Below are 115,343 nucleotides of genomic sequence, written 5' to 3' on the forward strand. Positions count from 1 at the left end.
CTTCTGGTTGGCGGCGGCCTGCGCGGCGTTCACCGTCAGCGGGTAGGTTTCCGGCGTGGTGGCTTCCTTCTCGATCAGGCAGCCCAGCAGGCGGGCCTCGGCGGCATTCAGGACGGGCGCGGTGTCTTCCATGGAGGCATCGGGAACAGGAACGGCGGGGCGGCAGGATAACCCGTGCATCGCGGCATCGAACGACGGGTGTCATACCGGTCGGCTAGAATTCCGGCACTTCGATGACCGGACCTCTCATGCGCGTTTCCCTGCTCGCCGCCGGCCTGGCGGCTTCGTTGCTGACCCTGTCCGCGTGCAAGCGCACCGAACCCGCGGCCATGCCGTCCGAGCCCGCGGCACCCGCTGCCGCCGTGACCCAGGCCAAGCCCACCGGCACGCACGACAACCTCAACGCGGTGGCCTGGGTGCAGACCTCGGTGGAATACCGCGCGATCACCACCCAGACCTTCCGTGCCGCCGCCGACCACCTGGATGCCGCGCTGAAGGAAAAGCACTGGGATGCGCTGGTCCCCGACGAGCGCGGCAACGCCGCCATCGGCCTGAAGCCTGCCGTGGTGATGGACGTGGACGAGACGGTACTGGACAACTCGCCGTACCAGGCCCGCCTGATCCGCGATGGCAAGGAGTACGACGAAATCAGCTGGGACCAGTGGGTGGCCGAGAAGAAGGCCAAGCCGCTGCCCGGCGTGGTGGATTTCGCCAAGGCCGCGGCCGAGAAGGGCGTGACCATCCTCTACATCTCCAACCGCGCCGTGCACCTGAAGGAAGCCACGCTGGCCAACCTGCGCGAAGCGGGCCTGCCGGTGGCCGACGACAGCGTGTTCCTCGGCCTGGGCACGGTGCTGGAAGGCTGCGAGCAGAACGGCAGCGAAAAGAACTGCCGCCGCCGTCTGGCCGGGCAGAAGTACCGCGTGCTGATGCAGTTCGGCGACCAGATCGGTGACTTCGTCCAGGTGGAAGCCAACACCCGCGAGGGCCGCCAGACGCTGTTCGACGAGTACGACGACTGGTTCGGCGAGCGCTGGTGGATGCTGCCCAACCCGACCTACGGCTCGTGGGAACCCGCCCTGTTCAACAACGCCTGGGACCAGCCGGCCGCTGCCCGCACGCAGGCCAAGCGCGACGCGCTGGACTACGCGCCGTGATGGCGCGCGGTCCCGTCGCGCTGACTCCGCGCGAGCGCCTGATCTTCGCGCTGGACGCCCCCTCCGGCGCAGACGCGCTGGCGTGGGTCGACCGGTTGGGCGATGCGGTGCAGTTCTACAAGATCGGCATGGAGCTGCTGGCCAGCGGCGACTACTTCAGCGTGCTGGACGAACTCGCCAGGCGCGACAAGCGGGTGTTCGTCGACCTGAAGTTCTTCGACATCCCGGCCACCGTCGCCGGGGTAATCCGCGGGCTGTCCCGCTGGCCGGTGACCTACGCCACCATACACGGCTGGCATGCCGGGATGATGGAAGCGGCCGCCGCAGCGCGCGAGGGCGACCTGCGACTGCTGGCGGTAACCGTACTGACCTCGATGGATGGCAACGATCTGCGGGCAATGGGCATCAACAGCGGCGAACCGGCGGACATCGTCGTTCAGCGCGCGCTGGCCGCGCAGGCGTCAGGCATCGACGGCGTGATCTGCTCGGGGCAGGAAGCCGGCATGATCCGCGCCGCCACCGGCCCGGGCTTTTCCATCGTCTGTCCCGGCATCCGCCCGGGGGGTCCGGTGGGCGACGACCAGAAGCGCACGGTGGGCGTGGCCGAGGCCTTCGCCCTGGGCGCCGATGCCATCGTGGTAGGCCGGCCGATCAGCAAGGCAACCGATCCGAAGGCCGCTGCCGAGGCCATCCAGGCAGAAATCGCGGTAGCGGCCAAATAGAATCAATAACTTATATAGAGTTATTTCAGGTGTTGCCTTAGCATTCGGGCGCAGGTAGTCTGTGCGCGTCCGGCCTTTGGGCCGGAGATGTGCCACAACACTTCGTCCTCCGGCTTCGGCCGGATTTCAGGGGACCCGCGGCGTCGCAAGACACCGGGTCCCCTTTTTTATGCCGGCGGGGAACGGGGGAACGATCTTTTCCCGGCGTCGTAGCGCCCAGGGACCCCGCCATGTTCCCTTCCCCGCTCCCCATTCCCGCCGCCGCTTCCCAACTGCGACGCGCATGCTTGCCGCTCCCCGCGCGGACCGCGAAGATGCGGGGCGACTGGGGAGTCACTGGATGAAGCCGAAGCCCTCTGCGTCCGTCGTGCGTGCGCTGGCCGCCCTCGTGCTGCCGCTCGCACTGCTGGGCGCCTGCAAGAAGCGCGTTCCCGAGGAACTCGCTGGCGCCGCCAGCGAGCCGGCAGCGGCCGTGCGCCAGCTGGCCGCCCACCTGCAGCGCAACGACCTGGAAGGCTTCGCCCGCGACGCCGTGCCGCCCGCCACGCATGCACGGCTGGACGCGGCGTGGCGCGCCGGACAGAGCCGCTGGCCGCTGACCGAGCTGCCGCTGGACGACAAGCTGGTGCCGATGCTCGCCGCGCTGGCCGCCCCGGATGCGGAAAAGACCCTGCAACGCAGCTTCGACCGCCAGTTCGCGCGGCAGGACCGCGACCTGAAGGAAGCCGCGCGCACGCTGGGCCTGTTCGGCGTGCAGTACGTGAAGAACGAGGGCGACTACACCCAGGAAGAACGCGACCACTATGCACAGGTGATCGCGGCGCTGGGCGAGTGGGCGCAGCAGGCGCCGCTTGGCGATCCCGCCCTGGCGCGCACCACGCTGTCGCGGCTGGCGCCCGCCGCCCGCCGCAGCGGGCTGACCACCGAGCAGGCACTCAGCGATGCCGGGATGACGGGCAGCCTGCGCCGGCTGACGCCGTTCTTCATCGAGGCGAAGGCGACGTTCGCGCGCTATGGCCTGCCCCTGGACACCACGTTCGCCGACCTGCGCACGGGCCTGGTGGACCAGAAGGGCGACGCGGCCACCGTGCGCATCCACTATCCGCTGGGCGAGCGTGAGATCGACACCGTGGTCAGTCTGACCCGGCGCGAGGGCCGGTGGTACCTCAGCGACTATCTCCGGCACGCCGATGACGTGCTGGCCGCCGCGGCGGCCGCTCCAGCGCCCCCGTCGCCGCCGCCGCCCCCCGGACCCGACACCCCGCCGCAGCCATGAGGAGCCCGGCGCAGGCCGCGATGGCGTCCCTCGCACTCGCGGGGCTGCTCGCCTGCGCGGCCGTTGCGTACGCGCACCCGGGTGGGCTGGACCGGCACGGCTGCCACACGAACCGGAAAACGGGGCAATACCACTGCCATCGGAGCGCGACCCCGTCCAGCGCTGCCCCCCCTCGCACCCCGGCCCCTGCCTGGAGCCACCCCCGCCACGCCGGCGCACCTGCGTGAGACGGTGCCCACGCGGGCCTTCCGCAACTGCACCGAAGCCCGCGCCCGGGGCGCGGCGCCGGTACGACGGGGAGATCCGGGCTACGGCCCCCATCTGGACCGCGACGGCGACGGCGTGGGCTGCGAACCCTACCGGGGGCGCTGACACCCGGCATTTCAGCCGCTTTCGCCGGCGCCGCCCCGCCCCGAAGGCGATCGCAACGCGCGCCACAGGCGTCGGCCGCTTTCCAGCCCGGCATGGGCGTGCGCCATAATGCGGCCGATGCCTGAACAGAATTCCCTGCCGTTCCCGGACGCCCCGAAACCCCCGACGCCGGCACAGAAGCCCGCGACGACGGATGCGCCCGCGCCCGACGCGGCGGCGCCCCCGGCGACCGACCACGACAATGCCGCGCCGACCGCCGGCGTCCCGATGGCCCCGCCGTTGCCCACCCGCCAGGCCAAGCGGCCGCTGTGGGCGCGCCTGCTCGGCCGCGTGGCCGATCCGTGGCTGGCGCTGAACATCGAACCCGAGGCGCCGGTCGGCCTGCTGGACGGCCGTCCGGTCTGCTACGTGCTGGAAGACTACGGCCTGTCCAATGCACTGATCCTCGACCGCGCCTGCCGCGACGCCGGCCTGCCCTCGCCGCTGGTGCCCCTGCCGGTGGGCGGCAATCCGCTCGGCCGCAAGCGGGCCTACGTGGCGCTGTCGCGCCGCAACGCCAGCACGCTGATTCCCGACCAGGTCAGCGCCAAGACCCATTCCGGTTCCCTGGCCCGGCTGCTGCAGGCGCACCGCGGCAATCCGGCGCTGGACGTGCAGCTGGTACCGGTCTCGATCTTCGTCGGTCGCGCGCCGGACAAGCAGAGCGGCTGGTTCTCGGTGCTGTTCTCGGAAAACTGGGCCATCGTCGGCCGTTTCCGCCGCCTGCTCGCCATCCTGCTCAACGGCCGCGGCACCATCGTGCGCTTCGCGCCGCCGGTCTCGCTGCGCGACACGGTCGATGAGGGCCTGGAACCCGAACGCACCGTCCGCAAGCTGTCGCGCGTGTTGCGCACGCACTTCCACCGCATCCGCGAGGCCGTCATCGGCCCCGACCTGTCCACGCGCCGCCTGCTGGTGGACCAGGTGCTGGCCGCCGAGCCGGTGAAGGAAGCCATCGCCGAACAGGCACGGCGCGACAAGTCCAAGCCCGAGGACGCCTGGAAGAAGGCCCACGCCTACGCCTGGGAGATCGCCGCCGACTACTCCAACCCCGTGGTGCGGTCGGCCAGCTTCCTGCTGAGCCATGTGTGGAACCAGATCTACGACGGCGTACTGGTCCACCACCTGGACAAGTTCAAGGACGCCGCGCCCGGCCACGAAGTGGTCTACGTGCCCTGCCACCGCAGCCACATGGACTACCTGCTGCTGTCGTACCTGCTGTACGAGCGCGGCATCGTGCCCCCGCACATCGCCGCCGGCATCAACCTCAACCTGCCGGTGGTCGGCACGCTGCTGCGCAAGGGCGGCGCGTTCTTCATGCGTCGGAGCTTTCGCGGCAACCCGCTGTATTCGGCGGTGTTCACCGAATACGTGGCGCAGCTGGTGTCCGGCGGCTATTCGCTGGAGTACTTCATCGAAGGCGGACGCTCGCGTACCGGCCGGCTGCTGCCGCCCAAGGGCGGCATGATCTCGATGACCGTGCGCGCCTTCCTGCGCCAGCCGCGCAAGCCGGTGCTGTTCCAGCCGGTCTACATCGGCTACGAGAAGCTGCTGGAAGGCACCAGCTACCTGGACGAACTCAGCGGCCGCCCGAAGGAGAAGGAATCCATCTGGGCCGTGCTGTGGGGCATCCCCAAGGTGCTGCGGCAGAACTACGGCCAGGTGGTGGTGAACTTCGGCGAGCCGATCCCGTTGAACGACGCGCTGGCCAAGCACGCGCCGGAATGGGACGGCGCGCCGGTCGGCGAAGAGGAGAAGCCCGCATGGCTCTCCGATATCGTCGATGCGCTGGCCCAGCAGATCCAGGTCAACATCAACCGCGCCGCCGACGTGAACCCGATCAACCTGCTGGCGCTGGCGCTGCTGTCCACGCCGAAGCACGCGATGGGCGAAGCCGACCTGGTCGCGCAGATCGAGCTGTCGAAGACGCTGCTGGCGGAACTGCCGTACTCCGACCGCGTGACCGTCACCCCGCACTCGCCCGACCGCATCATCTCCCACGCCGAGGAGATCAACATGCTGCAGCGGATCAAGCATCCGCTGGGCGATGTGCTGAGCGTGGACGACGACACCGCGGTCCTGCTGAGCTACTACCGCAACAACGTGCTGCACCTGTTCACGGCGTCGTCGTGGATCGCCTGCTGCTTCCAGAACAACCGCCGCATGAGCCGTGCCGGCGTGCTGCGGCTGGGCCGCACGCTGTATCCGTTCCTGCAGGCCGAGCTGTTCCTGCCGTGGAGCGAGGACGAATTCGCCGAGCGCATGGAGCGCACCATCGAGGTGTTCGTCCGCGAAGGCCTGCTGCAGCAGGTCAACGAGGACGACGGCGGCATCCTGGCGCGCAGCGCGGGGCAGACCGACGAAGTGTTCCGCCTGCGTGCGATCGGCCATTCGCTGCAGCAGGCCTTCGAGCGCTACTACATCGCCATCTCGGTGCTGGTGAAAAACGGCCCGGGCACGCTGGGCGCGGCCGAACTGGAGAGCCTGTGCCAGCAGGCCGCGCAGCGCCTCAGCCTGCTGTATGCGCCGGCCGCGCCGGAGTTCTTCGACAAGACGCTGTTCCGCGGCTTCATCCAGAAGCTGCGCGAACTGAAGCTGGTCTGGCCCGACGAGAACAGCAAGCTGCTGTTCGACGAGCGCCTGGACGCCTGGGCGCGCGACGCCAAGGCCATCCTGGGGCGCGAACTACGCCACACCATCGAGAAAGTCAGTCCGGAAGCCGCGCGCCCGGCGGAACTGCCGCCCGCGCAGGACTGACCCTCAGCCGGCCACGTTGAAGCTGCGCGTCAGCCACGCCTTGGCGGGCATCGCGCGTACCGGGTCGCGCACCAGGTGCAGCAGCGGCGAACCGCACTCGGACAGGTGCGGCTCGTCGTCCAGCACCAGCACCATGCGCAGCAGGTCCACGCCGCCGGGCAGGATCGCCGGCGGCAGGTATTCACGGAAGCCGTAGTGCTCGAACACGCCGTGCAGGAAGGGCTCGCAGGCCAGCAGGCAGAACTGGATGCGCGACTCCTGCGCCCAGCGATAGGCTTCTTCCATCAGCCGGTCCACGACCGGTTTGCTGCGCTGGTCGGCCTGCACCGCGAACCGCGTGCCCACCGCCACCTGCGCCAACGGCCAGGTCCGCGCGAAGGCGTCGATCTGGAACAGGCTGCCGTACTCCACCTGCACCGCCAGCGGCGAAAAGTCGTGCAGGCGCAGCGTCGCGACCGCCTGCGCGCCCTTCTCCACCGCCAGCGTGGTGCCGCAGGCATCCAGGCCATCGGTGACACGCTTGCTGCGGTCGCCGAACTGGCCCTGTTCGTGGAAGTACACCTCACGGCGCAGGCGCGGCACGTCGCCCAGCGGGTCGCCGGGCGCGATGCGCCGCATGCGCAGCCCCATGCCCGCCGTCGCTTGGTCTGCCGAGCCCGCAGCCGCCAGCGCATCGCGCAGGCGCGGTTCCATGCGGGGATTGAAGGGTGTGTCCTGCTGCATGCCGCTCCCTCGCCACGGCGCACGGCGCGCATGGCTCGTCGTTGGGGACCGCGGCGCCGGCAGGACGGCATGCGGTCGGGTCGTCGGGGAAACCCCCACACCCGGGACTTACGCAAGCATCGGGCCAACTCGGCGAAACCAGGGCCAGGGCGCAAGCAGGAGCTTCGCGCGCCACAGGTTTCAGGGAGTTGGCTCCCTCGACGTCGGGAGGGGGCCGGGGCTGCGCCGACTGAGGTGACGCCCCGCGTCAGATTCGGCCGACCGTGGCGCGGCACCGTGATCCCGGGGAACCGGTCAGGCGGGCTCGTCCGGGATCAGCGCGCTTTCCAGCCGGGCGATGCAGTCCTTCAGCCACAGCTTGCGCTTCTTCAGACGCTTCACCGCCAGTTCGTCGGCCTCGGTGTCGCCGGCCAGGCGCGCGATGATCGCATCCAGATCGCGGTGCTCCAGCCGCAGCGCGGCGATCTTCTCGGCGATGTCGGCAGGGTCGGCGTCCACCTGGCGAGCGTACACCGCCCGCGGCAAGGCCGTCACCGCACCCCGGTACAATGACGGCCATGAGCACCGTCCTGCCCCTGCCCGACCCCGTCCTGCGCCGTCCTGCCGCCGATCCGCGCCGCAGCGCGCACGAGCAGGGCAAGCTGGCCAAGCGCCTGCGCCGGCAAGTGGGCCAGGCGATCGCCGACTTCGGCATGATCGAGGAAGGCGACAAGGTGATGGTGTGCCTGTCCGGCGGCAAGGACAGCTACACGATGCTGGACATCCTGCTGCAGCTGCAGAAGAAGGCGCCGGTGCGCTTCGATCTGGTGGCGGTGAACCTGGACCAGAAGCAGCCGGATTTCCCCGAACACGTGCTGCCGGAATACCTGGCGCGTGTGGGCGTGCCGTTCCACATCATCGAGCAGGACACCTACTCGGTCGTGAGCCGGGTCATTCCGGAAGGCAAGACCATGTGCTCGCTGTGCTCGCGCCTGCGCCGCGGTGCGCTGTACAGCTACGCCGAGGAGAACGGCTTCACCAAGATCGCGTTGGGCCACCACCGCGATGACTTGGTGGCTACGTTCTTCCTGAACATGTTCTTCCACGCCAAGCTCTCGGGCATGCCGCCCAAGCTGCTGTCCGACAACGGCAAGCACGTGGTGATCCGCCCGCTGGCCTATGTGCGCGAGGACGACATCGCGCAGTACGCGGAAGCGAAGGCGTTCCCGATCATTCCCTGCAACCTGTGCGGCAGCCAGGAGAACCTGCAGCGCAAGCAGGTCAAGAAGATGATGGACACCTGGGAGCGCGAGTCCCCCGGCCGAATCGAGACCATCGCGCGCGCGCTGGGCGACATCCGTCCGTCGCAGTTGAGCGATCCCAAGCTGTTCGATTTCCTCGCGCTGGGCCATCGCGACGGCGCCACGCTGCCGGATGCACACGCCTGGCTGGCGGGCGAGCCGCACGCCGACAGCGAGACCCAGCCTTAACCTTCACTCCTCCCCTCGCCTTCGCCTGCATGGGCGGAGCGATCTTTCTTCTTTCTGGATAGTCGATGTTCTTTCGCAATCTCACGCTGTTCCGCTTCCCCACCTCCCTCGATTTCTCCCAGCTCGATGAACTCCTCCCCGAGGCCGCACTCAAGCCCGTCGGCCCGCTAGAGCTGTCTTCGCGCGGCTTCATCTCGCCGTTCGGCCGTGGCGAAGAGGCGCTGTCCCATCGCATCAACGACGCGATCTGGCTGAGCGTGGGCGGCGAGGACAAGATCCTGCCCGGCGCCGTGGTCAACGACCTGCTGCAGAAGAAGCTGCAGGAGATCGAGCAGAAGGAAGGCCGCAAGCCCGGCGGCAAGACCCGCAAGCGCCTGAAGGACGATCTGCTGCACGAGCTGCTGCCGCGCGCGTTCGTCAAGCCCTCGCGCACCGATGCGCTGATCGACCTGGAGCACGGCTTCATCGCCGTCGATGCGTCCTCGCGCAAGACCGGCGAGAACGTGGTCTCGGAAGTGCGCCGCGCGCTGGGGAGCTTCCCGGCGCTGCCGCTCAATGCCGAAGTCGCGCCGCGCAGCGTGCTGACCGGCTGGATCGCCGGCGAGCCGCTGCCCGAGGGCCTGTCGCTGGGCGAGGAATGCGAGCTGAAGGACGCGATGGAAGGCGGTGCGGTGGTCAAATGCCAGAACCAGGAACTGCAGAGCGACGAGATCGCCAAGCACCTGGAAGCCGGCAAGCAGGTCACCAAGCTCGCGCTGGTGCTGGACGACCACGTGTCGTTCGTCCTCGGCGAGGACCTGATCGTGCGCAAGCTGAAGTTCCTCGACGGCGCGGTCGACCAGCTGGAGAACACCGAGCACGATGACCTGCGCGCCGAACTAGACGCCCGCTTCGCCCTGATGGCCGGCGAACTGAAGCGGCTGTTCCTGGTGCTGGAGCACGCGCTGAAGCTCAGCAAGGCCGATTGAGCCGCGCCCCGGGCGCCGCCGCTATGATGCGCGCATGCCGTCCGTGTTCCACCGCCTGATCGCCCGTACGCCCCGCAGCGTCGAACGCGACATCGTGGCGCTGGAACTGGACGATGGCCGGCGGCTGGAGGTGCAGCGCGTCCGCGACCCGCGCGCCAAGCGGCTGAAGCTGAGCGTCGACGAGCGCGGTGCGCGACTCACGCTGCCCTGGCGCGCCAGCCTGGTCTCCGGGGATCGTTTCCTGCAGCAGCACCGCGACTGGCTGGCCGAGCAACTGGCGCGCCATGCGCCGGACGATGACATCGTGGCGCTCGTTCCGGGCGTGGCCACACACCTGCCGCTGCGTGGCGAGCACCTGCCGCTGCACTGGCACGAAGGCCGCTTCGCCCGCATCACGCGGCAGGATGACGGCATCCATGTCGACCTGCCCGCACGCGCGAGCGCTGCATCGCTGCGGCGGACACTGCGCGCGTTCTACGAAGCCGAGGCACGTACCGACATCGGCCGCTGGCTGCCCGGCTATCTCGCGGGGCTGCCACGCGCGCCACGCCAGATCCGGCTGAAGGTGATGTCGTCCCAGTGGGGTTCGCTGGCGCCGGATGGCACGCTCACCCTGGACCTCGCGCTGGTCCTGGGCCGGCCTTCGGCGTTCGAGTACGTGCTGGTCCACGAGCTGTGCCATCTGCTGCAGGCCAACCACTCGCCGGCGTTCTGGCATGAAGTCGAGACCCGCTTCCCGGCCTGGCGCGATGAGCGCGCCTGGTTCCACGCCGAGGGGCGCCGGCTGAAGGCCCGTCTGCGCGGCCTGCTGGCCGAGGACTGACGGGGCCTCTCCCAAGGCCGTCCGGCCTTGTCCGGAATGCGACACACATCACGATTTCACATGGCAAGCCTCAGGGCGCGCCAGCAGGGACCGCAGGCGCGGCCGGGGCCTCCCTCCTCCCGATACGACGCTGCCATGTCCCTATCGCTGCGCGCCAGCGCTCCGCCCGCATCTTCCTCCACCGCTTCGCCCCAGCCGGTGGTCCGCTCGCTGAAGGCGTTCTCCCTGTATGCGTCGCCCCACGAGGAAACGGCGGCCATGGTCGCCGCGCGTCGCGCGCTGATGAGCCGCAAGAGCCTGTCCGTGGAGGAGGCCAATGAGCGGGCGCGCGAGCGCCGGCGGGCGGCCAGCCAGATCCAGCGGTTCGACCGGCCCGCACGCTGGCTGGCATTGGCCCTGTTCGCCGCGGGCGCCCTGGCGTGGTCCGGCAGCACGCAGGGCTCCATCGCCATCCTCGTCACCGGATACGCCCTGCTGGCCGTGACAATGGTGGCCCTGCTGGCACGGGTCACCCGCACGCCCGGGGCCGCGCGGATGCCGCTGGATCACTACCATCTGCCCGACGAACAGCTCGCCAGCGCTGAGGACATCGCCCTGCTGCGGCGGCTGGCGCAGCAGGACAGCGAGCTCGACGCCGCCACCACGGCCTGGTGGCGCAGCACCGCCCCCATACGCAAGGGCGACATCCGCCTGGCGCTGGATTTCCACTACGCCCGGCAGGACTGATCAGGCCCGCAGGAACGAGCCTATCAACATCGCGACGCGGGCCGGGTCCTCCATGTGGAGGTGGTGGGTGCCGGCGATGACGTGCAACTGGCCATCGGGCAGCAGACTGGCCCGCCGACTGCGCAGCGGCTCCGGAAAATACGGCTGCGGCGGATCGGCGTAGACCACGGTCGTCGGGCAGCCGATGCCGGCCACCAGGGCCGCCAGCTGCGCTTCGTCCAGGCGCTGCGGCGTGGGCAGGGTCAGGCGCGGGTCGCTGCTCCACACGAAGCCGCCCTCCACCGGCCGCACGCCCCGTTCGACCAGCAGCCGTGCGGCCGCTTCGCTGAACTGGTTGGCCTGCATGCGCGCCCGCACCGGCGCGACCAGATCGGCGAATACCCGCAACCGCTTGCCCGGCAGCGCGCGCGCCGCGGCGATGGCTTCGCGCCAGCGGTCCGCCGTGCGTTCGACCGTTTCGGCCAGCCCGCCCAGCGCCTCGATCACGACCAGCCGCTGCACGCGGTGCGGCACGGCGGCCGCCATCAGGCTGGCGATGCCGGCCCCCATCGAATGACCGAGCAGGGAGAAGGTCTCCCAGCCCAGCGCATCGGCGATGTCGAGCACCGCGTTCACCGCGACGCCGCTGGTGTATTCGGCGCCCGGCGCGAGATGCGCGCTGCGGCCATGGCCCGGCAGGTCAGGGGCGACCAGCTGGATACCCGCAAGATGGTCGGCCAACGGTACGAAGCTGGCCGCGTTGTCCAGCCAGCCGTGCAGCGCCAGCACGCGCGGACCGTCGTGGCCCGCGCGCAGGCCGGTGATGCGCCCGAGCGGGATATCGACCTCGAATTCGCGCAACGTCATGCCGCTTGGTCTGCGCCCCGGCGCGCCAGCGCTGCCAGCGCGTCGGCATGCGCGGGCGCGTCGTTGAGGCACGGGATGTAGCGCAGCGCCTCACCGCCGGCCGCGTGGAACAGCTCGGCGTTCTGCATCGCGATCTCTTCCAGCGTCTCCAGGCAATCCACCGCGAAGCCGGGGCAGACCACGTCGACCCGCCGCACGCCGCGCGCGGCCATGGCCTGCAGCGTGGCGTCCGTGGCGGGTTCCAGCCAGCGCTCCTTGCCGAAGCGCGACTGGTAGGTCAGCGTCCACTCGCCATCGCGCAGGCCCAACGCCTGCACGATGGCCCGCGTGCTGGCTTCGCAGCGCTGCGGGTAGGGGTCGCCGTTGCGCGCCAGCCGCTGCGGCAGCCCGTGGTAGGAGAACAACAGGTGCTCGCCCGCCCCGTGTTCCGCACGCCAGGACCGGATGGAGCCGACCACGGCCGCAACCCAGCCGGGATCGACCGGATAGTCCTCGATGAACCGCACGTCCAGGCCGCGGGCCTCGCGCGTCACCACATCGCGCACCGACTCGGTGGTCGTGGTCGAGTACTGCGGATAGAGCGGCAGCACCACCACCTTTTGCACGCCTTCGGCCCGCCATGCCTGCAGGCGCGAGCCGATGGAAGGCTCGCCGTAGCGCATGGCGTCCTGCACGCGCCATCCCGGCAGGCGGTCCTGCACCGCCCCGGCCAGCCGCCGCGTGTATACCGCCAGCGGCGAACCTTCCGGCATCCAGATGCTGGCGTACTTGGCGGCAGCCTTCGGGCCGCGCAGCGGCAGGATGATGAAGTGCAGCAGCGGGCACCACAGCCAGCGCGTCAGCTGCACCACGCGATGGTCGTGCAGGAATTCGGCCAGATAACGCCTGACCGCGCGCGGCGTCGGCGCTTCGGGCGTTCCTAGGTTGACGATCAGCAGGGCGGTGGAGGATGTGTCGGTCATCCGCGTATTGTGGCAGAGCGGACCGACCCCACGACCTGAAGACCTCCCTCGTCGCGACAGCGGCCGGCGTCAGCACCGATTCATCCGTGCCCGCCTACTTTCAATCGCTTGCAGCGTGTTGCTGCCATATCGCTTACGGAGCCCGCCATGAACCGCACCTCCCGCCGCCTGCTGACGCCCACCGCGCTCGCGCTGACCGCCGCCCTGTTCGCCGGCCAGGCCATCGCGGGGCCGAAGGAGGACGAGCGCGCCACCAACGCGGTACGCGTGCTCAACGAGATCCAGCGCATCCCCGAGAACGGCATCCCCGACAAGCTGCTGGACGAGGGCAAGGCGATCATTGTCATCCCCGACACCCTGAAGGCCGGGCTGGTGATCGGCGGTCGTCGCGGCCATGGTCTGATGTCGGTGAGGAACCCCGACGGCAGCTGGTCGCAGCCGGTCTTCGTCAAGCTCACCGGTGGCAGCATCGGCTTCCAGGCCGGCGTGCAGTCCTCGGACGTGGTGCTGGTGTTCCGCAACGACCGGTCGCTGGATTCCATCGTCAACGGCAAGGTCACCCTGGGTGCCGACGCCGGCGTGGCCGCGGGCCCGGTGGGGCGCAACGCCAGCGCCGCCACCGACGGCCAGCTGAAGGCCGAGATCTGGTCGTGGTCGCGCGCGCGCGGCCTGTTCGCCGGCGTGGCGCTGGACGGGGCCGTGCTGCAGATCGATGACGAGGCCAATACGGCCGTCTACGGCAGCGCGGCCACCCCGCGCGCCATCTTCGAGAGCCGCGCCGGCCAACCGTCCGATGCCGTGGTCGGCTTCCGCGACCAGCTGGAGGAAGTCACCGAGCTGGCTCGCGGCAATCGCGGTACCGGCGGCGTCGCACCGTCCGCCGCCACGCAGGCACCGGCACCCGCGGTGGCGCCGGTGGTGGTGGAGGCGCCGGCGCAGACGCAGGGCTTCGAGCCGGTGCAGGACGGCGAAGTGCGCACCGAGCCGCTGGACGGCACGCCATAACGGAAGTCATGGGGCGCGGGCGTCATCCTCGCCCCCCGCCTGCGCTATCCTGAGCGCCCCAACTTTTCCTGCGAGCACACCATGGGCGGTTTGAGCATCTGGCATTGGATCATCGTGCTGGTGGTCGTGCTGCTGGTCTTCGGCACCAAGCGCCTGCGCAGCGCCGGCAAGGACCTCGGCGAGGCCGTGAAGGGCTTCAAGGAAGGCATGCGCGACGACAAGCCGGCCGGCCAGCTGGACGACCAGTCCCGCAGCGACGAAACCAGCGCCTCCAAAGAGCGCGACCGCGACGCCCGCTGATCCGGCGGGGCTCCCGCCGCGACCATGTTCGATATCGGTTTCAGTGAACTGCTGGTCATCGCGGTCGTCGCGTTGATCGTGCTCGGCCCCGAACGCCTGCCGAAGGCGGCGCGGTTCGCCGGGCTGTGGGTACGCCGCGCGCGCGCGCAGTGGTACTCGGTCAAGGACGAACTGGAACGCGAGCTCGCTTCCGAAGAGCTCAAGCGCAACCTCAAGGACGCCCAGGACGCCCTGCGCGACACCGAGCAGCGCATCCGCGACAGCGCGCGCGAGACCGAACGCCAGTTCGAGGACGTGCGCCAGTCGGTGCGCGACGATGCCAAGGCCCTGCGCGAGGACGTCGAGTCCGCGATCACGCCGCCCGCACTCGCCAGGCCGCCGGTCGCCTCGCCCGACCCGGCGCCTGCGATCGCAGAGGAAGGCCATCTGGCGTCGATGACCGACACGCATGACGCTGCGGCAGCGGATGACACACACGCGTCCGATGTCGGCACGACCGCGGACCTGTTCCCGCCGAAGGAGCCGCGATGAACCGCGAGGCGCCGGGGCAGGATGCCGAAAGCAGCCTGATGGAGCACCTGCTGGAGCTGCGCACGCGGCTGGTCCGCGGACTGGCGGGCACCGGGCTGATCCTGCTGGCGCTGTTGCCGTTCGTGCGCCAGTTGTACGACCACCTCGCCCGGCCGCTGATTTCCCAGCTGCCCGCCGGCCAGGCCACCCAGATGATCGCCAGCGACCCGACCTCGGGCTTCTTCGCGCCGATCAAGCTGGCGTTCTTCCTCGCCCTCTTCCTGTCGTCGCCCTGGCTGCTGTTCCAGGCCTGGAGCTTCGTCGCGCCCGGCCTGTACAGGCACGAGAAGCGGCTGGCCATGCCGTTGCTGGTCTCGGCGATCGTGCTGTTCTACGCCGGCTGCGCGTTCGCGTACTTCCTGGTGCTGCCCAGCGTCTTCCACGCGCTGACCGTGTTCACGCCGGACATCGTGACGCTGGCGCCGGACCCGGCCAAGTACCTGGATTTCGTGATGGTGATCTTCCTGGCCTTCGGTGTCAGCTTCGAGCTGCCGGTGGCACTGGTGATCATGGTGCTGCTGGGCTGGGTGACCCCGCAGCAGCTGCGCGAAGGCCGCGGCTACGCCATCGTCGGCGTGTTCGTGGTGGCCGCGCTGATCACCCCGCCGGACGTGGTCTCGCAGCTGATGCTCGCCATCCCGATGTGCCTGCTGTACGAGCTGGGCATCGTGGCGGCAGGATGGTTGAAGCCGCGCCCGCGCCCCGACAGCGCCTGAGCGCACTGCCGCAGCGGGAACTACCGCTTGATTCCCTGCCGGTTCCGCAGGCGTACCGTGGCCCGCCCTGTCGCGCGATACAGACGGCTCAGACTTCGATCCGGGTCGGCGCCGCCGATGCGCCCGCCGCCGGGCTTCCACCCAGCATCTGCCGCCACGCCGCGTAAGCCGCGCCGGCCAGTACCGGCATGACGACCGCCATCAGCACGAACTGCCACAGCCCCATCGCAAGGGCGGGCCCCAGCACCAGCGCCAGCAGCGACGCCACCAGCAGCGATCCCATGCCGACGGCGAAGATCGCGATGCCCGCCAGCAGGTAGAACACCAGCATCGCGGTCCAGTTGTGGGCGCACGCGCGCAGGCTGTTGCGCATGGCATGGACCACGTGCGTGTTCGAGAACAGGATCTGCGGCGAGGCGATGAAGGTCATCCACTTCACCGCCACGAAGACCACCGCCACCAGCAACAGCCACAGCAGCAGGCGTCCGGCCGGCAGACCTTCCACCAGCGAAGGGTCCGGCTGTCCGCCGGCCGCCGCGACGGCCTGCATCTGCTGGTAGACATCCGCCAGGCGCTGCAGCTGTTCGGTGCCCACCATGACGAACAGCAGCGCCCCCATCACCAGGGCCGCCAGCAACTGCGGCAACAGCGTGGCCAGCAGCGCAGGCGCATGGCCGTCGCGCACGGGTTGCAGCAGGTTGGACGGCGTCGCAGGGCGACCCTCATCGACCTCGCGGACCGCCCACAGCATGCCGGCGAAGAACAACGGCCCCGCCAGCACCAACAGGAACTGCATGGCCAACGTCATGGCAGGCAGCGTCACCGCCACCAGCATCACGCCCATGGAGAGCAATCCCCACAGCACGGACAGCGTGGCCAGCGGCACCGGCGCACGCTTCAGCAGGGCGAAGCCCGCCAGCAGCCATTCCGCGCCGGCACTGGCCGGCACCTTGTTGATCGTCGACATCGGGATTCTCTGGGGAGGGTGCAGCGGTGGATCAGCGCGCGTGCAGTCCGCGCGCGTGGCGGACGAACCGCCGCAATAGTTTGCGGGCTTGCGGCGCCGCCGTCACGTTGCGGGCGATGGTGCCGGGGCAGTGCCCCTCGCTGCGCAGGTGCTCGGCGCGGGCATGCACGTAGCCGCGCATGTGGTGGGTGGCGAATTCGGGGTGGAACTGCACGCCCCAGGCGCGGTCGCGCCAGCGGAAGGCATGGCAGTCGTCCTGCGCCGAGCGGGCCAGCACCGTGGCGCCCTCCGGCGGCCGGGCCACCGTCTGCACGTGGGTGGCGTGGGCGGTGAACTTCAGCGGCAGCGCCGAGAACAGGGGGTCATCCTGGGCGTGCGGGTGCAGGTCGATGTGGACGGTGCCCGATTCGCGCCCGGCCGGGTTGTACGCCACCTCGCCCCCCAGCGCATGCGCCAGCAACTGGTGGCCGTAGCAGATGCCCAGCAGCGGCAGGCCTTCGTGGGCCGCCTCGCGCAGCCATTCGGCGCTGCGCTCGCTCCAGTCCGCACGGTCGGTGACCATCGCGGCCGAGCCGCTGACGATGACGCCGGCGAACCCCTCGCGTCCCGGCAGCGCATCGCCGCGCTCCACGTTCGCCACCACCGTCTCGCCGGCCTCCAGGCCGGCGGCCACGCGGATCCAGTGGGGGAAGCCGCCATAGCGCCGCATCGAGCGCACCGGCTGGCCGGTTTCGACGATGAGGAACGGGGCTTTCACGCGGGCATCCACGGCGGCAAACATCGGCGGAATAAGGGCTTGCCCGTATACTAGCCCGCTTTTCCGCAGTGCACGATAACGCCATGGCCGGACACACAATTTCACCGGTAACCTTCCAGGGTCTGATCCAGACGCTGAACCAGTACTGGGCCGATCAGGGCTGCGTCCTGATCCAGCCGCTGGACCTGGAAGTGGGTGCCGGCACGTTCCATCCGGCCACCTTCCTGCGCGCGCTGGGTCCGGAGCCATGGAATGCCGCCTACGTGCAACCCAGCCGCCGCCCTACCGACGGCCGCTACGGCGAAAACCCCAACCGCCTGCAGCGCTACTACCAGTACCAGGTGGTGATGAAGCCCAACCCCGACAACATCCAGGAATTGTACCTGGGGTCGCTGAAGGCGCTGGGCATCGACCCGCGCGTGCACGACCTGCGCTTCGTCGAGGACAACTGGGAGTCGCCGACGCTCGGCGCCTGGGGCCTGGGCTGGGAGGTCTGGTTGAACGGCATGGAAGTCACCCAGTTCACCTACTTCCAGCAGGCCGGTGGCCTGGAGTGCAAGCCGGTGCTGGGCGAGATCACCTACGGTCTGGAACGCCTCTGCATGTACCTGCAGAACGTCGACAACGTCTATGACCTGGTCTGGACCGTCGGCCCGCAGGGCGTGGTGAAGTACGGCGACGTCTACCACCAGAACGAGGTGGAACAGAGCACGTACAACTTCGAGCACGCCGACGTGGAGGAACTGTTCCACCGCTTCGACGCCTGCGAGAAGGAAGCATTGAAGCTGGTCGACGTCGGCCTGCCGCTGCCCGCCTACGAGCAGGTCTGCAAGGCCAGCCACAGCTTCAACCTGCTGGATGCGCGCCGCGCGATCTCCGTGACCGAACGCCAGCGCTACATCCTGCGCGTGCGCAAGCTGGCGCAGGCAGTGGCCGAGGCGTATTTCGCGCAGCGGGAGAAGCTGGGCTTTCCGGGATTGAAGAAAGAAACCGCATAGAGTCCCTCTCCCCTCGGCGACCGCAGGAAGTCCCTGTGGGAGAGAGGGGTTGGGGAGAGGGGCAATGGAGTCCCGATGGTTTGACCGTCATGACTCCGCTCGCCCCTCATCCGCCCTTCGGGCACCTTCTCCCGAGGGGAGAAGGGAAACGCACCACAAGGCTTGACGACATGAGCGAACAAAAATCCCTGCTGGTCGAACTCGGCACCGAAGAGCTGCCGGTCAAAGCGTTGCCCGGCCTGGCGCAGGCCTTCTTCGATGGCGTGATCACCGCATTGGAGAAGCGCGGCATCGGCTTCGAGCGTGGCGATGCCAAACCGCTGTACACGCCGCGCCGCCTGGCGGTGCTGCTGCCGGCCGTGGATGTGGAACAGCCCGAGCAGAAGTCCGAAGTACTGGGCCCGTATCTCAACATCGCGCTGGACGCGAACGGTGCGCCGACCAAGGCACTGGAAGGCTTCGCTGCGAAAGCGGGGATCGACTGGACGGCGCTGGAGCGCACCACCGACGGCAAGGGCGAGCGCTTCGTCCACCGTGCGGTGAAGCCGGGCGCGAAGACCGCCGACCTGCTGGCCGACATCGTGCGCGAGGCGCTGGCCGGCATGCCCATTCCCAAGCCGATGCGCTGGGGCGCGCACGAGTACGCGTTCGCGCGCCCCGTGCACTGGCTGGTGCTGCTGCTGGGCAAGGACGTGGTGCCGGCCCAGGTGCTGGGCGTGACGTCCGACCGCATGAGCCGCGGCCATCGCTTCGAACACGACAAGCCGGTGTGGATCAACGACCCGGGCGATTACGTGATGGCCCTGCAGGGCGCGAAGGTGCTGGTCGATCCCGACGCCCGCCGCGCGCGCATCGTCGCCGAAGTCGAGAAGGCGGCAGCCCAGGCCGGCGGCAGCGCACGCATCACCGACGACAACCTGGAGCAGGTGGTCTGCCTGACCGAGTGGCCGGCGGCGGTGCTGTGCAGTTTCGAGTCCGCCTTCCTGGCCGTGCCGCAGGAAGCGCTGATCGAGACGATGGAGATCAACCAGAAGTTCTTCCCGGTGCTGAGCGATGGCGGCAAGCTGACCGAGCATTTCATCGGCATCGCCAACATCGAATCGCAGAACGTCGATGAAGTGCGCAAGGGCTACGAGCGCGTGATCCGTCCGCGTTTCTCCGACGCCAAGTTCTTCTTCGACGAGGACCTGAAGCAGGGCCTGGTGTCCATGGGCGACGGCCTGAAGACCGTCACCTACCAGGCCAAGCTGGGCAGCGTCGCCGACAAGGTGGCCCGCGTGGCGACGCTGGCGGAAAACATCGCCACACAGGTGGGTGCCGATCCCGCACAGGCACGCCGGGCCGCCGAGCTGGCGAAGAACGACCTGCAGTCGCGCATGGTCAACGAATTCCCCGAACTGCAGGGCATCGCCGGCCGCCACTACGCCCTCGCCGCGGGCGAGCCGAAGGAGATCGCACTGGCCATCGACGAGGCCTACCAGCCCCGTTTCGCCGGCGACGACATCGCGCTGTCGCCGCTGGGCAAGGTGCTCGCCATCGCCGAGCGACTGGATACGCTCGCGGGCGGTTTCGCCGCGGGCCTGAAGCCGACGGGCAACAAGGACCCGTTCGCGCTGCGTCGTAATGCGCTGGGATTGGCGAGGACGGTGATCGAGAGCGGGTTCAATCTGAACTTGAAGGAGTTGCTGTCGCTTGCTCGCACGGAGTCGACGGCCGCGATCGTCGCATCTGAATTGCGGACAAAAGCCGCAGCGGCGGCCGATGCCAAGAGCAAGGGCGTGGCAGCCGATCAGGCTGTGACGGCATCAGGCCACACCACCGCTAAGGACATCGAAGAGCTCTACGACTTCATCCTCGACCGCCTGCGCGGCTACTACGCCGACAAGGGCGTGCCCGCCGCGCACTTCAACGCGGTCGCCGAACTGAAGCCGGCCTCACTGTACGATTTCGACACGCGCCTGGATGCCATCGGCACGTTCGCCACGCTGCAGGAGGCCGAGGCGCTGGCCGCGGCGAACAAGCGCATCGGCAACATCCTGAAGAAGGCCGACATCGCCATTCCGCATGCCGTGGACCGCGCGCTGCTCACCGACCCGGCCGAAAGCGCGCTGGCCGAAGCGGTGGAAGCCGTGCTCGGCGAGACCGACGAAGCCCTGCACCACCACGACTACGTCACCGTGCTGAACCACCTCGCCCGCCTGCGACCGCAGGTGGACGCGTTCTTCGACAGCGTGATGGTCAACGCCGACGATCCGGCCGTGCGCGCCAACCGCCTGGCCCTGCTCAAGCGCCTGGCCGACCGCTTCCGCGCGGTGGCGGCCATCGAGCATCTGTCCACCTGAGTCCAGCGCCGCACGTCACGCCATCGTCCCGGCGCAGGCCGGGACCCATTGGCTCTCGAAGGGTCGATTCGGATGCGACGGAGGGAAGTCGCGGGGTCCCGGCTTTCGCCGGGATGACGAGCATCGGCACGCAGGGCGACGTGCCATTTCACATTTGGCATGTACCCGCGTTTCGCGTGAACGATGTTGCACAGGATCGCGGCTGACCTTCACCGCGTTTAACCCGCACCCGGTATCCTGCCCGCATGCGTCGACTCCCCCGCCTCGCCACCTTCATCGTCCTGCTTGCCACCACGGCGCCTGCCTGGGCGGCGGCCATCGTCGACAAGGTGAGCATCGAGGGCCTGGACGACGAACTGATGGTCGAGAACGTCAACGCCGCGCTCTCCCTCAACGACTCGCTGGGCAAGCGGCTGGGCGAGTCGCGCCTGGAGTACCTGCTCGACGAAGCGGCCGCCGAGACGCGCGAGGCGCTGGAGCCGTTCGGTTACTACTCGCCCACCATCACCGTCGAGGCGCCGCGCACCGAAGCCGCCGACGACGAACGCCTGACGGTCACCGTGCGGGTGCAGCTGGGCGAACCGGTGCGCGTGCGCCGGCGCGACCTGTCCATCGAAGGCGAAGGCGGCGACGACCGCTACCTGAAGGAGGACCTGGAGGCCTTCGCGCCCAAGGTCGGCGACGTGTTCGACCACACCACCTACGAAGCCAGCAAGCTGACCATCGTGCGCCGCCTGGCCGACCGCGGCTACTTCGACGCCGACTTCACCCACCGCCGCGTGGAAGTCACCCGCGCGGACCACGCCGCCGACATCGCCCTGGGCTGGGTCAGCGGCATCCGCTACGACATGGGCCCCACCACCTTCCTCCAGGACAAGTTCGATCAGGGCCTGCTGGACAAGCTGGTGTACTGGGAGGAAGGCAGCTACTTCCACCAGGGCAAGCTGGACCGCCTGCGCGAATCGCTGGTGGGGCTGGACTACTTCTCCAGCATCGACATCCAGGCCAACCCCGACAAGGCCGAGGACGGCCGCGTGCCGATCGACGTCAAGCTGGAGCTGGCCAAGCGCGACATCTACACCGCCGGCGTCAGCTACGGCACCGAAAGCGGCCCCGGTATCCGCCTGGGCCTGGACCGGCGCTACGTCAATTCGCGCGGGCACAAGCTGTCCACGCACCTGGACTACGCGCAGAAGCGCAAGACGCTGCTCACCCAGTACCGCATCCCCGCCTTCAAGTGGCTGGACGGCTGGTACACCGTCGGCCTGCAGGCCAGCGACGAACAGACCGACTACATCGACCTGCGCCATGTCGAGTTCACGGGCAGCCGCAGCGGGCAGGTCAGCGAGGACTGGACGGCCGTCGCCTCGATCCACGCGCTGCGCGAGCGCTGGCGCTATGTCGAGAACGATCCGCTTACCGGCCTGCCCGACACCGCCGTGCAGTACGCCACGTTCACCTATCCCTCGCTGCGCGCGGACTACACCAACTCGCCGGTCGGCTCGAACCGCCCCGACCAGCTGGCCGGCTCCATCCTGCTGCGCGGCGGCGTGGAAGGCGCAGGCTCGGACGCCAACTTCCTGCAGTTCCACATGCGCGCGCGCTGGTCGCAGCAGTACAAGACCAACAGCGCGCTGATCGTGCGCGGCGAGTACGGCCACACCTTCACCAGCTCGCTGGTGGCCATGCCTCCGTCGCTGCGCTTCTTCGCCGGTGGCGACCGCAGCATCCGCGGCTATGCGTGGCGCGAAGTCGGGCCGCGCCGCGGCAACTACGCGCTGGGCGCGAAGAACGTGCTCACGGGCAGCGTCGAGTACGAGTTCTATCCCAAGGGCGGTCCCTACGGCGGTGCGGTGTTCGTGGACACCGGCAGCGCCTTCGACGGCACCCGCCCGCAGCTCAGCACCGGCATCGGCGTCGGCCTGCGCTGGCGTTCGCCGGTGGGGCCGGTGCGGCTGGACATCGCCCATGGACTGGATGATCCGGATTCCAGCTTCCAGCTCTATCTCAACATCGGGACCGACCTGTGAAGCGACGCGTGCCCGACAACCTGACGCCCGAGGAGCGCGAAGCCCGCATCGCCGAGCTGCGCGCGCGCCGCCGTGCGCGCATGCGCACGCTGGCGATCCGCAGCGCGATCGGCACCGGCGTGCTGGTGGTGTTGCTGAGCATCGGCCTGTACTGGCTGCTGCAGACCGTCGCCGGCCGCGACGTGCTGCTGGCGCAGATCCAGGCGCGACTGCCCGCGGACGCCTCGCTGACGTACCGGTCGGTCGAGGGCCCTATCGCCGGTCCGCTGACCCTGCGTGGCGTGGATTTCCGCTGGGACACGATCCGCTTCACCGCCGACGAGGTCTACCTGGAACCGGACCTGCGACCGCTGCTGGGCAAGCGCCTGCGCCTGGACGTGCTGAAGCTGCGCGGCGCGATGCTCGACGTGCCAAAGAGCGATGAGCCGTTCGAGCTACCGCACTGGCCCGACCTGCTGCCGCAGATCGAAATGCCGCTGGCGATCCAGGCCGACCGGCTGGAGATCGACCGCTTTCTGGTGCGCCAGAACGGCCAGCCGGTCATCGACATTTCGCGCGCGACCGGCGCCATCGACATCGGCAACGGCTACGTGCATGCGGAGAAGCTGGCCATCGCCAGCGACCGCGGTGCGTTCGGCGTGCAGGGCGACTACGCGCCGCGCGACAACTACGACACGGACCTGACGGCGACCGGCGTGTTCCCGGCCGCGATGGGCCGCACCCCGGCCCGCCTGGGCCTGGTGGCCCGCGGCAATCGCGCACGGATGAACGTCGGCCTGGCCGGCGCCGCACCGGCGCCGCTGCGCGCGACGCTGACGTTGCGCGGCGAGACGAAGCCCACATGGAACTTCGCCGCGAAAACCGAAGCGCTGGACCTGTCTTTGCTGGGCGTGATGGAGGACAGCACGCCGGTCGCGTTCGACCTGGTGGCCAAGGGCGCCGGCGGTGCGGCGGACCTGCAGGGCTCGGTGCAGCAGGGCGATATCGCGGTGGTGATCGAGCCCTCGCATGCGCGCATCGATGGCGAACTCCTGACCGTGGAGCCGCTGGCCATCCGTGCGTTCGACGGCTACGCCTCGCTGCGCGGGCGCGCGGATTTCACCGTGCCGGAGAATCCCGAGTTCCGGTTCGCGGTGAATGCCCGTGGCCTGCGCTGGGGCACGGAAGCGGACAGCATGATCGGCGCCGAGGGCGACTTCGGCCTGGCCGGCAAGCGGGAAGCCTGGGCCGCCATCGGCAAGGCCACGCTGACGCGCGGCGAGGACAGCGCGCTGCTGGAGTTCGACGGCCGCGGCAACGCCGAGCGCGTGCGACTGCAGACGCTGCGCGCCACCATGCCGACCGGCACGCTGGATGCGACCGGTACCGTCGGCTGGTCGCCGGTGCTGGACTGGGACGTGAAGGCGACGCTGGCCGGTTTCGATCCCGGCTATTTCGCCGCGGGATGGAACGGCAGCCTCTCCGGCAACCTCACTTCCAAGGGGCGCCAGCGTGAGGACGGCCTGTTCCAGGGCACGCTGGACGTGCCGAAGCTCGCCGGCCGCCTGCGCGACCGACCGCTGGACGCGCGCGGCACGTTCGCGCTGGACGGCCACAACGGCCAGGGCGATCTCGCGCTCTCGCTGGGCGGCAGTCGGGTCACCGCCAAGGGCAAGGTCGGCGACACGCTGGACGTGGACGCGGATTTCCGTCCGTTGAATCTGGCCGACCTGGCACCGGGGGCCAGCGGCACGCTGGCGGGCTCGATCGCGCTGACCGGCGCGCGCACCGCGCCGGACATCGAAGCCGACCTGGGGGGCGAAAACCTGCGCTGGAACGACTGGAGCGCCAGCGCGCTCAGCCTGCGCGGCCGCCTGCCCTGGCGTAGCGGCAATGGCGAACTCGCCCTGCAGGGCCGCGCCGTCGATGTCGGGACGGTACTGGACAGCGTGCAACTCGATGCTCGGGGTGCGTTGGAAGACCTGCGCTTCGACGGCGATGCGCGCAACGCCATGGGCGCGGTCGCGCTGTCGGGCGCTGCGCGGAAGCGCGGTGCCGACTGGCAGGGCACGCTCGACGCGCTGCGCATCGCCCCATCGAAGGGGAACCCGTGGACATTGCGGCAGCCGGCGCGCTTCGCGCAGAACGGTGCCAACTGGACGCTGTCGGAAAGCTGCCTGGGCTCGGACATCGGCGGCGCGCTGTGCGCCACGGCCAACTGGCCGCGACAGGGTCTGGAAGTCCGCGGCGAAGCCCTGTCGCTGGCGCTGGTCCAGCCCTGGCTGCCGCCCAGCAACGGCCGCCCGCTGACGCTGCGCGGCGAGTTCACCCTCGATGCGACGCTGCGCCCCACCGGCAATGCATGGCAGGGCGAGGTGCACCTGGCTTCGCTGGATGGCGGCCTGAAGATGGGCACCACGGCGCGTGGCGAGATCATCCGCTACGACAACTTCACCCTCGATGTCGACTTCACCCCGCAGCGCATCCAGGGCCGCTTGGGCACAGGTTTCAAGGGCGACGGCTATGTCGATGCCACCTTCAACACCGGGTGGGATGCGTTCGCGCCGTTGAAGGGCGACCTGTACTTCCACAACTCGCGCCTGTTCTGGATGGAACTGTTCTCGCCCGACCTGGTACGCCCGCGCGGCAAGCTGGCCGGCCATATCGGCGTGGCCGGCACGCGCGGGCATCCACTGCTCAGCGGCGAGGCGACGCTGACCGAATTCACCGGCGAACTGCCGGCGCTGGGCGTGTCGCTGGTGGACGGTGGCGCCGAACTGGTCGCCCTGTCGGACGGCAGCGCGCGCATCGACGGCAGCATGAAGACCGTGTCGTCCACCGGCGGCACCGGCACCGGCGGCATCCTCAACGTGTCGGGCACGCTGGGCTGGAACAACGACACCACGCCGCTGCAGTTCCAGGTGCGCGGCGACAACGTGCTGGTCGCCGACACCACCGACCTGCGCGCGGTGGCGTCGCCGAACATCCAGGTGGGCTTCGCCGACAACACCATCCAGGTCCGCGGCGAGGTGGGCATTCCCTCGGCCACCATCGACGTGGAGAAGCTGGACGAAGGCGTGTCCGCCTCGGAGGACGTGGTGGTGCTGGACCCGGCCGATCCCGAGCGTGCGCCCAGTTCGCGGCTGGACCTGGACCTGTCGCTGAAGGTCGGCGATGAGGTCAAGCTGAAAGGCTACGGCCTGGAGGGCACGCTGGCCGGCACGCTGCACGTGCGTTCGCAGCCAGGCCGCGAGATGCTGGCCACGGGCCGGCTGGACGTGGATGGCCGTTACGAGGCCTACGGGCAGAAGCTGCGCATCACCCGCGGCGAGCTGACATGGAGCAACAACGCCGTCTCCGATCCGCGCATCAACATCCGCGCCGAGCGCGAGGTGGTCAGCGCCAGCGTCACCGCCGGCATCGACGTGACCGGCCGCGCCAGCCAGCCGCGCGCACGCGTGTGGTCCAACCCGGCCATGTCCGAATCCGAAGCGCTCGCCTACCTGGTGCTGGGCCGCTCGCTCAATACCGCCAGCAGCGACGAAAGCCAGCGCATCAACGCCGCCTCGTCGGCACTGGGCGCGGGCGCCGGCCTGCTGGCATCGCAGCTGGGCGCGAAGATCGGCCTGGACGATGCCGGCGTGCTGGAGTCGCGCACGCTGGGCGGCTCGGTGTTCGGTGTGGGCAAGTACCTCTCGCCCAAGCTGTACGTCAGTTACGGCGTGTCGATGATCGGCTCCGGCTCGGCGGTGACGCTGAAGTACCTGCTGCGCAAGGGCTTCGACGTGGAAATCGAATCCAGCACCATCGAGACGCGCGGCTCGATCAACTGGCGCAAGGAGAAGTAGGCGTGCCGCCGTCGCTGACGGCGTGGCGCCTGCATGCGCAGGGCATCAGCGCGCCCGTGGCGGCATCTCCCGGCGATGCGGTGCGCCATCTGGGCGCCATGCAGGCGCAGGACTACCACGCGGCGCTGTGGGCCGTCGGCCTGCGCACCCAGGGCGCCACGCTGGCGCAGGTGGAGGGGGCTATCGAACGCGGCGAGATCGTGCGCACCTGGCCGATGCGCGGCACCCTGCACGTACTGGCGCGCGAGGACGTGCGATGGATGGTGGCGCTGCTGGCGCCGCGCGTGCAGGCGGCGAATGCGGCCCGCATCGCCCGCGACCTGGGGCTGGATGCGGCCGCACTGACCCGGGGCCGGCACGTGGTCGAGAAGGCGCTCGCCGCTGGCACGCCGGTCACGCGGTCCGCGCTGTATGCCTGCATGGAGGCCGCGGGCTTCGCCAGCGCCCACCAGCGCGGCCTGCACATGTTGAACTGGCTGGCGCACGAAGGTGCGATCTGCCAGGGGCCGCGACATGGCAAACAGCCGACATTCGTGTTGATGGATGCCTGGGTTCCGCCGAGTGCGCCGCTGGGCCGCGACGAAGCCTTGCACCGGCTGGCGCTGCGCTATCTGCAGGGGCATGGACCGGCGACCGCCGCCGATCTTGCGTGGTGGTCGGGACTGACGCAGAAGGATGCGCTGCGGGCACTGGGGCTCGGCGGCCCCGCGCTGGAGAAGGAGACACGCGACGGTACGACGTGGTGGTGGCGCGCCGACGCTCCCATCCCCCCACGGTCGCGCGCCATCCACTTGCTGCCCGCGTTCGACGAATACCTGATCGGCTACCGCGACCGCACGCCGGTACTGGACGCCCCGCATACCCGGCGCGTGATCGGCATCAACGGACTCGTCGCCGCCACGGCGATCGTCCAGGGCCGCGTGGTGGCGACGTGGAAGCGCGCCGGCGACACCGACGTGGCGCTCGCTCCGCTCCGCGCATTGGCGGACGCCGAACACGAAGGCATCCAGCGTGCGGCACAACGCTGGCGACGCTTCCTTGGCGGCGCACGCTGACGACCCGACACGGGTCGTCGTTGCCGCACCGCGGCCGAACCCGATATCGTGACCGTCTCCTCCGCTGGATCCGTACCATGCGCCGCCGACTCACGACGACCGCCCTTGCCCTGGGCATCGCCCTCGCCCTGCCCGTCCACGCCGATGAAGGCATGTGGATGCCCTCGCAGCTGCCGCAGCTGGCCAAGCCGCTGCGCGACGCCGGCTTCAAGGGCGACCCGAAGACGCTGGCCGACGTCACCGCCGCGCCCTTGAGCGCCGTCGTGCGCGCCGGTGGCGGCACCGGCGCCTTCGTCTCGCCGGACGGGCTGGTGCTCACCAACCATCATGTGGCGTACGGCGTCATCCAGTACAACAGCAAGGCCGAGCGCAACCTGATCGACGACGGCTTCATTGCCGGCGATCCTGCCGCCGAGCTGCCCGCCAATCCGGATTTCCGCGTGCTGGTCACGGTGGGCTACGACAAGGTGACAGACGCCGTGCTGAAGGACGCGGCCGGCAAGACCGGGCGGGCCTACTTCGACGCTGTCGACCGCGCCAGCAAGGCGATCGTCGCCGACTGCGAGCAGGAAGCCGGCGTCCGCTGCAGCGTGGCGAACATGTACTACGGCACCGACTTCTACCGCATCAAACAGCTGGAACTGCGCGACATCCGCCTGGTCTACGCACCGCCCCGCGCGATCGGCAATTATGGCGACGAGATCGACAATTTCATGTGGCCGCGCCACACCGGCGATTTCACCCTGCTGCGCGCCTACGTGGGCAAGGACGGCAAGCCGGCCGCCTACAGCCCGGACAACGTGCCCTATCGCGCGCCCGCGCACCTGTCGCTGGCGAAGGACGGACCGAAGGCCGGCGACTACGCGATGCTGGCCGGTTACCCGGGCACGACATACCGGCACCGCACCGCCGCCGAATTCGACGAGCAGGTCAACTGGACGCTGCCGGCGCGCGTGGCGGCATTCGACCAGCTGATCGACGTGATCGAAGCGGCCGGCAGGCAGGATGCCGACGCGAAGACGCGCTATGCCGCGCAGCTGCAGTCGCTGAAGAACAACCGCAAGCGTGCCGCGGGCGAACTGGAAGGCCTGCGTCGCAGCGATGCCGTGCGCGTCCGCGCCGAGGACGAACGCGGCATGCTGGCGACCGACGTGGCGGCGAAGGAGCGGGCGGACATCGACGCGCTTGCCGCTTCGATCGCCGGCGGCTCGGCCATGCGCGAGCGCGAACTGCTGCTGTCCCTATTCGGTTCGCAGTCCCAGCTGATGCGCGCCGCGATCACCCTGGAACGGCTGCGCGTGGAATCGGCCAAACCGGACGCCGAGCGCGAGAGCGGCTACCAGGCGCGCGACCACGCCCTGATCGAAGGCGTCCTGAAGCAGGTGCAGCGCCGCTATGCGCCGGAGGTGGAGAAAGCCCTGCTCACGGCCTTGCTGACGCGCTATCAGCAGTTGCCGGACGCGCAGCGCCTGCCCGGCTTCGATGCCGCCTTCGGCCGCACGCCCGCCGCGCTGAAACAGGCACTGGATGCGCTGTATGCGAACACGAAACTGGGCGACGAGGCCGAACGCCTGTCGCGCTTCGCCGCAGCCCGCGAAGGCAGACCGATGGCGGCCGATCCCCTGATCGACCTGGCGGCGTCGCTGGTACCGGTGCAGCTGGCCCTGGAGCAGGAGCGCAAGACCCGCGCAGGCGAGCAGCTTCGTCTTCGCCCGGCGTACATGCGTGCGCTGTTCGCCTGGCGCCGGCAGCAAGGGCGCGCGCTGTACCCGGATGCCAACGGTACCCTGCGCGTGAGCTTCGGCAGGGTGGACGGATTCTCGCCACGCGACGGCGTGCAGTACACGCCGGTGACCACGGTCGCCGGGATCGTCGAAAAGAACACCGGCCAGGTGCCGTTCGACGCGCCGAAACCATTGCTGGAGGCGATCGCGAAAGGCGATTTCGCCGGTACCGAAGATCCGGCGCTGAAGACGCAGACGGTCAACTTCCTCACCAACCTGGACACGACCGGCGGCAATTCGGGTTCACCGGTACTCAACGCACGTGGCGAACTGATCGGCCTGAACTTCGACAGCAACTGGGAATCCGTCAGCGCCAGCTGGATGTTCGACCCGCGCTACAAGCGCGCGGTGCACGTGGACATGCGTTACCTGCGCTGGCTGATGGGCAAGGTCTATCCGGCGCCCCACCTGCTGAAGGAAATGGGCGCCCGGTGAGGCCCGACGACGACCCCCGACCGGTCGAACCCGAGCCGCCGCTGCCCAGCGACTGCTGCAACAGCGGCTGCCCGATCTGCGTGCACGACCTGTATGCGGAGCAGTTGCAGCACTATCGGGAGCAGTTGGCGGCATGGAAGCAGCGGCATCCCGAAGAACCCCTGTAGGCGCGACGTAAGTCGCGACCGCACGCTTTCCGACCTACGGAAAGTGATCCGCCCGCTGTCGATGGTTCGCTGCCGCAGCGAGTATGCGGTCGCGACTCACGTCGCTCCTACAAAGGCGGCAACGTCCGCTCACGCCACCCGCGTACGCCGTGCGCGCTCCAGGTGCACCAGCAGCAACGAGATGGCCGCCGGCGTCATGCCGGGGATGCGCTGCGCCTGGCCGATGGTTTCCGGTTGCACGCGTTCCAGCTTCTGCTGCACTTCGGCCGACAGGCCGCGCACGCTGGCGAAATCGAAGCCCGCCGGGATCGGCGTGGATTCGTTGCGTTGCTGGCGTTCGATCTCATCGCGCTGGCGGTCCAGGTAGCCGGCGTACTTCACGCCGATCTCGACCTGTTCGGCGACCTGCGCATCGTCCACGGCGGGACCGATGGACGGCACCGCCATCAGCTTCGCGTAGTCCAGCTCGGGGCGCTTGATGAGGTCGAGCACGTTGGTCTCGCGGCTAACCTGCACGCCCAGCGTGTCGGCGACCTCGCGCCCCAGGGCATTCGCAGGCGTGGCCCACAGCGCGCGCAGGCGGCCGGTCTCGCGGGCGATAGCCTCGCGCTTGGCTTCGAAGCGCTGCCAGCGCGCGTCATCCACCAGGCCCAGCGCGCGGCCGGTTTCGGTGAGACGCAGATCGGCATTGTCCTCGCGCAGCTGCAGCCGGTACTCGGCGCGGCTGGTGAACATGCGGTACGGCTCCTTGGTGCCGTGCGTGATCAGGTCGTCGACCAGCACACCGAGATAGGCCTCGTCGCGGCGCGGCGACCACGCCTCTTTCTGCTGCGCGAAGCGCGCGGCATTGAGGCCGGCGAGCAGGCCCTGCGCCGCCGCCTCTTCGTAGCCGGTGGTGCCGTTGATCTGGCCGGCGAAGAACAGGCCGGCGACCGCCTTCGTTTCCAGCGACGCCTTGAGCCCGCGAGGATCGAAGAAGTCGTACTCGATGGCGTAGCCGGGGCGCGTGATGTGCGCGTGCTCCATGCCGCGGATGCTGCGCACCAGCGCCAGCTGCACATCGAACGGCAGCGAGGTGGAGATGCCGTTGGGATAGATCTCCGCGACATCGAGGCCTTCGGGCTCGACGAAGATCTGGTGGCTGGCCTTCTCGGCGAAGCGCACCACCTTGTCCTCGATGGACGGGCAGTAGCGCGGGCCGATGCCTTCGATCTGACCGGAGTACATCGGAGAACGGTGCAGCGCGCCGCGGATGATCTCATGCGTCTGTTCGCTGGTGTGGGTGATCCAGCACGACACCTGGCGTGGATGATCGGCGGCGCTGCCCATGAACGACATCGCCGGCCGCGGATCGTCGCCTGGCTGCTCCTCCATCACCGCGTAGTCGAGCGAACGTCCGTCGATGCGCGGCGGCGTCCCCGTCTTGAGACGATCGACCACGAACGCGCCTTCGCGCAGGCGCTGCGCCAGGGCGGTGGCCGGCGGATCACCGGCGCGCCCGCCGGCGTACTGCGTTTCGCCGACATGGATCTTGCCCGCGAGGAAGGTGCCGGCCGTCAGCACGACCGCCGGCGCATGGAAGGTCAGTCCCGTCTGGGTGACCGCGCCGCGGACGGTGCCGCTCTCGATGACAAGGTCATCGACGGCGGCCTGGAACAGCGTCAGGTTCGGCTGCGCTTCCACCGCTCGACGAATCGCGCTGCGGTACAGCGCGCGGTCGGCCTGGCAGCGGGTCGCGCGCACGGCCGGGCCTTTCGAGGCATTGAGCGTGCGCCACTGGATGCCGGCGCGGTCGGCCGCCCACGCCATCACGCCGCCCAGCGCGTCGATCTCCTTGACCAGGTGCCCCTTGCCGATGCCGCCGATGGCCGGGTTGCAGCTCATCGCGCCCACGGTTTCCACATTGTGGGTCAGCAGCAGCGTGCGCGCGCCGGCGCGTGCGGACGCCAACGCGGCCTCGGTGCCGGCATGGCCGCCGCCGATGATGATGACGTCGTAGTGGTGGAAGCTCGGGCTCATGAGGCGGTCGGTGGCGGAGGCCGGTGGACTATCGGATGGGGAGGGCGGCGTCCTGCATGAAGGCAGAGGAAGTTGGCACGCTTCCTGCTGTATTCCCGTGCACCCGTCGTGGCAAGCGACCAGGGGCGCCGGGCTGGTAATTGGAACAGGGGCCAGCCATGCGCACGCCGGGGATGCCGAGGGGCCGGTAGTCGGGGGACTGCCGGCCCCTTTTTTTCTGCGCGCAGGATACCAGAGCAAGAAAAAAGCCCGGCTTGGCCGGGCTTTTTGTTAGGCGCCGACGCCCGGCAGGGCCGGAACAGGGGGGATCCAGATTTCCCCACCGGACGTCGACATTGAACCTTTATTGCCGCTTACGTCAGAAAGCGACGCAACCGGTCAACTCAGTTCGCAGCCTGCGACGACGGCAGGGGGAAAGCAACGGCTCGGACCGCTCCGAGGCCCCGGATCAGGGTTCGCGCTGACGGATGGTGTTGTCCGAGCGACCGGATGGACGCGGCGGCGGGGCCGGACGCTCGATCCGGGCAGGTGCCTGCCGCTCCATCCGCTGCGGGCGTTCGGTCGCACGGGGCGCCGAGGGCGCCGGCATCACCCGCGGCGGACGGTAGCCACCCTCGCCCACGCGCGGCTGGCTGGGCGACGGCAACGCCTGGCCCGCCCGGTTGGGGACCATCGGCTGTGAGCCGCCCTCACGCCAGCGGCCGGTCGGGTCACGCCACGGGGGCGGACGGTTGCCGCCACCCGGCGGCTTGTCGCTGTCGCCGGGACGCGGCGGGCGCGGGTGATGGTGGGGCGGGTAATAGGGATAGTACGGGCCGTAGTACCCGTAATAGGGGTAATAGCCGCGATAGCCGTAGGGGCTGCCGTACCCGTAGCTGCCATAGACGCCGCCCCCGCCGTAATAACCGCCGCCGTAAGGATCGTAGTACTGCGTGCTCGGCCGGCCGTGGTAGTAACCGCCCGGGGCGGTGTCGCCGACGTAGTCGTACGTCGCACAGCCGCCCAGGGACAGGCTGGCGACGGCAAGGGCGTACAAGGATGAGCGCTTCATGTCGGGACCCCCCGGGGATTCTGTAGGCAGCATCGGCCCGATGCATTGAATCCGTGCTTAACCCGTCCGGGCGGTGACCGTTCGCGTCCTGCCCGTGCGGGCCCGCTTCAGCCGGCGGCGAACCGCGACGATGCGTTAACCTTTCGGCATGTCGATGCCCCTGCCCACCTACGACGACGTCCTTGCCGCCGCCGCCCGTATCGCACCCCATGCGCACGCCACGCCCGTCCTGCGCTCACGCGCACTGGATGCGCTGGCCGGCTGCGAGCTGCATTTCAAGGCCGAGCCGCTGCAGCGGACGGGCGCCTTCAAGTTCCGCGGCGCGTGCAACGCTGTATGGGCGCTGGACGAAGCGACGGCGGCCCGCGGCGTGGTCACGCATTCGTCCGGCAACCATGGCGCCGCGCTGGCCCTGGCCGCGCGTACGCGGGGCATCCCGTGCCACGTGGTGGTGCCGGAAGGCGCCAACGCCGCCAAACGGGCCAACATCGCGCGTCAGGGCGCCACCCTGCACACCTGCGCGGCCACCATCGCCGCCCGCGAGGCGACGGCGGCGCGGGTGCAGGCGGACACCGGCGCCCGCCTGATACACCCCTACACCGACCCGCATGTCATTGCTGGCCAGGGTACCGCTGCGCTGGAACTGATCAACGCGGAAGGCCCGCTGGACGTCCTGGTCGCACCAGTGGGCGGTGGCGGCCTGCTGTCGGGCACGGCGCTCGCCGTGGCCGCCACGGCGCCCGGCGGCCGCGTGATGGGCGCCGAACCGGCCGGTGCCGCCGATGCCGCCGAATCCCTGGCCGCCGGTGAACTGCGCGTGGACTTCATCCCCGACACCCTCTGCGACGGTCTGCGCGGCACGCTCGGCGCACCCAACTTCGCCCTGCTGCGCGCGCACCGGGTGGAGGTGGTGACCGTGCCCGATGTCGAAACGCTCGTCGCGATGCGGCTGCTATGGGAATGCCTGAAGCTGCTGGTGGAACCCTCCTCCGCCATCGCCCTGGCCGCCATCCTGCGCCAGCGCGAGCACCTGGCCGGACAGCGGGTCGGCGTGATCCTGTCCGGCGGCAATGTCGACCTGGACGCCCTGCCCTGGAAGGCCGCGGCATGAACGCACGTCGCAGGAAGCCCCGGCGCGGGGTGTTCGGCTGGACCTGGCGGCTGCTGCTGGTGGTCCTGTTCTGGCTCGCCGGCGTGGCCGCCTACATCACCTGGGTCGGCCAGCGCGACGACGCCCGGCCCGCCGACGCCATCATCGTGCTGGGCGCGGCCGCCTACGACGCCAAGCCGTCGCCGGTGTTCGAAGAGCGCATCCGCCACGGCATCGACCTGTACAGGCGCGGGCTGGCGCCGAAACTGATCTTCACCGGCGGCTACGGCGGCGTCGGCGCACGCTTCTCCGAGTCGCAGGTCGCGCGCCGCTACGCGTTGCGCCAGGGCGTTCCGGACAAGGCGATCCTGATCGAATCGCTGTCGCGCAACACCCACGACAACCTGCGCCAGGCATCGCTGCTGATGCAGCAGCACCAGCTGCACGACGTCATCGTGGTCAGCGACCCGCTGCACATGGCGCGCGCGCTGCGCATCAGCAAGGAACTCGGCATCCGCGCGGTCGGCTCGCCCACGCCGACCAGCCGGTTCCGCACCTTCGCCACGCGCTGGCGTTTCCTGCTGCAGGAAGTGTATTTCTTCCACCGCGACCGCCTGCCGCGCTGACGGCGTGGCGTATCATCGCCAGCTCGCCCACCACCCGGATCCGCCATGAAGATCGACGGCACGCGCCGGCAGGACCGCGCCACCGAACTCGTCCTCAGCTACTACGCCGCCTTCAACCGCGGCGACTGGGAAGGCATGCTGGCGATGCTGAGCGAGGACGTGGTGCACGACCTCAACCAGGGCGCGCGCGAAGTGGGGCGCGAGGCGTTCGCGGCCTTCCTGGGGCGCATGAACGCCAGCTACCGCGAACAGCTGCGCGACATCGTGGTCCTGGTCACCCAGGATGGCCTGCGCGCCGCCGCCGAATACGTGGTGCACGGCGAGTACCTGCATACCGACGAAGGCCTGCCACCGGCGGATGGCCAGACCTACGCGCTGCCCGGCGGCGCCTTCTTCGATATCCGCGATGACCGCATCGCGCGCGTCACCAACTACTACAACCTGCAGGACTGGATCCGGCAGGTGCGCCGCGACAATCCCTGAGCCGGCGCGACGCGTAGCGGGCGGCAGCGAGCCCGTGCGATGAACCTACGCGGTGAAGCTACTCGCCGCGTCGCCGGATCGGGATCTTCGACAGCGGCACCGCCGCGATGTCCTCCCCCTGCTCCCGTATCGGCGCGCCCGCCGGCGGCGCCCAGGCATGGGCGTAGATGACGTCCCAGGTGCTGGGCAGCTTGCCGTCCGCGCGACGCAACGGCTCGTAGGCTGCCGCCGCGGCCGCGAAGCGCGCGCGACCGGTCAGCGTATGCCGGCGATGGTGCAAGGCGTTGGTCGCGCCCATCGCGCGCAGTTCGCGCATCAACGCCGGCAGGTCGTCGTAGGTCAGCGTGAAGCGGTCACGGTCGAGCACCGGATCGCGGAAGCCGGCCAGCATCAGCGCATCGCCGAACTGGGCGATGGCAGGGAACGGGCTGACATGTGGCGCATCGTCGGCCTGCGCGAACGCATCGCGCAGTTCCTGCAGCGTTTCCGGTCCGAACGTCGAGCACACCAGCAGGCCGCCGGGCTCCAGTACGCGGCGAAAGCCGGCGAACGCGGCCGGCAGGTCGTCCACCCATTGCAGGCTCAGGTTGCAGAACAGCACGTCGACGCTGGCTTCCGCCACGGGTAGTGCACGCAGGTCGGCGCAGACGCGCTGGAACGGCTTCCACCAGCCGGCCTGCTTCTTCGCCTCGCGCAGCATGGGCAACGCCAGGTCCAGTGCGACGACCTGCGCCTTCGGCCAGCGCTTGCGCATGGCGGCGGCCGCGTGCGCGGGACCGCAGCCCACGTCCAGCACCACCTTCGGATCGGCTGCATCCTGGCCCTGCCGCAGGGCGAAGTAGTCCAGCGACTCCAGCAGGCGCTTCTCGACTTCGTGCTGCAACGCCGCCGCCGCATCGTAGCCGGCGGCCGAGCGCGAGAACGCACGGCGGATGTGGCGCTGGTCGAACGTGCTCATGCCGTGGCTCCCAGCGGCAGCGCCTGCATGAAGCGGTCCACGTCGGTCGCCACGCGGTCGGCGTGCCCCAGGAACGGCGCGTGGCCACCGCCGGCGATCTCGACGAAAGTGGCTTGCGGCGTGACGGCGGCAGACGCCTGCATCGCTTTCGTCGGCACCAGCAGGTCGCGGCGCCCGGCCAGCCACAGCGTGGGTACGGACAGTGCCGGCAGCGTTGCACGCAGGTCGGACTGCTCGAGCAGGTGCAGGCCCTGCTGCAGGGCTTCGGGTGCCGGCTCGCCACGCGCGTACAGGTCGTGCTTCAGCGTGCGCAGTTCGCTGCGCGCGTGCTCGGAACCCATCGTGTCCAGCGCGAGGAACCGCTCCAGTGTGCCGGCGTAGTCGTTGCGCAGGTCGTCGCCGAACTGTGCGAACACGCGGCCTTCCACGCCATGCGGCCAGTCGCCGTCGCGCACGAAGCGCGGCGTCGCCGCGATCATGGCCAGCCCACGCACCTGCGACGACGATGCCGCCGCATGCAGCGCGAACAGCCCGCCCAGCGACCATGCCAGCCAGGCGGCCGGCGGCGTGCGGGCGAGGATGGCGGTGACAGTGGCGTCCAGCGTCAGCGGAACCTCGCTGTCACGGCTGAAGCCGTGCCCGGGCAGGTCGACGAGATGCAGCGTGTAGCGGTCGGAGAGCCGCTGCACCAGCGGGGCGAATACGCCGCCATGCAGCGCCCAGCCATGCAGCAGCACCAGGGAGGGGCCGCTGCCGAGGGTTTCGATATGCATGCGGCGTATTGTCGCCGATCCCGCGTGCCCCGGGATCGCAGAAGGGGGTTCGCCTCAGGCCACGGCGCCATGCACGCGCTGCACCGCTTCCCACGAGCGCGCCAGGGTGTCCACCAGACCGTCCACGTCCTGCGGCGAGTGCAGGGCCGACAGGGTCACCCGCAGCCTCGCCTTGCCGTCCGGCACGGTCGGCGGCCGGATCGCCGGCACCAGGTAGCCTGCACTGTCCAGCGCCGCCGCCAACGCGAGTGCGTTGCCATCGCTGCCGCACAGCACCGGCTGGATCGGCGATTCCGAGGCCATCAGCTGCAGTCCGGCGCGCTGCGCGCCGCTGCGGAAGCGGTCCACCAGCGACTGCAGCTTCTCGCGCCGCCACTGGTCGCGGCGCGCGTGCTTCACCGCCACGCGGGTGGCCGCCGCCAGCGCCGGCGGCAGCGCGGTGGTGTAGATGTAGGGGCGCGCGGTCTCGGCCAGATGCTGGATCAGCGTCTCTTCGCCCACGACGACGGCACCGTAGCCCCCCAGCGCCTTGCCCAGGGTGACCAGCTGCAGCGGCACGTCGGCTACACCCATGCGCGCTTCGGCCACGCTGCCGCGGCCTTCGGGTCCGCGCACGCCGACGCCGTGCGCGTCGTCCACGAAGAACAGCGCCTGCTGCATGCGCGCGACCAGGCTCAGCGCACGCAACGGCGCGGTGTCGCCGTCCATGCTGAAGACGCCGTCGGTCGCCAGCATGGCGGCGCCGTCCGGCTGCAGCTTCAGCTGGCGTAGGGCGCCTTCGGGATCCAGGTGCGGATAGCGGCGCAGCTTCGCGCCTGCCAGCCGCGTGGCGTCGAGCAGGCTGGCATGGTTGAGACGGTCCTGCACGCAGACATCCCCATCCTCCAGCAGCGCCTGCTGCACGGCCAGGTTGGCGAGGAATCCGCTGCCGAACAGCAGCGCACGGGGATAGCCCAGCCAGTCGGCGATGTCCCGCTCCAGCCCGTCGTGCGCCGCATGGTGGCCGCTGACCAGATGCGACGCACCGGCACCGGTGCCCTCGCGTGCGGCGGCGTCCTGCAGTGCGTTGGTGACTTCGAACTGCTGCGCCAGGCCCAGGTAGTCGTTGCTGCTGAACTCCGTGAGCCAGCGGCCCTCGACCTCCACCCGCACGCCATCGCGCCGGTTGACGGTGCGGCGCGTGCGTTGGCGCGCCAGGGCCACGCGCTGCTGGCGCTGGGCGAGGATGCGGTCGTGCAGGTCGGGGCGTGTCATGGGTTCGGGACCGAGTACGGGAGCGCGCATCGGCGGCGGCCGGGACACGCCGACACCGACGCGCCGGGACGCGATGCCCGCGCCGGCGTTATGGCCTTCGTCCTGCCCCCTGTCGTGCCCCCGACTACGCCGCCTGGCCGCAGCACGGCGCAGGATGGGTGATGTCGGCGTGCACCGTACCGCTGCCGGCGCCTTCCATTCTGTGATGGTCGTGCACGTTTTCCACCTGCACCTGCATGGGTCGCAGGCCCAGACGCGCGAACAGGGCCTGGTCGCGCTCGGTGTCCGGGTTGCCGGTGGTCAGCAGCTTTTCGCCGTAGAAGATCGAATTGGCTCCGGCCAGGAAGCACAGCGCCTGCAGTTCGTCGCTCATGGCCTCGCGGCCGGCCGACAGGCGCACCATCGAGGCCGGCATCACGATGCGGGCAACGGCAATCGTGCGGACGAACTCGAACGGATCCAGCTCGGTGGTGCCGTGCAGCGGCGTGCCGGCCACCTGCACCAGGCGGTTGATCGGCACCGAATCCGGATGCGCCGGCAGGTTCGCCAGCGCCTGCAGCAGGCCGGCGCGCTGGTCGCGCGATTCGCCCATGCCGACGATGCCGCCGCAGCAGGTCTTCATGCCCGCATCGCGGACATGCGCCAGCGTGTCCAGACGGTCCTGGTACTGGCGGGTGTGGATGATGTCGCCGTAGAAGTCGGGTGCGGTGTCGAGGTTGTGGTTGTAGTAGTCCAGGCCCGCCTCCTTCAACGCCTGCGCCTGCGCGCCGCTCAGCATGCCCAGCGTGGCGCAGGTTTCCAGGCCCAGCGCCTTCACCCCGCGGATCATCTCGGCGACCTTGGGAATGTCGCGTTCCTTCGGCGAACGCCAGGCCGCGCCCATGCAGAAGCGCGACGCCCCGGCGGCCTTGGCCTGCGCGGCCTTCGCCAGCACCCGCTCGGCGTCCATCAGCTTCTGCGCAGCCACGCCGGTGTCGTAGCGCTGCGCCTGCGGGCAGTAGGCGCAATCCTCCGGACAGCCGCCGGTCTTCACCGACAGCAGGGTGGAGACCTGGACTTCCGCCGGATCGAAATGCGCGCGATGCACGGTCGCGGCCCGATGCAGCAGGTCCGGGAACGGCAGGTCGAACAGCGCCAGCAGCTCCTCCCGTTGCCAGTCGTGGCGCAGCAGGGGGGTATCGCTGGAAATGTGAGCGGACATCGCGGCCTCGGCGGATTACAGTCGCGGAAGTCTGGAAACCGGGCCCCGCCCTGTCAACCGCATGGATGCTCCGAAAGTTGACGGCTGGTGGCGCCGGGCCAGCCGGTCGCTGCTCACGCCACGCTGCCTCATCTGCCGCGAACGCGGTTGCAACGGGCGCGATCTATGCGCCTCGTGCGCTGAACGGCTTCCCTGGAACCTGATCGCATGCCTGCAATGCGGGCTTCCGATGTGCGCACCCGGGGTCTGCGGCGACTGTCTGCGCGATCCGCCCTTGCTGGCGCAGACACGGGCGGTATTCGTATACGGCTTTCCGCTGGACCGGCTGGTGCCGCGCTTCAAGTTCCATCGCGACCTGGCGGCCGGACGCCTGATGGCCGACCTGATGGCCGGCGCACTGATGTCTGCGCCGCGTCCGGATGCCCTGGTGCCGGTGCCGCTGCACACCCGGCGCATCCGACAGCGTGGCTACGACCAGGCGCTGGAACTGGCGCGCCCGCTGGCCGCCGCGCTGGCCCTGCCGTTACGCGCCGACCTGCTGCAGCGCTTCCGCGCCACGGCAGCGCAGTCCGAACTCGATGCCGGCCAGCGCCGGCGCAACCTGGCCCGCGCGTTCGCCGTACCGGAACAGGCCGCCCTGCCGGCGCATGTGGCGCTGGTCGACGACGTGATGACCACCGGCGCCACGCTGGCGGCGGCGGCCCATGCGCTGAGGGCTGCGGGCGTCGAGCGGGTGGACGCCTGGGTGTGCGCGCGGGTGCCGTGAAGCCGTCGTCGCCCTGTGACGGACAGCCGTCCGTTGTGCCCTGGTCAGAAGGGCCAGACCGCCAGACCGGACAGGTCCAGGGCCAGACCGGCGAACACCGCCGCGCCCACCCAGTTGTTGTGCAGGAAGGCGCGGAAGCAGGCCTCGCGCCCACGGTGGCGCGCCAGCACGAACTCCCACGCGATCAGCAGCGCGGCCACGCCCAGCGCCAGCAGGTAGTACGGTCCCAGCCCCGCCTGCCGGCCCACCAGATACAGGGCCACCAGCATCAACGCGTACAGCACGGCCTGGATCACCAGGTCGAGGTCGCCGAACAGGATGGCCGTGGACTTGGATCCGGCACGGATGTCGTCCTCGCGATCCACCATCGCATACCAGGTGTCGTACGCCGTGGCCCACAGGATATTGGCGCCGTACAGCACCCAGGCCACCGGCGGCACCTCGCCCTGCACGGCGGCGAACGCCATCGGGATGCCCCAGCCGAAAGCCAGGCCCAGATAGACCTGCGGCAGATAGGTGTAGCGCTTCAGATACGGATAGCTGGCCGCCAGGAACAGGCCGGCGAAGCTCAGCCACACGGTCAGGCGGTTCAACGTGAGCACCAGCCCGAACGCCACCAGCATCAGCACGGCGAACACGGCCAGGGCTTCGCGTCCGGAGACCGCCCCGGTCGCGAGCGGACGCCCGCGCGTGCGCTCCACCTGCGGATCCAGCCAGCGGTCGGCGTAATCGTTGATCACGCATCCCGCGGAACGGGTCAGCCACACGCCGGCCGTGAACACGAACAGGGTCCACGCCGGCGGCACGCCGTCGGCCGCCAGCCACAGGGCCCACCAGGTGGGCCACAGCAGCAGCAGCACGCCGATGGGGCGATCGCCGCGCACCAGCTTCCAGTACTGGCCCAGCCGCTCGCGCCAGCGCGGCATGGCTTCGGTTTCGAAACGCTCGTATCCCATGCGCGAAAGGGTAACAGGCACGCCGCCCGGACCGGATTTTCCGCATCGCTTGCATCGGAGTGGGCCAACCCCCCGCTTTGCGGCTAGAATGCCGGTCCCGTGCGCCTGTAGCTCAGCCGGATAGAGTAGTGGCTTCCGAAGCCGCTGTTCATAGGCCAAAATCGGGAACCGCAGTGTCACCGGGCCACTACTCAAAAGTGGCTGGCCCGAAGCAAAAAGTCCTTTAAAAACGCGCCTGTAGCTCAGCCGGATAGAGTAGTGGCTTCCGAAGCCATTGGTCGGGGGTTCGAATCCCTCCAGGCGCGCCATCATCCCTGTGACAAATCTGGGACGCCACTGGGACAACTTCTAGTCAGGCTCTTTGGCACGATGAGTAGAAGCCTCCTGCCGACGCACGGCGAGGCCATTCAAGGATGATCAAGATCAATCTGCCCGCAGACCGACACTTTGCTGGCTCACGCGGCGCTTGATGGCCGTGCATCGAATCAAGGGGGGAGCTGATCAACTGCCTACTCCTCAGCGTCGCACGCTTTGCTGGCATACACCGAGAACTACAACCGCCTACGCCCTGAAGGGGGCGTAAGCGTCCGGTGACGACATCTGTTTGACGGTGAGTCGATCTGTTTCGATACGCGCCCGTCATGAGATGAGTGCGCAGATGGACAAGAAGCAAGTGGATTGGGGTCGGCATCTGGCGAGCTGGCGTGAGAGCGGCCTGAGCCAGGCCGCGTACTGCCGGCAGCAGGGGTTGTCGTACCGGCGCTTTTGCTACCGTCACCGCGTGCAGAGGCGAGCCGGTGGCGCAGCAACACCGTCGCCGGCGGCCATCCCCATCGTGGTCAGTCAGGTATCGTCGTCCGACATCCAGATTACGTTGCCCAACGGCTTGCTGTTGCGCGTGACATCAGACGTGGAGATCGCACCGCTGACGATGCTGATCAAGGCGCTGAGCGCATGCTGAGCCCTTCGGGATGGTGGCTGGTCACCACGCCGATGGACCTGCGCTGCGGCATGGATCGTTTGCTGGTGCATGTCCGCGATCAGCTCGGTCACGATCCCTTTGACGGGTCAGCGTGGGTCTTCCGCAACCGCAGCGCCACCCGCATCAAGGTGCTGTGCTGCGATGCACAGGGCGTCTGGCTGGCCGTGCGTCGTTTACACCGCGGGCACTTCATCTGGCCCCGCGCTGGAGAGGATGTCTGGACGCTGGAGCGCGATCAGTTTGCCTGGTTGTGTGCCGGCGTTGACTGGCAACGCTTGAGTGCATCGCCAGCACTTGCCTTGCGCGTATAACCCGGTAGTCTGCGCGCCCATGGACCGCGCGCAACTGCATTCGATCACCGACGTTGACGTGCTTCGTCGTCTGCTCATCGAGCAGACGCGCATGCTCGATGAGCGTGATCAGCAGCTTGCCTCGCGCGAGCAGACCATCGTGCGCAAGGACTCGCTGATCGAGCAGTTCAAGCGCGAGATCGCGCGTTTGAAGCGCTTGCAGTTCAGTCCCACGGCCGAGCGTCTGGACCCGGCCCAGCGTGAGCTGTTCCAGCAGACCATGTCTGCCGACATTGCCGCGGTCGAGGCCCAGCTGGAAGCAGTGCAGGCTGAAGATGAAGAGATGGTGTCGGTACCGCGCCTGCGTACACCGGTGCGCCGGCCCCTGCCCGAGCACCTGGAGCGGATAGAGACCCGGCATGAGCCTGATGCCTGCGCCTGCCCGCAGTGCCAGTCCGAGCTGGTGCACATCGGCGATCAGGTCAGCGAGAAGCTGGCCTGCAAACCGTTGGAGTTCTACGTCCGCCGTGATGTGTATCCGCAGTACGCCTGCCGCGCCTGCGAGCAGGTCATTGCCCAGCCGGTGGCCCCGGCCATCATCGAGCGCGGCCAGGCCGATGCCAGCCTGCTGGCCCAGGTGGTGGTGGCCAAGTACGTGGACCATCTACCGTTGTACCGGCAGCAGGCCATCTATGCCCGCAGCGGCGTGGAGCTGAGCCGCTCGACCTTGGCCGAGTGGATCGGGGCCATCGGCGTGGCGCTTCAGCCGCTGGCCGACCGGCTGACCGCACGCCTGCATGAGCAGCCAGTCCTGCACGCCGATGAGACGCCGGTCGCCATGCTGGAGCCCGGTGCCGGCAAAACCCGCCGCAGCTACCTCTTTGCCTATGCCGGCGTCCGTCATCCCGGCGCCGATCCGCCGATGGTGGTGTTCGACTTCCAGACCAACCGCAGTGGTGCTCACGCCCGTCAGTTCCTCGGATCCTGGCGTGGATCACTCATGGTCGATGACTACGCCGGCTACAAAGCGCTGTTTGCCAGTGGCGTGACCGAACTGGGCTGCTGGGCTCATGCAAGGCGCAAGTTCTTCGAGCTGCAGGCGGCCAGTGGTAGTGCGATTGCCACCGAAGCACTGGTGCGCATCGGTCAGCTGTATCAGATCGAGCAGGCCGCTGCCGCGATGAGGGTGGCCCTGCGCCATGACTACCGTCAGCAGCATGCCGTGCCAGTACTGACCGCACTCAAGGCCTGGCTGGAGCAGACGCGTGCTCAGGTGGCGGGTAACAGCGGCACGGCACGGGCAGTGGATTACACGCTGCGCCGCTGGGAGGCGCTGGCGCGTTACGTGGACGATGGTGCCTACCCGATCGACAACAATCCGATCGAGAACGCGATCCGCCCCGTCACGCTGGGCCGCAAGAACTGGTTGTTTGCGGGCTCCGAACAAGCCGGCCGGCGAGCCGCAGCCATCATGAGCTTGTTGGCCACGGCCAAGACCAACGGGCTAGATCCGCATGCCTGGCTCAGCGATACGCTGGCGCGCTTGCCGCGCACCCTGCATCGGGATATCGACCGCCTGTTGCCACTACCGGCGGCAGCAGACGCCAAAGCCTGATCGTCAGTCCCACCTTGTTGTGTGGGATTTACTTCGGTCCCACACGACGTAGATAGGTGGGAACCATGCATCAGCGGCATGCAGCGGCGACACCATCAAGATGTCAGCACCGGACGCTTACGACGTATTACGCCTGGAAATCGAAGTACGCCGGGCTTGAAGTGTCGCAACTGCGGCACCTCAAGGATGTCGAGACCGAGTTGGCCCGACTCAAGCGGATGTACGCAGACTTGGCGCTGGAACACCATGCGTCGAAGGACGTGCTGTTGCGAAATGGCTGAGCCGCAGCGGCTCGACCTGAGCCTGGCGATGCAAACGAGCTACGGCCTCAGTGCCTGGCGCGCGGATCGGGTGCCGGTCCAAGAGGCTACCCGAGGTAGAGCGACAACGCGCCAAGACTTGGCTTTCCTGGGCCACAGCGCATGCAGAGGAACTGAATCCATTAGGACATCACCTGATAGACGTCACGGACATGAACGTCAATCTCGATGGGTGGTACCACAACGAGTACCAACAGCCTCAGCCAGACTGGTGGACCAAGTCGCTTCGCAAATAGTCTTCATGGGGCAGCAATGCCATCGAAGATCCGTCTGGGCGTGCAGATGGCCGACCGCGAAGAACTCTGGCGCGAGTACGACAAGCGGGTTGCGGCTAGTTTACGGCCCTGAATTCGGGACTTCTGTGTCGGCATCTTGACGCCATTCAAGACAGCTCCGAATGTTAAATCCATCTGTTGAACCGTACTTCGTCACCTCAGCAGGCAAATGAGATGTCAGATATCGATGTACACGGCCAACAATGGTCGGGTCAAAGCTCAGGATGCCCAGCGGTATCGGAAATCCATGCCCCTCGCCAATTGGCGCGTGAACGACAACGGCGGCAACTCTACGCGGAATCAGGAGGACTTCAAGCGAGCTTGGAATCGCCCCCGTATTTGGCCTGCAGTACGTTGTGGAAGCAGCCTTGATTAGCCGCCACTGAGGTTTGCCTTCGTCAATCAAAATGGGGGCGCGCTCCAGCTTCCGGCCCGTCTCGTCTATATCAACGCCTTCCCTTGCGAGCGTTTCGAGAAGCTCCAGGAAGGATCGCGAAGCGCCCCATGCTGACCGCCTCGGAACAACCCACAAGAAGACGTCATCATTCACAAGCGCGCGATCGTTCGTGTAGCCGATGGCCGTTGCTATTCGCTCGATGTTCTCGGGTTGATACAGCGCTCCAACGATGCCAACGGTAGGTCTATTGCTGCGCAACTCACCGGCGCGACCAGCCAATTCCTTGAAATAGCGAAGCGACGCAAAACCAGAGCGATTCAAATACTCCTTCAGATACTCTGGCGCGATTTGCGCCAGAACGTCGAGCGCGTTGGCATCCTCCGGCGTCCTTACGGTTCGCAGATTCTCCAGAAACTCAGCCACGCCATGCACGACTCGGTCTCGGTCGGCGAGTTCGTGTCCTGTTCTCCACTTCTCCAGAAACACCTCGGGTTCGCTAGGCCGCCGGACTGAGGCCATGGCGACGAACGGAACGACCGCAGAAAATCGGTCGCCAGCGACTACATCATCCACCGAGTACAAGGATCTCTTCAGTTGATCCGCCGCCTCCCTGTCCCTGCGACTTGAAATCTCTCCGTAGAATCTTCGAAATGATTCAGGAACATGCTTCGAAGCGTTGGCCACTACGTTTGGATCTCGAACTGCAATTTCTGGAAGCGATCTTTCAAATTCGGATTGGGGCTCCCGTTCGCACGGCGCAAGAGAAAGTAGATCGAATCCAACCCTCTCGGTCTTCTTGACGACCTCATAGATCTGCGGCTTGTCGCCCTCCTTGAAGAGGGCGTTGCCGGCATCTGTCATCCAGATGCGCCCTTCGGAACGAGATATATAGGCTCGATTTTCGGCGTCACGTATAACGTACGCCACCTCGTTAGCGTTGAAGCCAAAGAAACTTGCCGCAACGTCCTCCGGCACGCCATCAGCAGAATGTAACAGCCGCAGCAAGAACTCAGTTGTCAGCGACACATCGCCAACTTCAGCCACTTTGTGATGCACCACGAACTGCCTGGCCGGAAGTTGCACGTCGAAAATACCGACTGGAACCCGAACGTCGATCGGCTCTGGTTCACCTCCCGCTACCGGCTTGGACAACGAAAGCACACGACGAGAGCCGGTCATGCGTCACCTTCCTTTTGCTTGGTGCTGTCAGCAGCCTTCGCTTTTCCCTTCTTCGTCGATTTTGGCGTCGCAAGAAGCTCGGAGGCGTCCAGAAGCATGGCGTCACCGCCTTTGACCTCTTCGTCGAAGCCGGCTGAAACAGCACCAAGCGGGGACCCTTGCCTCCATGCCGCCTTTGCGCCGACGATGGTAAGACGGTCCATCGCCCGGCTCAGGGCGACATTGATTCGATTTTTCTTCGCCATGAAGCCTGGTTGGATTGTGGGCGCCCCGCGATCCTTAATCCCATCTGCGTTGTTTCGAACTAGCGACAGAATCACGATGAGGTTTTCTTTGCCTTGGTAGCTGTCGATGGTGTCAACCTTAATTGCCCGCCGGAATACTTCTGGGAGGCTCTCGGACTGGAGTTTCCGTCTCACTAGCTCAAGCTGCGCCGCATACGCGCAGATCACACCGATTGCCTCCACTCCCTCCGGGAGAGTCCTAATCCAGTTCAAGAACGGCTCGTGTTCCGACCAGCGCTTAAGCAGCCAAACGATCACATCCGCCTCAGCGACATTCTGCAAACTTCCGCGCCTAATATCTCCTCCCCTCTGATAAGCACTAGTGCCGAGCGCATCAGTGCTCACCCAAACGAGCGGAACCGTCAGTTCAGGCGGCAGGACATCCGGGGGAATCTCCGGCTTGGTCCTCTCGTGTTGCAGAGCTCGATCGTAGAACGCATTGGAGACCAATCTGCCAATTGGCGGAAGCATTCGATACTGCTTCTTTAGCGTATGCCCCCCCTGTTTGCCGTAGGCCGACTCGAATGCGCGCTCGAAATCGCTCTTGACCACTTCGCCAACCGCAACTTTCAACTCACGCGTAAGAGCATCCACGACATCTGGAGAATGCTGGGGTTCGAGTTGCGCGTGGTCGCCCACTAGCACGACCCATTTCCCGGCTTGAATAGGAACCGCCAACTCGCTCGGAGTGCAGCGCGCCGCCTCATCCACAATCACGAGATCAAACGCTGTCTTCGTCAGCCCCAAGGAAGAACGGCCAAGGCCTACGCATGTGCCCGAGACTACTTGGCGGGTACCGGCCAGGAAGGTTTCGTAGCTCCTCTGCCAGGTAGAGACGGTTCCAACGATGTCGCGCCCGAGCTCCGCAATATGTCTCAGCCGCTCAACCCTGTGAGCAGTCTCATTTGGAAGCCTTGAGAAGAAGAGCGAGGTGACCATGTCCTCAATCTCGCTCGGCTCAACGTCCGACAGGTCGAAGTCGATGCCGCGATCTAGAAGGCACTGCTGCACAGTTGCCTTTAGTGCGTTGATTCTTGCGACTTCGCCACTTGCTTCTGCCAACTCCGAGACGCGGCCCAGTATTGGCCGGACTGTGTCCTCGAAGAACATCACGGCCTCGCATTCGCCCTGACCCAACCCGAGATATCCCGCAACAGCACCCATCCTCAGTTCGCGGGTCGCTACAAAGTCATCCTTGTAAGCTCGTTCAACGGCCGCGGCGTGGTATGGCCTCAACGACTCTGAAACCTGACCCTCAGCGCCAACCCGAATCATGCTTAGCGAGTCTCGGTCTTTTCCGAACAAGCTCAGTACTGCCTCTGCCGCGTTGTTGACAGCCTCATGCGATTGGCTGGCAACCAGCACGTTTCGCGCTAGCCCGTGAGTTAGCGCGTAGTGCACCAGTGCGCCAATAAAGCGAGTCTTTCCTGTCCCTGGTGGCCCCTGCAACAAGCCCAACGGCCGATGCGCGACGATCCCTTTGAACGCAGCCATCTGCGTTGGGTTGAGCTTATAGCGCTTCACCAGCAGGTCTTCTTCCACCTCAAAGTCGATGTTGCGCGGGAGCTTCCCTGTGGCCGGATAGAAGGCGTCGAGCAATTCAGAAGCAACGGAGTTTCTTGTGAGAATTCGAGTCGTTGCTTCCTCGCGGCGCTGCCAGCTCGTGTTCTCCATGCGACTTTGGAACCGGAGACGGTCACCATCTCGAACGATGGGACCTCGGGAGCCGTCGACGTAGCCGTGAATGGCCAACGCGTCCGCGGTCGTCTTTTGAACGTCAAGGGCTCCGATCCTGCGCCAGATGCCGTTATTATCGAGCCGCTCGACCGCCACCACATCCTTTCGGTCGAAATCCAGGTCGCCGACAGAAAGCTGAATTGGCAGCACGTGAAGACGCGCTTGTGAGCGATACGTGCTGTCACCTATGGCGAGAACTTCCGTCTTAAGCTCGCCCTCGATCTGAATTGAACGCTCCCACAATAGGGGCACATCCAAGCTATTCCCGGCCCCGGTTTCACCGGCCTGCTCTCGTTCTACTAGCTCGTCCTCCTTTGCCTCGATGCTGGCGACTTGAGGTAGCTCCTGCTCGCTCTCGTCCTCAATCTGCGGCAGCGGCGCGGCCAGCGCGGCCGCTACCTCAGGCAGTTGGAGGATCGACGAAATTGCCTCCAATTGGCTCGCCCCTCCCTCAACCACGAGGTTTGCGCAGAATCCGCAAACCTTCTGCTTTGTGAGTCGGGATGCTTGTGCTTGCTCAAGCTTGTTGCGCCACGCTTTCGCGGGCGCTCCGGTAGCATCTAGTTCGACCGAAAGCTCCTCGACTGCGCCAACGATTCTGAGCCGCTTGTCACCCTTAACTATCCAGAACTGCCCTTCATCAGAAAGCATCGGACCGGACTCGGCGCGAGGGATGGAGATTCTGAAACTCGGCAGATCACTGTCAGCGGGCGATTTCGTAGCTAACTCGAGAGCCTCGCGCAGCGGCAACAACGTCCCGTTTGCTGGCGGTCCCATGCGGCATTCTTCGACGCCCCTTTCGATTCGTCTAGCGACTTCCGGATGGATGTCCACCTTCGCCAGCAGCTCCTCTGCGATTTTTGTCACTGCATAGCGGTCGCGTTCGAATCGCCCACCCGAAGCGGGTGAATATGCTCGAGATCGACGAGATCCGTCCTGAGCGGACGAGTAGTCGAGCATGTCAATGAGGACCGGCAGTGGCTTGCCTGCGCTTTCATCGACAACAATGTTGTCCGGTTTAATGTCTCCATGAGCCACCGTCCGCCCATGCAGGTTTTCAACCACATCGATAAGCTCGACGATAAACCCTATCGTTGCAGACGCCTCGCCGAATAAGCCGCACTCCAAGCTTTCCGCAAGCGTCTTGCCAGGAACATACTCCTGAACGAGAACAATCGCGTCGCCGGTCCAATGCACATTTAGCAACCGAGCAGATCCCTTAGGCGGAGCCTCCGACAACTGCTGAGCTTGATCCAAAAACGCCAAGATTCTTGAGCGCTCCTTAACAATGTTCCCGAGCGTTAGCGACTGCCACATCTTTACGAGGCGAAGTTGCTCTTCGGAATCAGCCCTCCAGATTATTGCGCGTTCATCGTCGCTTACGAGCTCAGTCTCGGGATAGGCCTTAAAGATTTCTCTCTGTGTCTTCAATGTTCGGTGGCGCTCGAGACCCTCGATTGTCGACTTCTCGTCGCCGCCAGTTACAAGTGCGGCGTTGAAGGCCGCAAGCATTTCGCTCGCGTCGCTGAATCGATTGGACTGATCCATGTCAAGACACTTCTCGAACCATGAATGTAGGCTCGAGAACTCTCCGTCGGCGTCGATTGCGCTGTTCCATTCCGGCGGCTCGCCGCGGGGAACATGCCCGAACAGCAGGGCGTGGATGACACATCCCAGCAGGAATGCGTCCTTGCGGAGTAGGTCGACGGGGCCACCCAGAATGTCCTCAGGCACGCTGGAAGTAGAAAGAAACTGAAAACGGGACTCGCCGAGCGTTCTGACTTCGGGTAGAGATGCAGCCATCAAATGCGAGAGTTTTACCGTACTTGGCAGCTCCACCCATACGCTGTGAGCGCCCAGATCCAGGTGCGCGACGTTCAAGGCATGAATCGGCACTACTGCCGACAGAATCTGACGCGCCAGGGCGATGCGTTCTCCCGCAGTGGTGCCAGTGAGCTCCGACTGGACGAATTCGCTCAAGCGCTTCATCCGTCGCCTGCGCTCGAAAACCTCCCAGTAGGAGACGCCGCGCTCCGCATCCTCCGACTTTGGTTTGAAAATCGACTCACCACATTTCGGGTTTCGATCATCCAACCAAGCGATAACCTTCCTTTCCCGGCCTGCTATTTCCGCACGCCCGGCTTCAGTCTGAAACCTAGTGTCGGCCTTTGCGAAGTCCCAGCGGCGCAAGAGACCGAAAGAATTGTCAATTCCGGATTCCTCCACATCGAACTCAGCATAGATCTCGCCGCGATGCTGGAACGTGGGGGCCTCGCCACGTGCGACGAAGCCGCCGTAATTGCGCTTGCCAACTTGGAATATCCCACCACCGACGTTGAAAAAGCGGCGGATGCGCTGCATCCAGGCATCGTTCGTGAAGTCTTCGAAATAGACTGGGCCAAAGGCCTTGATTCTTTCATCCTTGTTTCGGACAACCTTGATGAAATCATCGATGTGGAAGACGAATGCTGACTCACTATCGGCGATCTGAGACCGATCCTTGGTGTTGGTCAGGACTACTGCCGATTGGATCATCGGCGTTGGCAAGGAATCAGCCAGCCCCTCTTTCCTAGCCCGCTCCGATAGTGACTTCTTTAGTATGGGGTGAAGCTCGCGCGCGATTTCTGCGATTTTCCCTACGGGGGATCGACCGTTATTGCGGTTCCCGTTGAACCAGTTGCCATCGCGACTACTGATTGGTCCCTTCCAGTCCTTCAAGTCGACCAGCAGGAGGCGGTCTTCTATTACGAGAACCACGTCGATTTCTCGAGTGCCTTTGCCCGGCAAAGACAAATCGAGGTTCGTGAAGGCCTGCCAGCTATCTGGCAGCGCTTTCAGCTTGTCTAACCCAGGAACCTCGCGAACATGAATTCCACGTCCGTTGTTGAATATTTTCATTCGGCGCCCCCTACCGACGACATTAAATCCATTCCGCCCTGCGATAGAACGGCGCGCCCTTGATGAACTCACCGGACACGTCGTGTGTCTTGTACAGGCACTCGTGCAGGCCAAGGACTTTGATCCGCTCCGCCGCCTGCGTCAGTGCGGAGACGTCATTCAGGCCGAGGGCGCCAAGCTCCTGGGGGCGCAGATTCGGGACCTTGTGCAGGAACCAGGTCAGCAATGGCTCCCTGTAGTCGGTAGCGCCTGCTTTGAAGTGGCTCAGGTATTGGGAAGCAAGGATCACGCCCACACCGAACTCGCGTCCCTGTAGCAGGATCTTACGGAGCACGTCGAACTCGTACTTCATGATGTTATCCGCCTCATCCACTAGCAACATGGAGTCGACGACACGCATGTCTCCATTGGCCCCGAGGAACGGCCGCTTGGGAATCCTCAACATGTGTTCGTAGAACACGTTGAGCATGATCGCGACGAGCATGTTCTTCGTCATGTCGTCCTGGCCCAGCTCGTTCAGCGATATGACGACAACTCCCTTTAGGAAGTCCGCCGAGCTGGCGATGGCTGAGCGATCCGTGGAGAACAACTCCATGTCCACCAGATCGCCCAGGATGCTTGAAAGCGAGTCGGCCCCGCCCTTGAGGGCAGCACTGTAGTTCCGTTGGACATCATAGATCGTCGGGTAGCCAGGCTCGGCGGCTGCGTACGCGTCCTTGATGGCGTTCTTCAAACGCTCCCGCTGAACCGGGCCAACGCCTGAATAGATCTTATCGATCACATCGGCAAAGAACTTGTAGCGGTCGATCTTCGGATTGATCGACTGCGACGACCCGGTCAGGTCAAACAGGTTCAGCGGTAGGTGCTGGGGCTTGATCACGCGCGCCCCCACTGCCTGGACAAAGTCCTCGGAGCTGTAGTCCTTCTTGTAGTCGAAGATCAGGATGTTTGGCCTGACCCCTCGGTTTCCCGCCTCCCCCGTGGCGATCTGGTAGACCAGCGATTTCAACAGCTGGGTCTTGCCTGTCCCGAGGTCGCCAACGACCCCCATGTTGAGCTGGTTTAGCGATGTATGGCCGAGGTTGAGGTGGCGGAGGTGGGTCTGGAACCCGTCAAGCGTCTCGCCAACCCGCAGCAGCAAGCCAGTTTGCATTGGGCCGTCATCGGCCCTCCCTGCGGCCGACGGTGTCATGACACCATCACCTGGTGGCGCCTGCACGCTAGCTCCAACAGTCGCGGCGGCCTCGGTGTTGGGCGCATCGGAAGGAGCTTCTTGTTGCTCATCCGCAAGCAGCTTTGGATCGTCCTCTCGATTGCATGCATCTGCACTGGTACCCGCGCTTGCTACGGCGGAACTGGTTGCTCGTGGCAGCAATCCCCACGTGCCGAGCTTTTGTTTCATTGATTCGTAAAGCGGGTCGGCTTCGCTTCGTACAATAAAGCTCGCATCAGCTTTCGTAAGCTCGATGGTTTCGAGGAACCCATCGCCATCAGTGTCGCGGGGTGCGCTGGCGGCGGAGCCGTCGATGACGATCAAGCGACCGCTTTCATCGACCTCGACATCCATTTCCGACGACAGGATTGCCTCCATCACCCTTGAATGCAGGGCCGACCACTCAGCGGCGCGCCCCCCTTGCGCGAGATGCTGGCTGTATACGCGGAACCCATAGCCCACCATGGATGCGAGCAGGTTCTGGTATGCCAATCGCCAGAGCAACATTTCGCAGTCTTCCGTGAAGGTCTTCCGCAATGCATGGAGCAGGGAGGACAGGGATTTTGCTTGCCCGAGCGCTTCCATGCGTGCCGTTGCCGGCATTGGCCCGCCAGTGCGGTTCTTGACTTCGAGCGGCGTCAGTTTGCAGCGAACCGACGAGTCACTGACGTTGAGCGCAACGACGATGAGGTCTGGCCGGTGCATGGTCGGCTTCTTGATCGCCTTGGCCAAGTCGTCGAGATATCCCTGGAAAGGATCCACCGGGATGACGAGCGCAATCTGCTGCTCCCCACTCGACTCAACCCAGGGCTCCAACAAGCCACCAGCCTCGGCGCCAGCCCTGAAGCTGTCCTGCAACAATCGCGTCGCCACTAGCAAGCCGAGGTCGCCAGTCGCACCCGAGTCGCCTGCCGAAAGTCCCCGCACCGTCGGAATGCCGCGCCGCGCGACCTCTTGGACGATCGCTGACAACTGATCTTGCGAAAGGGATTCGCATCCAGGCAGCCGCTGTAGGACGATCTTCAACGTCTCGAGGTCGAGCTCCTTGATTTGCGAAAGCAGGTAGTAGCCATTGCTGTCGCCGGACCTGCCGGAGTACGAAGGCAATTCGTAGTCCCAGAGATAGGTTCCTTCGAGCCAGTTGCCGAGGAAGCACGCCGGGTCGACAGCCGACGAGGATACCGCTGCGAACTCCGCCTTCTCCAAAGACCTCTTCACGGCATGGACGCTGGGAGCGAATACATAGCCCATCCGGGATGAAGCCATATTTTCTAGCGCGGCAATGGCCTTTGCGGTGTTGTCCGCGATACCGTCGCCGGACACCCGGACAGGCGCGGCGACGCGGGACTCACAGAGGAACTGGCCACTCCCGGCCTTCTGTTGCTCGCGGATTCTCATCCGAACCAGTCCACCGATGCCCAGAGGTGACGCAAGTTTGGTGGGCTCGGCTTTGGCGTTGGATGTCTCCAACTGCGCGATGATGGCTAAGTCTGGGGAGTCCGTGGCTTCGATCCCCGCATACCACTGGATGGCATTTGAGGTATCTTCGGCGAGGTTGGAGATTTCCGCATCGTCGGGACGCGCCTCTTCTCGCCGCTCGTCAAAGATGTGGACCTCGTTGGCACCCACGGCCGAAATCAGCCGCCCGGAATCGGCGTCCATGGAGAAGTGCTTCCGCCCCCAGGACAGGATACCCTCGTTGCAAGCATTGTTTTGGCCAGCTGCGCTGGACACCATGACACCGATGACGGGCTTGGCAACGAGCATTTCGCAGACGTCATCCATAGCGCGATGCACCTGTGAGACGCTGAACCCACTCGAGATTCCACCGACCAGCAAGCCCATCTCTCGATCAAGTGGCGCGGATGCCGCAAGCGTGGCCAGTTTGTCCAACCGGTTGGTGTTCCAGAGGATTCCCCAGTAGTCCGAACTGCACTCCACCGAGAAGTAGACGACCTCGTTGGCACCTCCGGTCGCGTTGCGAAGCGGCAAGGCGATGGCATCCGGAACACAGTCCGGGTCCATGATGCTCGCCGCGGGACAGGGTTGTTTTCTGGCCGCCAGGTACATGGCCCGTTGCGCAAGGCACTGCCATGCCAACCTTACGGGGTGCAGGGGCGATACGATGACGGCGTCTGGCTCCTGTTGAAGCGTGGCGCCGTCGTTTTCCAATCCCAGCACTAGGCCAATGTCGCACCAACAAGCAGCCGCCGGGTCCGCTGCCAGCCAATCCAGATAGGACCGTACGTACGTGTCCACCGCCGACGCGAACTCTTGGTCAGTGACCAGCCATTCGCCGAGATTGGCGGACTCAATTAGGTCGCCGCCTTCATCTCCCCTGACCTTCGCGGCGATCGCCTTCCTCGCCTCGATGAAGACCTCAGGCGCCTTCATCTCGTCGAAATCCGGCCTCGGATCGTTCAGGAACCTGGCTGATGAGAAGATCGTATCTTCGGCTGAAGACCATTCCCGCCTGCGCCAGTCGGATGCATAGTCCTGCGCGAGGACGAACGGATAGTACGAACGCGCTACACGCCCAACCTCGAGCATCCAGCCCTGCAGTTGTGAGCTTCTGGCTTGGCTGTTTGCGTGTACGGTACGGGGCAAGCGACCGCCGTCCCTTCTGGAGTTCCTTGCTAGATGGAATTCAAAGTAGCTGGGGCACTCTTCGGCGGACGCTTCGTCCGCCACGAGGTTGATTCGAAACGCTTCCGGCCTGTCTGCTTCCGGGCGTTTGATGTCGAACTGGTAGAAGCACTCGCCGTTCGCCTCGATGTCGATTCCGAACTCGTCATCCCCGACTCGTCCGAGCTTTGCTGTAACAGTGGGGTCCAGATCCCCGTTCTCGCCACTGCCTTGCGCCTCGTCGGAAATGACCTTCACGCCTGGCCTAATGTAAACATCGAGGTAGTGGCGCCCTGCCCCCGAGAGCTCTAGCGTCGTCTCGATTGGACCTCGCCTTGGGAGCTTCGGTACTTTTCCTTTCGTGGCGGTGCGGGAGCAAACGATCACCCCAGGCTCCCACGAACCCAGCGATATCAACCTGACGGCCGCCTTCTTGGCGTCCAACCCCAGCACCTCGGCTACGTAGCGGATAGGGGTCTTGTGGCTTGGAATCGAATCGTCCTCGAACTCCAGAATCGAACTTCCGGACAGTCTCCACTCACGCCGGTTGGCCGCCCCTCCCGGCGCTTCTCGGGTGACTTTGACCTCGCTCGACTCGAAACCTTCAGGCAGAACGACGCGAATCGACGCCGACTGCTTCACGACAGGTACAAAGCCTTTCAGATGGAACGCGAGGGGGTTTGCGCATGAGATATCCACCTCGGCCGCAGGGGGGTCGACTGCATCATCCTCGAGCAGGGCCTCCCACCGCTGCAACGTAAGTGCATGCCACCAAGCAGGTGCTGGCAAGACCTCGTCTGGAGCGTAGAAATATGGCATCGATCGCTTCAGCGCAGTGACCACCTCGCACTTGAGGCGTATGTGCGCCAAGAACGCGTCCAAATGCCTACTCTCGACATCGTCTTGCGCCCTTGCTTTCATCTGTTCGACGCCCGCGCCCAAGTTGGCGCTTTCGAACTTCTCAACCAAGGAGGAGAGGACGGACTCCTTGTGCGCAGCGTCGAGCCTCCCATCCACAGACGGTGGAAATCCTGTAGCCAGGCTCACCCGTGCATCCAGGCTTGTGCCGGTGTCCCTTAGCTCCCATAGGTTTCTCAGGATTCGCCACGCACCTGGCCTGCTCACCGAATGCTGGTCCGCGGCATCCGCCGCGATCACCGCCTCGTGGACAAGTCTTTTCGCTTGCTCCAGTTGAGTGTCGTCGCCATCCCCTAGTGCTTGCTCAACCATGTGCTGGATGAAGGGGTCCTTCCACCAGACGGAAATCTGGGCGCCACCTTCGTTGGCGACTGAGGCTACGCCGAACGACTTTCGCGTTGACTCATGGGTGTCGCTCGCCTGAGCCCCAGGGGGGACGAGTGTCAAGAACGTGCCGCAGTTGGGGTCGTTGCGAATGCTCGCCAGGCCATGGAACAAGCTGGTGCCAGATCGATCCACGCGGGCCTCAGGTGTGCCCGGAAGGATCTCGTCGACCTGCAGCACCACCGGGTAAGTGAGCTCAGCACCGTCGGACGTGGTTGCGGAAAGGAGACGCCCGTCGCCCGCCAACACCTCAAATACTTCCCCGAGAATGTCCTGTGGTGGTCCGCAAAAGACGGCCCGGCACTCTCGGCTCCCGCCTGTAAGTGAAAGGATCTCTCGGGACATTTCTCCCCCGATCCACGACGCCAAAGCATGTGCGAGCTTGCTCAAGTCACCACCAATTTTCAGATAGCGAAGGGGGGAACCAACAACATTCCGCTTTCGGCATCAGGACTGTCCAACACCAAGCCGAGCATGCGTAGCTGGCGGCCCAAGTCGCTGTCATTCAAGCCATGCAGGTCGAACTCGATTCCATACGAGGCCAGGTGCGCGGCGAGGCGATGAACCGAGCGAGGCCCCTTGATTTCGTGCAGGCAACAGTGGGTCATCGCCAAGACCGCAGCAGGGCCCAGGGCTAGTACCCACGGCGAGCTCCGTGCTTCACCGCGCTTCCTGAGGAAATAGCCCTGGTCGTAACCCCTTAACGTCTCATCCATCGTCTGGCGCTGGCCGAGCGTGTACTGGCTAAACTCGACCAGATTGGCCCCAACGCCTTTTTTGCAGCCAATGGTGCGAACCTCTCGATCTTGCAGCTCGTGGTACGAATCCAGCACCCCGGAGTCACGAAGTGCTCGACGCTGCGAGTCGACGGCGCGGAGGAAAGTGAGAATTCCAGACGCCGAATCCATCGCACCGACTGAGGCCTTTAGCTCCTCCAGTGCCCAGAGCACTCTGTTCATCCCAAGGCGGGCGGATAGATATCGCGATGCACAATCCCTCATTGCAGGGATTGCGGGGTGACCGAATGAAAGCATCCGGCTCTTGACCGAGAGGATCTGCTCCGCTACGTCGGAATCAGACTCCAACCCAAGTGGATCATTCTTCTCCAATAGACCTCGGGCAAGCCTCCAGATCCTATCGTTTACGTCGCAGAGCCAAAGGACATGGCTCACGCTACCAATACGCAGCACTGCCTCCAGAAGGCTGATCCACTGCCGTCTAGTCATAGCCGACTTGGCGCTGATGATTCCTTCCAGATCAACGACGAATTGCTTAGCTGGGTACTGGAAAAGGGCTCTATCCGAAGCCGGAAAGCCGCCAAGCGCAGGTAGATCGACGCGCTGCCACTCGACGTCTCCAAAGCGACGTGGCTCGAACTCTGCTTGTAACCAACGAGCCCACACATCGTCATCCGGCCCCACTCCCAAGGCGTCGTGGAGGTTCCTCCAAACCTTGTCCGCTGCCTCGTCCGATGGCGCCCCCATCTGGACCATTCGTTTCACAAGCTGGCCAGGGTTCCACGGATTTCCGCTTAGCCGCGCCGCGCCTGAATACAACGCCGCATCCGGCACTACGGGGGATAATGACAAGAAGCGCTTCGATGATTGCTGCGCAACTTTAGGACTTTGGACCAGACGATCCAGTACCGTGCGCCATGTATCTGGCTGGATGGCCCCGTCGTCGGCACCACTCCTACGCTCCCTGTCAACGGATTTGCTGAACTGGTCGCCCAGCCCCTTGACCTTGCCTTCCGAGATCCCTTCGAATCCCGAGGCGCGGTACAACGAGGACAAGAGGACCTCGCCCGTCGAGAACTCGGGTGCAGGCCGAATATTGAAAGCGGACTTTTCGAAGGCGCGGTGAGACTTTCCCTGCCCCCAAGGGTCCTTCAAGAACTCCTGGGTCGACATCAGACTGGCTCCTTCCGGATGGAGAATTCTCCAAAATTTCGGACGATAACGTCGTCACGCATCCCCAGTCGAATCTCACTTCCCTCCAGCGCATCTTCATCTCGAACGATCGAGCCAGCGAGCTTCGCACGCGTTGTATCAAGGAGCGCGACAACGGCGCGGGGCAACGAGGCCGGGACCATTCCCTTTCTCAGGGACTTGGTCGACTTGAAGAGTTCGTAAGTCAGGGCCACTGGCTGGGTTCGACCGGCTGAACCAACGCTCAGGAAACGAACGGGGGGCCTAGGGCGGCGATCATCATGTACCAACGGCATCGCACCAACCCGTTGGATATCAGTGGTTAGCATTGCCCGGCGCTCTGGCGGGGGCAGCGGCTCGCCGAACGTCGTGTTCAAGCTAACCAAGAAGCGTCGATCTCGATTCAGCAGCATCTGTACTTGCTGTGTCGCTGTTTGCAGCGCGGCGGTATTGCCGCTAAGGATCTGGCTGAACTCCTCCAGGGTATCCGAGTCCCTCGTGACGCCAGATCGAACGCCGATGGAGCGGCGGCCTATACGGCAAGCGATCAGCCTCAACAAGGCTTGTACACGCTCCGCCGTCGCCGGCTTGTGGCGCCTGACGCCTTCATCGGACAGCTTGCTATCGGCCTCCTCGAGGGCCTTAAGGAGATCTACTTCGAGGGTGGATAAGCATTTGCGCTTCTGCAGGAACTCCCTCCCCTCCTTGATTGAGAGACTGAAGCGCCGATCAAGCTGTTCAAACGTCATCTTGGTGTTCGCACTAACCACCGCCTCCAAGGAGGGGTTGGCGAATGCAGGGTCCAGGAAGCCCGCCATGCCTGCCAACTGGGTACGCAGCGTGGTGGTGGATTCCTTCCGTTTATCAAGCGCAAGAAACTGTTGCAGCGCCGCCAGCACGGGATGATCGGACAGCTTCAGCTCCTTGAGGTCGTTCCTCAAGCCGACTGCTCGCTCCACGGGCCATGCCCCAAACAAGGCGTGCTGGTACTGCGCCGCCACAAGCCTGAACAGGCCCCGCACACGCAGTATCTCGGTCTTGTTCTGGTCCTTGCCCTTTGGCGAAAGCATCGAGGCTGCCCAGCCGCATGGCTTGTACGCAGTCGAACCGCTTGACTCCGGGGTGCCCGCAAGTAGGAAGGCAGTTAGCGAGAAGAGGTCGCGGAAGTTCCACCTCTTTCCGCTCGCCAGTTCATACCACCGCAGTACGCGAATGAACGCCGACCGGTTTGGCTCACTGCCGAGCAACCTCCGACTCGTGCAAAACGGGCAGCGTTCCCCCGCCTCACATGACCCATATACCGGCCACTCCTGCTCGTTGGTCGCAGATTCGATGACTTGTCGTGCTGCTGAAGGGTCGCCCCCAAGTTCTTCGACAAGGGATTCAACGTCCATCGGCCAAACCGCGAAGGCTGGGTAGGACGCCAGCGGCCAGCTAGCTGTTCCTTTCGCACCAAGCGAAACGGATTGGATGACTTGTTTGAGTAACCCAGAGGTTTCGGCGTCATCGCGTTCGGTGGCAAAGATCAACGCATCATCGAGCACACCTCGATTAACGCAGGCCAGATAGGCGAGATCGTTCCCATCCTCCCTCAGCTTTCGGATGTCGTCGCAGAGATGCTGTGCTGGCGTTGCGCTGGAGCCTCGCTCAGCCTCTGAGCCATCTTGGACTATGGCGATGGTCGACACGCTGGCTTTGGCAGGGAGCTTGGTCTTCTCGGTCTTGACGAGGCGCGTTGGCTGCCCCTCGTTGCCGGAGAAGCGCTCGGCGAGCTCCTGCACCAACGCGCCATCGAGCTGCATCGCGGAGTCGAGCCGTTGGATTGTGTACTCGACCGCTTCTGTCTTGCCGTTGCCGGGTCCACCGATCAGGAAGACGAACTTAGGCGTTCCCGCTGTGCCTGCGGAGATTGCACCAGCCCAGCTTTCAAGTCGGGTAAGCAGTCCCGTCTTGATTACGTTGCCCGCCGGACGCCCGCTCCCTACATAGAAGAGCTTCTTGACGCCGCCGGCTTTGTCACCTGACCAATCGAGCAGTCCGTCTGGATACTTGTGCATCGCCCCCCCGGCGAGTTGAATTGCTATCGCCCGGCCAAAGCCACGGCACGTTTCACGAGCGTCACCTTGCGGCCGTCCGTTTTGGAGGCCGGCGCGATTCTTTTCTGAACCGCCTGCAATGCATCGAGCACCCCCACGCCAACGGCCCGAGCCAAGAGCGGCGGTACTGCGTTACCGACCTGGGTGTAGCGCGGACATTCGACCCGGCGTCGCTCGCCGCCGGTGGTGTACTTGCCTTTGAAGATGAACCAATCCGGGAAGGACTGGAGCCGCGCGCATTCGCGGACCGTCAGGATCCGTGGATCGCTGTAGTGCAGGACATCATCTGGGAGAGTGGTGAGTGTAGGCGCTGGTTGGACTGGCGACATTGGCACGGTGCGGTGCTTTAGCATCCCGAAGCGCTCACGATCTTCGCTGCTTAGGTTCACGCCCCGCCTGCATCGTGCGAGGATCTTTGCGAAGCGGGCTTCGACGTCCTTTCGATGGTTCGCAAGCCGCATGCTGTCCATTTCCCCGACTGGAACACCCTCGTTCATGAGCGTTTGGTATGCGGTCCCCGATGGCCCTTCGTAGTTGAGTTGTGCATAGCCACGACGTGCGCCGATGTCCGCATATGCGATCGTGCGCTGCTTGCCCATCCGCCCCGACCCCACGACGAGGTCAGAGATCGCCTGCTCGGCGGAAACCACCTTCCCGTTTCCATACTCGGCAAGCTGCTTCGCACCCGCAGCCCTGATCCTTTCGAAGACTTCGGCGTAGCCAGACTGGAGTCCTTTCGCAATGTCACTTCGTATGCCTACTACCACAAGCCTTTTGCGGCGCTGCGGGACGCCAAACTCAGCGGCATCAAGCTCCATCCCCCCCGATGCTTCATAGCCTAGGTCGCTAAGCGCCCCAATTAGCTTCGTGTAGTACGTCACTTGGCTCCGCCCCGACTTGCCTCGCGCGGCGTGGGCGACATTCATACCCGGCACGTTCTCAAGAACAAGGAATTTGGGGCGAATGATGTCCACGAACGAGACGTAGCGCTCGAACATCTTGTTCCTAGGGTCCGCGCCGTTTCGCTTTCCTGCAAATGAGAATCCTTGGCACGGCGGCCCGCCGGCGATGAGGTCCACGCTTCCGCGCAGGGCCTCTAGGTCACCCCTGTGACCCTCCAGCACTTCGTCTATTGAATGGGCGCGCTGGCCGAGCCATTTTGGCCAATGGAATCGATGCCGCGAGCGGACGTCCAGGAAATTTGCCCTGAAGGTCTCGAAGGCGTCCGTTGCACGTTCGACGGCGAACAGGCCCTGCCACCCCGCCTGAGATAGCCCAAGGGACAACCCACCGCACCCCGAAAAGAGGTCAATGAACGTAGGGCTTGGCGCTGAGGTTTGCTTTTTCATTTTTTGACCGGAGGAAATGGCAACCGGACACGTTCGCAACGCCGCAAGTCTTCCCAGCTTCTCACGGCGATGCCGGCGTGCCGGCGAGGATTTTTCTCACCAGAGTATCAAGCGCCCTGGCACTTCTGGAAGTCGTCGACAACGAACATTCCCATACGGTGAGGACCCTCCAGCCAAGGCGTCGGAGCGACGTCGCATTTCTGGCATCTCGGCGGCGGTTGCTTTCCAGCTTCTCCTTCCAAAACTGGCTTCGAGTGTCTGGAATTCGCCCCTTCTGGCAGCGATGGGCATGCCAAAAGCAGCCATGCACGAAGACCACGACCCCGTGCTTTGGCAGAACCAAGTCTGGCCGCCCAGGTAGCACACCATCGTGGAGTCGGTACCGCAGCCCTCTTGCATGCAGATAGCGACGGACCATCAGCTCGGGGCCTGTGTCGAATCCGCGTATTCGGCGCATCCGATCACTGCGCTCTTCAGGGGAAAGGGTATCGGCCACGCATTCGGCCCCGGCTGTCGGCCACTAGAGGATGAAGGTCTTCCGTCTCAAATCTGGAGATGCCCTACCGGTCTCGGAACCAAGTGGCCAGCCACTCCCCTGACTACCTGCCAGCTCCCAGCTGGTCCGCCAAACCTTCGGGAACATGTTCGACCAGATCTTCGATCCGGCATCCGAAGTAGGCGCACAGCTTGTCGAGCACGTCCGTCTGGACGTTGGCTCCATGCTGGTTGACCAACTTTGAAAGCGTCATCCGATTCAAGCCGGTGGCGGTTGCGATCTCCTGTAGTTGGATTCGCTTCCGCTCGCGGAACTCAAGGTCGGCTATCCGCTCCCGAAGCTTGAATCTTAACATTAGCTGAATACCGATTATTTAAACAATCAGATGATCTTGTTTTTCATCATTCGATAGCTAATATCGACATCACGTGATCATTTCAACTATCACGCGACAACGGATATCTGCATAGGAGAATGCTGATGAGCGCAACGTACCTTACCACCGAACAGCTGTCCGAACGCATCCACTACGACGTCCGGACCATCCGCAACCGCCTCAAGGACAGCGTACTGCTGGAAGGAATCCATTACATCCGACCCTTCGGTGGGCGGAAGCTGCTTTTCCTTTGGGAGGCCATTGAGCGTGACATTCACAACGCTTCCGCCGCCCACGTCCCGCTTATCCCCATGGCCAACGGTGGAGTGGCGCATGGCTAAGGTTCGCGCGCGCCCCGAGACAAACTGCCTCTATCTGGACTTTTCGTTCCGCGGCAAACGATGCAAGGAACAGACGGCCCTGAAGGACACCGCCTCCAACCGGCGGACTCTGGAGACGTTGGCCAACCGCATCAAGCGAGAGATGACCAAGGGAACGTTCGATTACCGAAGGTTTTTCCCCGACAGCCCTCGTGCCGCCCAGTTTCACGGCGATATGGAGGCCACTCCCACTCTGATGGCGACAAGCAGCCATGCCTCAGCGGATAGGGACCCCTCCACGCCGACGCTGGGGCAGTTCGCCGGGATCTGGTATCAAGAGAACCTGCCACGCTGGCGCCTGACCCATGCCGACACGGTTCAAGGGACCCTGCACCAGCACATTCTTCCCAAGCTAGGCGAGAAGCCGCTGGCTGAAATCACCCGAGCAGACCTGCTGGCCTTCCGGGCCGAACTGGGCAAACAAACCGGCAAAGGCGGCGGCGCGCTGTCTCCCTCGAGGATCAACCACATCATGACGCCTCTGCGCATGTTGCTGGCAGAGGCCTCCGAGCGCTACGAGTTCCTCACCCCTTTCCGAAACATCAAGCCGCTCCGTCTTCCCAAGCTCGACATCCAGCCCCTTTCGCTGGACGAGGTCCATCGTGCCTTGGGCACAGTTCGTAAGGACTGGCACCCGTACTTGGCTACCCGCTTCTTCACGGGGATGCGGACTGGCGAGATCAATGCATTGGAGTGGAAGCACATCGACTTCGAGCACGACCTGATCCTGGTTCGCCAGTCGATCGTCAAAGGGAGGCTTGAGAACACGAAGACCGATGGCTCGATGCGGGACATCCCCATGGTCCCTTTGGTACGGACCGCCCTGTTGGAACAGCGGAAACTGGTTTCCGAGGACTGCCGCTGGGTCTTTGCGCAGCGCAATGGTGATCCGATCAACCTGGTCAACTTCACCAACCGGGTCTGGCATCCCCTGCTCCGTCATCTCGGGCTGGCGCCGCGCAGGCCCTACCAGACGCGTCACACGGCAGCCACGCTGATGCTGGCTTCGGGAGAGAACCCCGAGTGGGTAGCCAGGACCTTGGGCCACGCCAATACGGAAATGTTGTTTCGTGTGTATTCGCGCTACGTGCCCAACCTTACCCGCAACGATGGCAAGGCCTTCACCGGGCTGGTGACCGCCTCATCGCTGCCGATCAGTGCAGAGATTCAGGCCAAGAGCAAACAGGAAGGCCCGATCACCCCGCTGTCAGTGCTGACCCGCAAGCAGCTCGAAGCCTTGGTCGCCCAACTGCAACAGCAGTAGCGGCGCTCCTCAGCAATCCCCTACTTGCCAGACAGAACCAGCTTGACGCACGCGCGCCGAGTCAGGCCCTCCTGCGCTCCAACGACGGCCCCGTACAACAACTCAGACAAGGAAGCCCCATGAACAAGCAACTCCTCATCACCCAGCCCGTCACCTTCGATGCTGTTCTCGAACCTGGACTGATCAGCGGCGACGGCCTGCAGTCGGTACGCGTGCTCCATCCGGACGGCGAACTGGCCGCGTGGACCTGGCAGCACTTCGATGCAGCGAACACCGATTCGGTACTGACGGCCACGGTAACTATTCGGCCCTTTGGCTATCCCTTGGGGCTGACTTCGGTGATCGACCGTATCCAGTGGCAGCCTACCCTCCAAGTGGTGGATCTGATCCCCGAGGTCTCAGGCACCGCAAAGCTGGTCGCTCGCTTCCGCTCGCTGTTGGTGCATATCCGGCATCCTGGCCTGCAGCAGCTTCTCCAGGACGTTTTCGCCCTGCGTCCGCTGTTCTACGACTACTGGAACACCTCGCTCGACATGGATGGTCGCGAGTGCTCGTTGGCCGAGAAGGCGATCAGTAATGCCGAGCTGGTGCAGTGGAGTGTTGGCTTGTCATCCTTCCAACGCTGCATCGGCATGACATTCGCCCTGCTCCGAAACGCAGGGCAGGCGTGGCCAAGGGAGGAATGGTCTGACGGCGAGCATGCCTTGCATCTGCTCAGGCAGATCGATGGATCCATGTCACACCTAGCCAGTGTGTATCCGGAAGATGCGGACGTACTCAGGGAGCTGATGGAGCACGAGTACCGCCTCTCCCTCAGCCCGTTGGCCCTGTCCACCCTGGAGCATGTCAATTACTTGGCTGACACGAGCCGGCTGGATGCACATTGGAAAGGACCGGAGGAGGACAATGGCTCGAGTAACCTGATCTCGCTCGATGCATTCCGGCGCCGTCGAGCCTCGATATCTACCTGAGACCTTCGTAACTGGCGGGGTGTAGTCGACGTGCCGTCAGCGGCGCATTCACCAAGACTCAGCCATTCTGCCCGCCAGAGATGGACTGCAGGTATCGAAGGACTCTCCCTGTCTCACCAGCTCCAATGGCCTGCAACATCGTCATGCCATGTAGCGCCCTCACGGGCGCCTTTCCGAGCTGCACCAATACGTCGGGCGACTCCCCCTTCATCTCGGAGAGGACGGCCGCAATGCCCCTGATATCCGTTAGCTTCCGTTGCAAATCGGGAGACTGCCAGGCCTCTGGCTGCTGCCAGTTTCTGCACCGCAGCGCCACTGCAAGCTCAGAAAGCGTAAAGCCGAGATCAACGGCAACCCATGCCGGATCAACAAAGGAATGCCTAGATGCACCTTCTTCAGAATCCCCTTCAATCCTACCCATCACTCTGCGTCCCTACCGTAGTGGATCGAGATCCTCGCCATCCGTCGTCTCAGTTCCTGATACCTGCCCAAACCATGCTCGGGAACAATCAAATGGGGATCATTTCATGACGATGGCAAGTGAACGAACGCGGGCGCTGCTGTGGGCAGGAAGTCTTCTAGTCGAAATCGCGCGTGATAAAGCACTTCCGCTGCAGCTGAGACGAAGAGCCGCAACGATCGCAAGACACTTCCCTACTGAGGAAGACGTCGAATGGTTGGCTGCGTCCATTAAGGATTCGGTTCTGAGCATCCCACTAGCCTCACCGAAACAAGCACTGCCCGAGCCGGATGATTGGAACTTCGAGCCGTTGAGACATTCCACAAGACTCAGTTGGCCTGATGACCTATAAGCCAATCGTCAAGCGGCGGCTCAATTGGCTAGATCGCGCAGTGGAAAGGAACAACGGCAGCTGTCGCAGGTTTTCGCGAATCCAGCAGGCTCAAGAAACAATCCCTCAACGGCAAACCGACCATGACATCCGCCGCTCAAAAGCACTCAATCCACTTCTTGAAAGGCCTAGGTGAGAACACAGCCATATCTCCAAGATGGACCGGCCAGCCTTTCGTAGACATCCGGTTGCCATAATTCATGGCAATGACCGAGGTGTTTATGGGCAACAGCAAGCAGTACACGGATGAGTTCCGTGCCGAAGCGGTGAAGCAGGTGATCGAGCGTGGCTTCACGGTCGTGGATGTCGCCTCCCGGATCGGGATTCCCAAGCACACGTTGTATGGCTGGGTGCAGGCGGCCAAGAAGACGGTACCGGCCCCTGGAGCCACGGTTGCGCCGAGCGACTCGGCCGAGATCCGACGGCTCAAGGCTGAGCTGCGGCGGGTGACCGAGGAGCGCGACATCCTAAAAAAAGCCGCCGCGTACTTTGCCAAGGGGTAAGGGCGAAGTACGCGTTCATGCGCGCGCACGCCCGGGAGTTCCGCTTGGTGGCGATGTGCCGGGTGCTTGGCGTGCAGCGCAGCGGCTACTACGCCTGGCTGCGCCATGGCGCCAGCGCTCGTGAGCGCGAAGATCAGCGTCTGCTGGGGCTGATCAAGCACCACTGGCTGGCCAGCGGCACGGTGTATGGCTATCGCAAGATCACCCTGGACCTGCGCGAGGCCGGCGAGCAATGCAGTCGGCACCGCGTCTTGCGGTTGATGAGGGCAGAAGGTCTGCGTGCCCAAGTCGGCTATGGCCGCAAGCCGCGTCATCGCGGCGGCCCGGCGGGCGTGGTGGCCAACGTGCTCAACCGGGACTTCGGGCCACAGGCACCGAACAAGGTCTGGGTCACGGACATCACCTACATCCGGACCTACGAGGGCTGGCTGTTCCTGGCGGCGGTGATGGACCTGTATTCGCGCCAGATCGTGGGTTGGGCAACCGCTTCGACGATGACCAGCGATCTGGTGCTGCAGGCACTGGTGGCGGCGGCTTGGCGGCGCAAGCCCGGTCCTGGCGTGATGGTGCACTCCGACCAGGGCTGTCAGTTCACCAGCAGCGATTGGCAGTCGTTCCTGAAAGCGCACCGGATGGTGCCGAGCATGAGCCGACGCGGGAACTGCCACGACAACGCCGTGGCCGAGAGTTTCTTCAGCGTCTTGAAGAAGGAGCGGATCAAGCGGCGGATCTACCCGACACGCGCCATGGCGGCATCGGACGTGTTTGACTACATCGAGATGTTCTACAACCCGATCCGCCGGCATGGTTCCGCTGGCGGACTGTCACCGGTAGAGTTTGAAAGGCGCTACGCGCAGAGCGGCGACTGAGTGTCTACAGAACTCTGGCCGGTCCAACGCCCGATGTTCCCGTCCCGCCCGCGGCCGCCTGCCCGAGATCGAACTCGCTCGGCAGTGGGTCATGAATGCTTCTGTGGGCACAGCCCCGCGCCACCCGATACAAGCACGCGCACGACAAGCCGGCGGTGGGAATCCAACCAATGTTCGACCCGAGTTAGAACTTCGATTGCATTTGGACTTGCAAAGCTAGGGAGATCGATGCCAGGCACAGTTGAGCTGCATTCCCAGTCAGATTCTGCAAGGGCAACCATCGCGATACGGCACTCGCCTACATAGTAGCCCCAGGCAGCGCCTTCCTTGCGCCAATGGATGCCTTCTCCCTGCATGCGCCTGGAACAGTCTCTATTACGTGGCCGGTGACCCTGAGGCCACCGGCACAGGAGCGTTAACGATTATGCGAATCGTGCACATCGGTGGCGCCAGCCACCCCTGCAGGCTTCGGGGATACCCAAAGCCTGAAGACAAACCAGGCCAGTGATACTGCGCCCACGCTGAAGATCACATCGCCCGGAACGCGCATCCAGACCAGCATTTCCACAATGGGCTTCTGCATGAACTCAGCGGATCGAGCGTAGTAGTAGCCGTGCTCGATGGCCGCCAACAACTGCATGGTGCCCAAGGGAAGCAAGGTGAGCAGGGCCATCAGCGCCAAGCCTATGTTCAAACACCAGAACGCTGTCTTGAGTGCTTTGGTGTTCCAACGCATCTGCCCACGCAACCCGCGTAGGCAGAACAGCACCAGAGCGATGCCCAGCATGCCGTAGACCCCAAATAGCGCGGTGTGTCCATGCAGCGGAGTCAGATTCAAGCCCTGCATGTAGTACAGCGACAGCGGCGGATTGATCAGGAATCCAAACAGCCCGGCGCCGACCAGGTTCCAGAACGAGACGGCGATGAAGAACAGGATCGGCCAGCGATAGCGCTCCATCCACGGCGTGGCCTTACCCATTCGATAGGTGTGATAGGCCTCAAAGCCCAGATAGGCCAACGGCACTACCTCAAGTGCGCTGAAGCTGGCGCCCAACGCAACAACGGCCGTCGGCGTTCCCACGAAATAGAGGTGATGCAGGGTGCCCAGCACGCCACCGGACATGAAGATGATGGTGGCAAACATTACGGCCGTCGTGGCGGACTTCGGCCCCACCAACCCCAGCTTTACAAAGATCAGGGCCATTACTGCGGCGGCAAAAACTTCAAAGAAGCCTTCCACCCACAAATGGACCAGCCACCAGCGCCAGTATTCGACCTCGGAGATATGCGTGTGCTCGTTCCACATCAGTGCGGACGCGAAGAACAGGCCGATGCATACCGTAGAGAGGAACAGCAGGCCGACAACGGTGCGGGTCTCAGTCTTGGGGCCGCGCAGGACGGGCCACAGCGCACGCCCCACCAGCACCAGCCAGAGCAACAGACCTATGAACAAGTACCACTGCCAGAACCGGCCCATGTCGGCGTATTCCCAGCCTTGGTGCCCGAACCAGAAGTTGTGCTCCAGCCCCAGCTTCTGCATGACCGCCAACCACTGGCCGGTGAAGGAGCCCACCACGATGATGAGCAAGGAGAAGAACAGGAAGTTCACGCCCAACCGTTGGAACTTGGGTTCATGGCCTGACATGGCAGGCGCGATGTACAAACCGGTGGCCAGCCATGCCACCGCGATCCACAACACCGCTAGTTGAGTGTGCCAGGTGCGGGTAATCGAGTAAGGCAGGATCTCTGACAGCTCATATCCGTAGGCTACCTGTCCCTCTACCTGGTAATGGGCGGTGATCGCGCCCAGCAGAATCTGCAGGAGGAACAGTGCCAGAACGACCCAGAAGTACTTGGCCGTCGCCCGCATCGAAGGGGTGATTCGCAAGGTCGCTAAGGGGTCGGTGGCCGGAAGAGCTGGCTCGTCTTCGTCCCGCGTACGAGCGTGATGCCAACCAAGCAAGGCGATGCCCGCGATCAGGAACAAGACACTGAAGGCTGACCAGACCCAAAGTGAGGGTGGCGGCCGATTGCCGATCAGTGGCTCACTGGGCCAATTGTTGGTGTAGGTCACCCGTTGTGGCGTGACACCCGCCTGCTCGGGTGCAATTGATTCGCCTGTGGCGCCAGGCCGCTCCGTGCCGGCGCCCCACGCAGTCCACCAGAAGAAGGCGGTCAACGCCTGACGGTGGTCTGCATCGGGGATCGTATTGTTCTTCATGGCATACGCTTCGCGCAGCGTTGCCGTTTCTGGGTCGTTGCCAAACAGGCTGACGTAGTGAGCCGCCACCGTGGCCATGGCCTCGGCCCGTACATTCGGGACGGTAATCACCTTCGATTCCGGGTCGAAGGTGTTCGCGCGAATCAGCGACTCCAACCGAGCGCGGAGCAAGCCCTGCTGTTCGGCGGGCAACTCTTTATAGGTCGGAGCACCCGCCGCCGGCGCCCATGAATCGAGAATCGCAACGGCCTCGCGATGAAGCCAATCGGCGCTCCAGTCCGGCGCCACGTAGCCGCCATGGCCCCAAATAGAGCCCAGCTGCATGCCTCCCATGGACTGCCAGACTTGGCGACCGCGTTCGATATCGGCCCGGGTATAGAGCTCGCGTCCATCTTCTGCGACAACACGCTCAGGGATGGGCGGCGCGCTCCGGAAGATCTCAGTGCCTGCCCAGAGCAAGACTGCGAATGAAACGACTAGCAGAGTCCCGAGTCCGATCCAAAGCTTTTTGGTCGCGTCCACGTTCTCTCCCTAACGTTGAGGTCCCGGCAGTATCCTGCCGCGTTGACGTAAAGGATTTGTGAATCAAAGTCGTACTTGCATCCCTACACTACGCGATCGCACCGGAGACGAACCGTGATCCACTACTACTTGCAGATCAAGTCGGCACATGTCTTCCTCGGCATCACCGTTGCGCTCGTTTTCGTGGCGACCTTTATTGCGGCCTCGTTGCCGGCGCTGAGCGCTGTGCGCACACCGATCAGGTATGTGAGTTGGACAGCCGATGTCGCCCTGCTGACAGCCGCCATGATGCTGTTGACCATTCTTCCCGGCGAGATGTACGCCAACGGATGGCTGGCCGCCAAGCTACTCGCTCTTGCAGGATTCGTCGGTTGTCGGCACTTAATGGGGAGGGAACATGGCTCTGCTGTGCCACGATGGACGTGGTTCCTGCTCGGCCTCTTGTTGCTCGCCTATGCCTATACCGTCGCCCGCGCACACCATCCGTTGGGGTACTTCTCCCAGCTTGGCCTTTGGCTGCCTCGATAGGACCAGACCGGTCTCTCGACACTTCGAGTGGTCGCCACCCCGCATGGTGGGCCGCACCTGCAGGCGTCCCACAGGACGGCTCAGTCTCGTACTGCTAGTCCTGCCGAACGATGCGCCGTGGATCAACCTTGAGTCCGATTGGGGCCCCTCGGCGAGTTGCTCGGGAGAGCCGGGCTGAGAGGCTACGTCGGCTCTCGGCCGCGGATTCATATGATCGATGCAACACACGGATAGCTGCATAGGCAGCGGGAGTGTTGCGGATGAAGCGCAGGAAGGTGATCTACTACACCGACACCCAGAAGGCGCTGATGTGGGACCGTTGGCAGCAGGGCGAGTCGCTGCACCAGATCGCGTCCCTGTTTGACCGGCACCACAGCTCCGTCCGGAACATCCTGGCCGAGCACGGCGGCATTCGTCCGCCGACAAGGCGACGGTCCGCGAGGGTGCTGAGCTTGGCCGAGCGTGAGATTTCCCGTGGCCTGGCGGCGGGACGATCGATCCGAACGATCGCCGCGTTGCTGGGGCGGGCGCCATCCACGGTGAGCCGAGCAGTCGGCCGCAATGAGGGCCCTGAGGGCTACCGCGCCAGCAAAGCCGACCGAGCCGCCTGGGACCGGGCGCGGCGCCCCAAGCCCTGTAAGCTGGCGCTGCATCGAGCCTTAGCCGCTCGCGTAGCAGAGAAGATCCAGCGGCAGTGGTCACCTGAGCAGGTGCCCGGCTGGCTCAAACGCACCTATCCCGATGATGCGAGCCGTCAGGTGTCCCACGAGACGATCTATCGCACGCTCTACATCCAGTCCCGCGGAGCCTTGAAACAGGAACTGCTCGCGCACCTGAGGCGCACGCGGGCGATGCGTCGCTCACGACACCACACCCAGAAGACAGAGAACCATGGCCGGATCACCAACACCGTCTCGATCAGCGAGCGGCCGGCCAGCGCCGAAGATCGGGCCGTGCCGGGACACTGGGAAGGCGACCTGCTGTTCGGTGACCGGAACAGTCAGATCGCCACGCTGGTGGAGCGACAGACGCGGTATCTGATGCTGGTGAAGGTGGCAGGCAAGGACACGGAGACCGTGGTCAATGCACTGATCAAGAACGCACGCCGTCTGCCGAAGCAGCTGTACCAGTCGCTGACCTGGGATCGGGGCAAGGAGATGGCGGCGCACCGCCGCTTCACTTTGGCCACGGACATCCAGGTCTACTTCTGCGACCCGCACCATCCTTGGCAACGCGGTACCAACGAGAACACCAACGGCCTACTGCGGCAGTACTTCCCGAAGGGCATCAACCTGGCGGACGTCTCGCAGGCCAAGCTGGATGCCTTGGCGCGCCAGCTCAACGAACGGCCACGCAAGACGCTGGGCTACGAAACACCAGCAGAGCGATATCGACAAACTGTTGCGTCGATCAGTTGAGTCCAAGGTCGATAGCTGCCACTTATTGTTGCGACTCCATGGCTTCAATCTGATTGTGGTCTCCCTCTCCCAAACCCGATCCGTCGAGCGATGAATGCGGGTTCCCGCATTGATAGCAACCCTGCGGCAGTCGCATGAAGACACACCACCCCCAGAAGCGCCCATGCGCCATAAACATGAACGTACCAGACGACTGCACGCCCATTCTCTTCGTTAGGCGGAGTAAACAATGCTGGCATCTGGATCCCTGCAACCAGCGTCCGGTCTGCTCCCATCCAGACCCAAATGACGTGCCCACTTATGGGTAACGCGAGGACCAGCAAATAGAGAAGGCCATGCACTGAGCCTTTGGCGTTCCTTCGCCAGCGCGACAGGTGCTCTTTCGGCACAGGCAACACGAGCCTCAGGGCTAGGCGCACCAGCATCGCCCCCAAGATCAGGACGCCCAGACGGAAATGGACCACCAGCAAGGCTTCGGAGATCGTTCGTGTCGTACAGTGCTCTGCCGCTAACCCGAGCACGAACTGCACCACCAGTAGGAAAGCCAGTCCCCAATGGAGCACGCGCAGAGGGAGTGGATATCGTGTCGGAGGACTTCTGCTCATGGCGTGCACGATGGGTAACCGGGAATGTTCCGACCCAGCATGATGTCGCGCTGCGCCAACCAGCCGCTTCCGATGCGCCGGGGCGTTACGATGCCGCTGCCGCCTCGCCCCTGGTCGGCCTTGCGCGCAGCCGCCGGTGTCAGGTGTGGGTCGTCGCGGAACAGGACGTCGTCGATGTAGTAGAGCGCGCAGCCTGGCTCGATGACGTACAGATGGATGTGCTGCGGCATGGTGGTTCCTGGATAGCTGCCGGGGCGCACGGTCAGGAACGTGTACCGGCCCTCCGCATCACTTGTGGCCCAGGCGCGCAGGCGCCCGTGTCGCCGGATGCCGGGGTCGCGGTTCGAGCGCTCGCCCGGATAGATTCCGCTTTGGTCCGTCTGGTGTGCGTACACGATCACGCCGCCGCGCGGATGTCCGGCGGCATCGAGGAACCGTCCCGTCAAGCGCAGAGCCTGGCCCGGCTCCCCTTCCGGCGCCAGTTGAGCCGTGGACGGAGGATTGGCTGGCAACCCAATGAGGGGCACCTCGCAATCCTCGCAAGGCAGACCGACGATGGGCGTGGCCGCAGCCGCTGGCGCACCGGCGAGGAACAGCCACAATGCCATTGCCTGATTGAAGCAGAAGGCGGGGATGAAGGACGGGTACGCAAGACGTGGCATGGGGATCTCCGGCGGGATGTGCTCGGGAAGAGCATGCTTCCGACCACTCCGTTAACGACGGCTCGCCTGTTAACACTCTGCTTTCTGCAGCCCTCTAGCTCTCACGACCGTCCAGACAACGAGGCCATGAAGGCCGCTCTCGATCCCACTGACATCGCCGGCTATGTGCAGGACGCCCGACGGGGGTCGCAGACCGCCTTTGCCTGGCTCCATCGCACATTCGCGCCGCTCGTATACGCCATCCATCTGGGCATGACCTCGCGTGCGCGGGCGGAGGAGCTGACCCAGGAAACGTTCGTCATCGCCTTCGGCAGGCTGGATCAGTTGCGCGACGCGGCGAGCTTTGGCCCATGGATCGCCATGATCGCCCGCCGGAATCGACCGCATGGGGGTGTGGACGAACGGGATCTGGCAGAAGCCGACGAAGCCGTCTGGACCGGCACCGGCCCCGAATCAGTGGCAGAGGCCGATGAAGCACTGCGCGCGATCCGGCAGCTTCCCGAGGCCTACCGCGAGACCCTGATTCTGCGCTTGGTTGAAGGCTTGAGTGGCCCCGAGATCGCCAACCTCACGGGACTGACGCCGTCGTCGGTTCGGGTGAATCTGCATCGTGGCATGACCCAGTTGCGTCAGGTACTGGGGATCGCTGTGGAGCAAGGAGAAGGATGATGTCCGAGACACCGGATCCGCTGTGGGACCCCGCTCTGCCGGGTGACGAACCGCTTCAGCGCTTGACGTCGCTGCTTGGCGCTTACCGTTATGCGCCCCCCTCCGACCATGCGTGGTCGATACGGCCGGCACGTATTCCCCGCGGGCGCAGGCGTCGAATGATGCTCACAGGCGCAGCGGCGCTGGCAGCCTGCTTGGCAGGTCTTGCAGTCTGGATGCCTTGGCGTCTGCAGTGGCAGGACGGTCGGCAATGGGTCATAGAGACCACAGTCGCATCTCTGCCAGCCGCTCTGGATGTTGGTGACACGCTGACCACCGACGCCAGCCAGGCGGCGATGGTGAAGGTAGCTCGCATTGGTCGCATGGAGGTGACGCCAGGCACGCGGGTAAAACTGCTGGATACCCGCGCCGGCCATCATCGTTTGGAACTGGTGAGCGGACGTGTGCGTGCCCGTATCTGGGCACCCCCTGGCTATTTCGCCATTGCAGCCGGTGCCAGCGAAACCATCGACCTGGGATGTGAATTTGAGATGGACCGCGACCTGCGCGGCAACGGCACGATCCATGTCACCAGTGGCTGGATCATGCACCGGGTGAAAGGTCAGGAAACGCTTGTGCCTGCCGGATCGAGTCTAGCGTTCAACGCTGAGCGTGGGGGGATTCCACTCGCGACTACCGTATCGATCGGCTTCCGCAAAGCCGTCGAACAACTCGACAGTGCGATGACCCAAGGCATGCGCCCGCCTTACTTCGAGCAACAAGTTGCGGATCAGGCGACATCTTCAGACCGATTCGCGCTGCTCAGCCTCCTGACCCGTTATCCAGCACTCGCTTCGGGGCCGATCTATCCGAAACTGGCGGCGCTTCTCGGAGAACCTATCGATGGCAGTCATCGCGAAGCCTGGTCGCGCGGGAGTGTGCATGCCATGAACTCCTGGTGGGAGCGAATGCCTCGTCCCCCTAAGGCCTGGTGGCTCAACTGGAAGGACGCCTTAGGCTGACCACAGAAGATGTCCGCTACCGGCCAGAAGCAGTCATTCAGTCGAGTAGCAGACTGGCGCCCCCGGAATTCGGAACAGGCCGACGTTCGACCGTCTCGGTCTCTGTTCGGCGTTCAGTTGTGCTGTCCCGTCCCTTGGTCTCCACGCTGGTCACCTTGGTTCGCCTCCGAATGTTGCCGACGAGGTCCGTGTCGATAGTGACCGAGATGGTCCCGGATACATCTTCGTTGGCCCGCTCGCGAAGTGCATCGTCCAGCGTCACGGGCTTCTGCGTCATCTCCCCGACAACGACATCGGCTTCAGCGCGAGCGCGACGGACCGCATCAGGGTCGATCTCCAGTACGACAACAAACGTCGCACCGTCTGCTCCGGTCGATTTCCTCGTCAAGATTCCTGGGCCTCTTGCCCCAGGTTCTCGGTATGCGTCTCCCTCCCGGATGCCGGCAGATCTCAGATCGAATGATTCAACCGCCTTGATGACCGACTCCGGGTCGCATTCGATACGAAACACGTTCCACGTGACAATCCAGCGTCCGCACTCGGCACGAGTCCATCCGGCGGCCTTGAGCCAACCCTCGATCCGCGCTTCGAGTTCGGAGCGGTTGAGCACCTGCATCGATCCATCGGTCGACCTGAAAACACGCACAGGAAACTGCCAACTGCGTGCTCTGTCCTCTGCTGTGGCCTGCTTCGGGAGATCGAATTCCAGCTCCAAGCCACCCTCGCGCACGCTGATCACGCGCTCGACGAGGGTATCTCGGCCGTTAGAACTTCCCGATGAGCCATCACTGCTGTGTTCGGAGGTCTGGTACGTCTTGCTGATTTCGTATTCCTCACCGGCTTCCGGTGCGGCGCCCAGTGACTCGCTGCGTGCAGCGTTGGCCAGCGAGAGCATCGCCAGAGCCATGGCCACGAATAGCATCACCTGCGAAATCACGTGTACCTGGTGCTTGCTGGATCTATTCATGTATCGATCTTACTCCAACAATATTGGATGTCCGCTTCGGGTCGGGAGCGGACATGACGCAATCCGTAAATTGAGTCGACGCGCGAAACAGCCTCGGCCGGCGTGGCGGACGTTAGACGGACCTGCTCTGGAGCATGCGGTGCAGCAGCTCTTGAAGAAGCTGCTGATCCGAAGAGCTGAGTTGACCGATCACGGGTGCCAAGGCCTTTTGCCCTTGCGCACGAAGTCGCTTGATCAGCTTGGTGCCCTCGGCGGTGATCAGCACATCGGTGGCCCGACCGTCGGCTTCATTGGGCGCACGCGCCACCAAGCCTCGTTTTTCCGCACGGGCGATCAGCCCGGACATCGTGTGCTTTTCCAGCCCGAGGTACTCGGCAAGTTCATTCATGCGTGGCCGTCGGTCGGCCAGGATGCCCAGCACCCGAACCAGGGAGAGCGAGAGATCGTGCTCGGCGCCGATCTTGTTGATAACGGCCATGGTGACAAAGGCGCTGGTCACCAACGCATCGGCTAACCCTTCTTCGGGGGCGGAGGGCTGCTTCAGGCTGCGGGTCGGGCTCATGGGCACAGCTTGACATAGTTCGTATAGCGAACCAATATTGGATCGTATTACGAACTATTGGCGCCAGTGTGCCGAAGGAACTCACTTGAAAGCGGCCCTCATCACCTCGTACGACGCCCCACCCCAGTACAGCGATGTCCCCGATCCCACCGCCGTGCAGTCCGGTCAGATGCTTGTGGACGTGATGGCGGCTGGTTTGCATCACATCACCCGCGGTCGCGCCTCGGGCCAGCACTACTCCAGCGACGACAGCTTGCCCGTCATTGCCGGCGTCGATGGCGTCGGGCGCGGCACCGATGGCCGACTGCGCTACTTCGTCCAGGAGCCCGGCTTGCCTGGCTCGATGGCTCAGCGCACGGTCATCGCGCTGGATCGCTGCATCGAGCTTCCCCATGACGTCGACCCGGCCCTGCTGGCCGGCGCCATGAATCCAGCCATGGCCTCCTGGCTGGCGTTGCGTTGCCGAGTGCCGGGCTTTCGCTGGCGCTTGCCGTTTCAACGGCGCAAACGGGTGCTGGTGCTGGGCGCCACCGGCAGCTCGGGACGTTTGGCCGTTCAGATCGCCCGACATCTAGGCGCCGGCGAGGTCATCGCCGCAGGCCGCGATGCTGGTCGGCTGGCCCAACTGCCGGCGCTAGGGGCAACCGACACCGTGACCCTGGGCGATCCCCGGTTGGGCGTACTGGCCAGCGAGGTGGATGTGGTCCTGGATTTCGTGTGGGGCCAGAGCGCGGTGATCGCCATGGAAGCGGTGCTGCGGCATCGCCGAGGGCGGGATCAGCCACTGGATTGGGTCCATCTGGGCTCCATGTCCGGCGAGAGCGCACCGCTTCCCGGGGCCTTTCTGCGCTCGACTAAGCTCCAAGTCATGGGTTGTGGGCACGGCGCCCTGTCAGGCCGCCAGATGCTGACCGAACTGCCCGCACTGGCCGAAGCGCTGGCGCGCGGTACGTTCCAAACGCAGGTACGGACGCTGCCGCTGAGCGAGGTGGCGCGGGGGTGGCAGGCGCCAGATGACGGGGCTCGCCTTGTCTTCACGCCGTGGCGGGTGTGATGGCCGCCCATGGCAATCACCGAGCCGGATTGCCACCGCTCCCTAACGGCGTTAGAGTGGCCGAACTAACGGTGTTAGGGCATCCATGCGCAGCCCCCTAAAACAAGAGCACATCATCGAGGCGGCCTTCCGGTTGCTCGATGAGTTCGGCATCGAAGGCGTGAGCCTGCGCAAGCTAGCCTGCAGCTTGGGCATCCGGGCGCCCTCGCTGTATTGGCATTTCAAAAGCAAGCAGGCGCTGATCGATGCCATGGCCGACGCCATGATTGCGGATGTCGCGCGTGACATTCCCGCCGGTCAGCACTGGCGCAGCACGATGCATCAGATCGCCAATGAGTTTCGGACCGCGTTCAAGGCCCACCGCGACGGCGCACGTGTGTACGCCGGCACCTTCCTGGCCACCGAGAACGTGCTGCGTGTGGGTGATGCCACCATTTCTGCCCTGGTCGAGGCAGGTGCCGATGTCGAGTTCGCTGCGACCACGGCGCTGGACTCGATCTACTACGTGATGGGCTTTGTCATTGAAGAGCAATCCCTGCCCGAACAACCGGGTGTGATCGAAGGCGTGCAACAAGCCTTCTTCGAACTGGCCAAGGCGCGGTTTCCCCGCTGTTGGGAGGCACGCGAGGTGTTGGCCGAGCCCAAGTTCGATGAGCGCTTCACCAACGGCATTGAGCTGATTCTCGATGGCGTTGAGCAGCAGATTTTAAAGAGAACTTAATGCGTATTGAGAAGAATCAGGCCGCACCGATGGCCCCGCTGTTTTCATCCACAGCCACGCGTAAGCCCTTGGGCGCAGCGCAGTAGCAAGCACCACCCACCCCCACATCCTGGCTTCCCTATGCGCGCACCGATCCTGCGTTGGTCACTCCTGCTCGTTTCAGTGTCCCTGCTTGTTGCCTGTGGCGACAAAGAAGAAGCTCAAGCCGAGCCGTCCTCGGCCTTGACCGTTGCCCTGACCCCTGTCAAGACCTACGCCCTGGCACGCAGCGTGACCGTGTCTGGGCCGGTCTCGCCCTACGAGGAAATGCAACTGGGCGTTGAGCTCAGCGGTCAGCGCGTCACTGCCCTGAATGTGGATGTGGGCCAGCAGGTCAAGCAGGGCCAGGTGCTGCTCGAGCTGGACCACCGCACCTTGGATAGTTCGTTCGCGCAAGCCGAAGCGTCCACCCAAGAAGCCAACGCGGCCCTGACGCTGGCGCAAGCCCAACATGCCCGCGGCACGAAACTGGCCGCCGAGCAATTGATCAGCGCCGCGGATCTGGATCAGCTGCGCGCCACCGCCACCCAGGCCCAAGCCCAGCTCGCCACCGCCCGCGCATTGCGTGATGCTGCCAAATTGCAGCGCGACTTCGCCCAGTTGCGGGCGCCTGCCGATGGCGTGATTTCAAAGCGTCTGGTCCAGCCTGGCCAAGTGGTCTCGGCGGGCAGTGAACTGTTGCGCCTGATACGCGACGGACGCTTGGAATGGCGCGCCGAACTGCCGGAGAACCAACTGGCGCAGGTAGCCGTGGGCAATGAGATTGTCCTGGCTTATGCGGGACAGAACATCGCCGGCCGCGTTCGCGCCGTCACCCCCGGCATCGACGCGCAAACCCGCACGGGCACGGTCTATGCCGACCTGCCCTCGCCTGGCCCGCTCAAGCCAGGAACGTATGTCGAAGGCCGAATCCTGACCGGCGATGGCCAAGCCTTGATGGTGCCCAGCGCCGCCGTGGTCCAGCGCGATGGCCACAGCTATGTGTTCGTTACCCAGGACAAGCAAACCGTACAACGCCGGCGAGTGCGCACCGGTCAGACCACACAGGGACGCATCGAGATCGTGGACGGCCTGAAAGCCGGTGAGCAGGTGGTCTCCGAAGGGGCCGGCTTTCTGGGCGATGGCGATCGTGTGCGCGTGGTGGCCGGCAAGAAGGCCAGCACCCCATGAATATCTCCGTCTGGGCCATTCGTCGGCCACTGCCAGCGCTGATGGTGTTCTTTGTCCTGTGCGTCGCCGGTCTCTGGGGTTTTTATCAGTTGCCGGTGGCGCGCTTTCCGGACATTGCCTTCCCGATGACCACTGTGACGGTCACCCAGCCGGGCGCCTCATCCAGCCAATTGGAAACCGAGGTCACCCGCAAGGTCGAAGACTCGGTGGCCACCATCACCAACGTCAAGCGGGTGATGTCCACGGTCAGCGAGGGCATCAGTATTACCAGCATCGAGTTCGAGCTGGAAACCGATTTGGCCACGGCACTGGATGACACGCGCGATGCGGTCACCCGGATCCGTACCGATCTGCCGCAGGACATCCAGGAGCCGGTGATCTCCAAGGTCGATATCGGCGGCACGCTGATGACCTATGCCTTGGTCGCCCCACAGTTGACGGAAGACGAGGCCAGCTGGCTGGTGGACCGGGAGATTTCCCGCGCGATGTATGGCGTACATGGCGTGGCCCGGGTCACACGTATTGGCGGTGTCCAGCGCCAGGTGCGGGTAGATCTAGATCCCAATGCCCTGCTTGCCTTCGGGGTCACCGCCGGCGATGTCTCCCAGCAACTGGCGCAGATCCAGGTCGAGCGCGCCGGCGGCAAGGCCGAGCTCGATGGTGCCCTGCAGACCATTCGCACCTTGGGCACAGTAGCCAATGCCCAGGCCTTGCGCGATTACTCCATCAGCCTGCCCGATGGCCGCTCCGTCCGGCTCTCGGCCTTGGCCACCGTTACCGACGCGGCCGCTGATCCCACCGAAGCTGCCCTGCTGGACGGCAAGGATGTGGTGGCCTTCTCAATGTCGCGCACGCGCGGCTCCAGCGAGGTCAAGGTCGAAGAAGGGGTTCACCAAGCCTTGGATAAGCTCAAGAAGGCTCACCCCGGTGTGGACTTCCGTTTGGTCACCACCGCCATTGATGAGACCCACCGCTCCTACGATTCGTCGATGACGATGTTGTACGAGGGCGCCCTGTTGGCCTTGCTTGTGGTGTGGGCGTTCCTGCGTGACTGGCGTGCCACATGGGTATCGGCCTTGGCGTTGCCGCTGTCCATCATCCCGACGTTCGCAGTGATGTATGCGTTCGGTTTCACCCTCAACATGATCACCCTGCTCGCCCTGTCGGTGGTGGTCGGCGTGTTGGTCGATGATGCGATCGTGGAGATCGAGAACATCGTCCGCCACCTACGGATGGGCAAGTCACCAGAGGAAGCGGCCACGGAGGCCGCCGGCGAGATCGGCAATGCGGTCATTGCGACCTCGCTCACCTTGGCGGCCGTGTTTGTGCCCGTGGCCTTCATGCCGGGCATCGCCGGCAAGTTCTTCCGCGAATTCGGCTGGACCGCGGCCACAGCGGTGCTGTTCTCCCTGCTGGTGGCGCGCCTGCTCACGCCGATGATGGCCGCCTACTTGCTCAAGCCCCATGGCGAGGAGAAACCCGATTCCCGGCTCATGACCTGGTATCTGCGCTGGGTCGATGCGGCCTTGCGCCACCGTGCGCGCACGCTCTGGATCGCCACGGGCCTATTCGTCGCCTCGCTGGCGCTGATTCCCCTGATCCCCGCCACCTTCATTCCTCAGTCCGATCTGGGTCGCAGCAACCTGAGCCTAGAGCTGCCGCCTGGCACCCGGCTGGAAGAGACCGTGGCCGTGGCCGAGCGCGCACGGGCGTTGCTCAAAGACATGCCCGAGCTCAAGCAGGTCTATACCGCCGCAGGCAGCGTGCTGGATCTGGGCGATCCTTCCACCGTGGGCGTGGCCGATCCGCGCAAGGCCACCCTGGTGCTGGACTGGGGTCTGGCCGATGACCGAGACCGCGACCAGCGTGAGCTGGAGCGTGATGCACGTGCTCGATTGGCCGATATGCCCGGCGTGCGCGTGAGCTATGTCAGCTCCGAGCCGGGCAACCTGTTGCAGTTGGTGCTTTCCGGTGATGACCCCCAGCGTCTGCAGGAGGCTTCACTGGCGTTGGAGCGTGATCTGCGCGGTCTGTCCGGGCTGGGCAGCGTGACCTCATCAGCTTCGCTGCTGCGCCCTGAAATCCAGATCTTGCCTAACGCGGCACGCGCGGCCGACATGGGCGTGTCTACGGCTGCCATCGCTGAGGCTGCACGCATCGCGACAGCCGGTGATTACGAGCAGCGTTTGGCCAAGCTCAATCTACCCGATCGGCAGATCCCGATTCGAGTGGGCTTCTCGGAAGCCACGCTCGCCAACCCTGCCCTGATCGGTCAGCTGCGCGTGCCCGGCCGCTATGGTCCCGTGCCGCTGGCGGCCGTGGCCGACATCCAGATGGGCAGTGGTCCCTCGCAGCTCTCGCGCTACCAGCGTCAACGCAACGTGACGCTGACCGCTGAACTTAATGGACGTCCGTTGGGCGAGGTCATGGAGCAGGTCCAGCAGTTGCCCAGCGTCAAGCGCTTGCCGCCTGGAGTGAGCTTCCTCAACACCGGCGATGCCGAGGTCTTTGTCGAGTTGTTCGTGGGCTTCCTGCTGGCCATGGCCGCCGGCATCGTATGCATCTACATGGTGCTGCTGTTGCTGTTCAACCATGCCTTGATGCCCCTGACGATCTTGATTGCCGTGCCGCTGTGTGCCGGCGGCGCCTTTGGCGCGCTGCTGTTAACCCAGAACATGCTCTCGCTGCCTGCGCTGATCGGCTTGCTGATGCTGATCGGTATCGCGACCAAGAACTCCATTCTGCTGGTCGACTACGCGGTGATCGCCGAGGACGACCATGGACTGAGTCAGCATGACGCGCTGATCGACGCCTGCCGCAAGCGTGCACAACCCATTATCATGACTACGCTCGCGATGGGCGCCGGCATGATGCCGATCGCACTGGGCTTCGCCGGCGACTCCAGCTTCCGGGCCCCGATGGCCATTGCGGTCATTGGTGGCCTGGTTACCTCTACGCTCCTGAGCCTGATCGTCATCCCGGCAGCCTTTACCCTTATTGATGACATGGGCGAATGGCTTTCCCGGCGGCTCCGGGGACGCTCGTCTCACCGGCATTCTCAGACGCTGCGCAACTAGTACGAGGCACATCGTCAAAGTCAAATGAACTCGACTGTCCGCTTCCGGCCAGGAGCGGACATCGGAACGCCTGAGTTAAGCCGCGCCGCGAAGCGGCGTCGGCTTGAATGAGCTGTTAGATTTCAAGCTATGTACGGGCCACATCCATAGTGGTTCCACCACTCCCGCAGTTTGCCGGGAGGAATGGTTCCATTAAGTGCCTTGATAGAGCGAAGCTCATTGCAAAGGCATAGCTCCAACTTTGGCTCAGCCTCCCTCGGGTTTCTTACATTGCCAGCTTCTGGATCAATTGCTCTCTCGAACTCCCCCCAACATCTTTCGGCCCGTTGCCCAAGAAGGTCAAGGGTTCGCTCTGGAAGAAGGTTAGAGAGCGCGTATGCCTCTTCCCGAATTTCTGGTGATCGCAGTGATTCCGAGAGAACAGCTCGATAAGTTTCCCGAGTACGCCGATAGTCTCGCTCCTTCTGCCAGACACCCAACGCAGCCATCATGGCATTTATGCCAGCTATGATTGTGATTGGATCCATTGAGAACTCCCCTTTGAAATCTAACTACCTAATAGCCGGATCCCGGCGTCCGGTTATACGACTTGTCCACAGCGCACCGCATGGTGGGCTATCCCCTTGATACAGCTTGATCTTAGGGCCGCTGGGTCCGGCTAACAAGCCGACGTATAACCGAACCCAGGTGTGTTCTGGCAGAGGGTGCAGAAACTTTTGCTCGACCTTCGCTGGCGCAACCCTATGGGCTTCTCTGAACCCGTCTTTTCTTCGGCCAACTATCCCTGCCTCCCCATGTCCGCTTTGGAAACGGACATCGCGGCTGGCTCTGCAAGCAAGGACGGCATTGTTCGGGCCTCTTCTCTTTCCAAGCGCCAAGGCAAGTCATTCTGCTGGAGGCTGCTGGTGTCACACGCGTACGCACTGTCGCCTTGAAGCTCGATGACGCCGACAAGCTAGTAGGTGCTTCGATAAGCTTGTGTCCTCCATGACTCGCTTGCGACCTAATAGCTCAACGCCAGCTGGTCTTGCATCTGATATGTGTCTAACACCCACTGTCCATTGTCCCAATTGGCTTTTCCCGCCAGCTTCGCCCTAGCCCTTACCCAAGACCATGCATCCTCAATCGCCAGATTCCGAACGATGAAGTAGCGTCCGCCATCGATCTGAACCTCGCATCCCCGTGCATCGCCTCGACCCAGACCGGTTACCTCCCCATCCACCTTTCTCGATTGGCGGTCCTTGAGTGCTGGGAGAGCTGAGATAGCTCTAGGAGTGGGCGCTGGAAGCTTTTGAGCCGCACCACCGACGTGATCAACATCCACAAGAGCTCCCACAGCTGCGAGCTCTTTCGAAGCTTCAAGGATGGCCAGCATCCCTTTCGCTACGCCGCAGTCCGCCGCTGGTAGCGGTCGGGGACGTTCAGCGTTGAGCTCAAGACTAGCCACGCCCTTGCCAAGCTGCTCCAGCAACGGCTCAAGGCTTAGCTGCATTGAGTCAAGGTTCTTATTAGCGTAGACATCAGCATGATAGGCGCCCTTTGCGATGCGCACGTCTTCAATGAAAATGTCATCACCCATCGGGGCTTTCAACGAGGATACTAGTTGAGTAAACGCGTTCAAGACCTCTGGGGCTTCGAAGAAAGATCCAGCTTGAGCTGGAAGGAGCTTCTCTGAGCGCGCAGAAAGCGTTGCGATCAGTTCCCGCTCGTCCAAGGGAGTACCTTCACTCGTCATTGCATCGACCTCATGACCGGGGCCGGCGGTCGCCGACCGAGGACCGGCCAGCAACAATTAAATTGCATCCTCTATGTAACGAATACAGCTATGCGCCCGTGATTTACCCCCTCATATCGCGTATTCGTCGCAATTGCCTTTCCTTACGTCTGCCTACTGCGCGCCATCCGCTTCAGGCGCTCATCGGCAATCCACACCGTCGCCAGCGCCCAACGCAGGGCGGGCCAAGCACCATAGGCATTTCCTTTGCCAGCCTTGAACGTAAAGGTTCGAACACCGTAAGACTCTTGTTTTTCACCCAGTCGGACATTGGGCCAGAGTTCGTTGCACAGTGTGCGCAAGTCGTCCATGGCCGCTTGGTCGTAAAGCCGACAGCCTTCAGAGATTTGAGCTCCCCGAGAGACGCTGACCCAGTCGGCGGCGATCGACGCCAGTCGGGGATCCTCCCTCACGAGGCAGTTATCAATCGCCCCAGAGAGTCCCACAGGTCGGGCGACTGCGATGCTTCCGGACGCCCCGAGTGCGCCCAGCGTCCGAGCATTGAACGCGGCAAGCGCATCCACGACCGACTCGATCTGCCATTTCGTCGTGCCAAGGCTCTCAGCAATCCATGAGGTGTCTGTACTCTCCGCCAAGGCTCGCAGGATGCGGGCGACACTCGACCAAGACAGGTCACCTTTGTGTTTTCCCGCATGTGGCGGTTCTGGCAGGTCCATGCCCGATGATTGTGACGGCGATAGCCGCAGTAGTTTTGCGACATAAGGGCGCGACCCAAGCATGCCGGCTCGCCTTGCACCGTCGATTGTCTTGACGGAGAGGCCGCTTATGATTGCTGAGCCTGGTCTGTTGCCCACCGCCTGGAGTGAGCCATCCAGTGAAAGATATGCCCCTGGCTCGCTGAGATAACTTACCAGTGGCGTGACCATCAGCGCGTGCCCATTCAAGCGCATCGCCTGCGCCATGTCTCTCGCCCGGGCGTGAGGCCGCGTCATGACCGCTATGTGTCGCAACCTCACCTTCCGTTTGCGCAGCCAGTAGGTTCTCCCTCTCTGACGCTGGGTGCTCCATTTGATAAGGGATCCAATGCGATCGAAGATGGCCCTCAACTCATAACGGGTGCCAACAGGCTGTCCCGGAATCTGGAACATCGGAATGCTCGACCTGCTTTCGACGGGGGCTCCAACGCATGCCTTGGCATACCATCCTGCGAACCATGGCTCGTACTTTCGCCAAAGCTCGCCTTCCAATGGAATATAGCCAGCCGCGGTTGGCGTCTTGATGGATGCGAAGCGGCCTCTGGGGCTGAGCAGAATGTAGTCCTCGCTTGAACCGAGGACGACATCATCCAAGGTTAGTCCGTGAATAGATCGCGGACGAGCACCGGAGGCTTCTGCAAGAAGAGCGGCGGCCAGGCAGCACTCCGTGTACCGCCTTTCCGTGGGGTCAGCGTCGATCTGCTCGAGCGCAAGGACGTTGGCATAGAGTTCATCCAGCACACGAGACATCTCTGAGTCGCTGAGCATCGCAGGGTCGCCTGCTGGTATCTGCCGGCCATGTACTCGGTAAAGGAGATGCCAGGTTGGCTCTTTCACTTCGTAGCGCAATGCTGCGAATCGCAAGAATCGACGCAGTTCTTCCACCACCGGCTGGTGGCTGGAGCGCTTCGACCTGTTGAAGGCCGCGCTACACAGCGCTGTAACCTCATCTTGAGATAACCCTGTTAGTAGTTCGTCGGGCTCTACTTCTCTCAGAATCGGCTCGATTCGATGATAGGTCTTCCGTATGGTTGAAAGCGCTTGCCCTCCGGCACTGCGGGGGCCGCCCAGCCGAAGCAGGTGCCAGACATACTCCAGAAGGAGCCTACCCTTCGTCGGTTCGGTCCCCGCCCTTCCAAGTGCGTCTTCTACAAGCCTGCGGAGTTGTTGCCGGCGCTTGTTCGGCGGTTCCGCGGGTTGACCAAATATCGGCCCCGAGAAATCGTGATCAAAAGCGCGCATTACTTCCGCGATGTGGCGAAGTGGTCGATTTGCCGGGTTAGCACGCATGGGCAGCTTTGCCAGCGTCTCGTCCGAGATTTCATCCTCATTTGGGGATGGATCAGGCGTGGTGCGCTCATCAATGACGCCGATGGCACGCCCGCTGGGGACCGCTGCCGAAATTGCCGCGCCGCTGATCAACAGCCGCTCCGGTCCGTTGGCGAGAACTAGCTTGGCCGTATTCGCGGTCGCGATGAATCGCTGCAGAAGCTCTCGATTGGCGACGCCTGCGGCACGCAGTTCAGGGACCAGGTCTGCGATGAACGAGGCCAAGCGAGACCCTTGGCGCTGAGCCAGCGACTCTACCGCCTGCTTCCAGCCCGCCCTCTGGACAAGACGCGTCGCCAGAATGGCCGGATCCCCATAGAGCAATACATGACCTGTCCGAAATGGCACTCGGACGTTCCAGGCTTGGTTATTCGCATGCTCCATGCTGTCGAGCGATCTGAGTACGTCCAGGACTTCATCCCACGCACTGCATGTCGAGTGCATCAGGAGCGACAGCGCCGTCATCGCCGCCAGATCTGCTTCCTCATGTCCATCTGGACTGCCAGTCGCGAGCCGCTTGATCAAGGCAGCTTGCACTGCATCCATCTGTGCCACCGCCATACCCGAGCCCCGGAGAAACGGACTGCGGACCTGATGCCTGGACATAAAAGGCACTTGAGGAAGATGGACGCGGCAGTTGTATAGTTTGGCGGCCCGCAAGACTCCTTCCCGCAGAAGTCGGGCCGCCACATATCGCTCATCAGGTCCGTAGGGACTTTTTGCGAATGGCGCCAGAATGGCTTCCACATGGCGCCTGAGAATGTTCGGCTGGTCGTCTTCGCCTAGGCGAGCAGGGGTGATGATCAGACCGGAATTGGTCAAGGCCACCCCATAGTCCGGAACGACTCGTTCAACCTGTGTCCTCAAGGCTTCTCCGACCTTGAGCCTCAATCTGTCCATCGATTCGGACAGTGCCCCGTTGATAGCGGAGTATGCGCGAGCAGCTGTACGGTCGCTCTCCGCATGCTTCTCACTCCAGTCACAGAGCGGTGTCAGGGGAACAACCTCAGTTGAGCTTTCAGGCGGCGCTCCGCCCTCCCAACCACATTGGTCGAGCCATTTGTCCAACAGTGGCGCTACTTCATGCCCCAGCTTGTAGGCAGGATGCGGGGCAGAATCGGACGTCGCATGGTGAGCATGGGACAGCCAGCCCATCTGGAAGTATCTCAACTCGGGATCCGCTCGATCCTGTATCAGGAACTGGCATAGCCCATGCCGATGAACGTTGGGACGATCACCCCATAGCTGACTCAACGATGCCAATATTTCTCGAATTTTCGATGGGCCTTCTTGGCCAGCACTTGCTGGCAGCTCAAAGAGGGGTGAAGCACCGGTGAGCACTGCACTGGCGAATAGCCTTGCTGGCCTGCTGTTGCTTCTCTTCGCTATTCGTCTAAGTTCAGCAACATACCCTTCCAGTTCGCCGACGAATCGCCACCCCGTGCATACCAACCGTGTCGCATGTGATGGGTCGGCCTGCTTGTCGTGCGCTATGGCCAATGCATGCCTTGGGATGAAGTCGTAAAGCGTGAGCTCCAGCACGCTGTTGTTGGGTCGGTGACCGGTCGCCAGTAGAAAGTGGACAAGCAGCCGGTCACGCCGTCGCTGCCAGTCTTGGAGCAGCCGGTCTTCAGAGGGGCGGCCTTTGCCCCTGTAGGGATCTCCTGCCAGCTTGGACCAAACCTCGGCATAGGGAGGCTTGATCGGCCTCACCCTCGAGCCCAGCCAGTGATCTGCAGAACCCACCCATGCCCGCAGTCCAAGGCCTGAAAAGTTGTTTGCGGTCTCGACGGCTCGGGCGAGCTCAGCCGCAGGATGCGCACCATAGAAGGTTGCGGCAGTAGACAGTCCAAAGGTATCGCCGAAGGCTCGCTGGGCCGCATCTATGCCCAGCGAGCTGGCCAGATGGATCGCCAAGTACAGGCGATAAGCCGACTTGGCGGACTCCCGCACCCTACCTGGAAGGCTCCTCGCGTCACCACCCAGCAACAATGACTGTGAGCTATCAGGGTGCTTCTCTTCCCTAAGTCGGAGTAGCTGCTCAAGTAGATCCACGCATTGGCCTGACAGCGGGAAGATGATGTCGCCCCCCGTCGGGAGCCATCTCGCGTCACCCTCATGAGGCAGAAAGTAGTTTGGGGGCAGTCCCTCTGGGCGACGGAAGGCCTGAATGGCTAGATCAATGACAGGGACACCGCCATTCGCCCCCGGTCCAAAACCTGTCCGAAGTGCCTCACGAGTACTCAGTCCCACCTCAATTGCGAGCACCTCAAGAATGCTGAGCTCCGCCCCCAAGACATCCTTGGCTCGTAGCGCGACCTGCGCTCTGGTAAGCGCCAACTCCCAAGCTCGTTGCCGGAGCTCCGCTGGCAGTACGTTCTCTTGCGGCCTAAGCAGGTCGGGGGAGCTTTGCCGACTCATATATGCTGACCAGTCCATTGCGGACCTTAACTTGCTACCCCGGATCACCTGCTCTACGTCCACAGACGATCCGATGCAGTAGGGCCCTTCATCGGGATCGTCACCAAACTGATCGATTGGAGCTTCGGTGAGCGGACCCGGCAGGTGCAACGGGCTATCTACAAGCGCGTCCGGACTTGGCGCCCCTCGCTCATCGTGGGCGAACAGTGAGTGGCAATAGGCCTCCAGCTCACTCTTCCAGAGCGCATCAAAAGACTTGTGTCCGGTAATACCGAGGTCAGAGTCTTGAGAGCGAAGCCGCAGCATCTTCGCCAAGAGCAAGGAGGGTCCGGTGCAGTCGCCCAAAGTCTCGTTCAGCTTCGAATCGCCCCTGAGTCCACGAATCGCCTCAGTGAGCTCGAGAACCATTCTTTCGCGCCCACCGGACAAGTGGGCTTCAAGCACGAGCCAAGACAGCGTCCAGGCGATGCGATGCTTAGGCCGCTCGCGCAAGGACAAGAGAAAGGTGGCTAGCGGAAACTCCTCAGTACTGAGATCGCGACCGAGGGGGTTGTCGGAGGCCCGTTCGACGAGATCGCTCCCGTATCGCGCCGAATGAGCCAGGACACAAGGGAAGAGGTGTGCCTCCGCTGGAGCGTTTGCCAGCACGTTCCTGAGCCCTCGGCATAACGGGCCCTGCCAAGCCGGCAACGCAATAGGCAGTCTCATTGTGCAAGGCCAACTGACCAGCGCCTTGAAACTGGCTGAAGCGCCAGCCTGAGCGTCCATGCGTGCCACTACTCACCCACGACAACCTATGTGTGACACAAAATACCAGCGAAGCCCTCAACGTCAATGGACGCAGCGTGCCCTTTTGCATCACTGCATCCAACAAAGGCGATATTTATTTGCTTGCTTAATCAATAATTTAATGCATCGTGACGCATCTTATTTCTTTTTTAAATTCTTCTAAGTAGACTTTGGATAGTGGCTTCCGAAGCCAGGTCGGGGGTTCGAATCCCTCCAGGCGCGCCATTTCCCGACGCGGAACACATGAGGCCGGCCCTCTTGGCCCCACCTCGACGAGATTCCCGGGAGGCCCCGCTGACCAGCCGTTGGCATCGACAGCCGGTCGAGCGCCTTGGCAACCCGCGCGGTTGTGCTTCATTGCGGATCCCAGGCAGTCACTCAGGTGCACTCCACTTCCACCGTACGCCCCGGAACCGCGTCTTCCGCAGCCTGCATTACTGCGCATCAAGCTTCGGCCTTTCCCTTCCATGGATGTAATCGGTGGAGGGCGACGACACACATGCAAGCATCATCGAGGCGTGCCCGTCGCACTTCTGGACAAACGCCGTGAGTGTCCCTGCAGGGTGCGCACGCAGGCGATCAGGGAGTTTCAGCTGGAAGAGGCGGCGCACGCTTTTGAAGAGCGGAGGTCTCGCCAGCGTCTCGCATACGGAACTGATGTGACTTGACGACACGGCGTCCGCGTCCTGCTCGGAAGCGGACTGGAATATCCGATGAAACTCCTGCGCGAGCATGTTCCGCCGCGTCAATGTGAAAGCACTTCCCTCCCCGACCCTGCTGCATTAACGTCGTTAGCGAGGGGCGATGGACGCGATGCTCGGACCCGGGGGGGAGCTGGCATGTTCGACGTGCTTGATCGATGCCGTGCGGATTGCACACGAAAGCTGCGCCGGGCGGGACGCCTCCAGGTCTTGCTGATGTTGCTGGGATTGGCCGCCCTGTGCACATCGCCACCTGCAGCGGCGCAGGCATGTGGCTTCGCGCCGATCTACACGAACACCGGATCCGGTGTCACGGATGTGCCCAGCAACGCGGAGCAGCTCCAGTCATGGAGCCCGACAGGCACCCTCCTCAGTACGGTGCCGCTGGCCAACAACTACGGCGACATCGCCCTCGACCCGACCGGCAGTGTGCTTTATGCCATCGGATTCTCTTTCAACGAACCCTATGCGCGCCGCCTTTACCGCATCGATCCGGTCACGGGCGCAGAGCTTTCCTTCGTCTCCCTGACGGGGGACATCGTGACCGACAATGTCGTGGTGTTGAACAGCCTCGGCTTCCGTGGGGATGGCACGCTGTTGGTGGGTGGGGCCTTCGTCAGCGCGATCTATGTCATCGATCCGGTCACGGGTTCAACGAGCCGTTTTGGCGCTTCGTTCCCGGCGAACGTCACAGCGGCGGGTGACTTCGTGACGCTGCCGGACGGCGACCTGCTGGCATCGGGCCGCGACAATACGGGAGGTGCGTACTACCTGTATCGCATGAGAGCGGATGGCTCGGTGTTTCCAATTGGCGAGGTCCCGAGTACGTTCGGCGCCGCCATGTCCAGGGGCACTGTCTACCTGATCGGCGAAGCAGGCCAGATCCATCGCGTGGACGCGCTTCCCTCCTTGGCGACGACGGCCCCGTTGCCGATCACGACGATCGTGGACAGCGGGCAGTCGTTCTATGGCGCGACGTCCGCCCAGGATGCCGGCAGCAGGTGCGACCCTGCCGCGCTCACCCTGCGCAAGACCTGGGTCAATGCCGCCGTCAATGACGCTGTGGCCATCCAAGCGACGGTGGACGCAACAGTGGTCGATACCCTGAGCTCCACAGCCGACACCACCGACGAAACCGACACCGATGCAACTCCGATCACGGTGTATGGCGGCGACGTCATCACGTTCTCCGAAACGTTTGCCGTCGGCGATCCTGGTCAGTACGGCGGCAGCCTGACCTGTACCGGCAACCAGACCGCGGTGAGCGGCATGACGCTGACGGTCGCGAATGCCGATACGGACATCGTCTGTACTTACATCAATGCCCGGCCGTCGGTGACATACAGCAAGTCGGCCAGCACGAGCGGTCCGGTAGCGGTGGGCGACACCATCACCTACACGCTGACGACGGTGGTGGCGAACTCGCAGACCACCTCGATGACGACGCTGACCGACACGCTGGGCACGGGGCTGACCTTCGGTGCGGTGACCAATGCCGGTGCGTACACCTGCAACAGCACCAACCCGCTGGTGTGCACGCTGTCGGTGGGCACGGTGCCGGGCACCTACACGGTGACCTACACAGCCACGGTCAATGACCAGGCCGTGGGCACGGTGGACAACGCCGTGGTCGGCACCAACGCGGCCTGCACGACGAACTGCGGCACCAGCACGCCGGTGACGACGCCTGCGGTGAGCTACAGCAAGTCGGCCAGCACGACCGGTCCGGTGAGCGTGAACGACACGATCACCTACACGCTGACCACCACGGTGGTCAACGCGGTCACCACCAGCGACGTGGTGCTGACCGACACGCTGGGCACGGGCCTGACCTTCGGTGCGGTGACCAATGCCGGTGCGTACACCTGCAACAACACCAACCCGCTGGTGTGCACGCTGCCGGTGGGCACCGTGCCGGGCACCTTCACGGTGACCTACACCGCCACGGTCAATGACCAGGCCGTGGGCACGGTGGACAACGCCGTGGTCGGTACCGGTGATGATGCGCCCACCTGTGCCGGCACCTGCACCACGCAGACGCCGGTTGCCGCGCCCCGCGTGGTGGTCTCCAAGTCCTCCGACCCGGGCACCGGTGCCCAGGTGCAGGTGGGCCAGACGGTGCGCTACACGCTCACGGTGGAGATCAGTGCATCGGCCCTGCGCGAGGCCTTGGTCCTGGTCGATACACCCGATCGCGGCCTGACCCTGGGCGCGCTGCCCGCCGGCTGCACCTTCGACGGCACACGGCTGACCTGCCAGCTGCCGGCCGGTACGCCTGCCGGCGTGCACACGCTGACCTACGAGGCGATCGTGAACCCGAACGCCGGCCCCGTGGTGGGCAACCAGGTGAGCGCCACCGGTGGTGGTGGCGAGCTGCCGACCTGCACCACCTGCAGCACGGAGCATGAACTGGAAGCACCGCAGATCCGCCTGAGCAAGACGGCAGGCAGCCGCGAAGTCCGCATCGGCGATCTGGTGCGCTACACCCTGACGGTGGAGAACGTGGGCCGCGTGAACGTGGTCAACGCCAGCGTGGTGGACACGCCGGCGGCAGGCTTCAGCTACGTGGAAGGCTCCCTGCTGGCCAACGATGCCGATGCCATGGCGACGGTGTCTGGCGGCAACCCCCTGCGCTTCAGCGGGGTGGACGTGGCGGCAGGCGAGACTGCGACCCTGGTCTACGTGATGCGCGTGGGCGCCGGCGTACGTCCGGGCACCCACATCAACCAGGCCCAGGTGCGCTCGGCCACCGACGATCCGGTGTCCAACGTGGCCACGGCCGAGGTCGTGCTGACCGCCGATCCGCTGCTGGACGACAGCCTGGTGTTCGGCACGGTGTTCAACGACCGTGACGGCGACGGCTGGCAGGACAGTGCCGCGCTCAGTGGGGTGAAGGTGCAGGGCGGCTTCGCGCCGACGGCCTACATCGCCAACTCCACCACGGTGGATCGCGGTGCAGGTCCCCAGCCGGAGCCCGATGCGAGCTCGCCGTTGCTGCACGGCATCGCCGTGGGCGCGATCAGTGGCCGTCAGTCGGTGGCCGATCCGGTCCAGGACCATGAGGTGGTGATCCGCCAGCGTCTGAACGAGCTGAGCTTCACCGACGACTTCGTGCTGACCAGCAACCAAGGGGTCACGGTGCGCATGGATGCGGCAGGCAATACCCGGGTCGAGCAGTCCGGTGAAGCGGCCAAGGGCCTGACCGCGGCAACGCCCACGGTCGAGCGCCGGGTGGCCCAGTCCGAGGGCGGTTATGTGGTGGATTACGTCATCCGCAACACCGGTATCGATGAGCGCGGCATCCCCGGCGTGCGCATCGCCTCGGTGGAAGGCCTGCTGATCGAGACCGACCAGTACGGGCGCTACCACCTGGCAGGTGTATCGGGCGGTCCGTGGGAGCGCGGTCGCAACTTCATCCTGAAGGTCGACCCGTCCACGCTGCCGGCCGGTGCGCAGTTCACCACCGACAATCCGCTGCTGCGTCGGGTCACCCCCGGCGTGCCGGTCCGCTTCGACTGGGGCGTCAAGCTTCCCGAGCAGGTGATCGAGGGCGGCACCGAGCAGGTGGAACTGGAGATGGGCGAGGTCTTCTTCGCCCCCGGCAGCGCGGAGGTGCGCGAGAAGTACCTGCCGGTGATCGAGGCCATGGCGGCCAAGGTGCGCCAGTACCAGGGCGGGGACGTGGTCATCCAGGCCAACGGCGACAGCCAGGGCCTGGCCTTCGAGCGCGCGAACGCGGTCAAGGCCGCCTTGCTGGACAAGCTCGATGCCGCCTCTGCCAAGGGCCTGATGGTCAGCGCCCGCGGCAGCGTCGACGATCCGTCTTCGATGATCGTGGGCGTGGACGAAGGCGGCGCGCTGCTGGGCACGGTGCTGTTCGATACCGACAAGTCCAACATCCGGCCCGAGTTCGCGCCGCTGCTGGACAAGGTGGCCGCGGCGCTGGAAAAGATGGGCGGCGGCAGCATCGCCATCGTCGGCCATACCGACGTGCGGGCCTCGCACGCCTACAACCTCGCCCTGGGCATGCGTCGTGCCAAGGCGGTCTATGAAGCGCTGGCCCAACGCCTGAGTCCGCAGGTGCGTGCCAACGTTCGCGTCGAAGCCAGCAACGACCCGACAGCCCCTGTCGGCGTACGCAAGTGAGGGGGGGCCGGGTCATGAACAAGCGCATGAAAATGAAACTGCTGGACTACACGTTGATCAGCGCGAAGACCTGCGCCTCCGGTGGCATGTCCTGAACGAATACCGCTGGCTCGTGTTGGTCGATCGCGGTACCCGACAGGACGTGCTGGTGGGTGCGCATCACGACCTGAGCAAGAAGCCGTCGCGAAGGCACGGGAAGGTAGTCGGGATAGACCCTGCAAGATAGGGAAGGCGATCCTCCTGCCCCATCGCAGTCATCCCCCGTGCTGACCGTGCGTGTTCGTTGCGCCAGCCAAGCCACGATGCACGGGAACCGCCCCCGATGGCGGCGAAGAAGCATGGCATCACGCGCAGCCTTCCCGAGACACGCCACCTGGCGGATACCGGGCCGTGCGATGTCCTCCCGGTCATCGCTAATGCGAACTGGACTGGATAGCGCGATGGCGCGGAAGGCGACGCAAGCCTCACCGTTATCGGTCCGCTTGGGTGTGCAGCGACGTGCCGGTATAGTCCGAACCGAAGGTTCCCCACTGCGCCTGCATCGCCATTTCAAGAATGACTGGTCGAGGGATCCATGAAGCGTTCAAAGGTAATTTGTGTTTCGTTGCTGGCGGCATTGGGTGCGGGGCTCTCGTTTCCGGCGAGTGCGCAGTTCAAGGTCAATGCGTCCTTCCGCAACAGCACTGAGCCAGGCTGGACCTTCTCGGGCAACGACAACGTCGGCAACAACGACAGCGGCATCCTCACGGGCGGTTACGGTCTGATCGCCGACGGCAACAACACCAATGACGCCGTGGGCAATGGCTGGCTGCGGCTGTCGACGGACCTGGCCAGCCAGGTCGGCAGTGCACGCTATACCGGTGGCTCGTTCCCCTCCACTCAGGGCGTGATCGTCGAGTTCGATTACGTCATCTGGAGTGGCACGGGCGCTGACGGCATCAGCTTCTATCTGTACGACGCCAACGACACGATGGCCGGCGCCATCCCCGGTGCCGGGCTGGGCTACTGCAACGGCGCTGGCGGCTACCTGGGCATCGGTTTGGACGAGTTCGGCAACTTCTCGGGACAATTGCCCGGCGTGTTTGGCGGCTGCTCCGCTCTCAGCGGAAGTCCCGGGTCGGCGGCCGACCGTGTGGTCGTCCGAGGCCCGCTCAGCGCCAACAACGTCTATGTGGGTGGCGCGGCGGCACCCGGAGGCATCGACGTGCCCTTCACCGCAGTCCGCCCGGCTGCGGACCGGGCGCGCGTGCTGCTGATACCCAACGGCTCGGGCGGTTATCGCGTCACCGTGGGGCTCGGCCAGAATGGCGGTGCGATCACCAACGTACTGAACAACCTCAACTTTCCCTATACCGCACCCGCAAACCTCCGCATGGGCTTCGGCGGCTCCACCGGCGGGCTGAACAACATCCACGAGGTGCGGGGCGTGGTGACGTCCACGCCAGCGAACATCGTGGTGACCAAGACCGCTGCGTCGGCGACCAATTACCTGCGCGGCCTGCCGATGACCTACACGGTGACCGTCACCAACGCCGACATCAATCCGGTGGACCCGGGCAACCAGGCTCCCACCATCGACGGGGCCAATGCGGCCGATATCGTCGACACCCTTCCTGCGCAGATCGCCAATGCGACATGGACGTGCACCGCGACGGCGGGATCTACCTGTCCCGCGGCGAGCGGCAGCGGAAATCTTTCCTTCGCCGGCGGATACACGATGGCGCCGGGCGGCGTACTGACCTTCACCATCACCGGTACCGTGGCCACGACCTCCACCTGCGGCGCCACGGTCAGCAACACGGCCAGCGCCGACTTCTCCGCCACGGACGGCTTTGCCGACATCGACCCGTCCAACAACAGCGCCAGCGCGACGTTCACGGTGCAGTGCCCGTCGTTGACCGTGAGCAAGGCGTCAGTGGATGGCGTCGGCACGTTCGGCTTCACCGGCACCAACGGCATCCAGTCGCACAGCATCACCACCAGCACGGCCGGTACGGCCGTGGCGGGCGCGACTCAGACCCTGACGGCGGCAGGCGTGGCGACGACCATCACCGAGGCTGTGCCGCCCGCTCCGTTCGAACTGCGCTCCGTCGTCTGCACGGGCCTGGGCACCGGCGGCACCGCAACGGTCGACCTCGCCACGCGATCGGTGACACTGGATGCGCAAGCCACCAGCACGGCTGGGCCGATCTCGTGCACCTTCACCAACGAGACCCGCAAGACGGACCTGAGCGTGGTGAAGACGGCTTCGCCAACCTCGGCGATAAGCGGCAGCATCGTGGACTTTTCCCTTACGGTGACGAACAACGGACCGCTCGACGCGCCCAACGTGCTGCTCAGCGACACTCCCGGGGCCGGACTCGATTGCCTCTCGCCCAGCAGTACTGCGGCTTGCACCGCTTCCGGGGGCGCAAGCTGTCCTTCGCCCACCGTTGCGGTGAGCACACTGCTGGGGGGAGGCATCACCATTCCCACACTGCCGGTCGGGGGGCAGGTCGTGGTCACGCTGCGCTGCACGGTGACCGCAACCGGGCTGCCTTGACAGGACTTCGGGCGCTGGCTGGCGGCGCCCCCCGGGGGGCGCTTGGCCATGGTGCGTCCCGGCAATGGCGCACGGCGCTGGCACGGATCGCGTAGCGGCATACGTCTGGGGCCAGGATGGCCCCGGCTGAAACCCGTCAGCCGACGTCCCTGGCCTCTTCACCGTGCCATGCGCATGACTGCGTGGCCGCTTGATATCTTCACCAGCGGCGGCCCATCCGTCGATCTCCCCTGAAGTGCCTGGACGGTGCGACCGCAGGGATCATCCGCATTTCGCAGGTCCGCCGATAGGCAAGCCGCCCGTCGTACCCATGCGCCTGGCGCCGGTAGACGGCACGTTCCTCCGTTAGCAGCATACCCATGCAGCACCGGTGAACTCCCGACCCCGATGCACGGTAGTCTGTAGCCTGCGCGTATCCGAACAACCGTCTTCAATGTCCGATCTTGAGGCCCGTGCGCTCGACCTGTTCGACGAGTACGTCGAACTGACGCCACGGCGACGTGCGGACGCCCTCGCCGCACTGCGGGTGCGGGAGCCTGCGCTTCACGACGCCCTGCGAAGGCTGCTGCAGGCCGATGCGGCCTCGTATCCGCTCGAGGGCGGGGCGCTCGATGCGCTGTATGCCGAGCACGCCAGAAGTGACGGCGACGGGATCGATCCCGCGTCCCTCGCCCGCGTAGGCACCATGCTGGGGCCCTGGCACATCGACCGCGTGCTGGCGCAGGGAGGCATGGGCACGGTCTACGAGGCCAGTCGCGCCGATGGCCAGTACGAGAAGAAGGTCGCACTGAAGTGCATCCGTGCGGAAATGTCGTCTCCTATCCTGGTGGACGCGTTCATGCGCGAACGCAACCACCTGGCGAAGCTCGACCATCCCAACATCGCCCCTTTGCTGGATGGCGGCGTGGAAGGGGACGGACGTCCGTGGTTCGCGATGCGCCTGGTCCAGGGCGTCTCGGTCGATCAATGGGCCGATCAGCAGCGATTGGAGCTGGGCTCGCGGATCAGCCTGCTTCTTCAAGCCTGCCGCGCACTCCAGTACGCCCATGCCCACGGCGTGCTGCATCAGGACATCAAACCCGGCAACCTGCTGGTCTCGCCGGATGGCGTGGTCCACCTGGTCGACTTCGGCCTGTCCACGCTGATGAGCGGGCGCGAAGGCGACACCGCAGCGCCCATTGCGGTGTCGAATGGTTACACCGCCCCCGAACTGCTGACAGGGGGCGCGGCCTCGGTCGCGGCCGACGTGCACGCGATCGGGGTAGTGCTCTACCAGTTGCTGGTGGATGCATGGCCCCGCCCGCTGCAGCCACTGCACACCCAGCTGAGCGGCATCGGGACAGGCTCCGCGCAAGCGCCCTCGCTGCTGGCCGCCACGGCCCTTCCGCAGGTCGCCTACCTTAGGCGATGTCGCGATACCCGCCTGCTGCGCAGGAAGCTCCAGGGCGACCTGGATGCCATTGCATTGAAATGCGTCGCCTTGGCGCCGGGTGACCGCTATGCCAGCGTCGGCGCCCTGATCGAGGATCTGGAGCATTGGCTGGCGCGGCGTCCCGTGGGGGCGCGTGGCGCAGGGCGTGCGTATGTCCTGGGACGCTTCTTCCAGAGGAACGCACTCGCCACGCTGTTCGCCGGCAGCGTGATGCTTTCGCTGGCTGCAGCGGCGGGCGCATTCGCGTGGTTCCACTGGCGCGGCCAGCAGGAAGCCCGCGACATGCAGCTGGTTTCCACCATGTTCGAGCAGACCCTCGGCGCGGCCACGCTCTCCGGCCTGGCCGAAGCGCGCCCATCGTCGCGCCAACTGCTCGAGAAGACCGAAGCGCACCTGCGTGCGCTGCCGCCACAGTCGAGCCCGGTGATCCGGGCGCGTGCGCTGACCTCCCTGGCGCGCAGCTATGCCGTGCTGGGCGACTACGCACACGCACTTGCGCTCGCTTCCCAGGCCAACCGGCTGCTGACAGACAGCCCTGCGCACCAGTCCGAGACACAGGCCACCTTGGCCACCCTGCTCAATCTCCAGGCGCGCCATGCCGAAGCGCGCGATGTCGCCACCCAAAGCCTCCGCCAGTCGACATCCGCCCGTCCCACCGCGGATATCACCACGCTCAATCTACTGACGGAGCTGGCGCGCGCCCATTGGGGACTGTCGGAGCACGATGCCGCATTCAATGCCCTGGGGTTCGCGCAGAATGTGGCAGCAGGTCTGCCGTCACAACCGGCACTCGATACGCAGGTCGAACTGTCGATCCTGCGTGCCCAGTGGCACCTGCAGCTGATGGATCTTGCCGAGGCCGGGCGCGAACTCGATGCCGCGACCGCATTGGCCCGGGAGGCTTCTCCATCACTGGCCGACAATGTCAACGAAGCGCGGTTGTCGCTGTTGCTGCTGAAAGAGGACGATGGCCAGGCTAGGCAGGTGGCTGAAGCGCTCCTTGCATCGCGTCGCCAGCGACTGGGCCCTGGGCATCCCGACACCGCACGCAGCAGCCGCCTGAGATTGGAGGTGCTGGAAAGACAAGGGCGCGCCGCCGGCATTCCGCCCACGGTCCTGCGTGAAACGCGTGAGGCCATCGTCACCGCATACGGCAAAGCGCATCCGGAGTACGCGCGCCAGTTGCTGCTGGAGGCGCGCCTTCAGCGCCCACATGACGTATCGAAGAGCGTCAGCCTGTCGGGCGAGGCAGTACAGCTGCTGGAACGCATCCTGGGCCCCCGGCATCCCACTACGCTCGCAGCCAAGGAGGAACAGGCCGAGGTCCTGATCCAACTCGCGTCTGCCCAATCCGGACCCTCCCGGGAGGCGTCGTTGACGCACGCGATCAGCATGCTGCAGGAGGTGGTGCACGCGACCAGGCAGCGCCAGCAGCCTTCCCCAATGGCCAAGTACCTGCTGGCGCAAGCGCTGATCCTGCGCGCGGCAGCCGGCACGCCCGACGCTGCGACGGACCAGCGGCGCGCAGAGGCCTTGTTGCAGGATGGGTTGGTGGAAGCCAGCCGCCAGTTGGGCCCGCGCCATGCGGTGACGGTGCGGATCCGGAACGCCTTGGTCGGGAATTTCCTGCCCGCATCCCGCTCCGACCAGGCGCGCGTACCTGACGCAGCACGGCGATGAACCGGATGCGAAGGCGCGGCTGGCGCCTCCGCATCCGGTAGGTTCAGTAGGTTCCCACCAGGTTGAGGAACCAGCCCCTGTGGTCGTAGTCGAAGTCGGTCAGATCGTCGCTGAAATCGGTGAAGTTGTAGCCCACGCCGATGCGGAAGTTCTTGTTCAGGTCGCGGTCGACACCCACCAGGAGGCCCTGCTTGGTACCCCCATCCCTGACATCGAGCCAGCGGTATTCGGCCAGCGCATGCCATTGGGTACGCAGGTCGTAGCGCACCTGCGCCGCGGCAAAGGTGGTGGCCGAATCCAGCCACACGCCGGTCCCGCGGCCCATACGCACTTCGCCCTCGCGACGGGCCAGCTTGCCTGCGAATTCCCAGTGCTGGTCCAGCTTGTACACGCCTTCCAAAGAAAGGATCTGCGACTTCTGGTCGTACTCGGCCCCGCCCAGCTGGCCCAGCGTGGCCAGATCGTACAGGTAGGTATAGCGACCGAACACGCCCCACCGCTGGTTGTCCCAGGGCCGGTAGGCGAATCCGACATTGCCCTCGATGAACTTCGCGCCGGCCAGCGGGTTGAGCTGGTCGTCGGTGTCGGCGTAGTTCAGCCGCGCGGCGATGCGCCAGCTCTCGTTGATCTTGTGCGTCAGGCGGTTGGTGCTGACCCACTGCTCGCGCTGTTCGGCGCCGGAGTCTTCGCGCCACTCCAGCTTGCTCTGCCAGTCGGTGTCCGGCGAGGTGCGCCCGCCGGAGACGCTGATCGCGCGGCGGTCGACGTTGCCGCCGGCCGTGTTGGTCAGCTCGCCGTTGGACAGCGTGAAGCCCAGGTTCCAGCCCTGCGCCGGATAGAAGTCCATGCCGAAGGTATGCGCCAGACCGGACTGGTTGGGCTCCTTCAGGAACTGGCTCTCGTTGTACAGGTTGACCTGGTTGGACAGCCGCCAGCGCTGGCCCAGCGTCCAGCCGTTCTGGGCGTTGCGCGTGAACAGCGAGTCGTATTCCGTGGTGTCGGTGGAGTACGTGTAGGCGCCATACACCGAGTGCTCGGGTGTCAGGCGGTGCTCGGCATTGAGGCTGGCCGCCTGACCGCGGTCGCCCGTGGTCACTTCGGCCCCGACCGAGGAGTTGTCCCCGTACAGGTACTTGCCGCCCAGCGTGAGCGCGTCGTTGTCGGCGTACTGACCCCCGTCATCATCGAGGGTGAACTGGGCCAGCCCGTACAGTTCCAGCGTGCTGCCGAAGCGTTGCAGGTACTTCACCGCACCCAGCGTGCCGGCCGCATCGAGGGAGGCGCCTTCGGTGTCCACACGCCGGACCTCGGCACTGAACGTACGGGCGTCATCGACACGCCATTCCAGCGTGGCCTGGGCCTGCGTCAGCGACTCGATGCCGCTCTCGGCACGGGTGTAGCGCGCGTACACGCCGAGGTTGGGTGTGAACTGGCCCTGCACTTCAGCGCCGTACTCGGTGATGGCCCGGCCGGTGTCGTAGCGCGAGATCGAGTAGCCGGCGCTGGTATTGCGCCACCAGGCGCCCATGCTCCAGTCCAGCTCGGTCCAGCCCAGCTCCTTGAAGTTGGCGCGTGCCTCCAGCGACTTGGCTTCGCCTTCGCGGCGCAGGCCGGTGTCGTTCTGCTGGATGAAGCTCAGGCCGCCGTTGTCGGAGAAGAACACCGGCGCACCGAAGGACTCGGTCTGGGCGTACTCGGCTTTGAGATAGGTGCCCTTGCCAGCCTGCAGGGTCAGGTCGCCCGCCGCGAGCGTGTAGTCCTCACCGGCGCGGTTCTCCTGCACGTAGGTGGCGCCCACCCCCACGTGGTCGCCGAACCAGTGCTTGCCGCGCAGGCCGGCACTGACGTCGTCGGCATCGAAGCCGGAGGGCACCCACTCGTAGTCCACCAGCAGGCGCTGCTCCAGGCCGTCCAGCGGCGCATCGCGGGTGAGCGTGGGGATGTTCTCGCGGGTGATCTGCGCCAGCGGACGGGTCAGCAGGATGCGGCCCTGCAGTTCGTCGATCTCGTAGTCCGCGCCCCGCTGCAGCACCACGCGGTTCTCCACGCGGCCGGTGGTCAGGTCGCGGATCTCCAGGGTCACGATGTCCGAACCCGGGAGCAGATCGGTATGTCGCAGGTAGTACAGGCTGCCGCCCGTGCCGATGAACTCGTTGTGGCCCGGCGCGGTCTCGGCCTGCGAACCGAACACGCGCAGTTCGGTACCAGGATCGCCCCAGCGGTTGGTGGCGAGCGAACGCCAGTTCAGCGCCGCGCCGTACAGCGAACGCTGGTACTGCGCGTACTCGGTCCCGGCGATGCCCGTGCTGTAGTTGCCCCACAGCGCCTGGTTCTTGTCCCAGTCCACCCGCAGGTAGAACCGGCCCATCGTGTCCACGTCGCGGTAGGTGGTGGAGTCGTCGCCGTAGACGGGGTAGTACAGATCCGGATCCAGGCGGCGGAACACATCCTGCGGATCGGCCTGGGTGAAGCCGTTGAACAGCCGGTCCAGATCCCGTTCGGTCGTATCGGCCTGCGCCGTGACCAGATACTTGCCGCGCAGCTTGGCCTTGCCGTAGAACGCCAGCCGGCCATCGCTGATCACATCGTCCTGATAGCGCGTGTCGTTGGCGAAGGCCGCGCCGGAACCACTGGTCTTGTTCTGCGCGATGGTGACGTCGGCCAGGCCCACGCCGAAGAAGTAGCGCCCGGTGACGTCCACCTCCAGCGTATGGGACGCTGTCGCGCCGCCAGCGGCCTGACCACCTCCCAGACCGATCTGGAACTGGTGGTGGCCCACCGGCACCAGATACTCGGCCACGAACTTGCGTTCCTGGTCCAGCGGATAGTTCTCGCCGTTGATCGTCAGCGAGGCAGAGGCGGGGATGCTGCGGCCCTGGATGCGGATGCGCGATCCGTACATCGGGATGTTCTGCTGGCGCAGCCCGTTGCCGGAGAACACGCTCTCCACTAGGCTCTGCGTCTGGGCCTGCTCGGCGCTGAGCGAGGCGCCCTGTGCGCGTTCGATATGGGTGCGCAGCTGGTTGATGCCGCGCTCCGCCTCTTCGGGCGAGACCAGTTGCAACGTACGCGGATGGGTCTCATCGAACGCACCGTCCTTTCCGTAGGCGCGCAGCACGTAGACCAGTTCGTCGCCCTTGCGGAACCGATACCGGTCCGGCAGCGCGCCATCCCATGACGTGCTCGACACCGCCGCCACCTCGATCGGCACCGAGGCGATCGGCTCGATCAGGTCGCCATCGCTGCTGCGGTACAGCGTGATCTCCATCCGCTCGATGAAGGCCGGATAGTTGCCGCGCACATAGAACTGCACCGGGCGGGCGATCCTCTGCCCGTCGAACGGCACCATCGAGGGCGCCGAGACCGACAGTTCGGCCTGGCCCAGGGTGGGGTCTTCGGTGGCCCAGATGACGCCACCACCGGGCAGGTCGATTGAGAACTTGCCCATCGCCGTGGCCTTGCCCGGCTGCTCCATCGCCACGGTGACGCGGCGGTCCGGCTGCAGGGCTTCAGAGCTCGAGGCGCGGTCGGTCCCCTGCGTCACCGGCTTGTCGTAGCTGCGGGTACGCAGCCGGAACAGCAGGCCTTCTTCGCCCGTGCAGCGTTCACCGTCGCAGTCCACGGCCGTGGCCGTACCGTCCACGCGATCCTGCTGTGCCTGCGAGGGCACTTGCGATGGCGTGCGCGACGGCGCAGCCGTCTGTGCGCCGGCCAGCGGCGCCGTGCCGGCCAGCAGGCTGATCAACGTGTAGTCCAGCAGTTTCATTTTCATGCGCTTGTTCATGACCCGGCCCCCCCTCACTTGCGTACGCCGACAGGGGCTGTCGGGTCGTTGCTGGCTTCGACGCGAACGTTGGCACGCACCTGCGGACTCAGGCGTTGGGCCAGCGCTTCATAGACCGCCTTGGCACGACGCATGCCCAGGGCGAGGTTGTAGGCGTGCGAGGCCCGCACGTCGGTATGGCCGACGATGGCGATGCTGCCGCCGCCCATCTTTTCCAGCGCCGCGGCCACCTTGTCCAGCAGCGGCGCGAACTCGGGCCGGATGTTGGACTTGTCGGTATCGAACAGCACCGTGCCCAGCAGCGCGCCGCCTTCGTCCACGCCCACGATCATCGAAGACGGATCGTCGACGCTGCCGCGGGCGCTGACCATCAGGCCCTTGGCAGAGGCGGCATCGAGCTTGTCCAGCAAGGCGGCCTTGACCGCGTTCGCGCGCTCGAAGGCCAGGCCCTGGCTGTCGCCGTTGGCCTGGATGACCACGTCCCCGCCCTGGTACTGGCGCACCTTGGCCGCCATGGCCTCGATCACCGGCAGGTACTTCTCGCGCACCTCCGCGCTGCCGGGGGCGAAGAAGACCTCGCCCATCTCCAGTTCCACCTGCTCGGTGCCGCCCTCGATCACCTGCTCGGGAAGCTTGACGCCCCAGTCGAAGCGGACCGGCACGCCGGGGGTGACCCGACGCAGCAGCGGATTGTCGGTGGTGAACTGCGCACCGGCCGGCAGCGTGGACGGGTCGACCTTCAGGATGAAGTTGCGACCGCGCTCCCACGGACCGCCCGATACACCTGCCAGGTGGTAGCGCCCGTACTGGTCGGTCTCGATCAGCAGGCCTTCCACCGAGGCGATGCGCACGCCGGGGATGCCGCGCTCATCGATACCGGTGTTGCGGATGACGTAATCCACCACATAACCGCCCTCGGACTGGGCCACCCGGCGCTCGACCGTGGGCGTTGCCGCGGTCAGGCCCTTGGCCGCTTCACCGGACTGCTCGACCCGGGTATTGCCTGCCGCATCCATGCGCACCGTGACCCCTTGGTTGCTGGTCAGCACGAAGTCGTCGGTGAAGCTCAGCTCGTTCAGACGCTGGCGGATCACCACCTCATGGTCCTGGACCGGATCGGCCACCGACTGACGGCCACTGATCGCGCCCACGGCGATGCCGTGCAGCAACGGCGAGCTCGCATCGGGCTCCGGCTGGGGACCTGCACCGCGATCCACCGTGGTGGAGTTGGCGATGTAGGCCGTCGGCGCGAAGCCGCCCTGCACCTTCACCCCACTGAGCGCGGCACTGTCCTGCCAGCCGTCGCCGTCACGGTCGTTGAACACCGTGCCGAACACCAGGCTGTCGTCCAGCAGCGGATCGGCGGTCAGCACGACCTCGGCCGTGGCCACGTTGGACACCGGATCGTCGGTGGCCGAGCGCACCTGGGCCTGGTTGATGTGGGTGCCCGGACGTACGCCGGCGCCCACGCGCATCACGTAGACCAGGGTCGCAGTCTCGCCTGCCGCCACGTCCACCCCGCTGAAGCGCAGGGGGTTGCCGCCAGACACCGTCGCCATGGCATCGGCATCGTTGGCCAGCAGGGAGCCTTCCACGTAGCTGAAGCCTGCCGCCGGCGTGTCCACCACGCTGGCGTTGACCACGTTCACGCGGCCCACGTTCTCCACCGTCAGGGTGTAGCGCACCAGATCGCCGATGCGGACTTCGCGGCTGCCTGCCGTCTTGCTCAGGCGGATCTGCGGTGCTTCCAGTTCATGCTCCGTGCTGCAGGTGGTGCAGGTCGGCAGCTCGCCACCACCACCGGTGGCGCTCACCTGGTTGCCCACCACGGGGCCGGCGTTCGGGTTCACGATCGCCTCGTAGGTCAGCGTGTGCACGCCGGCAGGCGTACCGGCCGGCAGCTGGCAGGTCAGCCGTGTGCCGTCGAAGGTGCAGCCGGCGGGCAGCGCGCCCAGGGTCAGGCCGCGATCGGGTGTATCGACCAGGACCAAGGCCTCGCGCAGGGCCGATGCACTGATCTCCACCGTGAGCGTGTAGCGCACCGTCTGGCCCACCTGCACCTGGGCACCGGTGCCCGGGTCGGAGGACTTGGAGACCACCACGCGGGGCGCGGCAACCGGCGTCTGCGTGGTGCAGGTGCCGGCACAGGTGGGCGCATCATCACCGGTACCGACCACGGCGTTGTCCACCGTGCCCACGGCCTGGTCATTGACCGTGGCGGTGTAGGTCACCGTGTAGGTGCCCGGCACGGTGCCCACCGGCAGCGTGCACACCAGCGGGTTGGTGTTGTTGCAGGTGTACGCACCGGCATTGGTCACCGCACCGAAGGTCAGGCCCATGCCCAGCGTGTCGGTCAGCACCACGTCGCTGGTGGTGACCGCGTTGACCACCGTGGTGGTCAGCGTGTAGGTGACGGTGTCACCCACGCGGGCATCGGTCTGGCCTGACGGCAGAGCTGCGCTCTTGGTGTACGTCACCAACGGAGGCAACGGCTCGGTTACCGGGGTTTCAGTGGTGCAGGTGCCTGCGCAGGTCGGGGCATCGTCGCCGGTACCGACCACCGCGTTGTCCACCGTACCGGTCGCCTGGTCATTGACCGTGGCCGTGTAGGTCACCGTGTAGGTACCTGGCACAGTGCCTGCGGACAGGGTGCAGACCAACGGGTTGGTGCCACTGCAGGAGAACACCCCTGCAGAGACGGCGCCCAGATCCAAGCCGGTGCCCAGAGTGTCGGTCAGGGTCAACGGCTCCGTCGTACGTGCATTTGCGACGGTGACGGATATCGCATAAGTCAGCGTATCGCCTACGGAAACTTCGGTCTGGCCAGAGGGCAGGACGACGGACTTGCTGTAGGTCACGACCGGGTTCTCGACCGGGGTGTCGATCGTCGTCGTGCACGCCGGATCCGTGCTGCCGGCCGGGCAGACCGGACTGGTCACCAGCGCCGTGTTGCGGATGTTGCCCGCATCGGCGTCGGCCTGGGTCACCGTGTACGTACCCACCAGCTGGCAGGTCGCACCCGGCGCCACGCTGGCGCAGGTGTTGCTGTTCGGGATGATCAGCGCATCGCTCACCACCACGTTGGCCAGGGTCGTATTGCCCGTGTTGGTCATCGTGACCGTGTAGGTCAGCACGTCGCCCACGCTCACCGTGCCGCTGGCATCGCCATCGGCATTACCGGTCAGCAGCTTCTCCAGCTCCTGCGCAGGATTCCGCGTCGCCGTCACCGTCACCGTGTCCGTCGGCGAGGTCGTCGTGCCATCGCTGGCGCTGGCGATGTTCGTCACCGTGCCCGCATCGATGTCCGCCTGCGTCACCGTGTACGTCGCCGTGCACGTGATCGACTGCGTCGGCGCCAGGCCACCGGCCGGCAGCGCCGGGCAGGTCACCGTCGCGATCCGGTCGTCGCTCACCGTGATGGCCGCCGTGATCGTCGTGTTGCCGCTGTTGGTCACCAGGTAGCTGTACGACAGCACGTCACCCACCGCCGCATAGCTCGGCGTGGTCGTCGTCTTGTCGATCGTCAGCGCAGGATTCCGCGTCGCCGTCACCGTCACCGTGTCCGTCGGCGAGGTCGTCGTGCCATCGCTGGCGCTGGCGATGTTCGTCACCGTGCCCGCATCGATGTCCGCCTGCGTCACCGTGTACGTCGCCGTGCACGTGATCGACTGCGTCGGCGCCAGGCCACCGGCCGGCAGCGCCGGGCAGGTCACCGTCGCGATCCGGTCGTCGCTCACCGTGATGGCCGCCGTGATCGTCGTGTTGCCGCTGTTGGTCACCAGGTAGCTGTACGACAGCACGTCACCCACCGCCGCATAGCTCGGCGTGGTCGTCGTCTTGTCGATCGTCAGCGCAGGATTCCGCGTCGCCGTCACCGTCACCGTGTCCGTCGGCGAGGTCGTCGTGCCATCGCTGGCGCTGGCGATGTTCGTCACCGTGCCCGCATCGATGTCCGCCTGCGTCACCGTGTACGTCGCCGTGCACGTGATCGACTGCGTCGGCGCCAGGCCACCGGCCGGCAGCGCCGGGCAGGTCACCGTCGCGATCCGGTCGTCGCTCACCGTGATGGCCGCCGTGATCGTCGTGTTGCCGCTGTTGGTCACCAGGTAGCTGTACGACAGCACGTCACCCACCGCCGCATAGCTCGGCGTGGTCGTCGTCTTGTCGATCGTCAGCGCAGGATTCCGCGTCGCCGTCACCGTCACCGTGTCCGTCGGCGAGGTCGTCGTGCCATCGCTGGCGCTGGCGATGTTCGTCACCGTGCCCGCATCGATGTCCGCCTGCGTCACCGTGTACGTCGCCGTGCACGTGATCGACTGCGTCGGCGCCAGGCCACCGGCCGGCAGCGCCGGGCAGGTCACCGTCGCGATCCGGTCGTCGCTCACCGTGATGGCCGCCGTGATCGTCGTGTTGCCGCTGTTGGTCACCAGGTAGCTGTACGACAGCACGTCACCCACCGCCGCATAGCTCGGCGTGGTCGTCGTCTTGTCGATCGTCAGCGCAGGATTCCGCGTCGCCGTCACCGTCACCGTGTCCGTCGGCGAGGTCGTCGTGCCATCGCTGGCGCTGGCGATGTTCGTCACCGTGCCCGCATCGATGTCCGCCTGCGTCACCGTGTACGTCGCCGTGCACGTGATCGACTGCGTCGGCGCCAGGCCACCGGCCGGCAGCGCCGGGCAGGTCACCGTCGCGATCCGGTCGTCGCTCACCGTGATGGCCGCCGTGATCGTCGTGTTGCCGCTGTTGGTCACCAGGTAGCTGTACGACAGCACGTCACCCACCGCCGCATAGCTCGGCGTGGTCGTCGTCTTGTCGATCGTCAGCGCAGGATTCCGCGTCGCCGTCACCGTCACCGTGTCCGTCGGCGAGGTCGTCGTGCCATCGCTGGCGCTGGCGATGTTCGTCACCGTGCCCGCATCGATGTCCGCCTGCGTCACCGTGTACGTCGCCGTGCACGTGATCGACTGCGTCGGCGCCAGGCCACCGGCCGGCAGCGCCGGGCAGGTCACCGTCGCGATCCGGTCGTCGCTCACCGTGATGGCCGCCGTGATCGTCGTGTTGCCGCTGTTGGTCACCAGGTAGCTGTACGACAGCACGTCACCCACCGCCGCATAGCTCGGCGTGGTCGTCGTCTTGTCGATCGTCAGCGCAGGATTCCGCGTCGCCGTCACCGTCACCGTGTCCGTCGGCGAGGTCGTCGTGCCATCGCTGGCGCTGGCGATGTTCGTCACCGTGCCCGCATCGATGTCCGCCTGCGTCACCGTGTACGTCGCCGTGCACGTGATCGACTGCGTCGGCGCCAGGCCACCGGCCGGCAGCGCCGGGCAGGTCACCGTCGCGATCCGGTCGTCGCTCACCGTGATGGCCGCCGTGATCGTCGTGTTGCCGCTGTTGGTCACCAGGTAGCTGTACGACAGCACGTCACCCACCGCCGCATAGCTCGGCGTGGTCGTCGTCTTGTCGATCGTCAGCGCAGGATTCCGCGTCGCCGTCACCGTCACCGTGTCCGTCGGCGAGGTCGTCGTGCCATCGCTGGCGCTGGCGATGTTCGTCACCGTGCCCGCATCGATGTCCGCCTGCGTCACCGTGTACGTCGCCGTGCACGTGATCGACTGCGTCGGCGCCAGGCCACCGGCCGGCAGCGCCGGGCAGGTCACCGTCGCGATCCGGTCGTCGCTCACCGTGATGGCCGCCGTGATCGTCGTGTTGCCGCTGTTGGTCACCAGGTAGCTGTACGACAGCACGTCACCCACCGCCGCATAGCTCGGCGTGGTCGTCGTCTTGTCGATCGTCAGCGCAGGATTCCGCGTCGCCGTCACCGTCACCGTGTCCGTCGGCGAGGTCGTCGTGCCATCGCTGGCGCTGGCGATGTTCGTCACCGTGCCCGCATCGATGTCCGCCTGCGTCACCGTGTACGTCGCCGTGCACGTGATCGACTGCGTCGGCGCCAGGCCACCGGCCGGCAGCGCCGGGCAGGTCACCGTCGCGATCCGGTCGTCGCTCACCGTGATGGCCGCCGTGATCGTCGTGTTGCCGCTGTTGGTCACCAGGTAGCTGTACGACAGCACGTCACCCACCGCCGCATAGCTCGGCGTGGTCGTCGTCTTGTCGATCGTCAGCGCAGGATTCCGCGTCGCCGTCACCGTCACCGTGTCCGTCGGCGAGGTCGTCGTGCCATCGCTGGCGCTGGCGATGTTCGTCACCGTGCCCGCATCGATGTCCGCCTGCGTCACCGTGTACGTCGCCGTGCACGTGATCGACTGCGTCGGCGCCAGGCCACCGGCCGGCAGCGCCGGGCAGGTCACCGTCGCGATCCGGTCGTCGCTCACCGTGATGGCCGCCGTGATCGTCGTGTTGCCGCTGTTGGTCACCAGGTAGCTGTACGACAGCACGTCACCCACCGCCGCATAGCTCGGCGTGGTCGTCGTCTTGTCGATCGTCAGCGCAGGATTCCGCGTCGCCGTCACCGTCACCGTGTCCGTCGGCGAGGTCGTCGTGCCATCGCTGGCGCTGGCGATGTTCGTCACCGTGCCCGCATCGATGTCCGCCTGCGTCACCGTGTACGTCGCCGTGCACGTGATCGACTGCGTCGGCGCCAGGCCACCGGCCGGCAGCGCCGGGCAGGTCACCGTCGCGATCCGGTCGTCGCTCACCGTGATGGCCGCCGTGATCGTCGTGTTGCCGCTGTTGGTCACCAGGTAGCTGTACGACAGCACGTCACCCACCGCCGCATAGCTCGGCGTGGTCGTCGTCTTGTCGATCGTCAGCGCAGGATTCCGCGTCGCCGTCACCGTCACCGTGTCCGTCGGCGAGGTCGTCGTGCCATCGCTGGCGCTGGCGATGTTCGTCACCGTGCCCGCATCGATGTCCGCCTGCGTCACCGTGTACGTCGCCGTGCACGTGATCGACTGCGTCGGCGCCAGGCCACCGGCCGGCAGCGCCGGGCAGGTCACCGTCGCGATCCGGTCGTCGCTCACCGTGATGGCCGCCGTGATCGTCGTGTTGCCGCTGTTGGTCACCAGGTAGCTGTACGACAGCACGTCACCCACCGCCGCATAGCTCGGCGTGGTCGTCGTCTTGTCGATCGTCAGCGCAGGATTCCGCGTCGCCGTCACCGTCACCGTGTCCGTCGGCGAGGTCGTCGTGCCATCGCTGGCGCTGGCGATGTTCGTCACCGTGCCCGCATCGATGTCCGCCTGCGTCACCGTGTACGTCGCCGTGCACGTGATCGACTGCGTCGGCGCCAGGCCACCGGCCGGCAGCGCCGGGCAGGTCACCGTCGCGATCCGGTCGTCGCTCACCGTGATGGCCGCCGTGATCGTCGTGTTGCCGCTGTTGGTCACCAGGTAGCTGTACGACAGCACGTCACCCACCGCCGCATAGCTCGGCGTGGTCGTCGTCTTGTCGATCGTCAGCGCAGGATTCCGCGTCGCCGTCACCGTCACCGTGTCCGTCGGCGAGGTCGTCGTGCCATCGCTGGCGCTGGCGATGTTCGTCACCGTGCCCGCATCGATGTCCGCCTGCGTCACCGTGTACGTCGCCGTGCACGTGATCGACTGCGTCGGCGCCAGGCCACCGGCCGGCAGCGCCGGGCAGGTCACCGTCGCGATCCGGTCGTCGCTCACCGTGATGGCCGCCGTGATCGTCGTGTTGCCGCTGTTGGTCACCAGGTAGCTGTACGACAGCACGTCACCCACCGCCGCATAGCTCGGCGTGGTCGTCGTCTTGTCGATCGTCAGCGCAGGATTCCGCGTCGCCGTCACCGTCACCGTGTCCGTCGGCGAGGTCGTCGTGCCATCGCTGGCGCTGGCGATGTTCGTCACCGTGCCCGCATCGATGTCCGCCTGCGTCACCGTGTACGTCGCCGTGCACGTGATCGACTGCGTCGGCGCCAGGCCACCGGCCGGCAGCGCCGGGCAGGTCACCGTCGCGATCCGGTCGTCGCTCACCGTGATGGCCGCCGTGATCGTCGTGTTGCCGCTGTTGGTCACCAGGTAGCTGTACGACAGCACGTCACCCACCGCCGCATAGCTCGGCGTGGTCGTCGTCTTGTCGATCGTCAGCGCAGGATTCCGCGTCGCCGTCACCGTCACCGTGTCCGTCGGCGAGGTCGTCGTGCCATCGCTGGCGCTGGCGATGTTCGTCACCGTGCCCGCATCGATGTCCGCCTGCGTCACCGTGTACGTCGCCGTGCACGTGATCGACTGCGTCGGCGCCAGGCCACCGGCCGGCAGCGCCGGGCAGGTCACCGTCGCGATCCGGTCGTCGCTCACCGTGATGGCCGCCGTGATCGTCGTGTTGCCGCTGTTGGTCACCAGGTAGCTGTACGACAGCACGTCACCCACCGCCGCATAGCTCGGCGTGGTCGTCGTCTTGTCGATCGTCAGCGCAGGATTCCGCGTCGCCGTCACCGTCACCGTGTCCGTCGGCGAGGTCGTCGTGCCATCGCTGGCGCTGGCGATGTTCGTCACCGTGCCCGCATCGATGTCCGCCTGCGTCACCGTGTACGTCGCCGTGCACGTGATCGACTGCGTCGGCGCCAGGCCACCGGCCGGCAGCGCCGGGCAGGTCACCGTCGCGATCCGGTCGTCGCTCACCGTGATGGCCGCCGTGATCGTCGTGTTGCCGCTGTTGGTCACCAGGTAGCTGTACGACAGCACGTCACCCACCGCCGCATAGCTCGGCGTGGTCGTCGTCTTGTCGATCGTCAGCGCAGGATTCCGCGTCGCCGTCACCGTCACCGTGTCCGTCGGCGAGGTCGTCGTGCCATCGCTGGCGCTGGCGATGTTCGTCACCGTGCCCGCATCGATGTCCGCCTGCGTCACCGTGTACGTCGCCGTGCACGTGATCGACTGCGTCGGCGCCAGGCCACCGGCCGGCAGCGCCGGGCAGGTCACCGTCGCGATCCGGTCGTCGCTCACCGTGATGGCCGCCGTGATCGTCGTGTTGCCGCTGTTGGTCACCAGGTAGCTGTACGACAGCACGTCACCCACCGCCGCATAGCTCGGCGTGGTCGTCGTCTTGTCGATCGTCAGCGCAGGATTCCGCGTCGCCGTCACCGTCACCGTGTCCGTCGGCGAGGTCGTCGTGCCATCGCTGGCGCTGGCGATGTTCGTCACCGTGCCCGCATCGATGTCCGCCTGCGTCACCGTGTACGTCGCCGTGCACGTGATCGACTGCGTCGGCGCCAGGCCACCGGCCGGCAGCGCCGGGCAGGTCACCGTCGCGATCCGGTCGTCGCTCACCGTGATGGCCGCCGTGATCGTCGTGTTGCCGCTGTTGGTCACCAGGTAGCTGTACGACAGCACGTCACCCACCGCCGCATAGCTCGGCGTGGTCGTCGTCTTGTCGATCGTCAGCGCAGGATTCCGCGTCGCCGTCACCGTCACCGTGTCCGTCGGCGAGGTCGTCGTGCCATCGCTGGCGCTGGCGATGTTCGTCACCGTGCCCGCATCGATGTCCGCCTGCGTCACCGTGTACGTCGCCGTGCACGTGATCGACTGCGTCGGCGCCAGGCCACCGGCCGGCAGCGCCGGGCAGGTCACCGTCGCGATCCGGTCGTCGCTCACCGTGATGGCCGCCGTGATCGTCGTGTTGCCGCTGTTGGTCACCAGGTAGCTGTACGACAGCACGTCACCCACCGCCGCATAGCTCGGCGTGGTCGTCGTCTTGTCGATCGTCAGCGCAGGATTCCGCGTCGCCGTCACCGTCACCGTGTCCGTCGGCGAGGTCGTCGTGCCATCGCTGGCGCTGGCGATGTTCGTCACCGTGCCCGCATCGATGTCCGCCTGCGTCACCGTGTACGTCGCCGTGCACGTGATCGACTGCGTCGGCGCCAGGCCACCGGCCGGCAGCGCCGGGCAGGTCACCGTCGCGATCCGGTCGTCGCTCACCGTGATGGCCGCCGTGATCGTCGTGTTGCCGCTGTTGGTCACCAGGTAGCTGTACGACAGCACGTCACCCACCGCCGCATAGCTCGGCGTGGTCGTCGTCTTGTCGATCGTCAGCGCAGGATTCCGCGTCGCCGTCACCGTCACCGTGTCCGTCGGCGAGGTCGTCGTGCCATCGCTGGCGCTGGCGATGTTCGTCACCGTGCCCGCATCGATGTCCGCCTGCGTCACCGTGTACGTCGCCGTGCACGTGATCGACTGCGTCGGCGCCAGGCCACCGGCCGGCAGCGCCGGGCAGGTCACCGTCGCGATCCGGTCGTCGCTCACCGTGATGGCCGCCGTGATCGTCGTGTTGCCGCTGTTGGTCACCAGGTAGCTGTACGACAGCACGTCACCCACCGCCGCATAGCTCGGCGTGGTCGTCGTCTTGTCGATCGTCAGCGCAGGATTCCGCGTCGCCGTCACCGTCACCGTGTCCGTCGGCGAGGTCGTCGTGCCATCGCTGGCGCTGGCGATGTTCGTCACCGTGCCCGCATCGATGTCCGCCTGCGTCACCGTGTACGTCGCCGTGCACGTGATCGACTGCGTCGGCGCCAGGCCACCGGCCGGCAGCGCCGGGCAGGTCACCGTCGCGATCCGGTCGTCGCTCACCGTGATGGCCGCCGTGATCGTCGTGTTGCCGCTGTTGGTCACCAGGTAGCTGTACGACAGCACGTCACCCACCGCCGCATAGCTCGGCGTGGTCGTCGTCTTGTCGATCGTCAGCGCAGGATTCCGCGTCGCCGTCACCGTCACCGTGTCCGTCGGCGAGGTCGTCGTGCCATCGCTGGCGCTGGCGATGTTCGTCACCGTGCCCGCATCGATGTCCGCCTGCGTCACCGTGTACGTCGCCGTGCACGTGATCGACTGCGTCGGCGCCAGGCCACCGGCCGGCAGCGCCGGGCAGGTCACCGTCGCGATCCGGTCGTCGCTCACCGTGATGGCCGCCGTGATCGTCGTGTTGCCGCTGTTGGTCACCAGGTAGCTGTACGACAGCACGTCACCCACCGCCGCATAGCTCGGCGTGGTCGTCGTCTTGTCGATCGTCAGCGCAGGATTCCGCGTCGCCGTCACCGTCACCGTGTCCGTCGGCGAGGTCGTCGTGCCATCGCTGGCGCTGGCGATGTTCGTCACCGTGCCCGCATCGATGTCCGCCTGCGTCACCGTGTACGTCGCCGTGCACGTGATCGACTGCGTCGGCGCCAGGCCACCGGCCGGCAGCGCCGGGCAGGTCACCGTCGCGATCCGGTCGTCGCTCACCGTGATGGCCGCCGTGATCGTCGTGTTGCCGCTGTTGGTCACCAGGTAGCTGTACGACAGCACGTCACCCACCGCCGCATAGCTCGGCGTGGTCGTCGTCTTGTCGATCGTCAGCGCAGGATTCCGCGTCGCCGTCACCGTCACCGTGTCCGTCGGCGAGGTCGTCGTGCCATCGCTGGCGCTGGCGATGTTCGTCACCGTGCCCGCATCGATGTCCGCCTGCGTCACCGTGTACGTCGCCGTGCACGTGATCGACTGCGTCGGCGCCAGGCCACCGGCCGGCAGCGCCGGGCAGGTCACCGTCGCGATCCGGTCGTCGCTCACCGTGATGGCCGCCGTGATCGTCGTGTTGCCGCTGTTGGTCACCAGGTAGCTGTACGACAGCACGTCACCCACCGCCGCATAGCTCGGCGTGGTCGTCGTCTTGTCGATCGTCAGCGCAGGATTCCGCGTC

76 protein-coding genes and 1 tRNA gene (2 of these 77 running past the window's edge) are annotated in these 115,343 nt (G+C 65.2%); 46 read left to right on the top strand and 31 right to left on the bottom strand.

Translation table 11 applies throughout. The features are described from left to right. Positions 1-132, bottom strand: the beginning of a protein-coding gene (locus IAE60_RS02695; RefSeq protein ID WP_187573764.1) for a YceH family protein. The gene continues 519 nt to the left of window position 1, outside the view; only the first 132 of its 651 coding nucleotides appear in the window; it begins with the start codon at positions 130-132; the stop codon falls past the left edge of the window. A gap of 116 nt (positions 133-248) precedes the next feature. Between IAE60_RS02695 and IAE60_RS02700 the strand changes: the two genes are divergently transcribed. From IAE60_RS02700 to plsB, 6 genes are all read left to right on the top strand, one after another. Beyond that, positions 249-1,157 carry a 5'-nucleotidase, lipoprotein e(P4) family gene (locus IAE60_RS02700; protein ID WP_187573765.1) on the top strand — a complete coding sequence of 303 codons (909 nt, stop codon included), beginning with the start codon at positions 249-251 and terminating at the stop codon, positions 1,155-1,157. Then, complete coding sequence (gene pyrF / locus IAE60_RS02705) at positions 1,157-1,879, top strand: orotidine-5'-phosphate decarboxylase (protein WP_162110724.1); 723 nt, start codon at positions 1,157-1,159, stop codon at positions 1,877-1,879. Before IAE60_RS02700 ends, pyrF begins: the two co-directional genes overlap by 1 nt. A 340-nt stretch (positions 1,880-2,219) precedes the next feature. Next, positions 2,220-3,155 (top strand): hypothetical protein, encoded by a 936-nt coding sequence (locus tag IAE60_RS02710; RefSeq protein ID WP_187573766.1) that lies wholly within the window; start codon positions 2,220-2,222, stop codon positions 3,153-3,155. A gap of 20 nt (positions 3,156-3,175) precedes the next feature. Then, complete coding sequence (locus IAE60_RS18895) at positions 3,176-3,382, top strand: YHYH domain-containing protein (protein ID WP_222937190.1); 207 nt, start codon at positions 3,176-3,178, stop codon at positions 3,380-3,382. Between the two features lie 4 nt (positions 3,383-3,386). Further along, positions 3,387-3,527, top strand: coding sequence for an excalibur calcium-binding domain-containing protein (locus tag IAE60_RS18980; protein WP_222937192.1), 141 nt, complete (start codon positions 3,387-3,389; stop codon positions 3,525-3,527). A gap of 108 nt (positions 3,528-3,635) precedes the next feature. Beyond that, entirely contained in the window at positions 3,636-6,323 is a 2,688-nt protein-coding gene (plsB, locus tag IAE60_RS02720) for a glycerol-3-phosphate 1-O-acyltransferase PlsB (protein WP_162109385.1), read from the top strand. A 3-nt stretch (positions 6,324-6,326) separates the two neighbouring features. On the opposite strand, the gene IAE60_RS02725 is transcribed toward plsB, so the two are convergent. Together IAE60_RS02725 and IAE60_RS02730 are read right to left on the bottom strand one after the other, a co-directional pair. Continuing rightward, positions 6,327-7,016, bottom strand: a complete 690-nt coding sequence (locus IAE60_RS02725; protein WP_185894530.1) for an N-acyl amino acid synthase FeeM domain-containing protein — start codon at positions 7,014-7,016, stop codon at positions 6,327-6,329. A 324-nt stretch (positions 7,017-7,340) separates the two neighbouring features. After that, positions 7,341-7,544: a YdcH family protein gene (locus IAE60_RS02730; RefSeq protein ID WP_425504449.1), complete on the bottom strand. Its 204-nt coding sequence runs from the start codon at positions 7,542-7,544 to the stop codon at positions 7,341-7,343. Between the two features lie 50 nt (positions 7,545-7,594). Here IAE60_RS02730 and ttcA point away from each other — a divergent pair, with 50 nt between their 5' ends. From ttcA to IAE60_RS02750, 4 genes are all read left to right on the top strand, one after another. Next, the gene (ttcA, locus tag IAE60_RS02735; RefSeq protein WP_187573768.1) at positions 7,595-8,515 is read left to right on the top strand and encodes a tRNA 2-thiocytidine(32) synthetase TtcA; all 921 of its coding nucleotides are present in this window, start codon (positions 7,595-7,597) and stop codon (positions 8,513-8,515) included. 65 nt (positions 8,516-8,580) lie between these two features. Then, a complete protein-coding gene (locus IAE60_RS02740; RefSeq protein WP_185894531.1) occupies positions 8,581-9,483 on the top strand; it encodes a recombination-associated protein RdgC in 903 nt (300 codons plus the stop codon). Positions 9,484-9,517: 34 nt separating this feature from the next. After that, on the top strand, positions 9,518-10,306 hold the full coding sequence (locus IAE60_RS02745) for a M48 family metallopeptidase (protein ID WP_187573769.1): 789 nt from the start codon (positions 9,518-9,520) through the stop codon (positions 10,304-10,306). A gap of 135 nt (positions 10,307-10,441) precedes the next feature. Beyond that, positions 10,442-11,032 carry a hypothetical protein gene (locus tag IAE60_RS02750; protein ID WP_187573770.1) on the top strand — a complete coding sequence of 197 codons (591 nt, stop codon included), beginning with the start codon at positions 10,442-10,444 and terminating at the stop codon, positions 11,030-11,032. Here the strand turns inward: IAE60_RS02750 and IAE60_RS02755 are convergent, their stop codons facing one another. Both IAE60_RS02755 and hemH read right to left on the bottom strand, forming a co-directional pair. Next, positions 11,033-11,878, bottom strand: a complete 846-nt coding sequence (locus tag IAE60_RS02755) for an alpha/beta fold hydrolase (RefSeq protein ID WP_187573771.1) — start codon at positions 11,876-11,878, stop codon at positions 11,033-11,035. After that, positions 11,875-12,840, bottom strand: coding sequence for a ferrochelatase (hemH, locus tag IAE60_RS02760; RefSeq protein WP_187573772.1), 966 nt, complete (start codon positions 12,838-12,840; stop codon positions 11,875-11,877). Before hemH ends, IAE60_RS02755 begins: the two co-directional genes overlap by 4 nt. Before the next feature lie 147 nt (positions 12,841-12,987). Between hemH and IAE60_RS02765 the strand changes: the two genes are divergently transcribed. The 4 genes from IAE60_RS02765 (at position 12,988) to tatC (ending at position 15,431) form a co-directional block, all read left to right on the top strand. Further along, positions 12,988-13,845, top strand: coding sequence for a lipid-binding SYLF domain-containing protein (locus tag IAE60_RS02765; protein WP_187573773.1), 858 nt, complete (start codon positions 12,988-12,990; stop codon positions 13,843-13,845). 81 nt (positions 13,846-13,926) lie between these two features. Continuing rightward, on the top strand, positions 13,927-14,145 hold the full coding sequence (gene tatA, locus IAE60_RS02770) for a Sec-independent protein translocase subunit TatA (protein ID WP_162109394.1): 219 nt from the start codon (positions 13,927-13,929) through the stop codon (positions 14,143-14,145). A 24-nt stretch (positions 14,146-14,169) separates the two neighbouring features. Continuing rightward, complete coding sequence (tatB, locus tag IAE60_RS02775) at positions 14,170-14,676, top strand: Sec-independent protein translocase protein TatB (protein WP_187573774.1); 507 nt, start codon at positions 14,170-14,172, stop codon at positions 14,674-14,676. Continuing rightward, complete coding sequence (tatC, locus tag IAE60_RS02780) at positions 14,673-15,431, top strand: twin-arginine translocase subunit TatC (RefSeq protein ID WP_162109396.1); 759 nt, start codon at positions 14,673-14,675, stop codon at positions 15,429-15,431. The genes tatB and tatC overlap by 4 nt, the downstream gene beginning before the upstream one ends. A gap of 88 nt (positions 15,432-15,519) precedes the next feature. Here the strand turns inward: tatC and IAE60_RS02785 are convergent, their stop codons facing one another. Next, positions 15,520-16,398: a BPSS1780 family membrane protein gene (locus IAE60_RS02785; RefSeq protein WP_187573775.1), complete on the bottom strand. Its 879-nt coding sequence runs from the start codon at positions 16,396-16,398 to the stop codon at positions 15,520-15,522. 31 nt (positions 16,399-16,429) lie between these two features. After that, entirely contained in the window at positions 16,430-17,107 is a 678-nt protein-coding gene (locus IAE60_RS02790) for a glutamine amidotransferase (protein ID WP_244966696.1), read from the bottom strand. 131 nt (positions 17,108-17,238) lie between these two features. Between IAE60_RS02790 and glyQ the strand changes: the two genes are divergently transcribed. The 7 genes from glyQ to IAE60_RS02825 all read left to right on the top strand — a co-directional run bounded on the left by glyQ (position 17,239) and on the right by IAE60_RS02825 (position 29,793). Continuing rightward, positions 17,239-18,153, top strand: a complete 915-nt coding sequence (gene glyQ, locus IAE60_RS02795) for a glycine--tRNA ligase subunit alpha (protein ID WP_187573776.1) — start codon at positions 17,239-17,241, stop codon at positions 18,151-18,153. Positions 18,154-18,323: 170 nt separating this feature from the next. Next, positions 18,324-20,495, top strand: a complete 2,172-nt coding sequence (gene glyS / locus IAE60_RS02800) for a glycine--tRNA ligase subunit beta (protein WP_187573777.1) — start codon at positions 18,324-18,326, stop codon at positions 20,493-20,495. Positions 20,496-20,740: 245 nt separating this feature from the next. Further along, positions 20,741-22,525 carry an autotransporter assembly complex protein TamA gene (locus tag IAE60_RS02805; protein ID WP_187573778.1) on the top strand — a complete coding sequence of 595 codons (1,785 nt, stop codon included), beginning with the start codon at positions 20,741-20,743 and terminating at the stop codon, positions 22,523-22,525. 80 nt (positions 22,526-22,605) lie between these two features. Further along, the gene (locus IAE60_RS02810; RefSeq protein ID WP_187574640.1) at positions 22,606-26,352 is read left to right on the top strand and encodes a translocation/assembly module TamB domain-containing protein; all 3,747 of its coding nucleotides are present in this window, start codon (positions 22,606-22,608) and stop codon (positions 26,350-26,352) included. Positions 26,353-26,354: 2 nt separating this feature from the next. After that, positions 26,355-27,407: a winged helix DNA-binding domain-containing protein gene (locus IAE60_RS02815; protein ID WP_187573779.1), complete on the top strand. Its 1,053-nt coding sequence runs from the start codon at positions 26,355-26,357 to the stop codon at positions 27,405-27,407. Between the two features lie 77 nt (positions 27,408-27,484). Beyond that, the gene (locus IAE60_RS02820; RefSeq protein ID WP_244966644.1) at positions 27,485-29,626 is read left to right on the top strand and encodes a S46 family peptidase; all 2,142 of its coding nucleotides are present in this window, start codon (positions 27,485-27,487) and stop codon (positions 29,624-29,626) included. Beyond that, complete coding sequence (locus tag IAE60_RS02825; protein WP_162109403.1) at positions 29,623-29,793, top strand: oxidoreductase-like domain-containing protein; 171 nt, start codon at positions 29,623-29,625, stop codon at positions 29,791-29,793. The genes IAE60_RS02820 and IAE60_RS02825 overlap by 4 nt, the downstream gene beginning before the upstream one ends. A gap of 129 nt (positions 29,794-29,922) precedes the next feature. Here IAE60_RS02825 and mnmG read toward each other — a convergent pair whose 3' ends face one another. Further along, on the bottom strand, positions 29,923-31,812 hold the full coding sequence (mnmG, locus tag IAE60_RS02830) for a tRNA uridine-5-carboxymethylaminomethyl(34) synthesis enzyme MnmG (protein ID WP_187573780.1): 1,890 nt from the start codon (positions 31,810-31,812) through the stop codon (positions 29,923-29,925). A gap of 448 nt (positions 31,813-32,260) precedes the next feature. Next, positions 32,261-32,863: a hypothetical protein gene (locus IAE60_RS02835; RefSeq protein ID WP_185894547.1), complete on the bottom strand. Its 603-nt coding sequence runs from the start codon at positions 32,861-32,863 to the stop codon at positions 32,261-32,263. Between the two features lie 148 nt (positions 32,864-33,011). Between IAE60_RS02835 and IAE60_RS02840 the strand changes: the two genes are divergently transcribed. Genes IAE60_RS02840 through IAE60_RS02850 form a run of 3 tightly spaced genes read left to right on the top strand, consistent with a single transcriptional unit; the run spans position 33,012 to position 35,062 of the window. Continuing rightward, complete coding sequence (locus tag IAE60_RS02840; protein ID WP_187573781.1) at positions 33,012-33,974, top strand: pyridoxal-phosphate dependent enzyme; 963 nt, start codon at positions 33,012-33,014, stop codon at positions 33,972-33,974. Continuing rightward, the gene (locus IAE60_RS02845) at positions 33,971-34,579 is read left to right on the top strand and encodes a YdcF family protein (protein ID WP_185894549.1); all 609 of its coding nucleotides are present in this window, start codon (positions 33,971-33,973) and stop codon (positions 34,577-34,579) included. The genes IAE60_RS02840 and IAE60_RS02845 overlap by 4 nt, the downstream gene beginning before the upstream one ends. A 45-nt stretch (positions 34,580-34,624) precedes the next feature. Further along, positions 34,625-35,062 carry a ketosteroid isomerase-related protein gene (locus IAE60_RS02850; RefSeq protein ID WP_162109407.1) on the top strand — a complete coding sequence of 146 codons (438 nt, stop codon included), beginning with the start codon at positions 34,625-34,627 and terminating at the stop codon, positions 35,060-35,062. A gap of 58 nt (positions 35,063-35,120) precedes the next feature. Here the strand turns inward: IAE60_RS02850 and bioC are convergent, their stop codons facing one another. The 4 genes from bioC to bioB form a co-directional block, all read right to left on the bottom strand. Next, positions 35,121-36,020 carry a malonyl-ACP O-methyltransferase BioC gene (gene bioC, locus IAE60_RS02855; protein ID WP_187573782.1) on the bottom strand — a complete coding sequence of 300 codons (900 nt, stop codon included), beginning with the start codon at positions 36,018-36,020 and terminating at the stop codon, positions 35,121-35,123. Next, positions 36,017-36,793 carry a pimeloyl-ACP methyl ester esterase BioH gene (bioH, locus tag IAE60_RS02860; RefSeq protein ID WP_187573783.1) on the bottom strand — a complete coding sequence of 259 codons (777 nt, stop codon included), beginning with the start codon at positions 36,791-36,793 and terminating at the stop codon, positions 36,017-36,019. The genes bioC and bioH overlap by 4 nt, the downstream gene beginning before the upstream one ends. Positions 36,794-36,847: 54 nt before the next feature. After that, positions 36,848-38,047 carry an 8-amino-7-oxononanoate synthase gene (bioF, locus tag IAE60_RS02865; protein ID WP_187573784.1) on the bottom strand — a complete coding sequence of 400 codons (1,200 nt, stop codon included), beginning with the start codon at positions 38,045-38,047 and terminating at the stop codon, positions 36,848-36,850. Positions 38,048-38,171: 124 nt separating this feature from the next. Continuing rightward, entirely contained in the window at positions 38,172-39,248 is a 1,077-nt protein-coding gene (gene bioB / locus IAE60_RS02870) for a biotin synthase BioB (protein WP_187573785.1), read from the bottom strand. Positions 39,249-39,309: 61 nt separating this feature from the next. Between bioB and IAE60_RS02875 the strand changes: the two genes are divergently transcribed. Further along, positions 39,310-40,014 (top strand): ComF family protein, encoded by a 705-nt coding sequence (locus IAE60_RS02875; RefSeq protein WP_187573786.1) that lies wholly within the window; start codon positions 39,310-39,312, stop codon positions 40,012-40,014. Between the two features lie 44 nt (positions 40,015-40,058). On the opposite strand, the gene ubiA is transcribed toward IAE60_RS02875, so the two are convergent. Beyond that, entirely contained in the window at positions 40,059-40,970 is a 912-nt protein-coding gene (gene ubiA / locus IAE60_RS02880; RefSeq protein WP_187573787.1) for a 4-hydroxybenzoate octaprenyltransferase, read from the bottom strand. 231 nt (positions 40,971-41,201) lie between these two features. Between ubiA and IAE60_RS02885 the strand changes: the two genes are divergently transcribed. The 5 genes from IAE60_RS02885 to IAE60_RS02905 all read left to right on the top strand — a co-directional run bounded on the left by IAE60_RS02885 (position 41,202) and on the right by IAE60_RS02905 (position 44,138). Next, a tRNA-Arg gene (locus IAE60_RS02885) sits at positions 41,202-41,278 on the top strand. Positions 41,279-41,628: 350 nt separating this feature from the next. After that, a complete protein-coding gene (gene tnpA, locus IAE60_RS02890; protein ID WP_187573788.1) occupies positions 41,629-41,931 on the top strand; it encodes an IS66 family insertion sequence element accessory protein TnpA in 303 nt (100 codons plus the stop codon). Beyond that, complete coding sequence (tnpB, locus tag IAE60_RS02895; protein ID WP_187573789.1) at positions 41,925-42,263, top strand: IS66 family insertion sequence element accessory protein TnpB; 339 nt, start codon at positions 41,925-41,927, stop codon at positions 42,261-42,263. Before tnpA ends, tnpB begins: the two co-directional genes overlap by 7 nt. Before the next feature lie 19 nt (positions 42,264-42,282). Further along, entirely contained in the window at positions 42,283-43,857 is a 1,575-nt protein-coding gene (gene tnpC, locus IAE60_RS02900) for an IS66 family transposase (protein ID WP_187573790.1), read from the top strand. 65 nt (positions 43,858-43,922) lie between these two features. Further along, positions 43,923-44,138: a transposase gene (locus IAE60_RS02905; protein ID WP_187573791.1), complete on the top strand. Its 216-nt coding sequence runs from the start codon at positions 43,923-43,925 to the stop codon at positions 44,136-44,138. A 375-nt stretch (positions 44,139-44,513) separates the two neighbouring features. Here the strand turns inward: IAE60_RS02905 and IAE60_RS02910 are convergent, their stop codons facing one another. The 8 genes from IAE60_RS02910 to IAE60_RS02945 form a co-directional block, all read right to left on the bottom strand. Continuing rightward, on the bottom strand, positions 44,514-46,028 hold the full coding sequence (locus tag IAE60_RS02910; RefSeq protein WP_187573792.1) for a hypothetical protein: 1,515 nt from the start codon (positions 46,026-46,028) through the stop codon (positions 44,514-44,516). Further along, positions 46,025-50,947 carry an AAA domain-containing protein gene (locus tag IAE60_RS02915; RefSeq protein ID WP_187573793.1) on the bottom strand — a complete coding sequence of 1,641 codons (4,923 nt, stop codon included), beginning with the start codon at positions 50,945-50,947 and terminating at the stop codon, positions 46,025-46,027. Before IAE60_RS02915 ends, IAE60_RS02910 begins: the two co-directional genes overlap by 4 nt. 22 nt (positions 50,948-50,969) lie before the next feature. Beyond that, the gene (locus tag IAE60_RS02920; RefSeq protein ID WP_187573794.1) at positions 50,970-56,477 is read right to left on the bottom strand and encodes an ATP-binding protein; all 5,508 of its coding nucleotides are present in this window, start codon (positions 56,475-56,477) and stop codon (positions 50,970-50,972) included. Between the two features lie 14 nt (positions 56,478-56,491). Then, positions 56,492-57,997 (bottom strand): hypothetical protein, encoded by a 1,506-nt coding sequence (locus IAE60_RS02925; RefSeq protein ID WP_187573795.1) that lies wholly within the window; start codon positions 57,995-57,997, stop codon positions 56,492-56,494. Then, positions 57,997-60,072: a hypothetical protein gene (locus tag IAE60_RS02930; RefSeq protein ID WP_187573796.1), complete on the bottom strand. Its 2,076-nt coding sequence runs from the start codon at positions 60,070-60,072 to the stop codon at positions 57,997-57,999. Before IAE60_RS02930 ends, IAE60_RS02925 begins: the two co-directional genes overlap by 1 nt. 23 nt (positions 60,073-60,095) lie before the next feature. Then, positions 60,096-61,460, bottom strand: a complete 1,365-nt coding sequence (locus IAE60_RS02935; protein ID WP_187573797.1) for a DNA cytosine methyltransferase — start codon at positions 61,458-61,460, stop codon at positions 60,096-60,098. Between the two features lie 61 nt (positions 61,461-61,521). Beyond that, the gene (locus tag IAE60_RS02940) at positions 61,522-61,917 is read right to left on the bottom strand and encodes a very short patch repair endonuclease (RefSeq protein ID WP_244966698.1); all 396 of its coding nucleotides are present in this window, start codon (positions 61,915-61,917) and stop codon (positions 61,522-61,524) included. Between the two features lie 142 nt (positions 61,918-62,059). Beyond that, positions 62,060-62,311, bottom strand: coding sequence for a helix-turn-helix domain-containing protein (locus IAE60_RS02945; protein WP_187573799.1), 252 nt, complete (start codon positions 62,309-62,311; stop codon positions 62,060-62,062). 125 nt (positions 62,312-62,436) lie between these two features. Here IAE60_RS02945 and IAE60_RS02950 point away from each other — a divergent pair, with 125 nt between their 5' ends. From IAE60_RS02950 to IAE60_RS02965, 5 genes are all read left to right on the top strand, one after another. Continuing rightward, positions 62,437-62,673: a hypothetical protein gene (locus IAE60_RS02950; RefSeq protein ID WP_187573800.1), complete on the top strand. Its 237-nt coding sequence runs from the start codon at positions 62,437-62,439 to the stop codon at positions 62,671-62,673. Beyond that, the gene (locus IAE60_RS02955; protein WP_187573801.1) at positions 62,666-63,976 is read left to right on the top strand and encodes an Arm DNA-binding domain-containing protein; all 1,311 of its coding nucleotides are present in this window, start codon (positions 62,666-62,668) and stop codon (positions 63,974-63,976) included. The genes IAE60_RS02950 and IAE60_RS02955 overlap by 8 nt, the downstream gene beginning before the upstream one ends. 119 nt (positions 63,977-64,095) lie before the next feature. Beyond that, positions 64,096-64,947, top strand: a complete 852-nt coding sequence (locus tag IAE60_RS02960; protein ID WP_187573802.1) for a hypothetical protein — start codon at positions 64,096-64,098, stop codon at positions 64,945-64,947. 533 nt (positions 64,948-65,480) lie between these two features. Next, a complete protein-coding gene (locus IAE60_RS18985; RefSeq protein WP_425504463.1) occupies positions 65,481-65,759 on the top strand; it encodes a BPSL0761 family protein in 279 nt (92 codons plus the stop codon). A 260-nt stretch (positions 65,760-66,019) separates the two neighbouring features. Continuing rightward, positions 66,020-67,170 (top strand): IS3 family transposase gene (locus tag IAE60_RS02965; RefSeq protein WP_229767007.1). Its coding sequence is split into 2 segments (ribosomal slippage): positions 66,020-66,266 and positions 66,266-67,170, totalling 1,152 coding nucleotides; the frame shifts between segments, so codons are not numbered across the junction. 415 nt (positions 67,171-67,585) lie between these two features. On the opposite strand, the gene IAE60_RS02970 is transcribed toward IAE60_RS02965, so the two are convergent. After that, positions 67,586-69,913 carry a nitric-oxide reductase large subunit gene (locus IAE60_RS02970; protein ID WP_187573803.1) on the bottom strand — a complete coding sequence of 776 codons (2,328 nt, stop codon included), beginning with the start codon at positions 69,911-69,913 and terminating at the stop codon, positions 67,586-67,588. 114 nt (positions 69,914-70,027) lie between these two features. Here IAE60_RS02970 and IAE60_RS02975 point away from each other — a divergent pair, with 114 nt between their 5' ends. Beyond that, positions 70,028-70,441 carry a SirB2 family protein gene (locus IAE60_RS02975; protein ID WP_187573804.1) on the top strand — a complete coding sequence of 138 codons (414 nt, stop codon included), beginning with the start codon at positions 70,028-70,030 and terminating at the stop codon, positions 70,439-70,441. A gap of 260 nt (positions 70,442-70,701) precedes the next feature. After that, positions 70,702-71,859, top strand: coding sequence for an IS30 family transposase (locus tag IAE60_RS02980; RefSeq protein ID WP_187573805.1), 1,158 nt, complete (start codon positions 70,702-70,704; stop codon positions 71,857-71,859). 44 nt (positions 71,860-71,903) lie between these two features. Here the strand turns inward: IAE60_RS02980 and IAE60_RS18990 are convergent, their stop codons facing one another. Beyond that, positions 71,904-72,464 (bottom strand): cytochrome b, encoded by a 561-nt coding sequence (locus IAE60_RS18990; protein WP_425504450.1) that lies wholly within the window; start codon positions 72,462-72,464, stop codon positions 71,904-71,906. Further along, positions 72,461-73,126 (bottom strand): dioxygenase family protein, encoded by a 666-nt coding sequence (locus tag IAE60_RS02990; protein WP_187573807.1) that lies wholly within the window; start codon positions 73,124-73,126, stop codon positions 72,461-72,463. The genes IAE60_RS18990 and IAE60_RS02990 overlap by 4 nt, the downstream gene beginning before the upstream one ends. 126 nt (positions 73,127-73,252) lie before the next feature. Here IAE60_RS02990 and IAE60_RS02995 point away from each other — a divergent pair, with 126 nt between their 5' ends. Both IAE60_RS02995 and IAE60_RS03000 read left to right on the top strand, forming a co-directional pair. After that, positions 73,253-73,795 (top strand): RNA polymerase sigma factor, encoded by a 543-nt coding sequence (locus IAE60_RS02995; RefSeq protein ID WP_187573808.1) that lies wholly within the window; start codon positions 73,253-73,255, stop codon positions 73,793-73,795. Continuing rightward, positions 73,795-74,796, top strand: coding sequence for a hypothetical protein (locus IAE60_RS03000; RefSeq protein ID WP_187573809.1), 1,002 nt, complete (start codon positions 73,795-73,797; stop codon positions 74,794-74,796). Before IAE60_RS02995 ends, IAE60_RS03000 begins: the two co-directional genes overlap by 1 nt. Positions 74,797-74,833: 37 nt before the next feature. On the opposite strand, the gene IAE60_RS03005 is transcribed toward IAE60_RS03000, so the two are convergent. Then, positions 74,834-75,763, bottom strand: coding sequence for a hypothetical protein (locus tag IAE60_RS03005; protein WP_187573810.1), 930 nt, complete (start codon positions 75,761-75,763; stop codon positions 74,834-74,836). A 112-nt stretch (positions 75,764-75,875) separates the two neighbouring features. Continuing rightward, the gene (locus IAE60_RS03010; protein ID WP_187573811.1) at positions 75,876-76,325 is read right to left on the bottom strand and encodes a MarR family winged helix-turn-helix transcriptional regulator; all 450 of its coding nucleotides are present in this window, start codon (positions 76,323-76,325) and stop codon (positions 75,876-75,878) included. 85 nt (positions 76,326-76,410) lie between these two features. Between IAE60_RS03010 and IAE60_RS03015 the strand changes: the two genes are divergently transcribed. From IAE60_RS03015 to IAE60_RS03030, 4 genes are all read left to right on the top strand, one after another. Further along, complete coding sequence (locus IAE60_RS03015) at positions 76,411-77,379, top strand: quinone oxidoreductase family protein (RefSeq protein ID WP_187573812.1); 969 nt, start codon at positions 76,411-76,413, stop codon at positions 77,377-77,379. An 85-nt stretch (positions 77,380-77,464) separates the two neighbouring features. After that, complete coding sequence (locus IAE60_RS03020; RefSeq protein ID WP_187573813.1) at positions 77,465-78,100, top strand: TetR/AcrR family transcriptional regulator C-terminal domain-containing protein; 636 nt, start codon at positions 77,465-77,467, stop codon at positions 78,098-78,100. A 120-nt stretch (positions 78,101-78,220) separates the two neighbouring features. Next, positions 78,221-79,309 carry an efflux RND transporter periplasmic adaptor subunit gene (locus IAE60_RS03025; protein ID WP_187573814.1) on the top strand — a complete coding sequence of 363 codons (1,089 nt, stop codon included), beginning with the start codon at positions 78,221-78,223 and terminating at the stop codon, positions 79,307-79,309. Continuing rightward, positions 79,306-82,386, top strand: coding sequence for an efflux RND transporter permease subunit (locus tag IAE60_RS03030; RefSeq protein ID WP_187573815.1), 3,081 nt, complete (start codon positions 79,306-79,308; stop codon positions 82,384-82,386). The genes IAE60_RS03025 and IAE60_RS03030 overlap by 4 nt, the downstream gene beginning before the upstream one ends. A gap of 1,003 nt (positions 82,387-83,389) precedes the next feature. Here IAE60_RS03030 and IAE60_RS03035 read toward each other — a convergent pair. Beyond that, a complete protein-coding gene (locus IAE60_RS03035; protein ID WP_187573816.1) occupies positions 83,390-84,121 on the bottom strand; it encodes a hypothetical protein in 732 nt (243 codons plus the stop codon). A 143-nt stretch (positions 84,122-84,264) separates the two neighbouring features. Further along, on the bottom strand, positions 84,265-88,122 hold the full coding sequence (locus IAE60_RS03040; RefSeq protein ID WP_187573817.1) for a hypothetical protein: 3,858 nt from the start codon (positions 88,120-88,122) through the stop codon (positions 84,265-84,267). Between the two features lie 2,210 nt (positions 88,123-90,332). On the opposite strand from IAE60_RS03040, the gene IAE60_RS03045 reads away from it, so the two are divergent. The 3 genes from IAE60_RS03045 (at position 90,333) to IAE60_RS03055 (ending at position 99,916) form a co-directional block, all read left to right on the top strand. After that, entirely contained in the window at positions 90,333-94,262 is a 3,930-nt protein-coding gene (locus tag IAE60_RS03045) for an OmpA family protein (protein ID WP_187573818.1), read from the top strand. Positions 94,263-94,836: 574 nt separating this feature from the next. Then, on the top strand, positions 94,837-96,804 hold the full coding sequence (locus IAE60_RS03050; protein WP_187573819.1) for a prealbumin-like fold domain-containing protein: 1,968 nt from the start codon (positions 94,837-94,839) through the stop codon (positions 96,802-96,804). 433 nt (positions 96,805-97,237) lie between these two features. Next, positions 97,238-99,916 (top strand): serine/threonine-protein kinase, encoded by a 2,679-nt coding sequence (locus tag IAE60_RS03055; protein WP_187573820.1) that lies wholly within the window; start codon positions 97,238-97,240, stop codon positions 99,914-99,916. A 43-nt stretch (positions 99,917-99,959) separates the two neighbouring features. On the opposite strand, the gene IAE60_RS03060 is transcribed toward IAE60_RS03055, so the two are convergent. Together IAE60_RS03060 and IAE60_RS03065 are read right to left on the bottom strand one after the other, a co-directional pair. Then, positions 99,960-103,688 carry a hypothetical protein gene (locus IAE60_RS03060; protein WP_222937194.1) on the bottom strand — a complete coding sequence of 1,243 codons (3,729 nt, stop codon included), beginning with the start codon at positions 103,686-103,688 and terminating at the stop codon, positions 99,960-99,962. Between the two features lie 26 nt (positions 103,689-103,714). Beyond that, positions 103,715-115,343, bottom strand: the 3' portion of a protein-coding gene (locus tag IAE60_RS03065; protein WP_187573821.1) for a DUF7507 domain-containing protein. 3,944 nt of this gene lie beyond the right edge of the window; the window shows 11,629 of its 15,573 coding nt (coding positions 3,945-15,573); its start codon lies beyond the right edge, outside the window; its stop codon occupies positions 103,715-103,717.

It is taken from the genome of Pseudoxanthomonas mexicana (assembly GCF_014397415.1).
Taxonomy (GTDB): Bacteria; Pseudomonadota; Gammaproteobacteria; order Xanthomonadales; family Xanthomonadaceae; genus Pseudoxanthomonas_A; species Pseudoxanthomonas_A mexicana.

Coding starts and splice junctions, on each gene's coding strand:
- IAE60_RS03055 (WP_187573820.1), top strand. CDS start 97,238: ATGTCCGATCTTGAGGCCCGTGCGCTCGACCTGTTCGACGAGTACGTC.
- IAE60_RS02910 (WP_187573792.1), bottom strand. CDS start 46,028: ATGACCGGCTCTCGTCGTGTGCTTTCGTTGTCCAAGCCGGTAGCGGGA.
- tnpA (WP_187573788.1), top strand. CDS start 41,629: ATGGACAAGAAGCAAGTGGATTGGGGTCGGCATCTGGCGAGCTGGCGT.
- IAE60_RS02725 (WP_185894530.1), bottom strand. CDS start 7,016: ATGGAACCGCGCCTGCGCGATGCGCTGGCGGCTGCGGGCTCGGCAGAC.
- IAE60_RS02905 (WP_187573791.1), top strand. CDS start 43,923: ATGCATCAGCGGCATGCAGCGGCGACACCATCAAGATGTCAGCACCGG.
- IAE60_RS18990 (WP_425504450.1), bottom strand. CDS start 72,464: ATGAGCAGAAGTCCTCCGACACGATATCCACTCCCTCTGCGCGTGCTC.
- bioC (WP_187573782.1), bottom strand. CDS start 36,020: ATGAGCACGTTCGACCAGCGCCACATCCGCCGTGCGTTCTCGCGCTCG.
- IAE60_RS02845 (WP_185894549.1), top strand. CDS start 33,971: ATGAACGCACGTCGCAGGAAGCCCCGGCGCGGGGTGTTCGGCTGGACC.
- plsB (WP_162109385.1), top strand. CDS start 3,636: ATGCGGCCGATGCCTGAACAGAATTCCCTGCCGTTCCCGGACGCCCCG.
- ubiA (WP_187573787.1), bottom strand. CDS start 40,970: ATGGGATACGAGCGTTTCGAAACCGAAGCCATGCCGCGCTGGCGCGAG.
- tatB (WP_187573774.1), top strand. CDS start 14,170: ATGTTCGATATCGGTTTCAGTGAACTGCTGGTCATCGCGGTCGTCGCG.
- bioB (WP_187573785.1), bottom strand. CDS start 39,248: ATGTCCGCTCACATTTCCAGCGATACCCCCCTGCTGCGCCACGACTGG.
- IAE60_RS02740 (WP_185894531.1), top strand. CDS start 8,581: ATGTTCTTTCGCAATCTCACGCTGTTCCGCTTCCCCACCTCCCTCGAT.
- IAE60_RS02915 (WP_187573793.1), bottom strand. CDS start 50,947: ATGAAAATATTCAACAACGGACGTGGAATTCATGTTCGCGAGGTTCCT.
- IAE60_RS02755 (WP_187573771.1), bottom strand. CDS start 11,878: ATGACGTTGCGCGAATTCGAGGTCGATATCCCGCTCGGGCGCATCACC.
- IAE60_RS02990 (WP_187573807.1), bottom strand. CDS start 73,126: ATGCCACGTCTTGCGTACCCGTCCTTCATCCCCGCCTTCTGCTTCAAT.
- IAE60_RS03035 (WP_187573816.1), bottom strand. CDS start 84,121: ATGACGAGTGAAGGTACTCCCTTGGACGAGCGGGAACTGATCGCAACG.
- hemH (WP_187573772.1), bottom strand. CDS start 12,840: ATGACCGACACATCCTCCACCGCCCTGCTGATCGTCAACCTAGGAACG.
- IAE60_RS02930 (WP_187573796.1), bottom strand. CDS start 60,072: ATGCACAAGTATCCAGACGGACTGCTCGATTGGTCAGGTGACAAAGCC.
- IAE60_RS18895 (WP_222937190.1), top strand. CDS start 3,176: ATGGCGTCCCTCGCACTCGCGGGGCTGCTCGCCTGCGCGGCCGTTGCG.
- IAE60_RS02955 (WP_187573801.1), top strand. CDS start 62,666: ATGGCTAAGGTTCGCGCGCGCCCCGAGACAAACTGCCTCTATCTGGAC.
- IAE60_RS02940 (WP_244966698.1), bottom strand. CDS start 61,917: ATGCGCCGAATACGCGGATTCGACACAGGCCCCGAGCTGATGGTCCGT.
- IAE60_RS02945 (WP_187573799.1), bottom strand. CDS start 62,311: ATGTTAAGATTCAAGCTTCGGGAGCGGATAGCCGACCTTGAGTTCCGC.
- IAE60_RS02950 (WP_187573800.1), top strand. CDS start 62,437: ATGAGCGCAACGTACCTTACCACCGAACAGCTGTCCGAACGCATCCAC.
- tnpB (WP_187573789.1), top strand. CDS start 41,925: ATGCTGAGCCCTTCGGGATGGTGGCTGGTCACCACGCCGATGGACCTG.
- IAE60_RS18985 (WP_425504463.1), top strand. CDS start 65,481: ATGGCAAGTGAACGAACGCGGGCGCTGCTGTGGGCAGGAAGTCTTCTA.
- tnpC (WP_187573790.1), top strand. CDS start 42,283: ATGGACCGCGCGCAACTGCATTCGATCACCGACGTTGACGTGCTTCGT.
- IAE60_RS02835 (WP_185894547.1), bottom strand. CDS start 32,863: ATGAAGCGCTCATCCTTGTACGCCCTTGCCGTCGCCAGCCTGTCCCTG.
- IAE60_RS03020 (WP_187573813.1), top strand. CDS start 77,465: ATGCGCAGCCCCCTAAAACAAGAGCACATCATCGAGGCGGCCTTCCGG.
- IAE60_RS02810 (WP_187574640.1), top strand. CDS start 22,606: ATGCGCACGCTGGCGATCCGCAGCGCGATCGGCACCGGCGTGCTGGTG.
- IAE60_RS02925 (WP_187573795.1), bottom strand. CDS start 57,997: ATGTCGACCCAGGAGTTCTTGAAGGACCCTTGGGGGCAGGGAAAGTCT.
- IAE60_RS02750 (WP_187573770.1), top strand. CDS start 10,442: ATGTCCCTATCGCTGCGCGCCAGCGCTCCGCCCGCATCTTCCTCCACC.
- tatA (WP_162109394.1), top strand. CDS start 13,927: ATGGGCGGTTTGAGCATCTGGCATTGGATCATCGTGCTGGTGGTCGTG.
- IAE60_RS02875 (WP_187573786.1), top strand. CDS start 39,310: ATGGATGCTCCGAAAGTTGACGGCTGGTGGCGCCGGGCCAGCCGGTCG.
- IAE60_RS02785 (WP_187573775.1), bottom strand. CDS start 16,398: ATGTCGACGATCAACAAGGTGCCGGCCAGTGCCGGCGCGGAATGGCTG.
- bioH (WP_187573783.1), bottom strand. CDS start 36,793: ATGCATATCGAAACCCTCGGCAGCGGCCCCTCCCTGGTGCTGCTGCAT.
- IAE60_RS02745 (WP_187573769.1), top strand. CDS start 9,518: ATGCCGTCCGTGTTCCACCGCCTGATCGCCCGTACGCCCCGCAGCGTC.
- IAE60_RS03045 (WP_187573818.1), top strand. CDS start 90,333: ATGTTGCTGGGATTGGCCGCCCTGTGCACATCGCCACCTGCAGCGGCG.
- IAE60_RS02820 (WP_244966644.1), top strand. CDS start 27,485: ATGCGCCGCCGACTCACGACGACCGCCCTTGCCCTGGGCATCGCCCTC.
- IAE60_RS03060 (WP_222937194.1), bottom strand. CDS start 103,688: ATGAAAATGAAACTGCTGGACTACACGTTGATCAGCCTGCTGGCCGGC.
- IAE60_RS02960 (WP_187573802.1), top strand. CDS start 64,096: ATGAACAAGCAACTCCTCATCACCCAGCCCGTCACCTTCGATGCTGTT.
- tatC (WP_162109396.1), top strand. CDS start 14,673: ATGAACCGCGAGGCGCCGGGGCAGGATGCCGAAAGCAGCCTGATGGAG.
- ttcA (WP_187573768.1), top strand. CDS start 7,595: ATGACGGCCATGAGCACCGTCCTGCCCCTGCCCGACCCCGTCCTGCGC.
- IAE60_RS02980 (WP_187573805.1), top strand. CDS start 70,702: ATGAAGCGCAGGAAGGTGATCTACTACACCGACACCCAGAAGGCGCTG.
- IAE60_RS03010 (WP_187573811.1), bottom strand. CDS start 76,325: ATGAGCCCGACCCGCAGCCTGAAGCAGCCCTCCGCCCCCGAAGAAGGG.
- IAE60_RS03050 (WP_187573819.1), top strand. CDS start 94,837: ATGAAGCGTTCAAAGGTAATTTGTGTTTCGTTGCTGGCGGCATTGGGT.
- IAE60_RS03005 (WP_187573810.1), bottom strand. CDS start 75,763: ATGAATAGATCCAGCAAGCACCAGGTACACGTGATTTCGCAGGTGATG.
- IAE60_RS02765 (WP_187573773.1), top strand. CDS start 12,988: ATGAACCGCACCTCCCGCCGCCTGCTGACGCCCACCGCGCTCGCGCTG.
- IAE60_RS03025 (WP_187573814.1), top strand. CDS start 78,221: ATGCGCGCACCGATCCTGCGTTGGTCACTCCTGCTCGTTTCAGTGTCC.
- IAE60_RS02710 (WP_187573766.1), top strand. CDS start 2,220: ATGAAGCCGAAGCCCTCTGCGTCCGTCGTGCGTGCGCTGGCCGCCCTC.
- IAE60_RS02995 (WP_187573808.1), top strand. CDS start 73,253: ATGAAGGCCGCTCTCGATCCCACTGACATCGCCGGCTATGTGCAGGAC.
- IAE60_RS02805 (WP_187573778.1), top strand. CDS start 20,741: ATGCGTCGACTCCCCCGCCTCGCCACCTTCATCGTCCTGCTTGCCACC.
- mnmG (WP_187573780.1), bottom strand. CDS start 31,812: ATGAGCCCGAGCTTCCACCACTACGACGTCATCATCATCGGCGGCGGC.
- IAE60_RS02850 (WP_162109407.1), top strand. CDS start 34,625: ATGAAGATCGACGGCACGCGCCGGCAGGACCGCGCCACCGAACTCGTC.
- glyQ (WP_187573776.1), top strand. CDS start 17,239: ATGGCCGGACACACAATTTCACCGGTAACCTTCCAGGGTCTGATCCAG.
- IAE60_RS03030 (WP_187573815.1), top strand. CDS start 79,306: ATGAATATCTCCGTCTGGGCCATTCGTCGGCCACTGCCAGCGCTGATG.
- IAE60_RS02935 (WP_187573797.1), bottom strand. CDS start 61,460: ATGAAAAAGCAAACCTCAGCGCCAAGCCCTACGTTCATTGACCTCTTT.
- IAE60_RS02700 (WP_187573765.1), top strand. CDS start 249: ATGCGCGTTTCCCTGCTCGCCGCCGGCCTGGCGGCTTCGTTGCTGACC.
- IAE60_RS02790 (WP_244966696.1), bottom strand. CDS start 17,107: ATGCGGCGCTATGGCGGCTTCCCCCACTGGATCCGCGTGGCCGCCGGC.
- pyrF (WP_162110724.1), top strand. CDS start 1,157: ATGGCGCGCGGTCCCGTCGCGCTGACTCCGCGCGAGCGCCTGATCTTC.
- bioF (WP_187573784.1), bottom strand. CDS start 38,047: ATGACACGCCCCGACCTGCACGACCGCATCCTCGCCCAGCGCCAGCAG.
- IAE60_RS03000 (WP_187573809.1), top strand. CDS start 73,795: ATGTCCGAGACACCGGATCCGCTGTGGGACCCCGCTCTGCCGGGTGAC.
- IAE60_RS02840 (WP_187573781.1), top strand. CDS start 33,012: ATGTCGATGCCCCTGCCCACCTACGACGACGTCCTTGCCGCCGCCGCC.
- glyS (WP_187573777.1), top strand. CDS start 18,324: ATGAGCGAACAAAAATCCCTGCTGGTCGAACTCGGCACCGAAGAGCTG.